This is a genomic window from Pseudomonas sp. AC016, assembly GCF_979253365.1.
In genome coordinates this window covers 4813234-4927709 of record NZ_CEEDCC010000001.1, presented here as the reverse complement: position 1 = coordinate 4927709, position 114476 = coordinate 4813234, and the positions used below count along the sequence as shown (strand labels likewise).

General features: G+C 57.5%; 112 protein-coding genes, 4 tRNA genes and 3 pseudogenes (1 of these 119 running past the window's edge). 50 read left to right on the top strand and 69 right to left on the bottom strand.

Annotated elements, in window-relative coordinates:
- Positions 1–160 precede the first annotated feature (160 nt).
- The 3 genes from AC0IXS_RS22295 (at position 161) to AC0IXS_RS22285 (ending at position 3143) form a co-directional block, all read left to right on the top strand.
- The gene (locus tag AC0IXS_RS22295; protein WP_004879284.1) at positions 161–1006 is read left to right on the top strand and encodes an AAA family ATPase; all 846 of its coding nucleotides are present in this window, start codon (positions 161–163) and stop codon (positions 1004–1006) included.
- Positions 1007–1045: 39 nt separating this feature from the next.
- Entirely contained in the window at positions 1046–2224 is a 1179-nt protein-coding gene (locus AC0IXS_RS22290; RefSeq protein ID WP_004879282.1) for a vWA domain-containing protein, read from the top strand.
- 196 nt (positions 2225–2420) lie between these two features.
- Positions 2421–3143 carry a WbqC family protein gene (locus AC0IXS_RS22285; RefSeq protein ID WP_471825692.1) on the top strand — a complete coding sequence of 241 codons (723 nt, stop codon included), beginning with the start codon at positions 2421–2423 and terminating at the stop codon, positions 3141–3143.
- A gap of 167 nt (positions 3144–3310) precedes the next feature.
- On the opposite strand, the gene AC0IXS_RS22280 is transcribed toward AC0IXS_RS22285, so the two are convergent.
- From AC0IXS_RS22280 to AC0IXS_RS22270, 3 genes are all read right to left on the bottom strand, one after another.
- Complete coding sequence (locus tag AC0IXS_RS22280; RefSeq protein WP_004879278.1) at positions 3311–3835, bottom strand: DUF2937 family protein; 525 nt, start codon at positions 3833–3835, stop codon at positions 3311–3313.
- A gap of 39 nt (positions 3836–3874) precedes the next feature.
- On the bottom strand, positions 3875–4663 hold the full coding sequence (locus AC0IXS_RS22275) for a class II glutamine amidotransferase (protein WP_025994934.1): 789 nt from the start codon (positions 4661–4663) through the stop codon (positions 3875–3877).
- A 76-nt stretch (positions 4664–4739) separates the two neighbouring features.
- Positions 4740–5222: a hypothetical protein gene (locus AC0IXS_RS22270; protein ID WP_057409325.1), complete on the bottom strand. Its 483-nt coding sequence runs from the start codon at positions 5220–5222 to the stop codon at positions 4740–4742.
- A gap of 134 nt (positions 5223–5356) precedes the next feature.
- Here AC0IXS_RS22270 and AC0IXS_RS22265 point away from each other — a divergent pair, with 134 nt between their 5' ends.
- The 7 genes from AC0IXS_RS22265 to AC0IXS_RS22235 all read left to right on the top strand — a co-directional run bounded on the left by AC0IXS_RS22265 (position 5357) and on the right by AC0IXS_RS22235 (position 12804).
- On the top strand, positions 5357–7417 hold the full coding sequence (locus AC0IXS_RS22265) for a S9 family peptidase (protein WP_057409326.1): 2061 nt from the start codon (positions 5357–5359) through the stop codon (positions 7415–7417).
- 82 nt (positions 7418–7499) lie between these two features.
- Positions 7500–7976, top strand: a complete 477-nt coding sequence (locus AC0IXS_RS22260; RefSeq protein ID WP_004879268.1) for a cyclic nucleotide-binding domain-containing protein — start codon at positions 7500–7502, stop codon at positions 7974–7976.
- Positions 7977–8042: 66 nt separating this feature from the next.
- Positions 8043–8417, top strand: coding sequence for a YajD family HNH nuclease (locus AC0IXS_RS22255; protein WP_024686287.1), 375 nt, complete (start codon positions 8043–8045; stop codon positions 8415–8417).
- Between the two features lie 713 nt (positions 8418–9130).
- Positions 9131–10906, top strand: a complete 1776-nt coding sequence (locus tag AC0IXS_RS22250; protein WP_471825689.1) for a copper resistance system multicopper oxidase — start codon at positions 9131–9133, stop codon at positions 10904–10906.
- 11 nt (positions 10907–10917) lie between these two features.
- Positions 10918–11796 carry a copper resistance protein B gene (locus tag AC0IXS_RS22245; protein ID WP_420893412.1) on the top strand — a complete coding sequence of 293 codons (879 nt, stop codon included), beginning with the start codon at positions 10918–10920 and terminating at the stop codon, positions 11794–11796.
- A gap of 49 nt (positions 11797–11845) precedes the next feature.
- Complete coding sequence (locus AC0IXS_RS22240) at positions 11846–12346, top strand: RNA methyltransferase (RefSeq protein WP_024686284.1); 501 nt, start codon at positions 11846–11848, stop codon at positions 12344–12346.
- A 77-nt stretch (positions 12347–12423) separates the two neighbouring features.
- Entirely contained in the window at positions 12424–12804 is a 381-nt protein-coding gene (locus tag AC0IXS_RS22235; protein WP_004879258.1) for a YgaP family membrane protein, read from the top strand.
- 4 nt (positions 12805–12808) lie between these two features.
- Here AC0IXS_RS22235 and AC0IXS_RS22230 read toward each other — a convergent pair whose 3' ends face one another.
- A complete protein-coding gene (locus AC0IXS_RS22230) occupies positions 12809–13258 on the bottom strand; it encodes a YcgN family cysteine cluster protein (protein WP_004879255.1) in 450 nt (149 codons plus the stop codon).
- Positions 13259–13469: 211 nt separating this feature from the next.
- Between AC0IXS_RS22230 and AC0IXS_RS22225 the strand changes: the two genes are divergently transcribed.
- A complete protein-coding gene (locus tag AC0IXS_RS22225) occupies positions 13470–14063 on the top strand; it encodes a nitroreductase family protein (RefSeq protein ID WP_004879253.1) in 594 nt (197 codons plus the stop codon).
- A gap of 139 nt (positions 14064–14202) precedes the next feature.
- Here AC0IXS_RS22225 and AC0IXS_RS22220 read toward each other — a convergent pair whose 3' ends face one another.
- From AC0IXS_RS22220 to AC0IXS_RS22200, 5 genes are all read right to left on the bottom strand, one after another.
- Positions 14203–15135, bottom strand: coding sequence for a D-2-hydroxyacid dehydrogenase (locus tag AC0IXS_RS22220; protein ID WP_122667612.1), 933 nt, complete (start codon positions 15133–15135; stop codon positions 14203–14205).
- 70 nt (positions 15136–15205) lie between these two features.
- Positions 15206–15499, bottom strand: coding sequence for a YcgL domain-containing protein (locus AC0IXS_RS22215; RefSeq protein WP_004879251.1), 294 nt, complete (start codon positions 15497–15499; stop codon positions 15206–15208).
- Positions 15496–16629: a ribonuclease D gene (rnd, locus tag AC0IXS_RS22210; RefSeq protein ID WP_471825686.1), complete on the bottom strand. Its 1134-nt coding sequence runs from the start codon at positions 16627–16629 to the stop codon at positions 15496–15498. Before rnd ends, AC0IXS_RS22215 begins: the two co-directional genes overlap by 4 nt.
- A 142-nt stretch (positions 16630–16771) precedes the next feature.
- A complete protein-coding gene (locus AC0IXS_RS22205) occupies positions 16772–18412 on the bottom strand; it encodes a phosphoethanolamine transferase (protein WP_122690757.1) in 1641 nt (546 codons plus the stop codon).
- Between the two features lie 237 nt (positions 18413–18649).
- Positions 18650–20341, bottom strand: coding sequence for an NAD-dependent malic enzyme (locus AC0IXS_RS22200; RefSeq protein WP_057410772.1), 1692 nt, complete (start codon positions 20339–20341; stop codon positions 18650–18652).
- A 294-nt stretch (positions 20342–20635) separates the two neighbouring features.
- Between AC0IXS_RS22200 and AC0IXS_RS22195 the strand changes: the two genes are divergently transcribed.
- Both AC0IXS_RS22195 and AC0IXS_RS22190 read left to right on the top strand, forming a co-directional pair.
- Positions 20636–21283: an HAD-IA family hydrolase gene (locus AC0IXS_RS22195; protein WP_122524691.1), complete on the top strand. Its 648-nt coding sequence runs from the start codon at positions 20636–20638 to the stop codon at positions 21281–21283.
- A 112-nt stretch (positions 21284–21395) separates the two neighbouring features.
- Positions 21396–21962, top strand: a complete 567-nt coding sequence (locus AC0IXS_RS22190) for a manganese catalase family protein (RefSeq protein WP_471825683.1) — start codon at positions 21396–21398, stop codon at positions 21960–21962.
- A gap of 68 nt (positions 21963–22030) precedes the next feature.
- Here the strand turns inward: AC0IXS_RS22190 and gvpU are convergent, their stop codons facing one another.
- Entirely contained in the window at positions 22031–22501 is a 471-nt protein-coding gene (gvpU, locus tag AC0IXS_RS22185) for a gas vesicle accessory protein GvpU (RefSeq protein ID WP_057408098.1), read from the bottom strand.
- Positions 22502–22856: 355 nt separating this feature from the next.
- On the opposite strand from gvpU, the gene AC0IXS_RS22180 reads away from it, so the two are divergent.
- On the top strand, positions 22857–24227 hold the full coding sequence (locus AC0IXS_RS22180; RefSeq protein ID WP_122446964.1) for a GntT/GntP/DsdX family permease: 1371 nt from the start codon (positions 22857–22859) through the stop codon (positions 24225–24227).
- Between the two features lie 34 nt (positions 24228–24261).
- Here AC0IXS_RS22180 and AC0IXS_RS22175 read toward each other — a convergent pair whose 3' ends face one another.
- On the bottom strand, positions 24262–25455 hold the full coding sequence (locus tag AC0IXS_RS22175) for a XylR family transcriptional regulator (RefSeq protein WP_449124062.1): 1194 nt from the start codon (positions 25453–25455) through the stop codon (positions 24262–24264).
- A 163-nt stretch (positions 25456–25618) separates the two neighbouring features.
- On the opposite strand from AC0IXS_RS22175, the gene xylA reads away from it, so the two are divergent.
- The 4 genes from xylA to AC0IXS_RS22155 all read left to right on the top strand — a co-directional run bounded on the left by xylA (position 25619) and on the right by AC0IXS_RS22155 (position 30896).
- Complete coding sequence (xylA, locus tag AC0IXS_RS22170) at positions 25619–26935, top strand: xylose isomerase (RefSeq protein WP_025994917.1); 1317 nt, start codon at positions 25619–25621, stop codon at positions 26933–26935.
- Positions 26936–27104: 169 nt separating this feature from the next.
- Complete coding sequence (xylF, locus tag AC0IXS_RS22165) at positions 27105–28106, top strand: D-xylose ABC transporter substrate-binding protein (protein WP_122435725.1); 1002 nt, start codon at positions 27105–27107, stop codon at positions 28104–28106.
- 96 nt (positions 28107–28202) lie between these two features.
- A complete protein-coding gene (xylG, locus tag AC0IXS_RS22160; protein WP_122667620.1) occupies positions 28203–29759 on the top strand; it encodes a D-xylose ABC transporter ATP-binding protein in 1557 nt (518 codons plus the stop codon).
- Positions 29760–30896, top strand: coding sequence for a sugar ABC transporter permease (locus tag AC0IXS_RS22155; protein ID WP_058432013.1), 1137 nt, complete (start codon positions 29760–29762; stop codon positions 30894–30896).
- Positions 30897–30912: 16 nt separating this feature from the next.
- Here AC0IXS_RS22155 and AC0IXS_RS22150 read toward each other — a convergent pair whose 3' ends face one another.
- The 7 genes from AC0IXS_RS22150 to dapA form a co-directional block, all read right to left on the bottom strand.
- Positions 30913–31314 carry a type II toxin-antitoxin system MqsA family antitoxin gene (locus AC0IXS_RS22150; protein ID WP_025994913.1) on the bottom strand — a complete coding sequence of 134 codons (402 nt, stop codon included), beginning with the start codon at positions 31312–31314 and terminating at the stop codon, positions 30913–30915.
- Between the two features lie 2 nt (positions 31315–31316).
- Positions 31317–31619, bottom strand: coding sequence for a type II toxin-antitoxin system MqsR family toxin (locus AC0IXS_RS22145; RefSeq protein WP_122550801.1), 303 nt, complete (start codon positions 31617–31619; stop codon positions 31317–31319).
- Positions 31620–31860: 241 nt separating this feature from the next.
- Positions 31861–31950 (bottom strand) — tRNA-Ser (locus AC0IXS_RS22140).
- 92 nt (positions 31951–32042) lie between these two features.
- Positions 32043–32753 (bottom strand): phosphoribosylaminoimidazolesuccinocarboxamide synthase, encoded by a 711-nt coding sequence (gene purC, locus AC0IXS_RS22135; protein WP_025994435.1) that lies wholly within the window; start codon positions 32751–32753, stop codon positions 32043–32045.
- Between the two features lie 28 nt (positions 32754–32781).
- On the bottom strand, positions 32782–33540 hold the full coding sequence (locus AC0IXS_RS22130) for an MBL fold metallo-hydrolase (RefSeq protein WP_025994436.1): 759 nt from the start codon (positions 33538–33540) through the stop codon (positions 32782–32784).
- Positions 33541–34659, bottom strand: a complete 1119-nt coding sequence (gene bamC, locus AC0IXS_RS22125) for an outer membrane protein assembly factor BamC (RefSeq protein WP_057408891.1) — start codon at positions 34657–34659, stop codon at positions 33541–33543.
- Positions 34660–34677: 18 nt separating this feature from the next.
- Positions 34678–35556 carry a 4-hydroxy-tetrahydrodipicolinate synthase gene (dapA, locus tag AC0IXS_RS22120; protein ID WP_004879206.1) on the bottom strand — a complete coding sequence of 293 codons (879 nt, stop codon included), beginning with the start codon at positions 35554–35556 and terminating at the stop codon, positions 34678–34680.
- Between the two features lie 325 nt (positions 35557–35881).
- Between dapA and AC0IXS_RS22115 the strand changes: the two genes are divergently transcribed.
- Together AC0IXS_RS22115 and AC0IXS_RS22110 are read left to right on the top strand one after the other, a co-directional pair.
- Positions 35882–36445 carry a glycine cleavage system transcriptional repressor gene (locus AC0IXS_RS22115; RefSeq protein ID WP_004879204.1) on the top strand — a complete coding sequence of 188 codons (564 nt, stop codon included), beginning with the start codon at positions 35882–35884 and terminating at the stop codon, positions 36443–36445.
- A gap of 9 nt (positions 36446–36454) precedes the next feature.
- The gene (locus AC0IXS_RS22110; RefSeq protein ID WP_191957140.1) at positions 36455–36928 is read left to right on the top strand and encodes a peroxiredoxin; all 474 of its coding nucleotides are present in this window, start codon (positions 36455–36457) and stop codon (positions 36926–36928) included.
- A 51-nt stretch (positions 36929–36979) separates the two neighbouring features.
- On the opposite strand, the gene AC0IXS_RS22105 is transcribed toward AC0IXS_RS22110, so the two are convergent.
- Together AC0IXS_RS22105 and AC0IXS_RS22100 are read right to left on the bottom strand one after the other, a co-directional pair.
- Positions 36980–38050: an AI-2E family transporter gene (locus AC0IXS_RS22105; RefSeq protein WP_004879201.1), complete on the bottom strand. Its 1071-nt coding sequence runs from the start codon at positions 38048–38050 to the stop codon at positions 36980–36982.
- Between the two features lie 30 nt (positions 38051–38080).
- Entirely contained in the window at positions 38081–38332 is a 252-nt protein-coding gene (locus AC0IXS_RS22100) for a sulfurtransferase TusA family protein (protein ID WP_057408890.1), read from the bottom strand.
- A 140-nt stretch (positions 38333–38472) separates the two neighbouring features.
- Between AC0IXS_RS22100 and AC0IXS_RS22095 the strand changes: the two genes are divergently transcribed.
- Positions 38473–39906 (top strand): M48 family metalloprotease, encoded by a 1434-nt coding sequence (locus tag AC0IXS_RS22095; RefSeq protein WP_057408889.1) that lies wholly within the window; start codon positions 38473–38475, stop codon positions 39904–39906.
- Positions 39907–39983: 77 nt separating this feature from the next.
- On the opposite strand, the gene nadA is transcribed toward AC0IXS_RS22095, so the two are convergent.
- Together nadA and AC0IXS_RS22085 are read right to left on the bottom strand one after the other, a co-directional pair.
- Complete coding sequence (gene nadA / locus AC0IXS_RS22090) at positions 39984–41042, bottom strand: quinolinate synthase NadA (protein ID WP_025994439.1); 1059 nt, start codon at positions 41040–41042, stop codon at positions 39984–39986.
- Between the two features lie 233 nt (positions 41043–41275).
- Positions 41276–42496: an alpha/beta hydrolase family protein gene (locus AC0IXS_RS22085; RefSeq protein WP_191954219.1), complete on the bottom strand. Its 1221-nt coding sequence runs from the start codon at positions 42494–42496 to the stop codon at positions 41276–41278.
- A gap of 182 nt (positions 42497–42678) precedes the next feature.
- On the opposite strand from AC0IXS_RS22085, the gene AC0IXS_RS22080 reads away from it, so the two are divergent.
- From AC0IXS_RS22080 to AC0IXS_RS22045, 8 genes and pseudogenes are all read left to right on the top strand, one after another.
- Complete coding sequence (locus AC0IXS_RS22080; protein ID WP_122667691.1) at positions 42679–43968, top strand: M20 family metallopeptidase; 1290 nt, start codon at positions 42679–42681, stop codon at positions 43966–43968.
- Positions 43969–44282: 314 nt separating this feature from the next.
- Positions 44283–45347, top strand: a complete 1065-nt coding sequence (locus tag AC0IXS_RS22075) for an NAD(P)H-dependent flavin oxidoreductase (protein WP_471825676.1) — start codon at positions 44283–44285, stop codon at positions 45345–45347.
- A 30-nt stretch (positions 45348–45377) separates the two neighbouring features.
- Complete coding sequence (locus tag AC0IXS_RS22070) at positions 45378–45767, top strand: tautomerase family protein (protein WP_057408887.1); 390 nt, start codon at positions 45378–45380, stop codon at positions 45765–45767.
- A 309-nt stretch (positions 45768–46076) separates the two neighbouring features.
- On the top strand, positions 46077–46979 hold the full coding sequence (locus tag AC0IXS_RS22065) for a DUF1460 domain-containing protein (RefSeq protein WP_122667625.1): 903 nt from the start codon (positions 46077–46079) through the stop codon (positions 46977–46979).
- 283 nt (positions 46980–47262) lie between these two features.
- Complete coding sequence (katG, locus tag AC0IXS_RS22060; protein ID WP_122667626.1) at positions 47263–49533, top strand: catalase/peroxidase HPI; 2271 nt, start codon at positions 47263–47265, stop codon at positions 49531–49533.
- A gap of 64 nt (positions 49534–49597) precedes the next feature.
- A pseudogene (locus tag AC0IXS_RS22055) lies at positions 49598–49943 on the top strand (putative ATP-dependent zinc protease); the annotation flags it as partial.
- 381 nt (positions 49944–50324) lie between these two features.
- Positions 50325–51194 carry an amidohydrolase gene (locus AC0IXS_RS22050; protein ID WP_341539504.1) on the top strand — a complete coding sequence of 290 codons (870 nt, stop codon included), beginning with the start codon at positions 50325–50327 and terminating at the stop codon, positions 51192–51194.
- A gap of 383 nt (positions 51195–51577) precedes the next feature.
- Positions 51578–52830: pseudogene (locus tag AC0IXS_RS22045) on the top strand (DNA topoisomerase); the annotation flags it as partial.
- Between the two features lie 147 nt (positions 52831–52977).
- Here AC0IXS_RS22045 and AC0IXS_RS22040 read toward each other — a convergent pair.
- The 9 genes from AC0IXS_RS22040 to AC0IXS_RS22000 form a co-directional block, all read right to left on the bottom strand.
- Positions 52978–53763 (bottom strand): enoyl-ACP reductase FabI, encoded by a 786-nt coding sequence (locus AC0IXS_RS22040; protein WP_057408884.1) that lies wholly within the window; start codon positions 53761–53763, stop codon positions 52978–52980.
- The gene (locus AC0IXS_RS22035; RefSeq protein WP_057408883.1) at positions 53760–54362 is read right to left on the bottom strand and encodes a hypothetical protein; all 603 of its coding nucleotides are present in this window, start codon (positions 54360–54362) and stop codon (positions 53760–53762) included. The genes AC0IXS_RS22040 and AC0IXS_RS22035 overlap by 4 nt, the downstream gene beginning before the upstream one ends.
- Positions 54362–55465: a beta-ketoacyl synthase N-terminal-like domain-containing protein gene (locus AC0IXS_RS22030; protein WP_057408882.1), complete on the bottom strand. Its 1104-nt coding sequence runs from the start codon at positions 55463–55465 to the stop codon at positions 54362–54364. The genes AC0IXS_RS22035 and AC0IXS_RS22030 overlap by 1 nt, the downstream gene beginning before the upstream one ends.
- A 90-nt stretch (positions 55466–55555) precedes the next feature.
- On the bottom strand, positions 55556–56125 hold the full coding sequence (locus tag AC0IXS_RS22025; protein ID WP_052735648.1) for a hypothetical protein: 570 nt from the start codon (positions 56123–56125) through the stop codon (positions 55556–55558).
- Between the two features lie 2 nt (positions 56126–56127).
- Positions 56128–56526, bottom strand: coding sequence for an acyl-CoA thioesterase (locus AC0IXS_RS22020; RefSeq protein WP_081021716.1), 399 nt, complete (start codon positions 56524–56526; stop codon positions 56128–56130).
- Positions 56523–57923 (bottom strand): aminotransferase class III-fold pyridoxal phosphate-dependent enzyme, encoded by a 1401-nt coding sequence (locus tag AC0IXS_RS22015; protein ID WP_057408881.1) that lies wholly within the window; start codon positions 57921–57923, stop codon positions 56523–56525. The genes AC0IXS_RS22020 and AC0IXS_RS22015 overlap by 4 nt, the downstream gene beginning before the upstream one ends.
- 12 nt (positions 57924–57935) lie before the next feature.
- The gene (locus AC0IXS_RS22010; protein WP_122667627.1) at positions 57936–58184 is read right to left on the bottom strand and encodes an acyl carrier protein; all 249 of its coding nucleotides are present in this window, start codon (positions 58182–58184) and stop codon (positions 57936–57938) included.
- 61 nt (positions 58185–58245) lie between these two features.
- Positions 58246–59691: a class I adenylate-forming enzyme family protein gene (locus AC0IXS_RS22005; protein ID WP_471825671.1), complete on the bottom strand. Its 1446-nt coding sequence runs from the start codon at positions 59689–59691 to the stop codon at positions 58246–58248.
- Between the two features lie 153 nt (positions 59692–59844).
- Positions 59845–60474, bottom strand: a complete 630-nt coding sequence (locus AC0IXS_RS22000) for a LysE family translocator (RefSeq protein WP_057408879.1) — start codon at positions 60472–60474, stop codon at positions 59845–59847.
- 618 nt (positions 60475–61092) lie between these two features.
- Here AC0IXS_RS22000 and AC0IXS_RS21995 point away from each other — a divergent pair.
- Complete coding sequence (locus tag AC0IXS_RS21995) at positions 61093–61521, top strand: TIGR03757 family integrating conjugative element protein (protein WP_057408878.1); 429 nt, start codon at positions 61093–61095, stop codon at positions 61519–61521.
- Positions 61518–61964: pseudogene (locus AC0IXS_RS21990) on the top strand (TraU family protein); the annotation flags it as partial. The gene AC0IXS_RS21995 and the pseudogene AC0IXS_RS21990, both read left to right, overlap by 4 nt.
- 145 nt (positions 61965–62109) lie before the next feature.
- Here AC0IXS_RS21990 and AC0IXS_RS21985 read toward each other — a convergent pair.
- From AC0IXS_RS21985 to AC0IXS_RS21905, 17 genes are all read right to left on the bottom strand, one after another.
- A tRNA-Lys gene (locus tag AC0IXS_RS21985) sits at positions 62110–62185 on the bottom strand.
- Positions 62186–62248: 63 nt separating this feature from the next.
- On the bottom strand, positions 62249–62923 hold the full coding sequence (gene queC / locus AC0IXS_RS21980; protein WP_164672272.1) for a 7-cyano-7-deazaguanine synthase QueC: 675 nt from the start codon (positions 62921–62923) through the stop codon (positions 62249–62251).
- Positions 62924–62939: 16 nt separating this feature from the next.
- Positions 62940–63587 (bottom strand): 7-carboxy-7-deazaguanine synthase QueE, encoded by a 648-nt coding sequence (gene queE, locus AC0IXS_RS21975; RefSeq protein WP_004879159.1) that lies wholly within the window; start codon positions 63585–63587, stop codon positions 62940–62942.
- A gap of 173 nt (positions 63588–63760) precedes the next feature.
- Positions 63761–64576 (bottom strand): tol-pal system protein YbgF, encoded by an 816-nt coding sequence (ybgF, locus tag AC0IXS_RS21970; protein ID WP_054998489.1) that lies wholly within the window; start codon positions 64574–64576, stop codon positions 63761–63763.
- A 6-nt stretch (positions 64577–64582) separates the two neighbouring features.
- On the bottom strand, positions 64583–65080 hold the full coding sequence (gene pal / locus AC0IXS_RS21965; protein WP_004879156.1) for a peptidoglycan-associated lipoprotein Pal: 498 nt from the start codon (positions 65078–65080) through the stop codon (positions 64583–64585).
- A 52-nt stretch (positions 65081–65132) separates the two neighbouring features.
- Positions 65133–66434 carry a Tol-Pal system beta propeller repeat protein TolB gene (gene tolB / locus AC0IXS_RS21960; protein WP_004879154.1) on the bottom strand — a complete coding sequence of 434 codons (1302 nt, stop codon included), beginning with the start codon at positions 66432–66434 and terminating at the stop codon, positions 65133–65135.
- Positions 66431–67501 (bottom strand): cell envelope integrity protein TolA, encoded by a 1071-nt coding sequence (tolA, locus tag AC0IXS_RS21955; RefSeq protein ID WP_057408876.1) that lies wholly within the window; start codon positions 67499–67501, stop codon positions 66431–66433. The genes tolB and tolA overlap by 4 nt, the downstream gene beginning before the upstream one ends.
- A complete protein-coding gene (gene tolR / locus AC0IXS_RS21950) occupies positions 67501–67965 on the bottom strand; it encodes a protein TolR (protein ID WP_002554654.1) in 465 nt (154 codons plus the stop codon). Before tolR ends, tolA begins: the two co-directional genes overlap by 1 nt.
- Before the next feature lie 14 nt (positions 67966–67979).
- The gene (gene tolQ / locus AC0IXS_RS21945) at positions 67980–68675 is read right to left on the bottom strand and encodes a protein TolQ (RefSeq protein ID WP_043305411.1); all 696 of its coding nucleotides are present in this window, start codon (positions 68673–68675) and stop codon (positions 67980–67982) included.
- On the bottom strand, positions 68665–69132 hold the full coding sequence (ybgC, locus tag AC0IXS_RS21940; protein WP_004879146.1) for a tol-pal system-associated acyl-CoA thioesterase: 468 nt from the start codon (positions 69130–69132) through the stop codon (positions 68665–68667). The genes tolQ and ybgC overlap by 11 nt, the downstream gene beginning before the upstream one ends.
- 136 nt (positions 69133–69268) lie before the next feature.
- Positions 69269–70327 (bottom strand): Holliday junction branch migration DNA helicase RuvB, encoded by a 1059-nt coding sequence (ruvB, locus tag AC0IXS_RS21935; protein WP_029241678.1) that lies wholly within the window; start codon positions 70325–70327, stop codon positions 69269–69271.
- Entirely contained in the window at positions 70328–70936 is a 609-nt protein-coding gene (ruvA, locus tag AC0IXS_RS21930; protein ID WP_004879141.1) for a Holliday junction branch migration protein RuvA, read from the bottom strand. It lies immediately after the preceding gene.
- 106 nt (positions 70937–71042) lie between these two features.
- Positions 71043–71567 carry a crossover junction endodeoxyribonuclease RuvC gene (gene ruvC, locus AC0IXS_RS21925; RefSeq protein ID WP_004879140.1) on the bottom strand — a complete coding sequence of 175 codons (525 nt, stop codon included), beginning with the start codon at positions 71565–71567 and terminating at the stop codon, positions 71043–71045.
- A 128-nt stretch (positions 71568–71695) separates the two neighbouring features.
- The gene (locus AC0IXS_RS21920; RefSeq protein ID WP_057408874.1) at positions 71696–72442 is read right to left on the bottom strand and encodes a YebC/PmpR family DNA-binding transcriptional regulator; all 747 of its coding nucleotides are present in this window, start codon (positions 72440–72442) and stop codon (positions 71696–71698) included.
- A 113-nt stretch (positions 72443–72555) separates the two neighbouring features.
- Positions 72556–74331 (bottom strand): aspartate--tRNA ligase, encoded by a 1776-nt coding sequence (gene aspS, locus AC0IXS_RS21915; protein ID WP_025994454.1) that lies wholly within the window; start codon positions 74329–74331, stop codon positions 72556–72558.
- 289 nt (positions 74332–74620) lie between these two features.
- Positions 74621–74965 (bottom strand): ribbon-helix-helix domain-containing protein, encoded by a 345-nt coding sequence (locus tag AC0IXS_RS21910; protein WP_057408873.1) that lies wholly within the window; start codon positions 74963–74965, stop codon positions 74621–74623.
- A gap of 326 nt (positions 74966–75291) precedes the next feature.
- The gene (locus tag AC0IXS_RS21905) at positions 75292–75765 is read right to left on the bottom strand and encodes a Dps family protein (protein ID WP_004879132.1); all 474 of its coding nucleotides are present in this window, start codon (positions 75763–75765) and stop codon (positions 75292–75294) included.
- A gap of 459 nt (positions 75766–76224) precedes the next feature.
- Between AC0IXS_RS21905 and AC0IXS_RS21900 the strand changes: the two genes are divergently transcribed.
- Positions 76225–76830: a cold-shock protein gene (locus AC0IXS_RS21900; RefSeq protein WP_122667630.1), complete on the top strand. Its 606-nt coding sequence runs from the start codon at positions 76225–76227 to the stop codon at positions 76828–76830.
- A gap of 59 nt (positions 76831–76889) precedes the next feature.
- Here AC0IXS_RS21900 and AC0IXS_RS21895 read toward each other — a convergent pair whose 3' ends face one another.
- Together AC0IXS_RS21895 and AC0IXS_RS21890 are read right to left on the bottom strand one after the other, a co-directional pair.
- The gene (locus AC0IXS_RS21895; RefSeq protein WP_004879131.1) at positions 76890–77096 is read right to left on the bottom strand and encodes a SlyX family protein; all 207 of its coding nucleotides are present in this window, start codon (positions 77094–77096) and stop codon (positions 76890–76892) included.
- A gap of 2 nt (positions 77097–77098) precedes the next feature.
- Positions 77099–77524 carry an HIT domain-containing protein gene (locus AC0IXS_RS21890; protein WP_004879130.1) on the bottom strand — a complete coding sequence of 142 codons (426 nt, stop codon included), beginning with the start codon at positions 77522–77524 and terminating at the stop codon, positions 77099–77101.
- Between the two features lie 691 nt (positions 77525–78215).
- Between AC0IXS_RS21890 and AC0IXS_RS21885 the strand changes: the two genes are divergently transcribed.
- The 4 genes from AC0IXS_RS21885 (at position 78216) to AC0IXS_RS21870 (ending at position 82749) form a co-directional block, all read left to right on the top strand.
- Positions 78216–78362 (top strand): hypothetical protein, encoded by a 147-nt coding sequence (locus AC0IXS_RS21885; RefSeq protein ID WP_161987326.1) that lies wholly within the window; start codon positions 78216–78218, stop codon positions 78360–78362.
- A gap of 131 nt (positions 78363–78493) precedes the next feature.
- Positions 78494–79837 (top strand): OprD family porin, encoded by a 1344-nt coding sequence (locus AC0IXS_RS21880; protein WP_191957145.1) that lies wholly within the window; start codon positions 78494–78496, stop codon positions 79835–79837.
- 171 nt (positions 79838–80008) lie between these two features.
- The gene (locus AC0IXS_RS21875; RefSeq protein ID WP_025994457.1) at positions 80009–81724 is read left to right on the top strand and encodes a proline--tRNA ligase; all 1716 of its coding nucleotides are present in this window, start codon (positions 80009–80011) and stop codon (positions 81722–81724) included.
- 68 nt (positions 81725–81792) lie between these two features.
- Positions 81793–82749 (top strand): hypothetical protein, encoded by a 957-nt coding sequence (locus tag AC0IXS_RS21870; RefSeq protein WP_057410970.1) that lies wholly within the window; start codon positions 81793–81795, stop codon positions 82747–82749.
- Positions 82750–82782: 33 nt separating this feature from the next.
- Here AC0IXS_RS21870 and dinB read toward each other — a convergent pair whose 3' ends face one another.
- Complete coding sequence (gene dinB, locus AC0IXS_RS21865) at positions 82783–83844, bottom strand: DNA polymerase IV (RefSeq protein WP_004879122.1); 1062 nt, start codon at positions 83842–83844, stop codon at positions 82783–82785.
- 261 nt (positions 83845–84105) lie between these two features.
- Between dinB and AC0IXS_RS21860 the strand changes: the two genes are divergently transcribed.
- The 4 genes from AC0IXS_RS21860 to AC0IXS_RS21845 all read left to right on the top strand — a co-directional run bounded on the left by AC0IXS_RS21860 (position 84106) and on the right by AC0IXS_RS21845 (position 88780).
- Positions 84106–84182 (top strand) — tRNA-Met (locus AC0IXS_RS21860).
- A gap of 196 nt (positions 84183–84378) precedes the next feature.
- Positions 84379–84455, top strand: a tRNA-Met gene (locus AC0IXS_RS21855).
- Positions 84456–84806: 351 nt separating this feature from the next.
- The gene (mprF, locus tag AC0IXS_RS21850) at positions 84807–87449 is read left to right on the top strand and encodes a bifunctional lysylphosphatidylglycerol flippase/synthetase MprF (protein WP_004879119.1); all 2643 of its coding nucleotides are present in this window, start codon (positions 84807–84809) and stop codon (positions 87447–87449) included.
- Positions 87449–88780: a virulence factor family protein gene (locus AC0IXS_RS21845; protein ID WP_057410969.1), complete on the top strand. Its 1332-nt coding sequence runs from the start codon at positions 87449–87451 to the stop codon at positions 88778–88780. The genes mprF and AC0IXS_RS21845 overlap by 1 nt, the downstream gene beginning before the upstream one ends.
- 82 nt (positions 88781–88862) lie before the next feature.
- Here the strand turns inward: AC0IXS_RS21845 and AC0IXS_RS21840 are convergent, their stop codons facing one another.
- The 3 genes from AC0IXS_RS21840 to AC0IXS_RS21830 form a co-directional block, all read right to left on the bottom strand.
- Positions 88863–90758, bottom strand: a complete 1896-nt coding sequence (locus AC0IXS_RS21840) for a potassium transporter Kup (protein WP_057410968.1) — start codon at positions 90756–90758, stop codon at positions 88863–88865.
- 213 nt (positions 90759–90971) lie between these two features.
- Entirely contained in the window at positions 90972–91295 is a 324-nt protein-coding gene (locus AC0IXS_RS21835; protein WP_025994463.1) for a helix-turn-helix domain-containing protein, read from the bottom strand.
- A complete protein-coding gene (locus tag AC0IXS_RS21830) occupies positions 91288–91599 on the bottom strand; it encodes a type II toxin-antitoxin system RelE/ParE family toxin (protein WP_268873447.1) in 312 nt (103 codons plus the stop codon). The genes AC0IXS_RS21835 and AC0IXS_RS21830 overlap by 8 nt, the downstream gene beginning before the upstream one ends.
- Positions 91600–91877: 278 nt before the next feature.
- Here AC0IXS_RS21830 and rimO point away from each other — a divergent pair, with 278 nt between their 5' ends.
- The 5 genes from rimO (at position 91878) to tsaA (ending at position 95828) form a co-directional block, all read left to right on the top strand.
- Positions 91878–93221, top strand: coding sequence for a 30S ribosomal protein S12 methylthiotransferase RimO (gene rimO, locus AC0IXS_RS21825; protein WP_004879110.1), 1344 nt, complete (start codon positions 91878–91880; stop codon positions 93219–93221).
- Between the two features lie 112 nt (positions 93222–93333).
- Positions 93334–93777, top strand: coding sequence for a GNAT family N-acetyltransferase (locus AC0IXS_RS21820; RefSeq protein WP_057410967.1), 444 nt, complete (start codon positions 93334–93336; stop codon positions 93775–93777).
- A 91-nt stretch (positions 93778–93868) separates the two neighbouring features.
- The gene (locus tag AC0IXS_RS21815) at positions 93869–94579 is read left to right on the top strand and encodes an rRNA pseudouridine synthase (protein WP_025994466.1); all 711 of its coding nucleotides are present in this window, start codon (positions 93869–93871) and stop codon (positions 94577–94579) included.
- A gap of 69 nt (positions 94580–94648) precedes the next feature.
- Positions 94649–95110, top strand: coding sequence for a YehS family protein (locus AC0IXS_RS21810; protein WP_004879103.1), 462 nt, complete (start codon positions 94649–94651; stop codon positions 95108–95110).
- A gap of 10 nt (positions 95111–95120) precedes the next feature.
- The gene (gene tsaA, locus AC0IXS_RS21805; RefSeq protein ID WP_122667634.1) at positions 95121–95828 is read left to right on the top strand and encodes a tRNA (N6-threonylcarbamoyladenosine(37)-N6)-methyltransferase TrmO; all 708 of its coding nucleotides are present in this window, start codon (positions 95121–95123) and stop codon (positions 95826–95828) included.
- A 49-nt stretch (positions 95829–95877) separates the two neighbouring features.
- On the opposite strand, the gene fpr is transcribed toward tsaA, so the two are convergent.
- A complete protein-coding gene (fpr, locus tag AC0IXS_RS21800) occupies positions 95878–96657 on the bottom strand; it encodes a ferredoxin-NADP reductase (protein WP_002554680.1) in 780 nt (259 codons plus the stop codon).
- Positions 96658–96780: 123 nt separating this feature from the next.
- Between fpr and AC0IXS_RS21795 the strand changes: the two genes are divergently transcribed.
- Positions 96781–97707, top strand: a complete 927-nt coding sequence (locus tag AC0IXS_RS21795; RefSeq protein ID WP_004879099.1) for a LysR family transcriptional regulator — start codon at positions 96781–96783, stop codon at positions 97705–97707.
- Between the two features lie 14 nt (positions 97708–97721).
- On the opposite strand, the gene AC0IXS_RS21790 is transcribed toward AC0IXS_RS21795, so the two are convergent.
- From AC0IXS_RS21790 to AC0IXS_RS21780, 3 genes are all read right to left on the bottom strand, one after another.
- A complete protein-coding gene (locus AC0IXS_RS21790; RefSeq protein WP_057410964.1) occupies positions 97722–98087 on the bottom strand; it encodes a diacylglycerol kinase in 366 nt (121 codons plus the stop codon).
- An 81-nt stretch (positions 98088–98168) separates the two neighbouring features.
- Positions 98169–98816 (bottom strand): response regulator transcription factor ErdR, encoded by a 648-nt coding sequence (erdR, locus tag AC0IXS_RS21785; RefSeq protein ID WP_122667635.1) that lies wholly within the window; start codon positions 98814–98816, stop codon positions 98169–98171.
- Between the two features lie 237 nt (positions 98817–99053).
- On the bottom strand, positions 99054–99764 hold the full coding sequence (locus AC0IXS_RS21780; protein ID WP_025994468.1) for a tRNA-uridine aminocarboxypropyltransferase: 711 nt from the start codon (positions 99762–99764) through the stop codon (positions 99054–99056).
- A gap of 218 nt (positions 99765–99982) precedes the next feature.
- On the opposite strand from AC0IXS_RS21780, the gene AC0IXS_RS21775 reads away from it, so the two are divergent.
- Both AC0IXS_RS21775 and AC0IXS_RS21770 read left to right on the top strand, forming a co-directional pair.
- On the top strand, positions 99983–100399 hold the full coding sequence (locus AC0IXS_RS21775; RefSeq protein ID WP_029241694.1) for a quorum-sensing-regulated virulence factor family protein: 417 nt from the start codon (positions 99983–99985) through the stop codon (positions 100397–100399).
- A gap of 346 nt (positions 100400–100745) precedes the next feature.
- Positions 100746–101864, top strand: a complete 1119-nt coding sequence (locus AC0IXS_RS21770) for an LOG family protein (RefSeq protein WP_057410963.1) — start codon at positions 100746–100748, stop codon at positions 101862–101864.
- Positions 101865–101866: 2 nt separating this feature from the next.
- Here the strand turns inward: AC0IXS_RS21770 and recX are convergent, their stop codons facing one another.
- The 3 genes from recX to AC0IXS_RS21755 form a co-directional block, all read right to left on the bottom strand.
- Positions 101867–102334, bottom strand: a complete 468-nt coding sequence (recX, locus tag AC0IXS_RS21765; RefSeq protein WP_057410962.1) for a recombination regulator RecX — start codon at positions 102332–102334, stop codon at positions 101867–101869.
- A gap of 5 nt (positions 102335–102339) precedes the next feature.
- Positions 102340–103404 (bottom strand): recombinase RecA, encoded by a 1065-nt coding sequence (gene recA / locus AC0IXS_RS21760; protein WP_004879084.1) that lies wholly within the window; start codon positions 103402–103404, stop codon positions 102340–102342.
- Positions 103405–103497: 93 nt separating this feature from the next.
- A complete protein-coding gene (locus AC0IXS_RS21755) occupies positions 103498–103998 on the bottom strand; it encodes a CinA family protein (RefSeq protein ID WP_081021880.1) in 501 nt (166 codons plus the stop codon).
- A 484-nt stretch (positions 103999–104482) separates the two neighbouring features.
- Between AC0IXS_RS21755 and mutS the strand changes: the two genes are divergently transcribed.
- Together mutS and fdxA are read left to right on the top strand one after the other, a co-directional pair.
- The gene (mutS, locus tag AC0IXS_RS21750) at positions 104483–107050 is read left to right on the top strand and encodes a DNA mismatch repair protein MutS (protein ID WP_161987289.1); all 2568 of its coding nucleotides are present in this window, start codon (positions 104483–104485) and stop codon (positions 107048–107050) included.
- A 245-nt stretch (positions 107051–107295) separates the two neighbouring features.
- Positions 107296–107619, top strand: a complete 324-nt coding sequence (gene fdxA / locus AC0IXS_RS21745) for a ferredoxin FdxA (protein ID WP_057410959.1) — start codon at positions 107296–107298, stop codon at positions 107617–107619.
- A gap of 534 nt (positions 107620–108153) precedes the next feature.
- Here fdxA and rpoS read toward each other — a convergent pair.
- From rpoS to AC0IXS_RS21705, 8 genes are all read right to left on the bottom strand, one after another.
- Entirely contained in the window at positions 108154–109164 is a 1011-nt protein-coding gene (gene rpoS, locus AC0IXS_RS21740; protein ID WP_004879076.1) for an RNA polymerase sigma factor RpoS, read from the bottom strand.
- 102 nt (positions 109165–109266) lie between these two features.
- Positions 109267–110133: a peptidoglycan DD-metalloendopeptidase family protein gene (locus AC0IXS_RS21735; protein ID WP_004879073.1), complete on the bottom strand. Its 867-nt coding sequence runs from the start codon at positions 110131–110133 to the stop codon at positions 109267–109269.
- Between the two features lie 204 nt (positions 110134–110337).
- Positions 110338–110973, bottom strand: a complete 636-nt coding sequence (locus tag AC0IXS_RS21730; protein ID WP_004879071.1) for a protein-L-isoaspartate(D-aspartate) O-methyltransferase — start codon at positions 110971–110973, stop codon at positions 110338–110340.
- A 41-nt stretch (positions 110974–111014) separates the two neighbouring features.
- Positions 111015–111764, bottom strand: a complete 750-nt coding sequence (gene surE / locus AC0IXS_RS21725; RefSeq protein WP_004879068.1) for a 5'/3'-nucleotidase SurE — start codon at positions 111762–111764, stop codon at positions 111015–111017.
- Positions 111752–112810 carry a tRNA pseudouridine(13) synthase TruD gene (gene truD / locus AC0IXS_RS21720; protein ID WP_057410957.1) on the bottom strand — a complete coding sequence of 353 codons (1059 nt, stop codon included), beginning with the start codon at positions 112808–112810 and terminating at the stop codon, positions 111752–111754. The genes surE and truD overlap by 13 nt, the downstream gene beginning before the upstream one ends.
- Positions 112807–113280 carry a 2-C-methyl-D-erythritol 2,4-cyclodiphosphate synthase gene (gene ispF / locus AC0IXS_RS21715; protein WP_004879063.1) on the bottom strand — a complete coding sequence of 158 codons (474 nt, stop codon included), beginning with the start codon at positions 113278–113280 and terminating at the stop codon, positions 112807–112809. The genes truD and ispF overlap by 4 nt, the downstream gene beginning before the upstream one ends.
- 104 nt (positions 113281–113384) lie before the next feature.
- Positions 113385–114233 carry an S-formylglutathione hydrolase gene (gene fghA / locus AC0IXS_RS21710; RefSeq protein ID WP_057410956.1) on the bottom strand — a complete coding sequence of 283 codons (849 nt, stop codon included), beginning with the start codon at positions 114231–114233 and terminating at the stop codon, positions 113385–113387.
- A 59-nt stretch (positions 114234–114292) separates the two neighbouring features.
- Positions 114293–114476 carry the 3' portion of an S-(hydroxymethyl)glutathione dehydrogenase/class III alcohol dehydrogenase gene (locus AC0IXS_RS21705; protein WP_004879060.1) on the bottom strand. Its footprint extends 929 nt past the window's final position, so 184 of the gene's 1113 nt are visible here — the last part of the coding sequence; its start codon lies off the right edge, out of view; the stop codon is at positions 114293–114295.

The following is a 114476-nucleotide window of genomic DNA, read 5'->3' as shown; positions in this document are numbered from 1 at the left end:
GTTACAGTTTTGCGCAGTCAAACCGTGACGCCCCATTCAAGAACTGAATGGGGCGTCTGCGTTCACAGGGGTCCGGTACGCACGTTATAGTCGGGGCATATTCGCCACTATTACAGCGTGCGGGCTCTTCGCCGCGCATGGTCTGCGAGAGGATTCATCGATGAAGTTTGAAGGCACCCCGGCATACGTCGCCACCGACGATCTTAAGCTTGCGGTCAACGCGGCGATTACTCTGGAGCGTCCGCTGCTGGTCAAGGGTGAGCCCGGCACCGGCAAGACCATGCTTGCCGAGCAACTGGCCGAGTCATTCGGTGCCCGCTTGATCACCTGGCACATCAAGTCGACCACCAAGGCCCATCAGGGGCTTTACGAATACGATGCCGTCAGCCGCCTGCGTGACTCGCAACTGGGCGTGGACAAGGTTCACGACGTGCGCAACTACTTGAAGAAGGGCAAGCTCTGGGAAGCCTTCGAGTCCGAAGAGCGCGTGATCCTGCTGATCGACGAAATCGACAAGGCCGACATCGAGTTTCCCAACGATCTGTTGCAGGAACTCGACAAGATGGAGTTCTACGTTTACGAAATCGACGAGACCATCAAGGCGAAGCAGCGCCCGATCATCATCATTACCTCGAACAACGAAAAAGAGCTGCCGGACGCCTTTCTGCGTCGCTGCTTCTTTCATTACATCGCCTTTCCGGACCGCGCAACGCTGCAGCGCATCGTCGATGTCCACTATCCCACTATCAAGAAAGACCTGGTCAGCGAAGCACTGGACGTGTTCTTCGACGTGCGCAAGGTGCCTGGCCTGAAGAAAAAGCCTTCGACCTCTGAACTGGTGGACTGGCTCAAGCTGCTGATGGCCGACAACATCGGCGAAGCGGTGCTGCGCGAGCGCGATCCGACCAAGGCCATTCCGCCGCTGGCCGGCGCCCTGGTCAAGAACGAACAGGACGTGCAATTGCTGGAACGGCTGGCGTTCATGAGCCGTCGCGGCAATCGCTGATCCTCTTCATTTACCCTGCTACGAAAAAGGGCGACAGCCATGCTGCTCAACCTGTTCAACGAAATGCGCGCGGCCAAGGTGCCGGTGTCCCTGCGCGAGTTGCTGGACCTGATCAATGCGCTGAAACAGCGGGTCATTTTTGCCGACATTGACGAGTTCTACTTTCTGGCACGCACGATTCTGGTCAAGGACGAGCGCCATTTCGACAAGTTCGACCGGGCGTTCGGGGCCTACTTCAATGGCTTGGAAAAGCTCGACGATCACTTGCAGGCACTGATCCCTGAAGACTGGCTGCGCAAGGAGTTCGAGCGCTCTCTGAGCGAAGAAGAACGGGCGCAGATCCAGTCACTGGGCGGCCTCGACAAGTTGATCGAAGAGTTCAAGAAACGTTTGGAAGAACAGAAGGAACGCCATGCCGGTGGCAATAAATGGATCGGCACCGGCGGCACCAGCCCGTTCGGCTCGGGCGGTTACAACCCTGAAGGCATCCGGGTCGGCGACGCAGGTGAACGCAAGGGCAAGGCGGTAAAGGTCTGGGATCAGCGCGAATACAAGAATCTGGACGATCAGGTGGAACTGGGCACGCGCAATATCAAGGTTGCCTTGCGCCGCCTGCGCAAGTTCGCTCGTCAGGGCGCAGCGGACGAGCTGGACATCGACGGCACCATCGACCACACCGCCCGCGATGCCGGCCTGCTGAACATCCAGATGCGCCCCGAGCGGCGCAATACCATCAAGTTGCTGCTGCTGTTCGACATCGGCGGCTCGATGGACGCACACGTCAAGGTCTGCGAAGAGCTGTTCTCGGCCTGCAAGACCGAGTTCAAGCACATGGAGTATTTCTACTTCCACAATTTCGTGTACGAATCGGTGTGGAAGAACAACCTGCGCCGCGGCTCGGAGCGGACCTCGACCCAGGACCTGTTGCACAAGTACGGCGCGGACTACAAAGTGATTTTCATCGGCGACGCTTCGATGGCGCCTTACGAAATCACCCAGCCCGGCGGCAGTGTCGAGCACTGGAACGAAGAAGCAGGCTATGTGTGGATGCAGCGTTTCATGGCCAAATTCAAGAAGATTGTCTGGATCAATCCTTACCCGAAAGACACGTGGGGCTACACAGCCTCGACCCACATCGTCCGCGATCTGGTGGAAGACCACATGTATCCGCTGACACTCCGCGGCCTGGAAGAAAGCATGCGCTACCTGGCCAAATAAGCGGGTATCACATGTAAACAAAGCCAGTCATCGACTGGCTTTTTTCAACCCGACCAACAGCACTTTCATTTTGTAACTTCGAACTACGCTCAGGTTTCTGACATCCATTCAGACGGTCATGTGCTGACTGAGTAAGTCGTTCTGCTGTTACTCCATCGTTTTGCCTGAGCAACCGTCGCGACTTCGCGGGTTACTTATGATTGAGACGCTCGGGATCATGCAACCTTATTTTTTTCCCTATATTGGTTACTTCCAGCTTATTGCCGCAGTGGAGCGCGGCCTGGTCTTCGACATCGTCAAATATAAACGCAAGAGCTGGATGAACCGCAACCGGGTACTGGACGGCTACGGCGGCTGGCAATACATAAAGGTGCCGGTCAGCGCCAGAGACGGGACGCTGATCAAGGACGCCACGATCACCGATTGCAGCGCCGCCCACACACGCATCAGAAACCAGCTGGAACACTACCGCTGCAAGGCGCCGTACTTCAGGCAGGTGATACAGTTGATCGACCTTACCTTCGACTCACCGGCCATTACTCATATCAGCGATTTGAATACACGCTCATTGAAAGTGGTGTGTGATTATCTGGGTCTGCCGTTCAACTGGAAAACCTGTTCCGAGATGAAGTTTGACTTGCCAGTCATTGAGCATGCAGGACAGTGGGCACTGGAAATCAGCACCTTGATGGAAGCTCGCCAATATATCAACGCCACGGGCGGCCGCGATATATTTGTTCCTGGCGAATGGCAGGAACGCGGTATCGAACTTCGCTTCCTGGAGCCCTCTTCACTCAGTTATAACGTGGTGGCACCTTTCGACTTTATCGAGAATCTTTCGATACTGGACGTCTTGATGTGGAACAATCCTGAAACAGTGCTGGCTTATATACGCAATGAAACAAGGGCCGTCCCATGATCGGCCCAGCTGCATCACCCATGTTTCAGGTGTTTTACAATTTGATGCAGCTCTACTCAGCCGACGACTCGCCAAGGGCTGCGCGGATACGCTGGACGCCGACCTCACAGTTCAATACCAGGCTGCCCATGGGCTTTCTCCTGTTTGGGTGAGAACCAGGCTGACGCTTAGCGCCAGTCTCTTTCCAACTGCGGCTTGCGACGTCCGCCGTTCACGACCCAGCCGAGCAACAACACAAGGCTTTCGATCACCAGCGCCAGCAGCAATGCGCTGATGATGCCCCAGGCGATGACTTCAGGGGCCAGCAAGACTTGCCAGGTGTAGCCGTTGAAGGTCTCGCGACGGATATCGGGATCGGACGACGTGGCGACATAGAAGGCCCGCGAATACCACGGTCCCTGCAGCCCCAGCCACTGACGCTCCAGCACGTGGGTGCGGGTCAGCAAGGTCTCGATGTTGTCGGCATCGCTGCGAAACACCGGGTCTTCACTGCTGCGATAGTGCTGAATCAGCGCCTGGATATCACCCTTGAAGAACTGCGCAGCGGTGTTGTTGTAGCCCTTGATCGCTTGCTGGGCTTCGATCAGGTGCGCTTCTACACGCTTGCTGTAGTCACTGATGAAGCCGGGCACTTGAACGCCAAACAGCAGACCCGCCGTGAACAGGACCAATCGCAGATAACTTCGCAGCATGAACATCCCTCTTGCGTTGAATTCCGTGTGACCGTGCGCTTATGGCATGACCGGTTCGGTCGAACCCTTGCAGACACATTCGCCCTTGCGCCACAGACTCCACTGGCCCGGCTCGTAAGCGTTCCAGTTTTCGTTCGCGGTCAACGGCTCGGTGGCAATGACTGTGACCACATCGTGCGGCGTGGTTTCCGCCTGAAAATCGACAATCACGTCAACGTCCTTCAATCGGGCCGGACCGAAGGGTGCGCGTCGGGTGATCTGGACCAGTTTGGTGCTGCAGAAGCAGAACAGCCAGTCGCCGTCGCTCAACAGGCAATTGAACACGCCTTTGCTGCGGTATTCGGTGCAGGCCTGAATCAGCGTCGGCAGCAGTTGCTCGACTTCGACCGGCTCGGGAAACGCTTCACGCACACGGTTGAGCAGGTCGCAGAATGCCGCTTCGCTGTCAGTATCACCCACGGGTCGATAGAAGGTGACACTCGGACTGAATTCGGCCAGTTGGCCGTTGTGGGCGAAACACCAGTTCCGGCCCCACAGCTCGCGCACGAAAGGATGCGTGTTGGACAGGCAGACCTTGCCGACGTTGGCCTGACGAATGTGGCCAATCACGACTTCGCTTTTGATGGGATAACGTTGCACCAGTTGCGCGACTTCCGACTCGCAGCTGGCGGCCGGGTCCTGAAACAGGCGCAGGCCTCGGCCTTCGTAGAAAGCGATGCCCCAGCCGTCACGATGCGGGCCGGTCTTGCCGCCCCGCTGCATCAGCCCGGTAAAGCTGAAAACGATGTCGGTCGGGACATTGGCGCTCATGCCCAGTAGTTCACACATGTTCAGGTTCTCGCTTCAGGACGTTTTGCAGCAGTCATGCGCTGCACGCTGCAGCGCATGCCAACGAAGCGGGACGCTACAGACGCGGCTCGACCCGAGCGCCGCGTGCCGATGTGGCAGGAGACGGTGCAGCAGGCTTGCGAGCGTAACGCTCGTCACTGGAAAATGGATCGTCTTCGGCGTCTGTATCGACAGGTTCTGCAACCGGCGCGGGTTGACGCGCCTTGCGACTTCTTTCGATCGGCCAGCGAATGAGCACGAACAGCAGGTAAGCACCGAAGGCGAACATGCCGTACATCGCCAGATCGGAGACAGCGGTCCAGACGTTACTGCCGACCTTGAACATCAGGTCCAGCGCAGTGATGGCCACTGCCGGAGCGTAGGCGTCCTTGAGAGGATCAACCAGCGTCGGTGTGAGCAGCAACACGGCGGCGATGACACGCAGCGGCTCCTTGAGGTAGCGCCACATCCAGCCGGTCATCAGAAACCATACCAACAGGCAGCCCAGCGCGGCGAAGGCGTAGAGGCTCCAGGCGATCAGATAGTCGTTCTCGGTCATGTCGTCCGTTGGCAAGGCAGGTAAAGAGGCGCTTATGATAACGGCTTTTCACCGACCCGGCTTGCCTGGGTTGTTCAATCGGCGCAGCGTGTCTTCATAATTCATCTGATTGCCACTTTAAAAGAGAGCCCCGCATGTCCTTTTCGAATGCCACCTCACGCGCCCCGATCGCTCGCAAGGCCGAAGGCTCGGATCCCTACGCCTGGCTGCAGAACCGCGACACCGAAGAGGTGCTCGACTATCTGAAAGCTGAAAACCAGTACCAGGAAGAGCAACTGGCGGACCAGCGCGCGCTGCGTGAAACGCTGTTTCAGGAAATCAAAAGCCGGATTCTGGAAACCGACCTGTCACTGCCCTCGCCCTGGGGTCCGTATCTGTATTACACGCGCACCACAGAGGGCGACGAGTATGCACGCCACTACCGTTGCCCGCGTCCGGCGGACGACTCGAACACAGTCGACGAAAGTCGGGAAGAACTGCTGCTGGACCCCAACGTGCTGGCCGACGGCGGTTTCTTTTCACTCGGCGCTTTCAGCATCAGCCCCGACCATCAGCGGCTCGCCTACAGCCTTGACACCAGTGGCGACGAGGTTTATCAGCTCTACGTCAAGGAACTGAGCTCTGGCCAGGCCAGCAGCTTGCCGTTCGAGGATTGCGACGGCAGCATGACCTGGGCCAACGACAGCCAGACGCTGTTCTTTGGCGAGCTGGACGACACGCATCGTCCACACAAGCTGTATCGCCACACACTCGGTAACGGGACCGCTGACCTGGTATTCAGCGAGCCGGACGGCCGCTTCTTTCTGCACTGCTTCCGCACCAGCTCCGAACGTCAACTCGTGCTGCTGCTCAACAGCAAAACCACCAGCGAAGCCTGGGTGCTGGACGCCGAGCATCCCGAGCAGGCTTTCGTCTGCCTCGCGCCACGCGTCGAAGGCCATGAATACTTTCCTGATCACGGCCTGCTCGATGGCGTCTGGAGCTGGTTCATTCGCAGCAACCAGAGCGGCATCAATTTCGCGCTGTACCACGCTCCCGAGAAGGCGACCGGCGTTCCGACCCGTGATGACTGGCAGACGCTGATCCCGCACAGCGATTCGGTGATGCTAGAAGGCGTCGGCCTCAATGCCAAGGGGCACAGCCTGAGTTTGCGCGAAGGCGGCCTGCCGATCATCGAAATCCGCCCTCAGGATCTGCCCGCCTATCGGGTGCAACTGCCAGACGCGGCGTACAGCCTTTACGTGCAGGACTCGCTGGAGTTCGACAGCCCGCGGATTCGCCTGCGTTACCAGTCGCTGAACCGCCCGCCGCAGGTCCGGCAGCTGGAACTGGCAACCGGCGCGCAGGTTGTGCTCAAGGAAACGCCCGTGCTGGGCACCTTCGATGCCGACGCCTACGTCAGCCAGCGCCTGTGGGCGACTGCTGCTGATGGGACTCAGGTGCCGATCAGCCTGGTGGTCAAACGCGAGCTGGCCGGTCAGGCGACGCCGCTTTATCTGTACGGCTACGGTGCCTACGGCGAAAGTCTGGACCCTTGGTTCTCCCACGCCCGCCTGAGCCTGCTGGACCGGGGCGTGGCGTTCGCCATCGCGCATGTGCGCGGCGGCGGAGAGTTGGGTGAAGCCTGGTATCGCAACGGCAAGCAGGAACACAAACAGAACACCTTCGGTGACTTCATTGCCTGCGCCGAGCACTTGATTGCCGAGGGGTTGACCCGCTCCGAGCAACTGGTGATCAGTGGCGGCAGCGCGGGCGGTCTGTTGATGGGCGCGGTGCTCAATCAGCGTCCGGACCTGTTCAAGGCGGCGATTGCCGAAGTGCCATTCGTGGACGTGCTCAACACCATGCTCGATCCCGAGTTGCCGCTGACCGTCACCGAATATGACGAATGGGGCAACCCGCAGGAGCCCGAGGTCTACGAACGCATCAAGGCCTACGCGCCTTATGAAAATGTCAGCGCCCAGGCGTATCCGGCCATGCTGGTGATCGCCGGTTACAACGACAGCCGTGTGCAGTACTGGGAAGCGGCCAAGTGGGTGGCGAAGTTGCGTGTCACGAAGACCGACGACAACCTCTTGCTGCTCAAGACCGAACTGAGTGCCGGGCACGGCGGGATGAGCGGCCGCTATCAAGGCCTGCGTGATGTAGCGCTGGAATACGGATTCATCTTCAAGGTATTGCAAACCGGCGAATGAACTTGGCACCCAACGCCTGTCTTACTAGCATCGGGGGCAAGGATCTGCCCCCCTCACTGAAGCCTGAACACAAGACCGAACCATGTCAGAACAACTGTCCAACCTGAACAACGCCATACGCGACATGCTGCTGGACTGCGGCCTGTTCGATACCCTGCTGCCGAGCGATTTCCTCGCCGTGGCGGGCTACTTCAGCATCACCGACATCGAAAAGGGCGAAGCAGTGTTTGCCGAAGGTGATGCCGGAACGTTCATGTGCATCATCCATCAAGGCACGGTGTCCGTGCAGAAGCTCAACAGTGAAGGCCAGCAGGTCGAAATCGCTACCCTGCGCCGTGGCCGGGCATTCGGCGAGATGGCGGTGCTGGACGGCGAACGTCGTTCGGCCAGCTGCATCGCGGCGACCAGTTGCCAGTTATTGAACCTGGGTCGCGACTCGCTGGACAAGATGCTCGATGACGCACCGAAGATCGCCGCCAAGATCATTCGCGCCCTGGCTATTTCGCTGTCACGACGCCTGCGCATGGTCGACGGCCAATTGCTCTCGCAACAGGTGTGAGTTTGTTCATCCGGCGCTAAACTTGCCGATATTCCGCTTTCAATGCGCACACGAACAGGTGACACGATGAGCACGGCCAACCCGCCTTCCAACACTGCCAAGCTGGACCGTATTCTGGCCGACGCCCAGCGCGACCGCGAAATGGGCTACCGCGACAAGGCCCTGCGCATGTATCCGCATGTCTGCGGCCGCTGTGCCCGTGAGTTCGCCGGCAAGCGCCTGAGCGAACTGACCGTTCACCACCGCGACCACAACCACGACAACAACCCGCAGGACGGCTCCAACTGGGAACTGCTCTGCCTGTACTGCCACGACAACGAACACTCCCGTTATACCGATCAGCAGTACTTCTCCGACAGCTCCCTCAGCTCGCCGAAAGCGTCCAAGGCGACGCACAACCCGTTTGCTGCGCTGGCAGGACTGATGAAAAAGGACGAGTGACGGAAAGGCTGCCCTGGTCTTTCACAAAGCATCTGCGTCATCAGACCCATTTGGGACGCATGCCCACGTAGAGCGCTCAGCGTTATACACAAGTCATCTGGCTATCCAGTGAGACAGCGGCCCTGCCGTGCTTTTTTGCGCGATAGTGCGGACACCGCCGATTGCGACGTGGGTGAAGGCTGAGTCCTGGCGCTGATTCGGGGGGCAATCGGCATGGATGCCGATTGAGCTGCACTGGGCCATGGATGGCCCATTTGCAGCGACCCCCGAATCAGTGTCAGGACGAAGGAACCCCGGCGAAGCCGGGGCCGGAACCGGAGCGAAGGACTTTGGCTACTTTGGTCCCTCAAAGTAGCGCGCCGTAAGGGCGCAAAGGTGACCTGAGCCGGGCGCTCGGCTCACTGAATCCACAGTCTGTGCCATGTGTGACGCGGAGCGTCACGGGCGGCATGCCCACGCGGAGCTATGGGCACGATCAGTGTTGAGGCGGACTTGTGTATAACGATGAGCGCGGAGCATGGGCACTATCATCATCGGTCGCCTCACACTGATCGTTCCCGCGTGGTAACGCCTCTCGGGACGCTCCGCGTCCGCGGTTGACGTGGCTCAACCTGACTGAAATGTAATCCCCTCGCCCTCCGCCTTGTGGCATCTTTTCGCCAGATCCGCAGGCTGTCCGGCCTGCGCCGAACCGACCGAACGGATACGCCATCATGCTTCCCGTAACATCAAGACGCACCTTCGTGAAAGGACTGACCGCAGGGGGTCTGCTGGGCGGGCTCGGGCTCTGGCGCAGTCCGGTCTGGGCCGCGCCGCGTCCAGGTGAATTGCTGGAACTGTCAGGCACTGAATTCGACCTGTTCATTGGTGCAACTCCCGTCAATCTCACCGGCAGCCCGCGCACCGCCATGACGGTCAACGGCGGCCTGCCCGGCCCTCTGCTGCGCTGGCGCGAAGGCGATACCGTCACGCTGCGGGTGAAGAACCGGCTCAAGGACACCACGTCCATTCACTGGCACGGCATCATCCTGCCCGCCAACATGGACGGCGTTCCCGGCCTGAGCTTTGACGGCATCGCCCCGAACGGCCTGTACGTTTACCGCTTCAAGGTCAGACAGAACGGCACCTACTGGTACCACAGTCACTCGGGCTTTCAGGAACAGGCCGGGGTCTACGGGCCGCTGATCATCGACGCCAAAGACCCGGAGCCGTTCAGCTACGAGCGCGAGCACGTCGTCATGCTCACCGACTGGACGGACGAAGACCCAACGCGCTTGATGAAGAAACTCAAGAAGCAGTCCGATTACTACAACCAGAACAAGCGCACCGTGGGCGATTTCATCAACGACGTCAGCGACAAGGGCTGGAGCAAAACCGTCGCCGACCGTGCGATGTGGGCGCAGATGCAGATGGACCCGACCGATCTGGCTGACGTCAGCGGCGCCACTTACACCTACCTGATGAACGGCCAGGCGCCGGACATGAACTGGACGGGCCTTTTCAAACCGGGCGAGCGAATCCGTCTGCGATTCATCAACGGCTCGTCCATGACTTACTTCGATGTGCGTATTCCCGGCCTGAAGATGACTGTCGTCGCCAGCGACGGCCAGCACATCAAACCGGTAAGCGTCGACGAGTTACGCATCGCAGTGGCCGAAACCTTCGACGTGATCATTGAACCTGCCGACGGCGCCTACACGCTATTCGCCCAGTCGATGGACCGCAGCGGTTTTGCGCGAGGCACACTCACCAGCAGGCCGGGCATGAAAGCAGATGTGCCGTCCCTCGACCCGCGCCCATTGTTGAGCATGGAGGACATGGGCATGGGCATGGGCATGGGCGGCATGGATCATGGCGCAACGAGCCACGGCAGCATGAATCACGACAGCAAGCAGGGCATGGACCACAGCCAGATGGGTCATGGCATGCAAGGCATGGATCACAACGCCATGCCCATGAACACCCCACAATCGCACCCGGACAGCGAAACCGACAACCCGCTGGTCGACATGCAGGCCAGGAGCACCTCACCCAAACTCGACGATCCGGGTATCGGCCTGAGAAACAATGGCCGCAAGGTACTGACCTACGCCGACCTGCACAGCAAGTTCGACGACCCGGACGGCCGCGAGCCGAGTCGCACGATCGAATTGCACCTCACCGGTCACATGGAAAAGTTCGCCTGGTCGTTCGACGGTGTGAAATTTTCCGACGCCGAACCCTTGAAACTCAAATATGGCGAACGAGTTCGTGTGGTGCTGGTCAACGACACGATGATGACGCACCCGATCCACTTGCACGGCATGTGGAGCGATCTGGAAGACGAGAACGGGCGGTTCAAGGTGCGCAAACACACCATCGACATGCCACCGGGCTCAAAACGCAGCTATCGCGTGACCGCCGATGCCCTCGGGCGGTGGGCGTATCACTGCCATATGCTTTATCACATGGAAATGGGCATGTTTCGCGAAGTGCGGGTAGAAGAATGAAGACACGAATGTTGAACCAGGTCCTGGGCCACCCTCGCCTGCCGATGGTGCTGATGGGCCTCGGCATGATTCTCACGGCGCAGGCCAGTGCTGCCGACATGCAGGGCATGGACCACGGGATGGATCACTCCAGTCACGCCATGCCAGAAACGCAACCGGTGCAATCCACGCCCGACCAGAGTCGAACGCCGATTCCGGCTATCACCGATGCAGACCGGGCGGCGGTCTATACCAGCCACGACGGTCATCAGGTACACGACGCAGCCATCAATTCCTACTTTCTGGCCGAGAAGCTGGAATGGCAGAACGCAAACGACGGCAGTGCGCTGGCCTGGGATCTGTCCGGCTGGATTGGTGGCGACATCGACAGACTGGTGCTTCGCTCGGAGGGCGAACGCGTGAACGGCAAGACCGAGGAAGCGGAACTGCAGGCGCTCTGGGGACACGCTGTCACCTCGTCGTGGGACGTGGTCGTCGGTGCGCGCCAGGATTTCAAACCAGGCGCTCCACAGAGTTGGGCGGCGTTTGGCGTGCAAGGCTCGGCGATTTCCGATCTCGACGTTCAGGCCACCGCCTTTCTCGGTGAAGCCGGCCAGAGCGCTGCACGGCTTGAGGGCGATTACGACCTGACGCTGACCAATCAACTGATCCTGCAGCCCACTGCCGAAATCAACGCCTATGGCAAGGACGATCCGCAGCGCGGCATCGGCTCCGGCCTGTCGAGCACTGAACTCGGACTGCGGCTGCGCTACGAACTGCGTCCGGAGTTTGCGCCTTACATCGGCGTGACCTGGAATCGTACCTACGGCAAGACGGCCGACTATGCCCGAGAGGAAGGTGAGGACGTCAACGACGCGCGGCTGGTAGTCGGGGTACGCATGTGGTTCTGACGCCGGGCAGTCTTGTATAATCGGCGGTTTTCCCCAGAGCACCCTTCCCGTGGCCAACAAACGTTATGCCTGCATCGGTCTGTACAACCCCAAGTCCCCGGAAAACGTCGGCTCCGTGATGCGCGCCGCTGGCTGCTACGGCGTGGCTTCGGTGTTCTACACCGGCAAGCGTTACGAGCGGGCGCGGGACTTCATCACCGACACCAAGAAGATCCATCAGGACATCCCGCTGATCGGTATCGAAGACCTCAAGAGCATTCTGCCGCTGGGCTGCATTCCAGTGGCCGTCGAGCTGGTCGAAGGTGCCAGGGCGCTGCCGGAATACACGCACCCGGATCGCGCGCTGTATATCTTCGGCCCGGAGGACGGTTCGCTGGATCAGGACATTCGTGACTGGTGCGAAGACGTGGTCTACATCCCCACCGAGGGTTGCATGAATCTGGCCGCCACGGTCAATGTCGTGCTGTATGACCGCATGGCAAAGGGCATCAATACCCGCTCCGGCCCGCAGTTCGGTCGTGAAAAGGTCGATCCGTCCAGCGAAGCTTGAAGCAAAAGCATTGAACCAGTCTCGCTGGTGGGCAGTCAGTTTCTCTGAACCGACCTACACCACTCTGGAGAGCCATCATGCGCGACACCCCGATTATCGAGCGTATCGACACACCCGAGCCGTTTCAGCCGCATCCCGATCAGAACGTTCAAGGCTGGGAGCGTATCGGCTCGCTGGCAGGCGGCGTCCTGATGATGGGTAAAGGCGTGCGTCGCGGCGGATTCCTTGGTCTGATTCAACTGGCCATTGGCGGCGCGGTTCTGGCACGCGGCATCACCGGTCACTGCTCGGCCAAGAGTCTGATGGAAAAGGGTCGCAGCGACCTGCAAAGCGCACGCTCCACCATCGAACGTGCCGGCGCAGAGCTGAGCGAGCTTCAAGCCAACGCCGAGAAAGCCGTGAAAACCGCGACCGTCAACGGCATCGATGCGCTCACCGAGCCCAAGTCCGGCGTCTGATCACTCAGCCCGCACGAAAGATCAGGTGATCCTCCCAGTCGTCCTCGGCCACGCTCAGCTCACTGAGCATGCGTCCTGACTGGGAGATACGCTCGTGATGCACCGCATCGCGATCACCGCATACCAAGTGATGCCAGAGCGGCAAGTCCTTGCCCTCGCTCACCAGCCGATAGCCACAGGTCGGCGGTAACCATTTGAATTCATCTGCCTGACCGGGCGTGAGCTGAATACAGTCCGGCACCGAGGCACGGCGGTTTTCGTAGTCCGAACACTGGCAGGTCTTCAGGTCCAGCAGCTTGCAGGCGATACGTGTGTAATACACGCTGTTGTCTTCTTCGTCCTCCAGCTTTTGCAGGCAGCACAATCCACAGCCATCGCACAACGACTCCCACTCGGTGCTGTCGAGCTGATCGAGTGTCTTGCGGATCCAGAAGGGTTCAACTTTGGCGGCCATGGTTCGGACACGGTATCGGCTGTGGAAAAGGCCGCCAGTCTAGTGGCACATCGAGTGCGGGCCAAGCACTTGCGACTGCCGGTAGCGAAGCCCTTGTCAGCAGGAAGGCAAAACAGTAGCGTTAGAGCGCTTTCAATGCGCCTACGCGATGCCTGCCGACAACGGCCCATCGAGTCACGCTCCCTTTGCCCTTCTCTTCTACAGGACTCTCATGAGCACAAACTCTCGCGTCGCAGAACATGCCATCGACCCGCAATTCACCGAGCGCTGGTCGCCACGCGCCTTTACCGGCGAAAGCATTCCCGAGGAAACCCTGCTGAGCTTTTTCGAAGCCGCACGCTGGGCACCTTCGGCCTACAACTCGCAGCCGTGGCGGTTTCTGTACGCGCGTCGCGATACGCCGAACTGGGAGCGTTTCCTGACCCTGCTGAACGAGTTCAACCGCGGCTGGGCACAGCATGCTTCGGCATTGGTGATTGTCATCTCCAAGACCACCTTTACCGCACCCGGCGCGACCGAAGAAGGCCCGGCGCTGTGGCACACATTCGATACCGGCTCGGCGTGGGGTTATCTGGCGCTGCAGGCCAGCCTGAGCGGCTGGCATACCCACGGCATGGCCGGGTTTGATCAGGATCTGACCCGCAAGGAACTGAAAATCCCCGAAGGTTATGCGCTGCACGCTGCCGTTGCAGTAGGCAAACTGGGCGACAAGTCGACCCTGCCGGAATACCTGCAAGGCCGCGAAACCCCAAGCCCGCGCCTGCCGGTTGCGCAACTGGTGGCAGAAGGCGATTTTTCGCTGTAGGGAAATCTGACGCCTATGCCCGGGACGCGGAGCGTCCTGAGAGGCATTCCCACGCAGAGCGTGAGGAACGATCCTGGTCCGTATGCTGATCATGCCGACGCTCTGCGTCAGCATGCAGCCCGGGACGCTCTGCGTACCATCAATACCCGCGTGAAAAATCCACTTCCCCGCGCAACGCCTCACCGGCGTTGAACGCTTTCAGGTTTTCGATGAACAGGTCGGTCATGGCCACCGGCGATGTCGGTGCGGAGCTGTGTCCGGTCAACAGCAGGCCATAGGCCGTCCAGAACGGATGACGCTGGGGCAACGGCTCCTGCCGGCAGACGTCAATCACAGCCCCCGCCAGATGCCCTTCCTTCAGGGCTTCGACCAGATCGGCATCGACCACGGCTGCGCCACGTCCGACGTTGAGGAACAACGCGGTGGGCTTGAAGCTGGCAAACAGCTTGGCGTCATACAGGTCCTGAGTGTCAGGCGTATTGGGCAGCAGGTTGATGACGTAATCCATGTCGCCAACCAGATTGTCGATATCGGTCAGCGCCGACACCTCGACAAAAGGCGCCTGGGTACGCGCCTCGGAGGCCACACCGAACACCTGCACACCGAACGGCACCAGAAACTCGGCCACGCGCTGACCGATATCACCGGCACCGACGATCAGCGCCTTGCGTCCGGCCAGGCTCTGGCCTGGACGATTGTCCCACTTGCGTTCGACCTGACTCATCAGACGCGCCAGCACTTCACGCTCGTGACCGAGCATGTACGTCAGCACAAACTCAGCCATGACCTGCCCGAAGATCCCAACGGCACGGGTCAGGCGATAGTCACGGGAAAGGCCCGGGATCAGCAGCGGCGTGATGCCCGCCCAAGTGGATTGCAGCCACTGGGGTTTGTGCCCCTGGCGCAGCAGGTTGGCCATCAGATCGGGCTGTCCCAGCCAGACCGGACAGTCGCTGGCCATGCGGGACAGCTCAGCCGAATCGCCGCTGCTCAGGACTTCCAGATCAGGCGCAGCCTTGCGCAGCAACTGGGTGTAAAGGGGGTAATCGTGCTCGGCAATCAGGACGCGCATGCTTCAGAAACCTTAAAAACGGGACAGACGACCCACGCCAGACGCGGGCCGCTTCAAACGTGGAGACCGATCACATCGGATCGTTGCGACGCAGCAGCTCTTCGGGCAGATGCTCGATGTACTCGTCTTCGGCCGGTGGCATCTGCAAGTGATAGCCTTGAGCGTCGAGGTTTTCCAGCACCTTGTGGATGTCCTCACGCGCCAGCGCCCGCTCGGGGCTGAGCACCAGATCGAACGCGTGATACGGCGTGCCGAACGCCGCCAGCAACTCTGGCGGTACACGCTTGAGCACGTCGCTTTTCAGGACATACAGGTACATTTCATTCTTTTTCGGGCTGCGGTAGATCGAGCAGATACGCTTCAAGACTGTTCTCCCGGCGTTGCCAGGCTGTCGAGCAGCGCCTGGCCCATCAGTTCGCGGCGCCAGCCACGCAGCGAATCAGGCAATTGGTAAGGACCATCGGGGTAACCGCTCTTGAGCAGCGCTTCGAGGGTCTTCTTGCGCAGCATCAGCTCGGGCGCCATGTCCAGTCGTTCGGCGAACTCCTGGCCAATGGCACGCAGCCGCTTGAGCGAACCGGCAGCATCGACAGGCAGAGGCTCGGGCAACGCCTGTGGCCACTCTTCGGGCGGCACGCTGGCGGCAGTCCTGATCAACTCAAGCAGGAATTCGCCATCCTGACGCACGGTGCGCGGGTGCATGTCTTCGATGCGGGCCAGCGCGCCGAGGTTATCCGGCTGGGTCTTGGCCAGCGGCCAGAGCGAGTGTTCACGCACGATGCGGTTGCGCGGCACGTTGCGGGCACGGGCCTGCACTTCGCGCCAGGCACATAAGCCGCGCAACACTGCCAACTGGGCACGGGACAGCTTCCAGGCCAGCTTGGCTTCGCGATAGACCTCATAAGGATCGATTTCACGACGCAGGTTGGCAACCAGCTCCGCGCCATCCTCGAGCAGCCACGCGAACTTCTCGTCGGAAAGACGCGGACGCAGGACAGTGAACAGCTCGGCAAGGTGCACCGCATCTTCGGCGGCATAACTGATCTGGGTCTCGGACAGCGGACGCTGCAGCCAGTCCGAACGGGTCTCGCCCTTGGGCAGGTCGATGTTGAGGACCTCCTGCACCAGACGCGAGTAGCCCATGGAAAACCCGAGGTTCAGGTAGGCGGCTGCCAGCTGGGTGTCGAACAGCGGAACCGGCAGGCTGCCGGTCAGGCGCAACAGCACCTCGAGGTCTTCGCTGCACGCGTGAACGACCTTGATGACGTCAGGGTTCTCAAGCAGCGCAGACAGCGGCGCCCAGTCGTTGATCAATAACGGATCAATCAGCCAGGCACGCGAACCGTCGCCGATCTGCAGCAAGGCAGCAATGGGGTAAAAAGTGTCGACCCGCATGAATTCGGTATCGAGCGCAACGAACGGCAGAGACTGCCACTGAGCGCAATGCAGGGCGAGGCTGTCGTCGTCGCGAATCCAGTGAATATCGATGGCCACACGGCTCTCCCTTGAACAATGGCGCGCAGTATATATCGCCGCCGGGTGTTATCGCGCATCTGTCGTCCCGGTCATGCGCATCTTGATGAAAATGATTGCAGTAAATACCGCACACCCGAGGCTGCCTGCGCAGTGATCGGCCTCATTGAGCGCTGGCCGCCACCTCGCTGCGGCAGCCGGCAAACAGGTCCAGCGCGGGGTTGTAGACCTTGGTGTCGACTTTCAACAGGCCCAACATGGAATGAAAGAGATTGTCCTGGCTGAGCGGCGTATTGCGTTCCTTGGCCAGGCATTGTGGCGTGACCGCGTAAGAACGCTGGTAGCTTTCCGACAACCAGATGAGCATGGGCACATGTTTCTGCTGATCCGGCGCCAGCAGATACGGCGTGCCGTGCAGAAACAGGTTGTATTCGCCCAGCGATTCGCCGTGGTCGGACAGGTAGATCATCGCGGTGTCGACCTTGTCCTGATGAACGCGCAATACATCGATCAGTTTCGACAGCACGTGGTCGGTGTACAGCAGCGTGTTGTCGTAGCCGTTGACGATACTGTCGCGGCTGCAGTTGTTCAGCGCGTTGCTTTCACACACCGGCGTGAATTTTTCATATTCCTTCGGATAGCGCTTGTAGTATTCCGGCCCGTGACTGCCCATCTGGTGCAGGACCAGCACCGTGTCCTTGTCCAGACTGTTGATGAAGCCTTCCAGGCCCTGCAGCAGAATCTCATCGCGGCATTCGTGGTTATTGCACAGCAGCGGATCCTTCAGGTTGCTGACATCCTCAAAGGCGACACGGTCGCAGGTGCCTTTACAGCCGGCCTGATTGTCGCGCCACACCACCTGGATTCCGGCGCGCTGGAGCACATCCAGCAGCCCTTCCTGATTGTGGGCCTTGGTGCCGTCGTAATCCTTGCGCCCCATATTGGAAAACATGCACGGCACTGACACCGCCGTTTCGGTGCCGCACGAATACACGTCGGTAAACGCCACGAGGTCGCGCTCGTTGCTCAGGTTGGGCGTGGTATTTCGACCATAGCCCAGGATGCCAAAGTTTTCGGCCCTCGCACTTTCACCGACCACCAGTACGGTCAGTGACTTGCGGGTATGCGCGGCCATTTCTGCAGAGCGCTTCGCGTCCTCGCCGAGCTTGACGAACGGCCGTCGGGCAGACATCACCTGCTCGTTCAAATAACCCACCGATGCGCCAATGTAGTTGCTGGGCACCACCATCAGGCGCAGCTCATGATGGTTACGAAACAGTGAAGAAAGCCCTTGGTAGTTGGCCAGTGCAGCACCACCGATGGCGAGACTGCAGACGACGCCCACGACCAGTTTGCTGAACAGTTCACGGTGCCAGCGGCGGTAATTGATCGGGGTTTTCCACAACAGCAGGGACGGCAGGATGCCCAGTAAAAGGATGTAGCCAATCAGCTTGAGAGACAGCAGGCCCTGTACCTCGGTGACATTGGTTTCGGCAAAGTTGCGAAACATGCCCGCATCGATCATCACACCGTATTCGGTCATGAAGTAGGCGACGCCTGCGCTGATCATGAACATCAGAATCAGCACGGGTTTCAAGACGCGTCTGAACGCCACCAGCGTCAGGCATATATTGAATACACAGAAGAGCATGACAACGAAAGCCACGCGCATCGCGATGCCTTTAGTGTCAGAGCTGGTAATTGCAATCAGATGCTGCCAGAGATTGAGATTGAAGAACGACAGTAAAAAAACGCTGGCCAGTAATGTGACGGCCTCTGGTCTGACACTTCTGATTTTCGACATCGCACTCTGCTTATCTGATTGATATGTACCGGGTGATACCTGAGCCAGCCAAATTTCCCGGTCGGGCGGACTGTAAGCAGCGCCCTATCAATTTTATGTGAAAAGTGTGCGAACGCCCGGTTGGATTAAGTTTATTTCACGGCGAGACAGGCAGGATTCAGGCAAGCCGCTGATTACCCTCATAAAAACGCCCCCGCAAGCAGGCTTGCGGGGGCGTAGTTGACGCTTTCCAGTCAATCAGACCGAACGGCGGCGATAGGCACGGTAGTCCGGCAGCCAGAAGTTGCGTTCGATAGAGGCCAGCAACACCTCTTCGGTGGTTTCCAGCGCCAGCCCTTCAGCCTGAGCCTCTTTGGCGACTGCCAGCGCGATCTTGCGGCTGACCTGCTGGATTTCCTTGAGCGGCGGCAGCACCGCGTCGCCCTGCCCTGTCACCATCGGCGAGCATTCGGCCAATGCGTTGGACGCTGCCATCAACATACGATCAGTGATGCGCGTGGCTTTACAGGCCACTACCCCCAGACCGATGCCAGGGAAGATGTAAGAGTTGTTGCACTGTGCGATATGCACGGTGCGTCCGTTGATCTCGACCGGAGCGAATGGACTGCCGGTGGCGACCAATGCGTTGCCGTCGGTCCAGCGCAGGATTTCTTCCGGCGTGGCTTCGACCTTGGAGGTCGGGTTCGACAGCGGCATCACCAGCGGTTTGGCGCAGTGCTTGTGTACTTCGCGAATGACCTGCTCGGTGAACAGACCCCGCTGGCCCGACACGCCGATCAACACGGTGGCGCCAGCGTGGGTGACCACATCGAGCAGCGTCGGGAACGCGTCGGAGCCCGAGATCCAGCCAGACACGTCGGCCGTCTTCTGCGCCAGACGTTTCTGGAAGTCCAGCAGGTTGTCCATGCCATCGGTCAACAGACCGAAGCGATCGACCATGAAGATGCGCTGACGGGCTTCGCTTTCGCTCAAGCCTTCGATCTGCATCGCCGCAATGATGTGCTCGGCGATCCCGCAACCGGCGGAACCTGCACCGACAAACACGACTTTCTGCTGCCCAAGGCTTTCACCCTTGGCCTTGCACGCCGCCAGCAAGGTGCCCACGGCGACCGATGCGGTGCCCTGGATGTCGTCGTTGAAGCAGCAGAGCTCGTCACGGTATTTCTCCAGCAACGGCATCGCATTGGACTGGGCGAAGTCTTCGAACTGCAACAGCACGTCCGGCCAGCGACGCTGGACAGCATCGATGAACAACGCGATGAAGTCTTCGTACTCCTTGCCCGACACACGCTCGTGACGCCAGCCCATGTACATCGGGTCGTCGAGCAGTTCGCGATTGTTGGTGCCCACATCGAGCACGATCGGCAAGGTGTAGGCCGGGCTTATGCCACCGCAGGCGGTGTACAGCGACAGCTTGCCGATGGGAATGCCCATGCCGCCGATGCCTTGGTCGCCCAGGCCAAGGATGCGCTCGCTGTCGGTGACCACGATGATCTTGATGCGGTCCTTGGTGGCGCTGCGCAGAATATCGTCAATGCGGTCGCGTTCAGGGTAGGAGATGAACAGGCCGCGGTGCGTGCGGTAGATCTTGGAAAATTCCTGGCACGCCTGGCCGACCGTCGGGGTGTAAATGATCGGCAGCATTTCGTCCAGATGCGAGTCCAGCAACCGGAAGAACAACGTTTCGTTGTTGTCCTGGATAGAACGCAGGTAGATATGTTTGTCCAGATCGGTCGCGCACTGTTTGTACTGACTGTAGACCCGGGTGACTTGCTCTTCGATCGTCTCTACGTTCTGCGGCAGCAGCCCGATCAAATTGAATTCGACCCGCTCTTGCGGGGTAAAGGCACTGCCCTTGTTCAGCAGGGGCATTTCCAGCAGTGAAGGTCCTGCGTAGGAAATATACAAAGGTCGCGAAGTGTTGGTCATTTTTTCTGATCGCCTTTTTCGTCTACTCATTGATTCTGTGCGTCGACCGGGGCGGGCAGCCTGGCTTTTCTTCTTTTTCTTTATGTGCCAGTTCGTTCAGGCCATACCGGACAGGATTCGGTGTTTTAAGTCAGGGCCACATCTTACTCGTCTGAAGGCCGATTGCGGCATTTTGTCGCGTAGAGAATGGCAAGATGATGCTACCAATTCAACAAGCAGACATGCTTTCGCGCCTTGCACAGAGACGGCGCAGCCGGGCATCTTTACCGCTCATTCGATGATTGCGAGACCAGCATGCCTGACCATAAGCCTTTCGCCGCCTTTCTGTTCGACATGGACGGCACCCTGCTCAACTCAGTGATCGCCGCCGAGCGCGTGTGGGCGAAGTGGGCACAGAAACACGGGCTGGATGTGGACAGCTTTCTGCCGACGATTCACGGCGTAAGAAGCATCGACACGGTCCGCAAGCAGAACATTCCAGGGATCGACGTGCAGCAGGAAGCGGATGCCATTTCACAGGCCGAAATCGAAGATGTGGAAGGCGTGGCCGCCATAGAAGGCGTGGCTGATTTTTTGGCCTCGTTGCCCGCCGACCGCTGGGCAGTCGTCACCTCAGCCCCGCTCGCACTGGCGCAGGCGCGCATGAAGGCCGCCGGCCTCACGCTGCCTGACGTCGTCATCACCGCCGAGGATGTAACGCAGGGCAAACCCGCACCGGATGGTTTTCTGCTCGCAGCACAGCGGCTGGGCGTGGAGCCTGCGCAATGTCTGGTGTTCGAGGACGCGCCGGCCGGTATCGCGGCAGGCAAGGCTGCTGGAGCACGCGTGGTAGTGGTCACGGCGGCTCATCTGCATCCCTATGAAGAACAGGATTGGACCCTGCCCAATTATCTGGGCTTGAAGGTCAGTGTCGAGAACGGGCAACTCATCCTGAATTCATGAATCCCTGACGCGGGCAGCGGGTCGGCTCACTGATCGAAAATACTGAACCATGGTTTTCACTATCGGCTCAGAAATAGCGAATACGAGAGGTATCTGATTATTGGAGACAAGCATGTCCGACCCAACGAGTAACACATTCATGTCCAATCTCGCGTTCTTCGACCTCCTGCTTGAACAGTTCAGAGGTGCTGAAGGCGAGCTGCCCATGGCAACGGCCTATCTGAGCCAGGCGATTACTGAAGATGATCCCGTCCACAAGGCAGCGCTCATCCGGATCGCAAAGGAAAAGATCAAGAATGCACGGGTTCTTGCGTCGATTCTGCTGGAACTGGCCAAAGGTCACACGTCGAACCTTTCCGGTGCATCTGAGAGCGCCGATTTCGGTGCCTTGCTCAAAGGCAAGGGAATTATCAGCAACCCATTGGAAGCGACTGAAGCTTCGGCAGAGCAGATGGACGACAATCCGCAGCAGCCCTCAGACAAGGCGCGTGACGCCGCGCAGCTTGGTCACTATCTGCGCTCGAACATTGCCACAGAGGAAAAGCAGATAGCCGTCTATGAGCAACTCACGTCCCTCACTTCAGACAGTCACTTCATCAGCGCCCTGAATCAAGCCAAACGACGTCAGGTGAAGCATTTGAACGAGTTCGAAGCGATGCTGAAAAAAATCAAACGCTGAGCGATCCATCACCAGAGGCCCCGGTCTTACCGGGGCGTCGTGCACTATCTGGGAACTCCCGAAAAGCGCTACTTCTTGGCGATAAGGCCGATGGTGAACCCATCTACCGCAGCGATTCTGCCACGCCACAGTACTCCGGATTCGCAAATCGGATTGCCGTCGCTTGAATAGGTCTGGCAATCCTTGAGGTGAATAAAGTGAAAGGCGGGTGTGTCTTCGGACGAGTCGCCAGGCTTGAACGAAAGGATCATCTCCTTCATCGAAGCGTCGGCACCGTTCGCAAACTGGGTGAACGGAGCGGAAATGTCCTCGGCCAATTGTTCGAAATAGGCATCATGGGAAATAAGATTACCTGACACAAGATTGCCACCGACCGTCAGGGTGACGCCCATTTCGACTTTGGTGTTGGCAACAAATTTGACCAGCCACTGCAGCAGCCAATCGATCTGCTTGCCCTGCCACTTGATCTGGGCAACGACATCGTCGTGGTTCTGATTGGGAGAAGGTTGCGCTTGCTGGGTTTGATCGACGTCCGACATCTGAAAGCTCCTGGCTTCACATAACGTGAACCCAAGGTATAGATCACATCGGCTGAAAGCGAAACCCGGTCAGCAGGTAATTCCTCTTTGCATCGCGATACATCACGCATCACTTGAGCTGGCGAGTTGGCGAGTTGGCGAGTTGGCGAGTTGGGAAATTACATCAGGACAGTCTCGACACTCGATTTTCCTGCCATCGCACAACCGCGACTTCAGCTAAAACCTGTGAAAAATTAACTGCGACACAACGCCGCATTCGGGTATCGTTTGATAAATTGCAACAAATTGTATCAATACCCGCCAGGCAAGCCTTGGCCAGAACCCGAATAGAACCGATTGATAAGGGGGTCCCGCGTTGGATCTGTCGTCTGCTGCCTGGGTGTTTCACGACACCCGTCTGATTGTCTGCTGCCTGATTGCAATCGCCACGATCATCGTGTTGATCAGTGCCACCAAACTCCCGCCTTTTCTGTCGATTCTGGTCGGTACGTTCATCGCCGGGATAGGCGCAGGGCTGCCCGCCGAAGCCGTCGCCAAAGCGTTCAGCAAAGGCGCGGGTGGTATTTTGGGCGAGGCCGGCATCATCATCGCTCTGGGTGCCATGCTCGGCGCACTGATGGCCGAGTCCGGGGCTGCGGACCGCATCGCATCTACCCTGCTCGGCCTGGGCAAGGGCAAGATGCTGCCGTGGGTCATGGCTGTAGTGGCGATGGTCATCGGCCTGCCGCTGTTCTTCGAAGTCGGCCTGGTGATGATGGTGCCGATCATCTTCGTCATGGCGCGCCAGTCGGGTCAGCCATTGTTGAAAATCGCCATCCCTGCGTTGGCCGGCATGACGACACTGCACGCGCTGATGCCTCCCCATCCCGGTCCGTTGATCGCAGTCAGTGCCTTGCACGCCGATCTGGGGCTGACCATGCTGTTGGGGCTTTGCGTCGCGATCCCTGCGGTGATTCTTGCAGGGCCTCTTTACGGTAACTGGCTGTCAAAACGCATGCACATCGAAGAGCCTGCCGATCTGGGCAAGCTGTTCAGCGCCAAACCTGACGTCAGCCGCCAGCCAGGCTTTGGCACGTCGTTGCTGATCATCCTGCTGCCGGTGATTCTGATGCTGGGCAGTACGCTCGCCAAGGTGGCGATGGAGCCTGAAAACAGCTTCGCGCTGACCTTGAAATTCCTCGGTGAACCGCTCGTTGCACTGAGCATCGCCGTGCTGGCGGCAACCGTGTGCCTGGGCTGGGCCAATGGTCTTTCCCGTGAACATGTCGGCGGCACCTTGCGCAAAAGCCTGGCGCCGATTGCCGTGTTGCTGCTGACCATCGGTGCCGGTGGCGGCCTGAAGCAAACGCTGCTGGATGCGGGTGTCAGCCAGACCATCAGCAAAGTGGCCGAAGGCGCGCACATGCCGTATCTGCTGCTGGCCTGGCTGATTGCCGTTGCGCTGCGTCAGGCCACCGGCTCCGCCACCGTGGCGACGACTACGACAGCAGGCATCCTGGCTCCGATGATGGCTGGTCTGGCGCCGGTCGAGGCCTCGCTGGTGGCGCTGGTGATCGGCGCAGGCTCGGTGTTCTTCTGCCACGTCAACGATGCCGGGTTCTGGATGGTCCGCGAATACTTCGGCCTGCAGCTGAAACAGACGCTGTGGGTATGGTCGGTGCTGCAGACCATCGTGTCGGTGGTCGGATTGGTGGGCACGTCGCTGCTGTGGTATTGGCTGACGTGAGAGATGACGGTATGACTGCTCAGCTTGCGCTATGTCAGACGGACACCAACCTGTCATTCCCACCCTGCTGATATTCCCTTGGCGTGCAACCGAACTCGCGGCGGAACACCGTGTGCAGGTACTGCGCCGAGGTGAAGCCACAATCGCGGGCAATGTCGGCGATGGCCGAATCGGCATTTTCCAGCCCGCTGGCCGCTGCTGCGAGCTTGAAGCGCAGGATTTCGTCGTGGACGCTGCAGCCCCGCACCTTGCGAAAGTGCGATTCCAGCGAGGACCGCGATATTCCTACATAGGCTGCCACTTGCGCAGTCTTGATGCCTTGGCATGCGTACTGGCGGATGAACAGCAGCGCCTGCATCACGTATGGATCGCCCAGAGGTTGATGCAGACTTGAAGCCTGAACATTGATCGCATCGGGCGGTATCAGAATCTGCGTCCCGGCGGACGGCATGCCGTGCAGCATTTGATGCAGCAGGTGCGCAGCCGTCCGGCCCATGGTTTCGGTGCCCTGGATCACCGAACTCAGTGGCACTCGGGTCAGGGTGCGGGTCAGCGGATCGTTGTCGATGCCGATCAGCGCCACCTGCTCCGGCACGGCAATGCCCGCTGTCAGGCAGGCTTGCAGCAACTGCCGGGCGCGGGCGTCGCTGACGGCGATGATGCCAATCGGCTTGGGCAGGCTTTGCAGCCAGGCGATCTGCTGCTCGACGGCGCTGTCCCAGAGCGGCGCGCTGGTGCCCATGCCACGATAGATATCGACGTGCAGCCCGTCCCGCTGCAGCAGCCTGCGAAACGCCTTCTCCCGCTCCTGCGCCCAGCGATTGGCCTGTGACTCCGGCAGGCTGAAGCAGGCGAAACGGGTCAGCCCCGCTTCTATCAAGTGCTCGTACGCCAGCTTCATCAGCGCGTCGTTGTCGGTCGCGACGTAAGGAATCCCCTTCGGATACGCCCGGGCATCCTGATAACTGCCGCCCACTGCCACGACAGGCAACTTGATCCCGGCCAGCGCCTCGCCAATCAGCGGATCGTCGAAGTCGGCAATGATCCCGTCACCCTGCCAGCGCTCGATACCGCGCAGACGACAAAGGAAGTCCTCCTCAAGGAACAGGTCCCAAGATGCGCGGGTACTGCTCAGGTAATTGCCGATGCCGCTGATGATGCCGCGGTCGTAAATCTTGCTGCCATTGAACAACAGCGCAATGCGGTGAACGGGAGGGACGGTTTTCATTGTTTTTATAGTGATCCGGTAGCAGAGCCATGAGCTGAGACTAGGCGCGTGATCGCCATATCTCAACTCAAAATCGCACTGCCTGTTGGTGACTTTCATAATCAACGGCGACAGGGCCGTTGCTAGTATCGGGAAACCGCCAAGAACAATAAGGAACACGCCCATGTCGTACTTCCCCACTGTCGACAGGATCGTTTATGAAGGTCCTGCCAGCGATTCGCCCTTTGCTTTCCAACACTACGACGCCGACAAGCTGATCCTCGGCAAACCCATGCGCGAGCATCTGCGCATGGCGGTCTGCTACTGGCATACCTTCGTCTGGCCAGGCTCGGACGTGTTCGGTGCAGGCACTTTCAAGCGCCCCTGGCAGCACGCCGCAGGTCCGATGGAGCAAGCCATCGGCAAGGCTGAAGCGGCCTTCGAGTTTTTCTCCAAATTGGGTATCGACTACTACTGTTTCCACGACACCGATGTAGCGCCGGAAGGCAGCTCGCTGAAGGAATATCGCAACAACTTCGCGCAGATGATCGATCACCTGGAGCGCCATCAGGAAGAGACCGGCATCAAACTGCTGTGGGGCACGGCCAACTGTTTCAGCAACCCGCGCTTTGCCGCCGGAGCCGCCAGCAACCCGGACCCTGAAGTGTTCGCCTTCGCCGCCGCTCAAGTGTTCAGCGCCATGAACGCCACCCAGCGCCTCAAAGGCTCGAACTACGTATTGTGGGGCGGTCGCGAAGGCTATGAAACCCTGCTCAACACCGACCTCAAACAGGAACGCGAACAACTGGGCCGCTTCATGCGCATGGTGGTCGAGCACAAGCACAAGATCGGTTTCAAGGGCGATCTGCTGATCGAGCCCAAGCCGCAGGAGCCGACCAAGCATCAATACGATTACGACAGCGCCACGGTTTTCGGTTTCCTGCAGCAGTTCGGTCTGGAGAACGAGATCAAGGTCAACATCGAAGCCAACCACGCCACCCTCGCCGGGCATAGCTTCCACCACGAAATTGCCACGGCGGTCTCGCTCGGGATCTTCGGCAGCATCGACGCCAACCGCGGCGATCCGCAGAACGGATGGGACACGGACCAGTTTCCCAACAGCGTTGAAGAGATGACCCTCGCCACGTACGAGATTCTGAAAGCCGGCGGCTTCAAGAATGGCGGCTTCAACTTCGACTCCAAGGTTCGCCGCCAGAGCCTGGATGAAGTGGATCTGTTCCACGGCCATATCGCGGCCATGGATGTCCTGGCCCTGTCACTGGAGCGCGCAGCCGCGATGGTGCAGAACGACCAGCTTCAGAAATTCAAGGATCAACGCTACGCGGGCTGGCAGCAGCCGTTTGGCAAAGCTGTGCTGGCGGGCGATTTCAGCCTTGAATCGCTGGCGCAGAAAGCTTTCGCCGACGAACTGAATCCTCAGGCGGTCAGCGGTCGACAGGAGATGCTCGAAAACGTGGTCAATCGGTTCATCTACCGCTGATCAAACCCTGTAATGGCTAGACTTTGGAGAGAGCTGCAGGCCCGGCGAAGCGGTTACATTCTCGCGACAAATCTTTGCTCGCAGCGCCTCGCAACTCTCTACAGTTTTACCGGCAACCTGCTCCACGTCATGCAGTGTCTTTCAAACAACAATAAAAGGACGCACCACCATGAAAAAGCTACGACTCACGTTACTCGCCAGCGCGCTGGCCCTGCTCTCACTTCCGGCCATGGCCGATTCCGCCAATCCGAAAATCGGCTTTTCCATCGACGACCTGCGTCTTGAACGCTGGTCCCGGGACCGTGACTATTTCGTCGCGGCAGCGGAAAAGATGAACGCCAAGGTCTATGTGCAATCCGCCGACGCCAATGAGCAGAAGCAGATATCCCAGATTGAAAACCTTATTTCCCGCGGCGTCGATGTGATCGTCATCGTGCCCTTCAACGCGACCGTGCTGACCAACGCCGTCGCCGAGGCCAAGAAAGCCGGGATCAAGGTGGTGTCCTACGACCGGCTGATCCTCAACGCCGACATCGATGCCTACATCTCCTTCGATAACGAAAAGGTCGGCGAGATGCAGGCCAACGGTGTGCTGCAAGCTGCGCCGAAGGGCAACTATTTCCTGCTCGGCGGCGCGCCTACCGACAACAACGCCAAGATCCTGCGCGAAGGCCAGATGAAGGTGCTGCAACCGGCCATCGACAAGGGCGACGTCAAAATTGTCGGCCAGCAGTGGGTCAAGGAATGGAACCCGACCGAAGCCCTCGCCATCGTCGAAAACGCCCTTACCCGTAACAACAACAAGATCGACGGCATCGTCGCCTCCAACGACGCCACGGCAGGCGGCGCCATTCAGGCCCTTGCTGCGCAGAAACTGGCGGGCAAGGTACCTATCTCCGGTCAGGACGCCGACCTGGCTGCGGTCAAGCGTGTGATCGACGGCACCCAGACCATGACCGTTTACAAGCCGCTCAAACTGATCGCCTCGGAAGCCGCCAAACTCTCGGTGCAACTGGCGCGCAATGAAAAGCCGACCTACAGCTCGCAGTACGACAACGGCAACAAGAAGGTCGACACCATCCTGCTCACGCCTACGCCGCTGACCAAGGACAACATCGACTTGCTGGAAAAGGACGGCTTCTACACCAAGGCGCAGATCGCCGGGCAATGACCGATCAGGCTCGCTTGAACGCCTGAGGATGAACCGCAGGACCGGATGAGACCTGTCCTGCGATACGTCTTGTGTTGCCTCTGTGAGTGCCTCGCCATGTCCGATTATCTGCTGCAAATGAACGGCATCGTCAAAACCTTCGACGGCGTCAAAGCCCTGAACGGCATCGACATCAAGGTCCGCGCCGGTGAATGCGTCGGCCTGTGCGGCGAAAACGGTGCCGGTAAATCCACGCTGATGAAAGTCCTGTCAGCGGTCTATCCCTACGGCACCTGGGAAGGTGAAATCCTCTGGGATGGCCAGCCGCTCAAGGCGCAATCGATCAGCGAAACGGAAGCCGCTGGCATAGTCATCATCCATCAGGAACTGACTCTCGTACCGGATCTGTCGGTGGCCGAAAACATCTTCATGGGCCACGAGCTGACCCTTCGCGGCGGGCGCATGAACTACCCGGCGATGATCCATCGCGCCGAAGCCCTGATGCGTGAACTGAAAGTGCCGGACATGAACGTGGCGCTGCCGGTGTCACAGTACGGCGGCGGCTACCAGCAACTGGTGGAGATCGCCAAGGCGCTGAACAAACAGGCGCGGCTGTTGATCCTCGACGAGCCCTCCTCGGCCCTGACACGCTCGGAAATCGACGTGCTGCTGGACATCATTCGCGATCTGAAGGCCAAGGGAGTGGCGTGCGTTTATATCTCCCATAAGCTCGATGAAGTCGCTGCGGTATGCGACACCATTTCGGTGATTCGCGACGGCAAACACATCGCCACCACCGCGATGGCCGACATGGACATCCCGAAGATCATCACCCAGATGGTCGGCCGGGAAATGAGCAACCTCTACCCCACCGAGCCGCACGACGTGGGCGAAGTGATGTTCGAAGCGCGCCACTTCACTTGCTACGACGTCGACAACCCGAAGCGCAAACGCGTAGACGACATCTCATTCGTGCTCAAGCGGGGCGAGATTCTGGGCATTGCCGGGCTGGTCGGTGCCGGACGCACGGAACTGGTCTCTGCGCTGTTCGGTGCCTATCCCGGTCGCTACGAAGGCGAGGTCTGGCTTGAGGGGCGGCAGATCGACACGCGCACGCCACTCAAATCGATTCGCGCCGGGCTGTGCATGGTCCCGGAAGACCGCAAGCGTCAGGGCATCATTCCGGACCTGGGCGTGGGCCAGAACATCACCCTCGCCGTGCTGGACAGCTACTCGAAGATGACCCGCATCGACGCTGAAGCCGAACTGGGCAGCATCGACCGGGAAATCACGCGCATGCACCTCAAGACCGCGAGCCCGTTCCTGCCGATCACCAGCCTGTCCGGTGGCAATCAGCAGAAGGCCGTGCTGGCCAAGATGCTGCTCACCAAGCCGCGCGTGCTGATTCTCGATGAGCCCACCCGAGGCGTCGATGTCGGAGCCAAATACGAGATCTACAAACTGATGGGCGCGCTGGCAGCTGCTGGTGTGTCAATCATCATGGTGTCCTCGGAGCTGGCTGAAGTGCTGGGTGTCTCCGACCGCGTACTGGTGATCGGCGAAGGTCAGTTGCGCGGCGACTTCATCAATCAGGATCTCACCCAGGAACAGGTGCTCGCTGCCGCGCTCAGCCACCCCGATGGCCATAACAATAATGATCGGAAGACCGCGTAGATGAATCAGGTCAAACAGCTTTTTTCCCGCTACAAAATGCTCGCACTGGTCATCGCCGTGGCGATCATCTGGCTGTTCTTCAGCTGGCAGACCGAAGGCGGTTTTCTGACCCCGCGCAATCTGTCCAACCTGCTGCGGCAAATGTCGATCACCGGCATCCTCGCCTGCGGTATGGTGCTGGTAATCATCAGCGGCGAGATCGACCTGTCGGTAGGCTCATTGCTCGGCCTGCTGGGCGGCCTGGCGGCTATTCTCGACGTGATCTACCACATACCGCTGCTCGCCAACCTGAGCATCGTCGCCCTGTGCGGATTGATGATCGGCCTGGCCAACGGCTACATGACCGCCTACCTGCGCATCCCGTCGTTCATCGTCGGCCTGGGCGGCATGCTGGCGTTCCGCGGCATTCTGCTGGGCATCACCGGCGGCACCACCATCGCGCCGGTCTCGCCGGAGTTGGTGTACGTCGGCCAGGGCTACCTGCCACATGCGGTCGGCACGGGCCTGGGCATCGTCCTCTTCGCCCTCACCTTGTTCCTCACCTGGCGACAACGCCGCAACCGCGCCCTGCACGGCTTGGCCGCCCACTCCATGGCTCGTGACGCCACCCGCGTCGTGCTGATCGGCGCCGTGGTGGCAGGCTTCGTCTACACCCTCAACAGCTACGACGGAATTCCGGTGCCCGTGCTGCTTCTGCTGGTCCTGCTGGGCGTATTCAGCTACGTCACCAGCCAGACCGTGTTCGGCCGCCGCGTCTATTCGGTGGGCAGCAACATGGAAGCCACACGCCTGTCCGGCATCAACGTACAAGCCGTCAAACTGTGGATCTTCGGCATCATGGGCGTCATGTGCGCCCTTGCCGGCATGGTCAACACCGCCCGCCTCGCGGCAGGCTCGCCGTCGGCCGGCAACATGGGCGAACTCGACGCCATCGCCGCCTGCTTCATTGGCGGCACCTCCATGCGCGGCGGCTCCGGCACGGTCTACGGCGCGCTGCTGGGGGCGCTGGTGATCACGAGTCTGGACAACGGCATGTCCATGCTGGATGTGGACAGTTACTGGCAGATGATTGTGAAGGGCAGCATTCTGGTGCTGGCGGTCTGGGTGGATGTGAGTACGCGGACGGGGCGGCGGTAGACTGGGGTTGAAGCCGCTAAGCTGTTCGGACTTCGCTCAGAAGCTCGGGGTGTCGATCCAGCAGCCTGAGCAGCTTGATCAATGCAAGGGGCGGTTTCGTCTTGCCGTTTTCATAGCGTGAAAACGCATTGACACCTCCGCCGAAAATTTCCGCCGCCTCGCGCTGATCAAGCGCCAGCTTCTTGCGAACCGTGGTGATGAACGCCGGGTCCACAATCGAAGCGTTCACCTGCTTGTTGAACTCAAGCATCGCAGTGCTGACCCGGATGGATTCGATCGAATCCAGGATCGCCTCGCCACACGCAGGGCAATAATCGCCCGTCACCAGGGGAATCAAAGTCGATTCGGTTTTGTACGCGTATGACATATCACGCCTGTCATGCACCAACTCTGCCGCGCCACAAGATGGGCATTTCATGTTCACAGCTCCTTGAAGGACACGATGAGCACGTCATCAATGACCGTAAGTTTCAGGTAGACCTCTCCCGCAACCGTCTTGCAACGATAAACGTCCTGCCAGATCCGATGGTCCGCATGTGTTGTCATGCTTTTGTAGAAATCTGATGCGGCCAAAGCTCTGACGATCCCGACAATGTCGTCAAAATCGAAGCCCAGCGCCGCGCCCCCCATCAGAGCCGAGCGCGTCGAGCGGACCTTCCCCGCTTCAATCAGGCTTCTGACGACAGTCAGTTTGCAGTGAGGTGTCCTTTTCTCAACGCTCAAAAAATTAACCTACTTGGTTTAAATTGGCAAGTAGGTTAATTGAGATGACTAGCGCAGGCTAGGCTGGGTTTGTAGCTGGGCGTAACAGAGGTTGTTGATCTGTTCGGTGCGGCCTAAACGGTAAGGGAAAGATGCGTCAAAACATGCCGGAACTCGTCACACCCACGAATTTGTCTCAACAGCCCTAACAGAACGGAAACGAAAAAGCCCCAGAAGCATCGCTTCTGGGGCTTTAAGTATATGGCGGAGAGATAGGGATTCGAACCCTAGGTACCGGTGAAGGTACAACGGATTTCGAATCCGTCCCATTCGGCCACTCTGGCATCTCTCCAACGGCGCGCATCATAACAGCATCGAGACGTAACGCGAAGCCCTAAGGCCATTTTTTTTCGTGCTATCAAACGCTTGCGTCGTTTTTACAGCTTAAAGCGGTACGCCCAGACGGTTGGCGACTTCTTCGTAGGCTTCGATGACATCACCGAGGCCCTGGCGGAAGCGGTCCTTGTCCATTTTCTTGCGGGTGTCCTTGTCCCACAGGCGGCAGCCGTCGGGGCTGAATTCGTCGCCCAGGACGATTTCGCCGTGGAACACACCGAACTCAAGCTTGAAGTCGACCAGCAGCAGGCCAGCATCGTCGAACAGCTTCTGCAGGACTTCGTTGACCTTGAGCGACAGCTCTTTCATGCGGACCAGTTGCTCGGCGGTGCCCCAACCGAATGCCACGACGTGGGATTCGTTGATGAACGGGTCGCCCTTGGCGTCGTCCTTGAGGAACAGTTCGAAAGTGTACGGATCGAGCTTGGTGCCCTCTTCGATGCCCAGGCGCTTGACCAGGCTGCCAGCAGCGTAGTTACGCACAACGCACTCGACCGGGATCATGTCCAGTTTCTTGACCAGGCACTCGTTGTCGCCCAGCAGCTTGTCGAATTGGGTCGGAACGCCCGCTTCTTCCAGCTTCTGCATGATGAAGGCGTTGAACTTGTTGTTCACCATGCCTTTGCGGTCCAGCTGTTCGATGCGCTTGCCGTCGAACGCCGAGGTGTCGTTACGGAACAGCAGGATCAAGCGGTCAGCGTCGTCGGTCTTGTAAACCGATTTGGCTTTGCCGCGGTAGAGTTCTTCACGTTTTTCCATGATGGGCTCCGCTTGCTAAGTAGTTGGGCTAGGCGATGTGTCGCCAGTCGAGCCCTGAATCTTGATCGGCCAATTGCAGCCAGTCCGGGTCGCACCCGAGGGTGTCGACAAAACATTGCCGGGCCAGATGCGGCAGGTTGTTCTTGCTGCTGAGATGAGCCAGCACGAGGTGCTGCAAGCTCTGCCATCCCAGTTCGCTCACCAGGTTGGCGGCCTGATGGTTGTTCAAATGTCCTGTTTCACAGCCTACGCGCTGCTTGAGAAAGACCGGGTAATGGCCTCGGGCAAGCATGTCGCGGCAGTGGTTGGCTTCGATCATCAAGGCATCCAGGCCGTGATAACGCTGCAGCACGTTCGGGCAATACGACCCCAGATCGGTCAACAGGCCAAAGCGGCGTCGCCCGTCATTGAAGACGAACTGCGTGGGTTCGAGCGCATCGTGCGAGACGGACACCACATCGATGTCCAGCCCGCCGACCTGCAATCGCTCGCCACCTGCGAGCAATCCGGCCGCCTCGACCGGCTTGCGCATCCCGCGCAAGGTGCCGCCACTGAGGTACACCGGCAAATTGTAACGCCGAGACAGCAAACCCACTCCATGCACGTGATCGGCATGTTCGTGGGTCACCAGAATCGCGCTCAGTTGCTCGCCCGCGACACCCAGGCGAGCCAGGCGTCGCTCGGTTTCCCGCAGGGAGAAACCGCAATCGACCAACACGTACGTATCGTTGCTTGCGACCAGCGTGCCGTTGCCACGGCTGCCGCTGCCCAGAACCGCGAAGCGCACTTAACCCAGGTTGTCTTGAATAACGCTCAATACGCGGCGGGCAACATCTGCCGGCGCAACGGTATTGATGTTCTTCTCGACCGTGACCTGAACGTTGTCACCCACCTTGCTCAGGCGAACCTGATAGCGCTCGGCGCGTGCATCGATCTCTTCCTTGCTGCTCTTGCTGCCGAACATGCGGCCGAAGAAGCCAGGCTCATTTTCAGGCTTCTGGGCCTTCTCTGCGAGGTTGATGTAATACAGGCCCAGGCTGCGGTTGATGTCTTCGACACGCCAGTCACCCTGATCCAGTGCACGGCCGACACTCGACCATGCACGATCCAGATCGGCACCCAGGTTCAGGACCGGGTTGCCGCTGCCGTCTTCGCTCAGGGCGACACGGCTCGGGGTGTCGAAGTCACGCGCGGCCAGCAGGGAGATGGAACCGCCCTTCTCGGCGTTGCGGCTCATGCTGGCCAGCAGATCGTCGGTCAGCGCTGCGTCCAGACCCAGGTTGGTGGTGCGATTCGGGAACGCCACATCGGCAGTGCTGCCTGCAGGGCGTTCGACGCTGACCACATAGACTTCGCTGGTGTTGCGCTGCACGCCCGGTTCGATACGGACCCGCACGCGGGTTTCCGAGTCGGCTGACACGCCGCTGGCGGTCAGACGTTTGGCCACTGAAGCGGACAGTTCGTCGAGGCGCTGCCACGATGAGCTGAATTCACCGGTCTGCGGACGCTCTTCAGCGATGCGGAAACCGTTGTCTTCGAAGTACTGGTGGGCAACCGGCCAGACTTCGGCAGGCTGGCGCTGAGCCAGAATCCAGTGAGCGTCACCGCTCTTCTGCAGACTGAAGTCGCTGGACTCGGAGGCGGTTCCCAGCGGCAACGGACGCGGAACGACGTATTCACCGTCCTTCTGCGTGCTGTCGGCGACGTTGCGCGGGATCGGCAGCAGCGGGTCAAGGCGCTTGACGCCGGAGACGTCCGCAGGCACCTGCATCGGTGCTGTCTGGGACGCTTGAAGGTAATCACTGCCGCGATCACGGAAATAACCGTCTTCGCCCCAGAGCCAACCGCAACCGCTGGTGCTGGAGATAATCAAGGCAAGTGCAGAAAGTCCGGCCAATCGCTTCATTGCGTAGTACTTCCTCAATTAAACCAGGACGCCGGACTGGCGCATGGCCTGTCGCAGCGGTTCGTGACAGGCTTCGCTGAGCCAGGTGAGCGGCAGACGGATACCGTCCGGCATCAGACCCATTTCATGCAACGCCCACTTCACGGGGATAGGGTTGGATTCGATAAACAGTGTGTTGTTGAGCGGCATCAGCTTTTCGTGGATCGCACGGGCCGCTTCGGCATCGCCACGCATGGCCGCAGCGCACAGATCGCTCATGGCGCGCGGTGCAACGTTGGCGGTGACGGAGATATTGCCCTTTCCACCCAGCAGCATCAATTCGACGGCAGTGGCGTCGTCGCCGGAGTAGACCAGGAAGTCGCTGCTGACGCCTGCCAGGATGTCACGGGCGCGCTGCAGGTTACCTGTGGCTTCCTTGATGCCGATGATGTTCTTCACGGCAGACAGGCGCACCACGGTCTCTGGCAGCATGTCGCAAGCAGTACGGCCCGGCACGTTGTAGAGAATCTGCGGAATGTCGACCGCATTGGCGATATGGCTGAAATGCTGGAACAGGCCTTCCTGGGTCGGCTTGTTGTAGTAAGGCGTCACCAGCAGGCACGCGTCGGCACCTGCGGTCTTGGCGTTGGTGGTCAGCTCGACCGCTTCACGCGTCGAATTGGCGCCTGTGCCGGCAATCACCGGAATGCGTCCAGCCACCTGATCGACCACGCGACGGATGACTTCGATGTGCTCGTTCACATCGAGCGTCGCCGACTCGCCTGTGGTGCCGACGGCAACAATGGCGTTGGTGCCCTCTTGCAAGTGGAAGTCCACCAGTTTGCTCAGGCTGTCCCAGTCCAGACGACCTTGTGCATCCATGGGTGTGACCAGTGCCACCATACTGCCCGCAATCATGCAACCGCTCCTGCCGGAAAAAGAGAGCCGTAATGGTACTGGCGCTATCATGCTTGTACAAGCGAAGTACCGCGCTCTGAGCATTCCCCTGAGCGATGGTTTTCGCTACCCTTCGTCCTTTGATCGGTACTGGTCACCTGCGCACCTCGCTCAATCGGTCGAATTTGTCGCCAGAAGCCCCGCCCCAGCGCGTTCCAGCCCAGCCATGGCCAGGCCATGCACGCCAGACGCACCGGGGCTCAGGTCGGTGTCTCGCGCTCTCGATTGTCGAAAAAGCCCCGCAAGACCAAAAAAGTACCGACCGCTCATCGTCTAGGAATGCTGCATGTCGTCCACCCCCACAGTTCGCGAACAATTCCTTGTCATCAGTGCCCTTGGCGCAAACCCCATGGAGCTGACCAACGTCCTGTGCCGAGCCAGCCATGAAAATCGCTGCTCGGTGGTTACCTCGCGCCTGACCCGCCACGGCGAGTGCAGCGCACTGATCCTTCAGGTTGCAGGCAGCTGGGATGCCCTGGCGCGCCTGGAGACCGGCCTGCCGGGCCTTGCCAAGAAGCATGCGTTCACGATCAGCGTCGTGCGCAGTGCCACCTCCGAGAGCCGCCCGGAAGCCCTGCCCTACGTGGCCTACGTCAGCTCGGCGTACCGCCCGGACATCATCAACGAGCTGTGCCAGTTCTTCATCGACCATAACGTCGAACTGGAAAACCTGATCTGCGACACCTATCAGGCGCCGCAGACAGGCGGCACCATGCTCAATGCCACCTTCACCGTCACGCTGCCTGCCGGCACGCAAATCAGCTGGCTGCGTGATCAGTTCCTCGATTTTGCCGACGCACTGAATCTCGACGCGCTGATCGAACCCTGGCGCCCACAAGCCCCGATGTAAGGAATCCTCATGGCCGTTGCAGTAGATCAATCCGTTCCCGACTTCCAGGCAGCCGCCACCAGCGGCCAGACCGTCACCCTGTCAGAGCTCAAGGGCCAGCAGGTGGTGATCTATTTCTATCCGAAAGACAACACGCCGGGCTGCACCACGCAGGGCCAGGACTTTCGCGATCACATCGCGCAGTTCCAGGCTGCCAACACCGTCGTGCTGGGCGTTTCCCGCGACAGCCTGAAGACCCACGAGAATTTCAAGGCCAAGCAATCGTTCCCGTTCGAGCTGATTTCGGACAAGGACGAGGTGGTCTGCAAGCTGTTCGATGTGATCAAGCTCAAGAAGCTGTACGGCAAGGAATACCTTGGCGTTGATCGCAGCACCTTCCTGATCGACAAGGAAGGCGTGCTGCGTCAGGAATGGCGTGGTGTGAAAGTGCCGGGCCACGTGGCCGAAGTGCTGGCCCAGGCTGAAGCCCTGAACAAGGCCTGATGTGACACATCGCTGCGGCGCGCAACGCACCGCAGCGACCTTCGCCCGACGCTACAGCAATGGCGCCACCGTCGGCTCATTGCGCGGCCAGGCATCGAGGACGGCCTTGAACAGGGTCGCCAGCGGGATCGCGAAGAAAATCCCCCAGAAACCCCACAAACCGCCGAACAGCAATACGGCGCAGATGATTGCGACCGGATGCAGGTTGACCGCCTCGGAGAACAGCAGCGGCACCAACACGTTGCCATCCAGCGCCTGAATGATGCCGTGCACCATCATCAGGTAGATGAACTGATCACCCCAACCCCACTGAAACAGACCGATCAGCGCTACAGGCACAGTCACCACCACCGCGCCCACATAAGGCACGACGACAGAAATACCGACCAGCATCGCCAGCAGCGCGGCGTAATTGAGCCCCAGCGCGACGAACGCGATGTAGGTCACGCCGCCACAGATGAAGATCTCGATCACCTTGCCACGGATATAGTTGGCGATCTGGCGATTCATTTCTTCAGCGACGCGATTGAGCAGCGCCCGCTCGCGCGGCAGATAACCCCGCGCCCAACGCCCGATCATGCGGCGGTCCTTGAGAAAGAAGAACACCAGAATCGGCACCAGCACCAGATAGATCATCAGGTTGACCACCAGCGGCAGACTCGACAGGGACAAGGTGACTGCCAGTTGGCCGAACTTGCCGATCTCCCCACGAGCGACCTCGATGGCCTGCAGCACTTGTTCATCGGACACCAGGTGCGGATAGCGCTCCGGCAGCAATAGCAGCAGGGACTGCCACTTCGCGAGCATGCCCGGCAGTTCGTTGAACAGCGTAATGAGCTGGTGCCAGAGCAGTGGCACCAGCACCAGCAGGAACACCAGCAGCGCGCCGATGAACAAGGCGAACACGAACCCTACGGCGGCCACTTCCGGAATGCGAAATCGCTCCAGAAAATTGACCACGCCCTGCATCAGGAACGCCAGAACCAGCCCGGCCAGGACCGGTGCCAGCATGCCGCCCAGCGTGAGCACCAGAGTGAACGCCAAGAACAAAAGAACAGCCAGCACCACGGCTTCTTCATCAGAGAAGTAGCGCTGCACCCAACCGCGAAGCACATTGAACATCAAACATCCTTTTCGAAAAAATCGCGGCAATCAGGCTTTGCGCAACCAGTAACGGTAGACACCCGCCTCCACTTCTTCATGCACAAGTTCATGGCCAGCCAGTCGGGCAAACGTACGGAAATCACGCTGGGAACCGGCATCGGTCGCGATGACCTTCAGCACGGCACCGCTGGCCAGACGGTTGAGCTCCATCTTGGCCTTGAGCAGGGGCAACGGACAGTTGAGCCCGCTCGCATCGAGCTCGGCGTCACACGCCTCGGGGCGCGTTAATGGGTCAGACATCGTTTCTCTCCTGGCAGACACATCGAATTACAAAGCAGGCTGCGAAAGGCATCGCTGGCCAGCCAGCAAGAATACCTCACTCTGGTCAGCACGCCATTTAGCCAGCTACAGTACAGGCTCTTCAGAAAAGAGCTCCGTGCATGAATTTTTTGCGTCCTACACTGCTCACGCTCGCCTGCCTGTTTTCCGTACCGAGCATGGCCGATGACCTGCCATCCCTTGGCGACGCGAGTTCTTCCATCGTTTCCCCCGAGCAGGAACACAAGTTGGGCCGTGCCTGGCTGGGCCTGTTGCGTGGTCAGGTCAGCCAGCTCTCGGATCCGCAGCTCAAGGATTACGTCGAAACGACGGTCTATCGCCTGGCCGAAACCAGTCAGGTCCAGGACCGGCGCCTCGAATTCATTCTGATCAACAGCCCCCAATTGAACGCCTTCGCCGCACCCGGCGGGATCATCGGCGTCAACGGCGGTCTGTTTCTCAACGCCCAGACCGAAGGCGAATACGCTTCGGTACTCGCCCACGAACTCGCCCACTTGTCGCAGCGCCACTTTGCCCGAGGCATCGAAGCGCAGCAGCGCATGCAGGTGCCGGTCATGGCCGCCATGCTGGCCGGTATCGTGATGGCTGCCGCCGGTGCCGGTGATGCCGGCATCGCCGCCATTGCAGGTTCACAGGCTGCCGCCATCCAGGAACAGCGTCGTTTCTCACGCCAGAACGAGCAGGAGGCCGACCGCATCGGCATCCTCAATCTGGAAAAGGCCGGTTATGACCCACGCAACATGCCGACCATGTTCGAGCGCTTGATGCGTCAGTATCGGTTCGATGCCAGGCCACCTGAGTTTCTGCTGACTCACCCGGTCAGCGAATCGCGGATTGCCGATACCCGCAACCGCGCCGAGCAGGCCAAACCGGGCGGCAAGGAAGACAGCGTGCTGTATCAACTGATGCGTGCACGAGTTGCGCTGATCTACGAGGAAACACCCGGCATTGCTGCCAAGCGCTTCCGCGCCCAGTTGGTTGAAAACCCGAAATCCGAAGCCGCGCGCTATGGCCTGGCCATCGCACAGATCAAGGGTGGCCAGCTCAACGAGGCCCGCGAGAGCCTCAAGCCGCTGCTGGAAAAATCACCGAATGACATCACCTACAACCTGACGCAGATCGAACTGGACATCACCAACAACCGCCTGCCCGACGCGCAGCAACGGGTCGACCGCATGCTGACGCTGTACCCGAACAGCTACCCACTCAACGATGTGCGTATCGACGTGCTGCTCAAGCAGAACCGCACCGCCGAAGCCGAAAAAAGTCTTGAGGCGTTGCTGAAGACCCGCCCTGACGATCCGGACATCTGGTATGTCGTGGCCGAAACTCGTGGCCTGAATGGCAATACGGTGGGCCTGCATCAGGCTCGCGCCGAGTACTTCGCGCTGGTCGGTGACTTCCGTCAGGCGATTCAGCAACTCGATTTCGCCAAGCGTCGCTCGGCCAACAACTTTCAGCTGGCTTCACGCATCGATGCGCGGCAGAAGGACCTGATCGAGCAAGAACGCATGGTCAAGGAAATGATGAACTGACTGCGCTGTAACACCAGTACCGAAAACAAAAAGCCCGACAGTCGAGTCGGGCTTTTTGTTTGCGTTTGTCAGCCCTGTCAGGCATTGCCCGCCTGTTTCATGCGCGCTGCATGGGTGAAATCCAGCATGCGCTGCAACGGACGTACAGCATTGGGAATGACCGCAGGATCGACGAATATCTCGTTGGAGCCCTCTCTCAGGCACTGCAACGTGCGTTCAAGGGTGTTCATCGCCATCCACGGACAGTGCGCGCAACTGCGGCACGCCGCGCCATTACCGGCCGTTGGCGCTTCGATGAAGATCTTGTCCGGGCACAGCTGCTGCATCTTGTAGAAGATTCCGCGGTCGGTGGCCACGATGAAGGTCTTGTTCGGCAAACGTTGTGCGGCGGCGATCATCTGGCTGGTAGAGCCCACGACGTCGGCGAGTTCGATGACAGCTTCCGGCGACTCCGGGTGGACCAGAATCGCCGCTTCGGGATACAGCGCCTTCATATCCTCGAGCTGCTTGGATTTGAATTCCTCGTGGACGATACAGGCTCCGTCCCAGAGCAGCATGTCGGCACCGGTTTCGCGCTGGATGTAGCGCCCCAGGTGCTTGTCCGGCGCCCAGATGATCTTCTCGCCGTTGTCCATCAGGCTCTCGACGATTTCCAGAGCGCAGCCCGAGGTCACGACCCAGTCAGCGCGGGCTTTGACTGCGGCCGAGGTGTTGGCGTAAACGACTACAGTGCGCTCCGGATGCTGATCGCAGAACGCCGAGAACTCGTCCACCGGACAACCGACATCCAGCGAGCACGTCGCTTCCAGCGTCGGCATGAACACGCGCTTTTCCGGGTTGAGGATCTTGGCCGTCTCGCCCATGAAACGCACGCCAGCCACCAGCACGGTACTGGCTTTGTGATTGTTGCTGAAACGCGCCATTTCCAGCGAGTCAGCCACACAGCCACCGGTTTCCTCGGCCAGTGCCTGAATCACCGGATCGCAATAATAGTGAGCCACCAGCACCGCGTCCTGCTTCTTGAGCTCGGCTGCGATTTCGGCGCGGTAATGCGCCTGCTCTTCCGGGCTTAGCGTCTTGGGCTGCTTGGCATCAAGATGCGCTTGTACCAGAAAGCGTTCGGAAATCTGTGTCATGTTCGCGGGACCTGAGGGCGCCTGAGCGCGAAAGGCAAGTTTACACCCGAAAGACAGGCATCGAAAAAGTGCCGCAACGCCCATTGGGACGGGACCTTCCGGCACTGACGCAGGTGTCTGGCCTGCGTGTTGAATCGGTGCCGATTCTAACTTTAAAAAACTGATTTAACAGTAGTTTTCAGGATGGCCAATATGATGAGAATGACTCTTATCCATAGACCGATAGTAGATGATCAATAACCGGCTGCCTTACAGTTACCCGTTATGTTCTCCCCTGAGAAAGCCTTCCGAACAAACTTTATCGAATCGACCAGCGAGCCATTAACAGCGCCCGAATGGTCCAGGTCCGGATAAAGATGCCATTCGATCCGGCTGCCCGCTTTACAGGCATCAGCGACCAATGCTGTTTGCTGGGCCACCGAAACATCGTGATCCTGCCCGCCGGTCCCGATAAAGACTGGAATATCCGACTTCAACGTCGGATAGGCTGACGCACGGTTTATCAGGTCGAGCACTCGCTTTGGTGAGCGCTTGAAGCCGTTGTCGAAGGTGAGGTGATCCGCAATGACTTGCTGTTCGATGTTATGGAGGCAGGCGCGCTGGCTGAGTTTGAACGCAGCAACGGCACGTTCACTCAAGTAGTCGGCAGGCACAAAGGACGGATCGAGCAGCGCGCCGGTGCTGAGCCTCAACAGGTTGTAGGAGAACGTCGAAGGCGTTGATCCAACCGCTACGCCCGATCGTTTTTGCACACCGGCATAAGGCGTGCCTGTCGCGACCACACCGGCGATGTTCAACTCAGGCGCATACGTACTGGCATAGACCGCCGTCGCAAACGCTGCCCGTCCGCCCTGAGACTGGCCAAATACCACAACTCGTTTCGAGAGATGGAAACCGCCGCCCATGACAGCTCGAATACTGTCGAGGATGTCAAACGCGAGCGGACGTGTCAGCCCATAAGGGTGCTGCCCAGGCGTTCCGAGCCCCTGATAATCGGTCGCGACCACAGCATAGCCTTGTGCAAGCCACTGATTCAGGTAACGAGTGTCACGCGGACTGCGACCCGCGAAAGAGGGAGCGCAGATATCGGCACTGCCCACCGTGCCATGTGCCCACGCCATCAGCGGCCAGCCGCCCACTGGCGGGCTTCCTTCGGGTATGAATAAAGCTGCAGAGACGACAACCTGCCTTGTGCTTTCGAGACCATCGGTCGAGGTGTACAGGAACCGGATATGGGTAACTGCATTGCCAAGGCTTTGCGCCATGGGCAATGGCTCGGATCGAAGCATCGTCCCGGGCGCGGCTGGCACGCCGTCGGTCCATGTGTAGAAGTCAGGAACCGCCCCCTCCCCCGAAGGCATGACGGCTGCATCAGTACATCCACCTTGCAGCACCAGCAAGAAGATGAACAAGGCGCTGGCCGAGCGAAGGCGCAATAACCGGGAAAGGTGCATTTCCAAACCTCCAAATACCCGAGCGTGGGCGTTTCGACGTGGGTTAAGCATTAATTATATTTAATGCCTTGCTCCTTTGATCAGTCGGCATCATGACCGGCCCTGATTCCATGGCTATCAGCGTTTGCATGGACATCAAGCGACACCCGAATACACATCGCGATCTGGACGGGACACTCGACATGAAAAAGCGCATTTGTCTGCTCACCCTGCTACTTGCCTCCAGCGGTGCAATGGCCGGATCGACGTTGGACGAACAGAATATCGTTTCCTATATCGATAGCCGCAGTGCAGAACAGATAGCGCTACTTGAACAACTGGTGAACATCAACAGCGGCACCGACAACGCCGAGGGTGTCATTCGGGTCGGCAACATCATGAAGCAGAAACTCGAAGCGCTGGGTTTCGACACCCGTTGGCACGAACTTCCGGCGGAAATGAAACATGCGGGAAGCCTCGTCGCACTGCATGAAGGAAACAGGTCCGCCAAACGACTGTTACTGATCGGCCACCTGGATACCGTTTTCCCTGAAAACAGCAATTTTCAGACCTTCACCTACACCGAAGGCGGCAAGAAAGCCAAAGGCCCTGGCGTGATCGATGACAAAGGCGGCATGGTGACAATGCTCTATGCGCTGCAAGCCCTGAAGAGTACCGGCGCGCTCGACACCATGAACATTGCAGTCGTGCTGGTCGGCGACGAAGAGTTCGCCGCCAAGCCGACCACGATCTCAAGAAGCGTACTGATAGACGAAGCCAAAAAAAGCGATATTGCACTGGGTTTCGAATTCGCCTTGTCTCCCAACCAGTTGGTGACCGATCGCAGAGGCTTAAGCGAGTGGTTTCTGACCAGCACCGGTCTGGAAAACCACTCAGCAACCATCTTTCAACCTAAGACCGGCTACGGCGCGGTGTACGAATCGGCTCGTGTGCTTGATGAGATCCGCTCGAAGCTTTCCGAAGAGGATGGTTTAACCATCAACCCCGGTCTGATTCTGGGTGGCTCCACTGCAAACGAGGACGTCGCAAGCGGGCAAGGCACGGCTTCAGGCAGAAAGACCACGGTGGCCAAATCAGTACTCGTGCACGGCGACCTACGCTTCAAGACCGAGGAGCAACGACAATCGGCAGAAACCCGGTTGAAGGAAATCGTCAGCCGCCCATTGCCCCAGACCAGCAGCGAAATAACGATAAAGGCGATCATGCCCGTCATGGCCGAGCGCGACAGCAACCAAAAATTGCTGGAGGCCTACAGTCGCGTGAGTCGAGACCTGGACGGCCCGGCGCTGGAGTCCGCCCCGTCTGCCGATCGAGGTGGCGCAGACGTGTCCTATGTAAACCCTTACGTGAGTGCAAGTCTCGACGGACTGGGTGCATGGGGCACCGGCGCGCACAGCGAGAACGAAACGCTCGACGTGAGTTCTCTGCCAATCGCGACCAAACGGGCTGCGATTTTCATGAGCCGTTATTGATCAGACGTGCATGCGGCGCGAGCATTTCGTCATGTCGTGCTGCTCGCGTGACTCGTCAATAATCTGCAGGTGCCCATGTTCAGCATCACACCCTAGTGTCAAAAAGACACGTCCTCAACATTCTCAAGTCTTTAAGACTCTGTCAAAAAGACTCGAACGGTTCTTCACTCCCGTTTAACAAGCGCCCTTTCAGTGGCATGCCTGTTGCTCTATACATGACATCATCCCCATCGCAGCAGCCATTGAGCGACACCTTTCAATGGCACAGATATCGGGATTCAGTGTGTGCAACGAAGCATAAGGCAGGTTAATCCATGTCACGAACAGGCTTATCGTCCCTATTGGAAATCGAACACCCCATCATTCAGGCACCCATGGTGGGCGTTTCGACGCCTGAGCTGGCTGCAGCCGTATCCAACGCAGGCGCTCTGGGTTCTATAGGCCTCGGAGCCAGTAACCCTGAGCAGGGGCGCGAGCTGATCAGACGGACAAGGGCCCTCACCGCCAGACCTTTCAACGTCAACCTGTTCTGCCACACGCCGGCAGCGTTCGACGAGACAAGGAACCAGGCATGGTTGATGTACATGGCCAAAACGTTTGCCGAGTTTGACGCCAACCCGCCACGCGTTTTAAGAGAGATTTACCAGAGCTTCGTCGACGATCGAGCGATGCTCGACATGCTGCTGGAAGAGCGTCCGGCTGTCGTCAGCTTCCACTTTGGCGCACCGCCAAAAGAGTGGGTCGCCGAACTCAAGATGGCCGGGATCTTCACCCTGGGATGTGCAACAACATTGATCGAAGCCAGACAGCTTGAGCAGGTGGGTATTCAGGCCATCGTTGCGCAGGGCTATGAGGCAGGCGGGCATCGCGGCGTTTTTGACGATGCACCCGGGCAGGATGACGAACTGGGATTATTCGCACTTTTACGGATTATCCGTTCGTCAGTAGACCTGCCCGTTATTGCTGCCGGAGGCATCATGGACGGGGCCGGCATCAACGCGGCCATGGCGCTCGGGGCAAGCGGCTGCCAACTGGGCACCGCGTTTATCCTGTGCCCGGAATCATCAGCAACGCAGGAACATCGAGACACGCTCAAAACCGCCAAAGCTCATGAGACGCGTGTCACCTGCTGTATTTCGGGACGGCCCGCTCGTGGCATTTCCAACCGTCTCTACCTGGAGGCGCTGGACGCGAACCTGCCCCGCCCGGCGGAATACCCACTCGCTTACGACCTGGCAAAGGCGTTGCACTCGGCCGCTTCCGCCAAGGGCTGTCATGATTTTGCCGCTCAATGGGCAGGACAAGGCGCACCGTTGGCCAGAGAGCTTCCCGCTGCAATGCTTGTTCAGACGCTTGTTCAGGAAATGCTTGAACATTAAATCTCACACCCTGTTTAAAAGGTAGTCGACATGCCGCTGCTCAAAATCGATGTCATCAAAGGTCGCTCTGACGAAGCGCTGGCGACGCTGCTGGACACCGTCCACAGCGCGATGGTTGAAGCATTTCAGGTCCCTGTCAGGGATCGCTACCAGATCGTGACCGAGCATGCGCCGTCACGAATGATCGTTCAGGACACCGGGCTCGAGCTTACCCGAACACAGGATGTTGTGGTGATTACAGCGATCAGCAGACCACGCTCTGCCGAAATGAAGCAGACATTTTATAAGCTGGTCGCCGAGGGCCTGGAGGCAAACTGTGGAATATCACCGCAGGACTTGATGATCTCCATGGTCATCAACAGCGACGAGGACTGGAGCTTCGGGCTGGGCAGAGCACAGTTTCTGACTGGGGAGCTGTAAGCTCGGCACGGACAGCGCACGTAGTCGAAGTCCAGAATACGGCGCTGCCCGACCGGTGGAAAAAGACTTCACCTCTGGTCTATGCCTGATTCTCTTAAACAAACATTCACCGCAAAACGCCCCAAAAGCCTGCAACATGCCAGACAAGCTGGATATACATGCGGGCCAAGGTTGATGGTGAAGTGGATCAGCTGGCTGATGCTCCACTTCGACATCCCCTTTTCCGAATGCCCCCCATAACGTTCCGACACGGTCGGCTCGCGCCGTCATGGCCGTGATGAGCTGCTGGCAGGTAAGAAATCAATCATCATGCGAAAAACAGTTCTGTTGGCCTTAACATCCTTCTTGCTGTCGGGATGTGCCGTTTCTGAAACCAAAGCACTGAATAATCCCTCCAGTCACCTGACAGCGACACCACAGCCCGTCAGTTTGAAACTGGATGATTACACCTCATCGAAAATCGACACCGTCCTGAAGCATCAAATCAGCCCCATGGATACGGGTCAGAGAACCAACGCCATTTCAGCGTTTTTCATGGGTACGCCTTACCGTGCCAATATGCTGCGCGGCACGGACAGCATGGCAGAACAACTGGTCATTGATTTTAGAGGACTGGATTGTTTTACCTATCTCGAATATGTGGAAGCCCTGAGGAAATCGTCATCAGAATCCGATTTCGAGAAGAACCTGATCGAGACCCGTTATAAAAACGGCACCGTTGGTTTTTTGAACCGCAGGCATTTCTTCAGCGACTGGGCGAACGATAAAGACCACGCCCTGGCGGACGATTTGACGTCTCGGATAAGCCCCCACGCGGTCAGCATTGAAAAGAACCTGAATGCAAAGAGCGATGGCACGGCCTACCTTCCCGGTTTGCCCACGGTCAGGCGTACCATTACGTATATCCCCAGCAAATTCGTCGACAAAGAAGTGGTCAGTCACTTGCAAACGGGCGACTACATCGGCCTCTACACGGAGCTTCCGGGGCTTGACGTGACCCACGTCGGTTTCTTCATAAGAACGGACAAAGGTCCGGTCTTGAGGCATGCATCGCTGAAAAAAGGAAAGGTGGTCGACCTGCCCTTTCTGGACTACGTGTCCCAGAAACCCGGAATCGTTGTTTACAGACCCAAAACTCAAGCTTACCCATCACCTCCCCTCCCGACACATCCTCAACGGGATGGCGCAAGAAGTTTTCCTATCACGCCTTAACGTTCTTTCTATTAGAAATCTTCTCGAAGAAGGCTAATCTGGGTGAGCGTGGCGAAAGCCGTGTGGTTTTACCCTGATGATAAGAATGCGCTCAAACCTGCGTTGCGTTGTGAGACTGTCTTGCAGCAATCTGTTCACCGCAACGCAACGTATCCGTGGAGCTGGCCTGATCATTGATCGAGCGGCTGGCATGAACGCAGCGCCAATGAGTTCCATCCCTACTGTCTGAAGTCCCGCGAGTGGACCGGATGGCCGCACGCATTGACAAAAAGGTGTACCAAGCATGTCAACTGAATCGAAATGCCCCTTCAACCACGCTGCTGGCGGCGGCACCACCAACCGTGACTGGTGGCCCAAGCAGCTGAACCTGAAGATCCTGCATCAGCATTCCGCCCTCTCCGACCCGATGGGCGAGAGTTTCGACTATGCCAAAGAATTCAAAAGCCTTGACTTCGAAGCGGTCAAACAGGACCTGCGCGCGGTCATGACCCAGTCTCAGGACTGGTGGCCGGCAGACTTCGGCCATTACGGCCCGCTGTTCATTCGCATGGCCTGGCACAGCGCCGGGACTTACCGCACAGGTGATGGCCGTGGTGGTGCAGGTGCCGGTCAGCAACGCTTTGCGCCGCTCAACAGCTGGCCTGACAACGTCAGCCTGGACAAGGCGCGCCGCCTGATCTGGCCAGTCAAGCAGAAATACGGCCGCAAGATTTCCTGGGCTGACCTGATCGTACTGACCGGTAACGTCGCGCTGGAGTCGATGGGCTTCAAGACGTTCGGTTTTTCTGGCGGTCGCCCTGATGTCTGGGAACCGGAAGAAGATGTGTACTGGGGCTCCGAAACCACCTGGCTGGGTGGTGAAGAGCGCTACGGCGCGCAGAAGAAAATGCAGCAGCCGGGCGACGGCACGTTGGTGGCCGAGCCGGAGAATCACGCTAACGAAGAAAGCCGCACCGATAAAGGCGAGCGGAATCTGGAAAACCCGCTTGCTGCGGTGCAGATGGGCTTGATCTACGTCAACCCGGAAGGCCCTGAAGGCGTTCCTGATCCGGTTGCGTCGGCGAAGGATATCCGTGAAACCTTCGGTCGCATGGCGATGAATGATGAAGAGACCGTGGCCCTGATCGCGGGCGGTCACGCCTTCGGCAAGACCCACGGTGCAGGCCCGGCTGACAACGTCGGTCCGGAGCCGGAAGCCGCAGGCCTTGAAGCGCAGGGGTTCGGCTGGAGCAACAAATTCGGCACAGGCAAAGGTGGCGACACCATTACCAGCGGCCTGGAAGTGACCTGGACATCGACGCCTACCAAGTGGAGCAACGAGTACCTCGAAAACCTGTTTGGCTTCGAATGGGAACTGACCAAGAGCCCGGCCGGCGCGCATCAATGGACGCCGAAGAACGGCGCAGGCGCTGGCAAGATTCCGGACGCCCACGACCCGGCCAAGCGTCATGCGCCCAGCATGCTGACGTCTGACCTGGCGCTGCGCTTCGACCCGGCCTACGAGCAGATCTCTCGCCGTTTCCTGGCCAACCCCGATCAACTGGCCGACGCGTTTGCCCGCGCCTGGTTCAAGCTGACCCACCGCGACATGGGCCCGCTGGCCCGCTACCTCGGCCCGGAAATGCCGACCGAAGAATTGCTGTGGCAAGACCCGATTCCGAACGTTGATCATGCGCTGATAGACGATCAGGACGTTGCCGCACTCAAGGCCAGGATCCTCGCGTCGGGCCTTTCGGTCTCGCAGCTGGTTTCGACTGCATGGGCAGCAGCCTCTACCTTCCGTGGTTCGGACAAACGCGGCGGTGCCAATGGTGGTCGTCTACGTCTCGCTCCGCAGAAGGATTGGGCGGTGAACCAACCTGAGCATCTGGCGGGTGTTCTGAAGACGCTTGAGGGCATTCAGAGCGAATTCAACGTCGCCCAGTCGAGCGGCAAGAAGGTTTCCCTCGCCGACCTGATCGTCCTGGCTGGCAGTGCAGGCGTCGAACAGGCTGCGAAGAACGCAGGCCAGCACGTCACGGTTCCTTTCACACCGGGCCGCGCAGATGCGTCTCAGGAGCAGACCGACGTTGAATCGTTCAGCTTCCTTGAGCCGATTGCCGATGGCTTCCGCAACTACCAGAAGGGGCACTACAAAGTCTCGGCAGAGTCGTTGCTGGTCGACAAGGCGCAACTGCTGACCCTGACCGCACCGGAGATGAGTGTGCTCCTGGGCGGCCTGCGGGTCCTGAACATCAATGTCGGCCAGAGCACGCATGGCGTGTTCACTGACAAGCCAGGCACCTTGACCAACGACTTCTTCAAGAACCTGCTGGACATGGGCGTCGAGTGGAAAGCGACCTCGGGTGCCAACGACACCTTCGAGGCCCGTGATCGCAAGACCGGCGCCGTCAAATGGACCGGCACCCGTGTCGATCTGGTCTTCGGTTCCCACGCTCAACTGCGTGCGATTTCCGAGGTTTACGGCAGTGCGGATGCACAGGAGAAGTTTGTCAGAGACTTCGTGGCGGCTTGGACCAAGGTAATGAACCTGGATCGTTTCGATCTGGTTTGATGCAGTAAGCGCTCAGGAACGCCTCCCTTGTGGAGGCGTTTTTTTTGGCGGTATCTGCCCAGGCAAACGTCATGGTGAGCGCTGGGTCAGCTTCAAGCTTGCCATCGATGGCAGTCACACCCGTGTCATCGAAGGCCGCTGGAGGGAATAGATCAGATCAAACGCCGTGCAGATGATCGCGGCCAACATGACAGGAGCCTGTACTCCTATCGGCCTGCCATCCTCCTGACCATGTGCATGGGCGAAGCTTCACGCACCATAGAAGTCAACCTGACCGACCGAAGCGCTTTCCAGTTTCCCCTTCTGATCGGTTCCGAAGCCTGACACGCTTCGATGCGACGATCGATCCAGCTCTCAGGTATGCGATAGGAAAACCCCGCTGCGCTTCAATCGCACAGAAAGCAGAGTGAATGCATTTCCGAAGTCTTAGGAGAGCAAGGTGAATCTGATACCCCGGATCGAAGCAGACAGCGTCGACATCCGTCGCATACGTCACGATATTCATGCGCACCCGGAACTGGGGTATGAGGTGCATCGAACCGCCGAACTCGTCGCGTCAACTCTGGGAAATGGAACATCGAAGTCACCCGTAACGTCGGGAGAACCGGTGTAATTGGCACACTGCGGGGTTCGCTCGACGGCGCTTCGCCTGCCCGCGCCATTGGCCTGCCCGCGCCATTGGCCTGCGCGCCGACATGGACGCGCTGCCCATCTAGGAAATCAATACCATCGCCCACGCCTCCCGCAACCCCGGCGTCATGCACGCTTGCGGCCATGACGGTCATACCGCGATGTTGCTCGGAGCGGCGCAATACCTCGCCGCGAATCGGCGATTCCATGGCACGGTGCAGTTCATTTTCCAGCCCGCCGAAGAGAAAGGTGCAGGCGCCAAAGCCATGCTCGACGACGGACTACTCGAACGCTTCCCGATCGATGCCGTGTTTGGCCTGCATAACTGGCCCGGAATCCCAGCCAACACACTGGCCACACGGGCCGGTGCATTGATGGCTTCAAGCAATCGGTTCCGCATTGATATCGAAGATATAGGCGCTCACGCCGCCATGCCCCATAAGGGACATGACCCACTGCTCGCGGGTGCGCAGATCGTCACCGCGCTACAAGCGATCCTGACCAGAAGTAAACGCCCAATCGATGCCGCTGTTCTTTCCGTCACTCAGTTCCACGCTGGAAGCTCGGATAATGTGATTGAACAGAACGTTTGGTTGAGCGGCACGGTACGCACCTTTGATCATCAGGTTACAGATCTGATTGAACGGCGCATGCAAGAAATCGCCACGGGCCTGGCAACAGCGTTTGGGTGTACCGCCCGAGTCAGCTTTATCCGTGTTTATCCACCGACGATCAACGACGCTGGCCAAACTGCATTCGCGGCCACTGTGGCGCGAGAGGTGCTCGGCGCAGATCGGGTCATAGGGGACATCGAGCCGGTCATGCCTTCGGAAGACTTCTCTTTTCTACTACAGAAGGTGCCGGGGTGTTATGCCTTTCTGGGGAACGGAGATGGCGAGCATCGTGGCCACGAGCACGGCATCGGGCCTTGCGAACTGCACAACGCCAGTTTCGATTTCAATGATGAACTGCTCCCGGCAGGCGCTACCTACTTTGTACGCTTGGTGCAGGCTTTTCTGAGTCAGCCATGAACTCGCCTGCCAAAGTGAATAGGACCAAGCGCTTCGGCGCCTGTACTCCAATCGCGAGCAGAGCAGCTCTAGCGTAGCGACTGAAGGGTATTCCAAAGACTGGCCAACGACCTTACAGCTCGTTGCGTCAACGCCATGATGGAAGCCGATCAGCTCTCCGCCCTGACAATCTGCGCCGCAAAAAAAAATCTGGAAATCCGCATTTTCATGGGCCTTCCAGATTTTCGAAATGGTGGGTCGTGTGGGATTCGAACCTGGAACGCCTGCCAACGGCGACATCGGTTGACGATACGAAGCCTTGCTGCCGTGGAACTGCGAACCTCGACTTCACAGCTAAGCGCTTTACCTGTCTTTAGCCAGGTGGGGTTTATGGAGCGCTTACTTTGTATCTGTGCGAGAAGCCCAGCCAGGGTAAAGACATCGCCGCTGTCCTCGGAGCTAAGACGAGGGGAGATGGCTGCATCAAGGGTCCAAGCGTTGTAGTTACCTGGGGGATTGGTCATTTGCTGGAAACAGCTCCGCCTGATGCCTACGGAGATCATCTAAAAAACTGGACCTTAGATAGCCTTCCCATCCTCCCTCAGCAGTGGAAAGTGATTGTCAAACCAAAGACTTCCAGTCAGTTCAAGGTAGTCAAGCAGCTACTCAAAGAGGCGACAGAGCTGGTTATTGCTACTGATGCTGATCGTGAGGGTGAAATGATCGCCCGCGAGCTCATTGATTTTTGCGGGTATCGCGGCCCCATCCAAAGGCTTTGGTTGTCAGCGTTGAATGAAGCGTCCATACGGCAGGTCTTGGCAAGCGTCAAGCAAGGCGCTGAGACATACCCGCTTTACCTTTCAGCACTTGGGCGGTCCAGAGCCGACTGGCTGATCGGCATGAATTTCTCTCGCCTGTTCACACTGCTCGGGCGACAGTCTGGCTACACAGGCGTTCTTTCCGTAGGACGTGTACAGACCCCCACGCTTCGGCTGGTTGTCGACAGAGATCGGGAAATTTCAAATTTCATACCCATGCCTTTCTGGAATCTTGAGGTCCAGCTCTGGTCTGCGGGTCATTCCTTTATTGCCAAATGGTTGCCCGACGACATGATCGCTGACGAGGAAGAGCGGTGCCTGGATCAAAGGGCTGCCTCAGCTGCGCTGGATGCTCTCAGAAAAGGTCAAAAGGCAACCACTGTGTCGGTTGAAACGGAGCGCGGCCGTGACCTGGCTCCGCTGCCATTTGACCTGAGCACTCTGCAGGAGGTGTGCTCGGCAAAGTTCGGGCTCGGGGTTCAAGAAACACTGGACGTGGCTCAGGCACTTTACAAGACCCACAAAGCCACGACCTATCCTAGGACGGATTGTGGCTACTTACCGCAGAGCATGCTGAAGAGGTGCCTGTGGTGCTTGATGCGTTAAACCGCACTGACTCAACCATCGGTGAAACCCTGCTGCTAATAGACCCGGAACAAATATCGCAAGCGTGGAACGACAAGAAAATCACCGGCCCACACCATGGGATTATCCCTAAGCTTGAACCAGCGAGTCTTTCAGCGATGTCCGAGAAAGAACGGAAGGTATATGGTCTGATCCGCGCGCATTTTCTTGCTCAGTTCTTGCCGACACATGAGTTCGACCGGACGGTGGCCACCCAGCGGCATTAAAGATTAGCTAGCTACCTTGCGCGTGCGAAGTCTGCGCAAGGTCACGTAACGTCTAAAATGGAACTGCGGTAGCTTCCGAAAAGAGTACCGAAACTGTAGCGCCCCCTTTTTGGACCAACAGCATCTCCATATTTACTATATTGCTGCAGACATATTGTGAAACCCCCCATCTACGAAAATGCGATCCCCTGTCACCCCTATTGAATTATCGGAGATCAAAAATATTGCGACATTTAAAATCTCATTGACAGAAGGAGTACCCGTTGGTTGTAATTTTTTCGAGTACGTGTCGCTAAGTTCGCCGTAAGCCGTATGTCCAATGGCGGATGAAGAGGGGAAAGGGGGAGCACTTAAAACGTTAACTCTTATATTTTCTTTGCTTAAATCAAAGGCCAAGTAACTGACACTCGTTTGCAAAGCTGCTTTGCAAATCCCTAACAACTCATAACCAGGAACCAAGGCATCAGCGCTAAGGTAGCTAAACGTGAGAATCGAGCCGCCTTTAGGCATTAAAGACTTTGCGCATTTGGAAATTAAAATCAAACTGTATACAGAAACGTTCATCGATGCGATGAATGCCTCTCTGGGCAATTCAACTAGGTTACCGACTGAAGCCTCAGACGGTATGAGAGAAACCCCATGTACAATGAAGTCAATACTACCGAAAATATCCTTCACGCCATCAAAAAATGCTTTTACGCTCTCATCACTTGTGACATCACATGGCAGCATATAATTAGATGGCAATCCTGATACCGCTCGACTAGCTAAGGCATGACGACGTTCTTCGTCCCCCTTGACCGGAAGATAGCTGCAGATGACCTCAGCACCTTCACTCATCAACTTGGATGCGCACGCCGCCGCGATAGACTTTTTATTTAGTACGCCAAGGACCACACCACGCTTACCCACCAAGTTCATACAACCACCTCGCCAGAAAAATAACTATTCAGTATCGACCCCGCATACAAATCGATATTTTTAGCCTCCATACAAAATTTAAGCAGGACATCCATCTTACGAACGTCTTCTGAAGTAAAATAGGCTGCCGAAGCGCTCATGACTCCGCTGGATTGGTCAGCACAGAGCAAAACAGCTCGACGGCAATCGCTTTCTTCGCAAAAGTTCCTAGCCAGATTTAGGGCTTGTGCTAACCCCGCTCCACGGCCGGTGACGGAAATACAGGGCCCATGGCTGCCTATGGCCATCGAGCCATACGTAGAAAACATCACGGCACTCCCGCGTGCAAAAAAAGCTTGCCTCGGCCTCATAGACTTTAACGCGTCGACAACTCTGAGGATATGAGACTGACAGCCTGTATCGGTCACGGTATAGATCGCAGTCTCCAGTGAAAACTCCTTAAAATTCAGAGCAGATAGGGAGCGCTCCATAGCTTTCAAGGCGACAGTTACAAGAGGATCGCACCTATTATCTTTCAAATTAAAACTCAGTTCGGGAGACTGATTTTCAACTTCAGTCTCAAAGTAGCCGAACCGAGGAGAAACGTAAGTATTCAACATTAGCTAGCTTCCATTAAGAGGGCTGAATTGACACCGCCGAAGCCAAAAGTCACTGTCAAGCCGAATCTGTGGGATCCACTCCGTATTTGTGAATGTCGTATGAGAGGTAAAGCCAACTGAGGATCGATATTCAACAGCCCTGTCGTCGGAGGATACAATCGCCTGTTCATTGCCTTTAAAGTTAATACCGCTTCGACTATCCCGGTAGCACCTAGGGAGTGACCTAAGGCCCCCTTGGTTCCGCCGACAGACACTTGATCTAAATAATCACCGAAGACTAGCCTCAGCGCTGCAGCTTCAGCTTGGTCGTTTAAATTGGTCCCGCTACCATGAGCATTTATGTAACCGAGTTCCTGTAAATTAATACCTTTGATAGCATTTCGAATCGCGTTCGCAGCATATTTTCCATCGGGATGAGGAGCGGCTATATCATATGAATCCGAAGACATGCCAAAACTAGCAATACGGCCAATACTGGCTGATTTCAATTTATCCATGCCCGATTCATTTGCCAAGATCATCACGCCACACGCCTCGCCAAAAGAGGTTCCACTACGTGTGCTATCAAAAGGTCTGGCGCGGTCCGCACTTTGAGTCCCGAGCGCTATATGCTGAATCAGCTTACCTGCTCCTAGTGAATCGAAGCCTATAACCGTAACTATATCCGCCATCCCAGATTTTATAGCTGAAGACGCAACGATGATCGCATCAGTCCCACTCGAGCATGCGCTGGAGACTAATGTGGTCGGCGGGATTTTAGACGGCCACACCTTTTCCATAGCTTTTACAAGCGCGGCGCGTGGATTACCTGCATCCGAACCTGCCAAGTCACCTAAACTGCAGCCTCCTACAACTAAATCCGAGGCGTACGCGATCGGAGGTAGAATTGTACGGAACGCCTTATCTAAAATCTGAGGAACCCTCTCTTCTCCGCAAATCCCATTGATTGTACCAATCATCCCTGCCAACTCGGGGTTTGGTAAATTTTCAAAAACCTCATTCGCTCGCTTGAGCCCTGTCTTTCCTGCAACCAGGTTATCAAAAAGTTCCTCACCCCATCCCAAAGAGGTCAAGGCATCGCTATAGACAATTGAAACGGACATACCCCCCCCCAATAATTAAATGCACATCTCTTACTCAGCGTAAAAACTCACGGAGAGAAGCCTGATACGCTCCTCTCCGCAAGCTAAAAACTAAAACCCAATACCGGTATAAACTTTACGTTTTACACGTATCAATTCCGCATCACCTTGGATCGCAGCTTTGAACGATACGCCAATCTGATTTGTCCTTTCATAAAACGGAAAGTCACGGACGCGCGCCTCAAAACCGAATCGGATAGAGTGATCGCCTTTACCACCTACGCGCCACAGAGCTATATCAAGCAGAACCCCTGGGGGTACTGGATGTCCCATTTTCAGATTCAAGTCTGATACGGCCGAAAGCTCTTGATTCCTGCCTTCCCCCTCCAAGGGACGAGTTGAGCCGAGAAACAACACAATACCTAGTTGAATGATATCTTGAGCCATATTAGTGCCAGGATAAATGGCAGCATCCTCGAAATGCCCTTCAAACGCGGGGTGAGAACTAGAGACTGCCCTATGTGCATGAAGCCATCCGGCTTCGAAGTCATGCTTGACAATCTGGTCCACCCCAATCATGGGATGTTTGTGGCGAAGGTATTTTTTTAAATCAGTATGGCCAATACCGCCTTGATTTGGACCATCATATGTGATGATTTGCGAAAAACTATTAGGACTCATGGCTACTCCGCAATTAAAGTGTTTAATTTCTCACGTAACGTCGGCGACAACGAAATAGAACCATTAGTCTTACGTTCTATGGCCGCCAACTTAGCTTTAATTAATGCACAGTGTTTGTCCCCCACGCCTACAGAAACGTGCGCCTCTAAAAAAGAACGCTTTACGCTCGTGAAGCGGAGTACTGCTGTAAATTTTTCGCCTGCTCGCACAGGGTAAGCATAATCGGCTTGCAGTCCGACTACCGCAAAGCCATGCTCCACTTTTGAAGAGGCGAGTCCTATTTCAGCTAACGAAAATTCGAATGCCTCTTCAAAAATTCTTAGATAATTAGAGAAGTGGCAAACTCCGTCTGCGTCCGTTTCATAATGGTGTAAATGACGATTATAGGAAAAGTGAGTCATGCTGCATTTTGCTCACTAATTTTTTGTAGTTCTTTGACTCCCTCTAATAATGCTCGCAGCGCTTCCTCAATTGAGTCAGCAGAAATAGTCAACGGCGGTGTAATCCGAATTGTTTCATTGACCCGCTTGTCTTTTGGAACCTTTCGATTAAACAGGCCACTTTCGATTTCAGTCAGAACTCCATGACGTAAAAAAGTGTCCCTAACCATCCGACCTCTTCGAGCGAAAGCGTCGCTCAATTCAAGGCCGATAAACATTCCCTTTCCGCGCACAGCTTTGACTACCGTCGGATAGCGTGCTGATAGTGAAGAAATATCATCGATCAATTTAGAGCCAATCGTGATACTCCTCTCAAAGAGTCCTTGGCCTTTGATCATGTCAATGCCTGCATTCACGACTGCAGCTTGAAATGGTCGTGCATTAAACGTCCGAACACCTATTCCTGGCCGCAAAGATAGCCGATCATTTCGCCATAGAACTGCAGACATCGGAAACAGGCCAAAACCGAGCGCTTTGCCTAGCGTGATGCAATCAGGCGATAGCCGTTTAGGAATCGCTAGCACCCCTCCGGTGCGGAAACCAGTCAATATCTCATCATCTATAATTCGAGCATCCTCTTCTTCAGCGAGCTTGAAGAGTTCGGACCACCACTCTGAGGACGCTGAGATTACACCCCCGTCTCCTAGGATACCTTCTACCGATACAGCTCGAATTCGACCTTCGTAGTTTGAGAACTGACTGCGTAGGTTTTCTATATCGCCATATTGAAGGAATACGACCTCAACACCCCTAATTCGAGGAACGCCTTCAGTAAATTGCTTTCGGTCTAACAGCTGATTTGGTCCTTGGGACCATCCGTGCCATGCGCCGTGGCAAGCAAACACAATATCTTTTTTACTGCGTGAATCAACTCCTGTGGTCAAGTTCATGCCTTCGAGGTGAATAAGCTGCAACGCAAGATCCATAGCCTCGGATCCTGTGCTTGTGAATGTGATACTCCACTGCCTTTCGTGGCTGCCGGTATGGCTGGCTATCATTTCTTTAATATTGGACACAAGTTGCAACCGCTCGACCGAATGAAATTCGTCATTGGTGGTAACTGAACTATGAAAAACTTCTCGAACCCTAGGCGCGATTTCATCTATAGCACTTCCCAGAATTCCGGTCCCGTACCCGCCCGTCATATTGACAGCGATATGCGCCAGGGCGTTATCACCGTCTACTTTTTCGAGCAAAAGAATACGGTCTTGGCGCTGCTCAAGAAATGTAAAATTAGTTCTACCTCCATAGTGATCAGCCACGCCATCACCGTTGGTTACACAGGCTCGAATATCACTAGGTAAAGTTTGGATTCCTAGCTTTTGCTTCTTAAGCCCCGCTTCCCATATCTTATCCATATGTCAATCTCCTCAAGCAGTTTCAACGCAAGAGTGTTTATGGATGAAATCTACAATTTCTTGAATGGTTGTGAATGGGTCAATGTCTGGGAGCTCAGAAAATTTGATGCCAAAATCCTCATCAAGAAATACCCGCAGCTCTGTCTGATCCAGACTGTCGAGATCTAACTCATCAGTGTTAGATGCATTTTTCACCGAATCTTTAACCATGTCTTCGATAAAGAAATGGCGAATTTTTTGCTCAACTTTATTATCAGTCATTGTATCTCTCCTAGTTTGTAGAGGGGAAACCCTCTATATCGGCGTTATGCCAAACCTGATATTACTTTTTAGCTTGTGCGGGGAGCTTCTCGGCGTATTCCCAGATTGCAGGAATATATGATGATGGTAAAAATCTCCGAAGTCTTCTAGACATATAATTGATGTCAAATTTTTTATCGCCTACAACGTAAGCCTTGGCCACCTGCCCTAGTTTCTCATCCGGCTCGGAGGTAACCCATACATCATCAATGTCCAGATACTTAAGAATCGCTGACTCAATAACAGAGGGATAAATATTTTCACCTCCGCGAACAATAAGCCGACCTGAACGCCCTGCGAATAAAAGCCCACCATTCACGACTTTAAATAAATCACCAGTCCGAATGGTCCCAAACGGCCGATCTTGACAGTTTGATATGTCACTCGCCCGGTCGAGATATCCATACATCGCTGTCGGAGTGTGTACATAAAGCTCTTCGGCATACTGATCTGGTCCCGTTGGTTTAAGCTCTAGTTCAACGCCTTCAAGCGGCTCACCTAGGGGCACTGCATTAAAACACTCCAACACCTCTTGTGTGACGATTGAACTGCTTATACGCGGACCGGCTTCTGTCATGCCGTATGTTGAATATATGTTGGTATTGGGTCCGCAATTTTTTACTAATTCAGAAGCTACACGGTAGTTTAATGAGTCGCCACCGACAGTTACAAGGCGTGCTTTCCCCAAAGTGAGGCGATCGTACAAATTCATGACTGTCGCGGGTGTGGCCATGCACACTGAAATCTTATAATTCGTGAGCAATCTGCGTGGGCTGACTTTTTGAGTGTCTACAAAAACGCCATTGGCACCCGTGATCAACGTACTTAAAAGGCCTGCTACTAAACCTGCACTAAAATTTAGCGGTAGCGTCAAAGCCACTGTGTCGTCGGCAAGAAGCCCAACGGAGTCAGCGTGAAGCTTGGCATTATGCAGTAATCTATCTAGAGTATGGACTATGATCTTTGGTTTGCCAGTAGAGCCGCTACTAAGTATTCCAATTAATGGCTCGCGCGGCAGTTGTGAGTGTGGCAACAAGGGGTACGGTACGCGCAAAATCGCATAGTCTTGATTCCCACTCACTAACACAAATCCAAGCTTTGCGATTTCCCCCTTAAGCGAAACCGGCACCGCGACTAAAAAACAGTGGGTTTCCCGGGCAGCTTCAATCAAAAGATGAACTGGGGTCGCTGGCTTCATCAATATAGGAAACAGACCCGCCTGCAATGCGCCGAATAGGAGGCTAGCAGGCTCAACCCCTAACCTCATCAGGATTACTATTGGAGAGTTAACATCTGAGACGGCGGCTCGAAGCTTTTTGGCCCAGACCAGAGAGCGATCTATGAATAAATTCCCACTCACCACACTTGGCCAGTTAGTTGCGCGTGGATCTTGCAACTTCATACTGCGATGCTCAGCCACTTGTCGGCCGAGCAAATCTATGCTGTTCGACGCTCCTAAAAAACTCATAACTCTAATCCCTTAAAGATTACAGCTATTATCCCCGGATGAACAATAGCCTGGGCAATAGCACCCTGTTGGGGTCATATCAACACCAACTGAGACAAGCTTAGATTTCCGATGATTCCAGTATTGGTACTGCTAAAGGTAATTATTCAGGATCTACGACGCCGCATGTCTAGCAACGAGCAAAGATAAACCGGCCCCACCAAGAAGCGAACCGCAAACTCGATTGAATATTTTTTTTGCCTTAGCTCCCGAAAGCCACCGCTGAAGATGCAGCCCCAAATATGCATAAATTGCAATAGCAATCCACTCGAGAGCCAAGAATACCGCTCCAAGAATAATAAATTGCGTGAATACATCCCCATCAGGTACAACAAACTGAGGAAGGAACGCGGTAAATATCAATATCGCTTTAGGATTTCCAATTGCCACGAGAAATTCTCGACGCATTAGCGTTGATATTTTTCCTTCTGACTCACCACCCTTTTGGGTCATCGCACTCGCGTCGCTGCCCCATAACTTGTACGCCAAATAGATCAGATAGGCCGCACCTAGCAATTTTACGATAGTAAAAATTGTTTTGGATGCAAAGATCACAGCCGCTAGCCCCGCAGAAGCTAGAGCTATCATTATGGCGAATGCGACAAGCCTTCCCAGACCCGCAAAGCAAGAAGCTGCGAAACCATGATGCGCTGCATTATTTATTGAGAGGAGATTGTTTGGACCCGGAGCTAGATTCAAAGCAAAGCACGCAGGCAAGAAGAACATAAGTGTCGAGAAATCCATTCGCGAACCCACCTAGGTAATGTATTGCAATTTAAGACTGATGTTTTTTTACAATTTCATTTGGCTGGTGTCAACCCAAAAAGCTCTAATTTTTACGGTTGCCTGACATTACCCCACTATGTTATGCGCATCGGAGATCTCGTCATATTCTACGTCCCCCCCTTCCCGGCCTCAATGGCTCATGAGATTGAGCGTATATATCCGTCAATCCTGCCAATGAATTAATTTCAATACGCCATCATTTGTAGGTCATCCTATAACCCCTTCCATATCTAATTTTCCGTAGTCGATTTAGTACACCAAGCGCATCTGTTAATTGGTTTGAACACTACCAATCGGCACTGCTAATTCGATAGCAACTGGCCATCAAAGTTGCTAGAGCGACATGCGGCCTCACTAGCACTAGACCACCCTGAACGCATCGCGTTTTCAACCTTTGTTTCTGCAGCAGGTACTCGTCTAAGCTCCGAGCTCTCGCTAGATTTGCTGGTCTTACGCTAGGGACAACATGTCGTCTTATAGCCACACTAACCCCCTGCTGTACCAATAAGGGTTTGCCACTGACCAGAGACGAGAAATTACGCTTTATGTACCTAACGTCTCACTAGGTGCATTTTCATGTCAGCCTCTAACCAGAAACTCACTCCTCTCCTAGCCCAAGCGCTAATAGCCGTCGGCTTTCTCAGCCCAAATGCACATGCAGAGACCTGGGTGATCACCGATCAAAACCACCTAGTTCAAGTGCCATCTGGAGCTCGATTGATACTCTTGGACGACTCGGAAAGGCTTGAAGCTAAGCTGTCCGAGGGTCTACCAGCAGACCCGCAACGAGCCGCCGCGATCATGCAGCGACGTCTTCGCAGTAGCGATGCGCAGCGCTTGCAGCAAGATCTCGTGGCAGCCCAACAGAGCCTGGTCGATGCCTGGACTTTAGGTGTAACGAAGATTCCTGCGGTGGTAGTCGACCGCAAGTACGTGGTGTATGGAGAGACCGACGTCGGCAGCGCCACTCAACGTATTGCTCGTTGGAAAGGGGGCATGCGATGAAGCGCCCGGGTAAAAAGCAGCTCTGGGGTGTGCTGGCACTGTCGGTTGCCGCTGGCCAGGCGACGGCAGGCGTCGTCACATCTGCCACCTTGATCGCCTCCTCAATGTCACCCGAATGTCTTGAGTACAAGGTGGTCGGCATCTGCTACTGGCTGCTTTGCACCCCTTTCGCTTGCAAGGTCAAAACATCGACCAAGGTTCGCCACTTTGTCCCGGACGCAGTTGTCTCCAGCTATTCGAACACGGGAGAGAATCCCTGGATCGAGGTCTCCTCGTTGAGCTCGTCCACGTCCTTCGCTCAAGACGGAGGCGATGGCACAACAAACCACAACAACGAAGACAGCGTGGCCAAATTCAAAAACGCAGATGTCATAGGCCATCCAGGGGGAGCAACATTCAGCCGGTTTGCAAGCGCCTCAGGCTACGCCTGCGCAGGTGCTGCCTTCAGCTTCGAAGGACTCGCCAACTGCCTTACAGATAGTCGCTTTACCCATGACGGGAGCTCAATCAGCTCTCCTCCCTGATAATCTGCAACGCAAAAAAAAATCTGGAAATCCGCATTTTCATGGGCCTTCCAGATTTTCGAAATGGTGGGTCGTGTGGGATTCGAACCTACGACCAATTGGTTAAAAGCCAACTGCTCTACCAACTGAGCTAACGACCCTCTGTTGTGTGGCGCGTATCTTACTGATTTTTATGAGTAATACAACACCTATTTTAAAAAAACTTAAAAATAACGCGTCGGGTCTGCTACACCGGCAGCGGCGAAGCCTTCTGCACGCAGGCGGCAGCTGTCGCATTTGCCGCACGCACGGCCCCGATCGTCGGCCTGATAGCAGGAAACCGTCAGCGCATAATCGACGCCCAACGCAGTGCCTGCCTTGACGATGTCGGACTTGCTCAGGTTCTGCAGCGGCGCGCGGATGGTGAAGCCCTGCCCTTCCACACCGGCCTTGGTCGCCAGATTCGCCATGCGCTCAAAGGACTCCACGAACTCGGGACGGCAATCCGGGTAGCCCGAATAATCCACAGCGTTCACGCCGATGAAGATGTCGCGCGCGCCCAGCACTTCCCCCCAGCCCAGGGCCAACGACAGGAAGACAGTGTTGCGGGCCGGCACGTACGTTACCGGAATGCCTTCAGAGGGCGTCTCAGGGACTGCAATGGAGCTGTCGGTCAACGCCGAGCCGCCGATGCCATTGAGATTCAAGCCGATCACCTTGTGCTCGATCGCACCGAGGTCGCGAGCTACCTGCGCGGCTGCGTCGAGCTCGGCGCGATGACGCTGACCGTAATCGAAACTCATGGTGTAGCAGGCATAGCCTTCAGCACGCGCCATGGCGACGACAGTTGCGGAGTCGAGGCCACCGGACAGCAGGATTACGGCTTTTTTCTCGGTCATGTTCAATTCAGTCATTTCAGCGCCCCGGCTCGTCGTCCCAAAGAAATTTATGCAGCTGCATCTGCAAGCGTACAGGCAGGTTGTCCGCCACTATCCAGTCGGCCAGATCACGGCCTTTCAGCTCATGATGACTGGCAGAGAACAGAACCTCGCCAGCCCGGCGATCAAGCCCGTACTGAATGAGCTTGGAAACCGCCCAGTCGTAATCCTCCCGCGAACAGATCACGAATTTGACCTGATCGTTGGGCGTGAGCAGCTCCATGTTTTCGTAGCGGTTGCGCGTGACCTCTTTCGACCCGGGGGTCTTGAGGTCGACGACTCGACTGACCCGGGGGTCGACCGCCGAGATATCCAGCGCGCCGCTGGTTTCCAGCGACACTTCATAGCCCTCGTCACAGAGGCGCTTTAGCAATGGAATCGCATTGGGCTGGGCCAGTGGCTCGCCGCCGGTCACGCATACGTAGCGAGGGCGATAGGCCGCGACCTGGCCCATGATGTCGTCGAGCGTATGGATGGTGCCGCCAGTGAATGCGTAGGCGCTGTCACAGTACTGGCAGCGCAAGGGGCAACCAGTGAGGCGTACAAATACGGTGGGCAGCCCAGCCGTACGGGTTTCACCCTGCAACGAGTGAAATATTTCGGTGATGCGTAATGTGTCTTGCATATCGGCCACGGGCGTAACAGCTAAACAGGCCGTCCGCCTCCGTCAGGCACTTCAAGGAACCCTGCACTCGCAGAATCCAGAGAAGCGTAATGTATGTACCGGAATTTCGGGTGCGAGATTCTAACGAAAAAAGCCGCGACGAGCGCGGCTTTCTTGATTTGCGAGTCAGGACATCAAAGTCGCTGAAGGTCTCGCTGCGCCAACTGGGCGGCAGATGTACCCGGATACTGGGCAACAACCTGCTGCAGAATGCCTTTTACCTTGTCATTGTGACCCAGGCGGCGCTCTACGTCGGCCAGCTTGTACAGCGAATCAGGCACTTTGGCGTGCTTCGGGTATTGCTGACTTACCTTGGCGAATGCCTGACCTGCGCCTTGAAGGTCGCCTTTGGCCAGATTTACTTCACCCAGCCAGTACTGGGCATTGCCCGCGTAAGAGCTGTTCGGGTATTTGCGCAGGAAAGCGGTGAAGGCCTGACTGGCCTTGTCGAAATCCTTTGCCTTGATCAAATCGAAGGCTGCTTCGTAATAAAGCTTTTCCTTCGCCGGGTCAGGAGGCTCGGTGCCTGCTGCCGGTGCCTGAGCGGCTTGAGCCGACGGCGTCCCACTGGCGTCTACAGCGCCACCAGAAGGTTGAGAATTATTGGTAGCCGGAGCGGCAGCGCCACTGGCTATACGCTGATCGAGTTCCTGATAACGCTCCAGAGCTTCCTGCTTCATGCGCTGGATATCGTTTTGCTGAACCTCGACAAGCCCGCGCAAACGCGCGATTTCTTCCTGCATTTGCTGCAACTGCATGAACAGCTGACCTTGTGCCGAGGGAGGAGGTGTTACCCCTCCCCCGGCATAGGCGCCGGACGTGCCATAACCCGCTGGCGGATAACTGCTGCTGCCAGAGCCAGAATTGTTATCGACCACAGGAGCCGCACCCAACGCTGAAAGCGGAAGGGCGAGGGCCAAAACGGTTAGAGCACGTCGGCACGTTCGCATGTCAAATTACTTACGCAGTTCGACGCGACGGTTCTGAGCCCACGACTGCTCGTCGTTGCCGGTAGCAACTGGACGCTCTTCGCCGTAGGAAACCAGTTCCAGCTGAGCTGGGGAAACACCTTGCAGTACCAGGTAGCGCTGAACGGCTTTCGCACGACGCTCGCCCAGTGCCATGTTGTACTCACGAGTACCACGTTCGTCGGTGTTGCCTTCCAGAACAACGCGAGCGCCGTTTGCTTTCAGGTCTTTAGCGTGCACGTCCAGGGAGCGCATGGCTTCTGGCTTCAGGTCCGAACTGTCGTATTCGAAGTAGAAGGTGGTGATTGCGCGCAGAGCAGCTTCTTCGCTCAGGGAACCGTCAACAGCACCAGTGTTGGCGCCGTAACCAGCGTTAGGGTCGACAGCGCCAGCACCGGCATTGTCGCCGCCTTTGGACGAGCAACCTACAGCTACAGCCATGGCCAGAGCCAGCGCAGCAAACTTACCAAACTTCAGCATTTCCATCTTGAAACTCCTAATGAACCCCAGTGTGTTAAGCAAATCGTGTAGCGCCGCGTCAGTTCAGGTAAGGGGACCAGGAAGGTTCTCTGACTTCGCCTTGAGCGGTAGGAAGCGGGAGCCTTACGCGTCCGTTAATGGACACGAGCATCAAGACTCCCCGGCCCTGCTGGCGGGTGGCGTAGATTACCATGGTGCCGTTGGGCGCAACAGTAGGCGACTCATCAAGGTTGCTATCTGTGAGGATTTTTACGCTTCCGCGGGCCAAATCCTGCACTGCGACCTTGAAATTAGTGAAACCGTCCTGCCTGTGAATCATCACCAGCGTCTTTTCATCGGCTGACAATTTCGGATTGGCGTTGTAGTTACCCACGAACGTAACACGTTCGGCACCACCGCCATTGATATTGGTTTTATAGATTTGCGGCTTTCCACCACGGTCCGACGTGAAATAGATCGTCGAGCCATCCTTGCCGAAGAACGGTTCGGTGTCGATGGAAGAGTCATTGGTCACACGGCTCAACTGACGCGAAGCCAGGTTGATCACGTAGATTTCCGGGTTGCCGTCCTTGGACAGCACGAATGCCAGCTTGGTGCCATCCGGCGACCACGCAGGCGCGCCGTTCAGGCCTTCGAAGTTGGTGATCTGCTCACGACGACCGGTATCGATGTGTTGAACGAAGATGCGCGGACGCTTTTGTTCGAACGACACATAGGCAATACGCTTGCCGTCCGGCGCAAATCGCGGCGACAGGATCGGCTCACGGGATTGCAACAGCGTTACCGCACGCGCACCGTCGTAGTCCGAACGTTGCAGGGTGTAGCGCGTATTGTTTTCCGAGAAACGCTCTGCCGTGACATAGAGCATGCGTGTCGAGAACGCCCCCTTGATGCCGACGAGCTTCTCGAACGACTGGTCTGCAATGTAGTGCGCCATGTCGCGCAGCTGGTCATTGGTGCCGGAAACGTTACCGGTCAGGACCTGTTGTTCGGTGGCCACGTTGAACAGCGCGTATTGAATCTGCAGACGACCGCCTGCAGGAACAATGTTGCCGACCATGACGTACTGGGCACCCAGTGCTTTCCAGTCACGGAAGATGACTTCGCTGGCCTGGGTCGGCAAGCTGATCATGTTCTGCTTCGGGATCGGCGAGTAGTAGCCGGAGTTGCGCAGGTCATTGCCGATGATCTCCGCCATGTCTTCCGGCAGTACGTTGCCGCCCTGCCAGCCAAACGGTACGACAGCGATCGGTGTGGCACGGTCACTGCCGCTGGTGACCAGAATGTTCTTTTCTTCTGCGGCCGCGACTCCGGCTGCACAGCAGAGAACGAAAAGCAGTCCTCGAAAAAGGTTGATCACAAGGCTAGATCTCCAGGTGTGAATGTCATCTTGAATGAACGATAGGGAGCGAAGTCAGCGGGCTTCAGACCCTGCATTTCTGTCAAACGCCCAATGTTTTTCACCGCAGCAACCGCAGAACTGTCAAATGGCCCGTCACCGCTGGACTTGGCAATCGACACAGAGGCGATTGTACCGTCCGGCAGCATGCCGATCTGCAACGTTACCGACATGTTGTTACGTGCCGATGGAGGACGACTCCAGCCTTCGGATGCACGCACACGAATCAGATCGTCGAAGCTGCCAGCGGTTTCGTCGCCACGTTCGTCTGCGAGAGCCTGTTGCCGTTCCGGTTTGTCGGACAGCAGATCGGCCAGTGCCTGCGCCTTCTTGTCTTCAGCAGATTTACGGGCAGCTTCCTGCGCTTTCTTGGCGGAGTCGGCAGCGGCTTTCTTCTTCGCGTCCTCGGCAGCCTTCTTCTTGGCGTCTTCTGCGGCCTTTTTCTTGGCCTCGTCAGCAGCCTGCTTCTTGGCTTCCTCGGCAGCAGCCTTCTTGGCGTCTTCCTCGGCTTTCTTCTTCGCTTCGTCTTCGGCTTTTTTCTTGGCTATGTCGGCCAGTTGTTTCTCTTCAGCCTTTTTGGCGTCGGCGACCTTCTTGGCCTCATCAGCTTTCTTGGCGTCGTCAGCCTTTTTGGCTTCTTCCGCTTTCTGCTCGGCCTTCTTGGCTTCGTCCGCTGCCTTCTGTTCTTCCGCTTTTTGAGCAGACTCTTCTTTCTTTTGTTCCGCAGCTTTAACAGCTTCCTGTTTCAACTGCTCGATTTTCTTCTGCTCCAGCTGCTCGACTTCAGTCTGTCGTGCAGCGGTCTTCTTCGCCTCGCCGGCAATTTTCTGGTTGGTCTGGGTCGTCGCCTGACTCTTGGACTTGAGCTGATAGAGCGTTGCCTGAACGATAGGCTTGGCTTCAGGCAGATCGGGCGTCATGGCAAAACTCACGAACAGCATGCCAAAAATCAGGATGTGCAACGCCACAGCCCAGACACTGGGCCAGAAATAGCTTTCCGAGGCAGACGGCTCTCGAATCGGCTGCATCAGGGCGCCTCGGTAATCAAGCCAACATTCCCGACCCCGGCTTTCTGCAGCCCACCCATCGTGCCCATGACCGAACCGTAATCAACGGTCTTGTCACCACGGATGAACACCTGCGTCTGCTTGCCGGCATCACGCCCGGCAGCGACGATCTTGGTGACGGCGGCAGTCAGCTGCGGCAAGGTCATTGCCTTGTCCATCTGCTTGTCGGTATCGACTTCGCTGCCAAGGTTCCAGTAATAGGTCTTGTCAGCCTTGATCGAAATGGTCAGGACCTGATTGTTGTTGTCCTGCGGCAAAGCCTCGCTGGAGACCTTGGGCAAGTCGACCTTCACGCCCTGGTTGATCATGGGAGCCGTCACCATGAAAATCACGAGCAGCACCAGCATCACGTCGATGTAGGGCACTACGTTCATTTCGGCGACCGGCTTGCGTTTTCTGCGTCGATCTCGAGCGATTAAAGCCATGGGGAATTACCTGCTCACTCTTCGCTGGTGTGCACTTTACGGTGCAGGATGGCCTGGAACTCTTCAGCGAACGTGTAGTAACGGCTGATCAGAGTCTCGCTGCGCGCGGAGAAACGGTTGTAGGCAATAACGGCCGGGATTGCCGCGAACAGGCCAATGGCTGTTGCGATAAGGGCTTCGGCAATGCCTGGCGCAACAGTGGCGAGAGTCGCCTGCTGAGCGGTTGCCAGACCACGGAAGGAGTTCATGATCCCCCAGACGGTACCGAACAGACCGATATACGGGCTGGTGGAACCCACGGTCGCCAGGAACGACAGACCGGACTCAAGTTTTTCTTCCTCACGGGAAATGGCAACACGCATGGCACGGGCCACACCTTCCATCACCGCATCAGGATCGACACCTGACTGCTGACGCAGACGGGAAAACTCCTTGAAGCCTGCACGGAAGATCTGCTCGACGCCCGAGTCAGGATCAGGATTGCTGCCTGCCTGACGGTAAAGCTTGGACAAATCGATACCGGACCAGAAACGCTCTTCAAAGCTGTCCAGTGCACGCCGACCTGCACGCAGCATGTTGCTGCGCTGAAAAATCACGATCCATGAAGTGACCGAGGCGGCCACCAGAATCAGCATCACCAACTGAACAACAATGCTGGCATTGCTGACCAAACTCCACATGGAGGAATGGTCGACGACGTTAGCTTCCACGCTTTATCTCCTGCTCTGAATGTGTGCCCGCGCCGCTCTGATCGGCAAAGGCCGCTCGCAGAGCTTCGGGAATGGCCCGGGGTTTCAAACTATCGGCGCTTACACACGCCACCAAGAACTGCCCCTCGCAGAGCAGCGTTGCATCCGACGCCCGCCTGACTTGCTGTTGAAAGCGCAGGCTGACACGGTTCAATTCGGTTACTTGTGCACTGACGAGCAATTCGTCATCCAGCCGCGCCGGCTTGTGATAACGCGCTTCGCTGGAGTGCACGACAAACAGCAGGTTGTCCTGCGCCATTGCTGACTGGGCGAAACCAAGATCGCGCAGCCGCTCGGTACGAGCCCGTTCCATGAATTTCAGATAATTGACGTAGTAGACGATGCCGCCAGCATCGGTGTCCTCGTAATAAACGCGACAGCGATGTGCGAACGACTGAACCCCGTTTTGCGCGCGCATACTCTAGTGCTTACTCCTCACGTTGCCAATCGGGTCAGGCAACTGTTTTTCAACGATTTGCCGCTCACCGCCTGTAACACCCAAGAGACTGGCAATGTGACACACAGACGGCGATTAAATTGCATGACGTCACATTTTAATCAGCCGGATCATCGATAAATTCCTCGGCGGCCGGCAGCTCTCCCATCCGGGAAGGGATGTTAAGACCGAAGTGCAGATAGGCATGACGGGTCACGACCCTGCCGCGCGGTGTGCGCATCATATAGCCTTGCTGGATCAAATAGGGCTCCAGTACGTCTTCAATCGTATGGCGCTCTTCGCTGATGGCCGCCGCGAGACTGTCGACACCCACCGGACCACCGTCGAACTTCTCGATCATGGTCAACAGCAGGCGTCTGTCCTGATGGTCGAAACCGTGCTCGTCAACGTCCAGAAGGTTCAGGGCCTTGTCGGCGGTCTGCCGGGTAATCTGCCCGTTACCGCGCACTTCGGCGAAGTCACGCACACGGCGCAGCAGGCGGTTGGCAATACGCGGAGTGCCACGGGCACGACGTGCAATTTCAAACGCGCCTTCAGGCTCGATGACCAGCCCCAGAATGCCGGCTGAACGGGTCACAATCGTCGACAGATCGGCGATGCTGTAGAACTCCAGACGCTGGACGATACCGAAACGGTCACGCAACGGATTGGTCAGCATGCCCGCACGGGTGGTCGCACCAACCAGCGTGAACGGCGGCAGGTCGAGCTTGATGGACCGTGCAGCAGGCCCCTCCCCGATCATGATGTCCAGCTGAAAGTCTTCCATCGCCGGGTACAGGACTTCTTCCACAATGGGCGACAGCCTGTGAATCTCGTCGATGAAAAGCACGTCGTTGGGTTCAAGATTGGTGAGAATTGCGGCCAGATCACCGGGCCTTTCGAGGACCGGCCCGGACGTGCTCTTGATCGAGACCCCCATTTCCTGAGCAATGATATTGGCCAGTGTGGTCTTGCCCAGACCCGGAGGCCCGAAGATCAGAGTGTGATCCAGAGATTCATTGCGCCCTCGTGCAGCCTGGATGAACAACTCCATCTGCTCGCGAACCGTTGGCTGACCAATGTAGTCGGCCAGGCTGAGCGGGCGAATCGCACGGTCCAGCTGTTCGTCGCGGTCACGCCCGCCGGTAGCGGTTATCAAACGGTCGGCATCTATCACTTAGCCCATCCCCTTCAATGCACGCCGGATGAGATCGGCACTGCTCAAATCTTTTTCCTTGATGGCGGAAACGGCCTTGCTTGCTTCCTGAGGTTTGTAGCCCAGCGATATCAACGCACTGACCGCATCGGACTCGGCCGACGCCACGGGTTCAGCCTGATTCGGACCACTGGAAACCAGTGTGAACGTGCCGGGCAGCGACTCCCAGGCCTTGAAGCGATCCTTGAGTTCTACCAGCAGCCGCTCGGCGGTCTTCTTGCCGACACCAGGAATGCGGGTCAGCGCCGAGGTGTCCTGAGCCTGAACGCAGCGTACCAGCTCATCGACTTCAAGACCGGACATCAATGCCAGTGCCAGTTTGGGGCCGACGCCATTGAGACGGATCAGCTCCCGAAACAGTTCGCGCTCGCGCTTTTCATAAAAGCCATACAGCAGGTGCGCGTCCTCTCGGACCACAAGATGCGTATGCAGGGTCACGGGCTCACCGACGTGGGGTAGCCGGTACAGCGTAGTCATCGGCACCTCCAGCTCATAACCGACGCCATTGACGTCCAGCACCAGATGCGGAGGCTGTTTTTCGGCTAGAAAGCCGCGTAAACGTCCAATCACGTTTCAGATCCTTTCGTGTTGCCTGTCGCTTGCGCGAAAAAGTTGGGAACAATCATCACAGAGCCAGCCAGCCCTGCAAGTAAAAAAATGCGTGCGAATGATGCAGTCACAGACGCAGCCTGCCGCCCCGGCTACGTGCCGTGCTCAAACCGTGAGGAAGAAGACTGGAACGGGTATGCGCATGGCATAACGCAATGGCCAGCGCATCGGAAGCATCTATCTGTGGCTTTTGAGTCAGCTTGAGCAGATGCATGACCATCATCATCACCTGCTCTTTATTGGCACCACCGGTACCGGCCACAGCCTGCTTGACCTGGGTCGCCGTATATTCGGCAATCTCGAGTTCTTCTTCGGCTCCCGCCACGATGGCCGCGCCCCGGGCCTGGCCGAGCTTGAGCGCGGAATCGGCGTTTTTCGCCATGAAGACCTTTTCGATCCCCATCGTCACGGGGCCATAGGTCTTGATCACCTCACGAACACCGCGATAGACGATTTGCAGCCGTTCGTGCAGCTCGCCACTGCCGGTGCGAATGCAGCCCGACGCCACGTAGACACAGCCGCGGCCGGTGTCACGCACCACGCCGTAGCCTGTGATTCGCGAACCGGGGTCAATACCAAGAATAAGAGTCATAACGCCTGCAGCAAGAAAAGGTGACGCAACACAATGAGCGCAGCATAAAGGCAGAAGCCGGAGGCCGATAGCCGCAATCACTCACGGCTTCGTTCCCCCGGCTTCCAGTGCAGCTTGTCTGACGATAGTCAGCCCAGTTGCTCCATGACCTCGTCCGAAATTTCTGCGTTCGAATAGACGTTCTGCACGTCATCCAGGTCTTCAAGCATGTCGATCAGCTTGAGCACCTTTTCAGCGGTTTCCAGATCAAGCACGGCGCTGGTGGTCGGCAGCATGACGATTTCCGCATCCGACGCCTTGAAACCCGCTGCTTCCAGCGCGTTACGCACGGCATAGAACCCGGAAAAGGATGTGAAGACATCAATGGAGCCGTCTTCATTGGTCACGACGTCATCGGCATCCGCTTCCATTGCCGCTTCGATCAAGGCGTCTTCATCGACACCCGCAGCGAAGGATATCTGCCCCTTGCGGTCGAACAGGTAGGCAACGGAACCGTCGGTGCCCAGGTTGCCACCGCACTTGGTAAACGCGTGACGCACAGCGGCGGCAGTCCGGTTGCGGTTGTCAGTCATGGTTTCGACCATGATAGCCACGCCGCCCGGGCCGTAGCCCTCATAACCCAGCTCTTCGACATCATCGCCATCGGAAGCGCCCACGCCACGCGCCACAGCACGATCAATGGTGTCACGGGTCATGTTCGCGCCAAGCGCCTTGTCCAGCGCCAGACGCAGACGCGGGTTGGAGCCCGGATCGCCGCCACCCTGACGAGCGGCAACGGTCAGCTCACGAATCCATTTGGTGAAGATCTTGCCTTTTTTGGCATCCTGACGCTCTTTGCGGTGCTTGATGTTCGCCCACTTAGAATGACCTGCCATTTCTCGCTCCAGATTCTTTTCGAAACACCTTCACCTTTCGCCCATGCAACTGGCAAAAAGTTTCACTCGATTCGGGCAATGCAGGGCGTATCCAGGATACGCCCTGCCCGGCATCACTCGGCCTTTGGCTGCTCGCGCAGGCGAATGTGCAGTTCACGCAGGGCCTTGGCGTCAACGACACCCGGCGCCTGGGTCATGACGTCCGCAGCGCTCTGGGTTTTCGGGAAGGCAATGACTTCACGAATCGACTGAGCGCCAGTCATCAGCATCACCAGACGATCCAGACCGAACGCCAGACCACCGTGCGGTGGCGCGCCGTATTTCAGAGCGTCCAGCAGGAAGCCGAACTTCTCCTGTTGCTCGTCTTCGGCGATGCCCAGCAGACGGAATACCGCCTGTTGCATTTCCTTGCGATGGATACGGATCGAACCGCCACCCAGCTCGGTGCCGTTCAGAACCATGTCGTAGGCACGAGACAACGCAGTGGCCGGGTTGGCTTCCAGCTCTTCAGGCGTGCACTTGGGTGCAGTGAAGGGGTGGTGCAACGCGGTGAAACTGCCGTCGTCGTTCTCTTCGAACATCGGGAAGTCGACGACCCACATCGGAGCCCATTCGCAGGTGTGCAGTTTCAGATCGTTACCGACCTTGATGCGCAGTGCGCCCAGCGCTTCGCTGACGATCTTGGCCTTATCAGCACCGAAGAACACGATATCGCCATCCACCGCACCGACGCGATCAAGGATCACGTTGAGGTTGGCTTCAGGGATGTTCTTGACGATCGGCGACTGCAGGCCATCCACGCCATTGGCGCGCTCGTTGACCTTGATGTACGCCAGACCCTTGGCACCGTAGATGCCGACGAACTTGGTGTAATCGTCGATCTGCTTGCGCGGCATGCTCGCCCCGCCCGGAACACGCAGCGCAGCAATGCGGCACTTCGGATCGTTTGCCGGGCCGCTGAATACCTTGAACTCGACTTCCTTGAGCTGATCGGCAACGTCGACCAGTTCAAGCGGGTTACGCAGGTCCGGCTTGTCAGAGCCATAGCGACGCATGGCTTCTTCGAAGGTCATGTGCGGGAATTCGCCGAATTCCAGATCAAGGACTTCCTTGAACAACTGACGAACCATCTTCTCGGTCAGACCGATGATGTCCTTCTCGTCGAGGAAGCTGGTCTCGATGTCGATCTGGGTGAATTCCGGCTGGCGGTCGGCACGCAGGTCTTCGTCGCGGAAGCACTTGGCAATCTGGTAGTAACGGTCGAAGCCGGCAACCATCAGCAGTTGCTTGAACAACTGAGGCGACTGCGGCAACGCGAAGAAGCTGCCCGGGTGTGTGCGGCTCGGGACCAGATAGTCGCGAGCGCCTTCCGGCGTGGCACGCGTCAGGATCGGCGTCTCGACATCGAGGAAGCCGTTGTCATCCAGATAACGACGGATGCTGGTGGTAATGCGCGAACGCAGACGCAGCTTTTCAGCCATCTCCGGACGACGCAGGTCGATGAAGCGATACCGCAGGCGGGTCTCTTCGCCGACATCGGAGTATTCGTTCAGCGGGAACGGCGGGGTTTCCGACTCGTTCAGCACTTCCAGCTCATAGCCCAGCACTTCGATGGCGCCCGAGGCCATGTTGGGGTTCACGGCACCGGCAGGACGCGCACGGACCTTGCCGACAACCTTGACCACATATTCACTGCGAACACGGTCGGCAGCGGCGAAGGTGTCTGCACGATCAGGGTCGAACACCACTTGAGCCATGCCTTCACGGTCGCGGATATCGAGAAAGATAACGCCTCCATGGTCACGGCGACGGTGGACCCATCCGCAAAGGGTAATTTCCTGACCTTCCAGGCTCTCGTTCAGTTGGCCGCAATAATGGCTGCGCATCATGATGGTGGTTTCACTTCTCGTAATTCGAAAATTCGGTGGGGCTTTCGCTCCTGGCTTGCGCTCAATAGTGCAAGGCACCGGCACACAGTTCAAGCCAGCCCTCGCCCACGCAGAGTCATGCCCGTTAGCAAGGCGGAGGATTATATAGAGTTAATCGATGCCGTGCAGCCGAACGAACCTATCCCGTCAGGATAAGTTCGTGGCTGCCCCGTGCGCTGAAGCGGTTCGCTCGCGACACCGGGAAGGCGCGGCCCCGCCAGAGGCGAGCCCGCAGAATGAGGGGGTCAAGCTAGGCCTGGTAGATGCCCTGACGATCGGTCTTCAGGAGATGCGCCACGCAGACGACGCGAATCAGACCGCTGAAATTCTTTACACCACCATGGCGCAGATGAACCTCTCTATCAATATAGGAAAGCACGGCATTCACCGAGCAGTTATTGGAGTTCGCAATACCGGACAGTATGTTCCAGTACACGTTCTCGAGCCGCAGACACGTTGCCAGACCGTTGAGCCGGACTGACTTGGAATGGGGCTGAGCCAGCGTCATGTTGAAATCCTCGACAAAAGGATCATCGCGTATCGTCGCATGACGACTTAAATCCTTGACCTCGCGTTCGACACCGTGTGCCATCATCTTAATAACCTCTGTTAGTTAAATTCGGAACAGAAAAAGGGAAACATTTATAAACAAGTGACTACCTGACCTATAAAGCCCGATCCATGAATTTATATCCAGCAGCGGTTGTACTTGCTCACCGTAGGACATGACTACAAGAGACTAAGGAATATCAAGACGTGCAACAGCGATAACTCAATACGCCGCCTTGGACGCCCTTGATAGTTATATGACTGCAAGAAAAAACGGAATCGGTCACACCGAAGGCAGGTGACCCAGACGCAGAGGAGGTAGCGTAGAGGGTGATGCTGGCGAGCGGCACAGGGTACCACTCGCCGATATCATTACTTCGACTCAAGCATCGAGCGCAACATCCATGCAGTTTTTTCATGAACCTGCATGCGCTGCGTCAACAGATCCGCAGTAGGTTCATCACTGACTTTATCCAACAACGGAAAAATACTACGTGCCGTGCGGACAACAGCCTCTTGACCCTGAACCAGACTTTTGATCATATCTTCAGCACTTGGCACGCCCTCTTCTTCCTTGATGGTAGAAAGACGCGCATAGGTCGAATAAGTACCCGGCGCAGGAAAACCCAACGCACGAATACGCTCGGCGATGGAGTCGACTGCCAGAGCCAGTTCGTTGTATTGCTCTTCAAACATCAGATGGAGCGTACGAAACATTGGCCCACTGACGTTCCAGTGAAAGTTGTGGGTCTTGAGATAGAGCACATAAGTATCCGAGAGCAGATGCGAAAGACCGTCAACGATCGATTTGCGATCTTCTTCACTGATACCAATATCGATTGCCATGTTTCATGTCCTTTTAGTGAGGATTGGAAAGCAGTAACAGCCGCTACTCTATCAAGAGAAGAGGAGCCGTGCAGCTTTCTGTCGACGCGCAGCCCAACGCCGACGTACGCGCAGGAGAAATACCGGAGGCGTCAGCCAGGCCTTTTCATGACACCCGCGAGAGCCAGAAGCGCCAAACCCGCTGGAAAGCCCTTCGAAGGCTCTGCTCCGGCACTTGCAGGAGGGCTGATGATGCAGCTCGCGCTGCGGCCCACACGCTGTTTTTGACTGCGTAAACGACTGATTTGAGTAGCATCGGGCTTTGCTGTTAAATACACCGCGTGTCGCTGAAGCGTTGTCATCCTGCTTGGCGCATAGGCTGGCCCCTCGCTCGTGTATCACGCCTCCTCCTGTTCAGAAGCGTACCGGGCGTTACCCGCTATTTCTTGTAATCCTTCTTGACCTGTGAGCTTTTTAAAAATGTTGAAAATTGTCCACCTGGTAACGGGAGCAACAGCCCTGTTGCTTTCTTTCATCCCCAGCCTGCGTAGCGAAGCGGTCGCTCCCTACCTGCAACAGCCTGACGCGCTTTTTCTGGCTTTTCTGGGGCTACTCAACCTGATTCTCGCTCCGGTAATTCCCTACTGGAATCGAGGCACCCGTCACACACTGCAAAATCTGGTCAGTGCATTGCTTGTTCTTGCCGTCGTGCTGCAAATCCTCACGCTACTTGTTCCACTGCAATATATAGCAGGCCAGCCAGCGATCATTGCCGGCCTGGTAACCGCCATCGTAGCCGTCGCCCTGCACCTTGGGGTGAGCTTCTACAGATCGTCCCCTTCGCCCGCACCACAGAGCCATGACATGGGTAACCGTGATACCGGCACCGTGAAGTGGTTCAACACCTCGAAGGGCTTCGGTTTTATCTCACGTGATTCCGGCGACGATATTTTTGTGCATTTTCGCGCCATTCGCGGTGAAGGTCATCGCGTGCTGGTCGAAGGTCAGCGCGTCGAGTTCTCGGTGATGAATCGAGACAAGGGCCTGCAAGCCGAAGACGTTATCGCAGCTCTGCCTCGCCGCTGATTTCCAACGGCGATAAAAAACCGCGACCTCCATGAGAGGCCGCGGTTTTTTTATGCCTGTCAGTAATGAGGTGGTGGCGCATCTTCCTCGAAGGTTTCGAACTGATTGCCCAGCTCCTCCTGCCGCTTGAGCATAGCGGTCATCTGCAGTTGTAACTGGTCAAGCTCGCGCCGTTGAGCCACCAGCACGTCATTCAATGCCTGAATGGTATCGTCCTGAAAGGTCAGACGGCTCTCAAGCTCCATGACTCGCTCATCAAGGTTCATGATTATTCCCCCTCAAATCGGAAATCAGTAGTCAACACAGGCTTCAGCCTTTCCCGAATGGCAGCAAACGCCTCATCCGTATAAGGAACCGCCTGATGCTTGCCCCACACTGGTGCAGGCCAGGCAGCATCGTCGCGCTTACGCACGATGACATGCATATGGAGCTGGCTGACGACATTGCCAAGCGCTGCAACATTGAGCTTATCAGCGCTGAACAGATCCTTGAGAATCTTCGACAGAGTGGTGGTTTCCTGCCAGAGCTGCAGCTGATCCTGCGCGGAAAGCTCAAATACCTCACTGATGTCGGCGCGACGAGGCACAAGAATGAACCACGGGTAGTTCGAGTCATTGGAGAGCAAAAGCCGACATAGCGGAAAGTCGCCCAAGGGCCGGGTGTCTTGCAGCAGACGTGAATCCAGAACGAACACGATAAAAGCTCCTGATTGCCAGATTAGGTAGCCGCCCTGCCCTGTGACAGCAGGATGCCTGACGTTTTTGAAAGGATACGCGTGATCGGGCAAGGCTTCACCCCGTGTCGGTCGCAGCATCTTACCGACGCAGTGAACAACGGCTGACCACGCCCCGGCCCCGCTCGCACCAGAATGAAGCTGAAATCCTTGAAACCGCACTGAATTGAACCGCGTGCGAGCCTCAGGAACAGCGCTGGGTGCAGGGATACCTATCACTTGAATTGCTTTGATCGCTCAAAAACCTGAATCCGGGTCATGAAAATGAAACAGGGTCTCGATCACCATGAACCGTGCACAAGCGTCGCTCCAGAGTCAGGCAGTCGCATCGACCAGTGCACCAAAACCACACACTGATGTTGCGTCGCCAACACTGAGGGTGCGCGATTTACACAAATACGGGTGGGAAACGGTAACAAATCCAGGCCCTGCGGCTAACCTGATACCTGCCGGGCATTGCATGTGAAAATTTTCTTATGGAAATTTTTACGTTAAAACAATCGGATACAGCGTAAAGTCGACGCTGATTCTGATTTTTCACAATTTTTTTTCATTCGACGGAATTTTGTGCACGCTTGTTGCTATATCACCCATATGGTCACGATGCTTCTGGCGGAAAACAGAAGCGAAACCGACCAAGGGAAAACAGTTCGTGCCGCGCAATGACGCTGTCGACCAGCCAAACCGCGCAGAGCCTCTCCTTGAAGCCTTTGCCTGGAACAGCCCGAAACAGCTCAAGGGAAGCACCAACAAGGATGACGCACTCAGCAACACCGCCGTAAAGATTCTGAAAGGATAGGGCTGCACCTATCGCAAGCATCGTCAGCGTGAGGTAGTTTTTCCGCCGACATAAAAATAGAAAAGGCCGCCCAGATAAAAAAACAGGTGGGACGGCTTGAGTACCTTCTAAAAACCAAAGGAGCAATCACGATGAGAGTGATGAAGTGGAGCGCAATCGCACTGGCCGTTACCGCAGCCAGCGCCCAACTGGCAACAGCGGCACCGTTCGTCAGTGATCAGGCTGAAGCCAAGGGTTTTGTCGACGGCAGCACGCTCGACCTGAAGTTGCGCAATTATTATTACAACCGTGACAAGAAAGACGGCAATCAAGACGATCGTGACTGGACCCAGGGCCTGTGGACCAACTTCAGCTCTGGCTACACCCAGGGCACCGTTGGCGTCGGCGTCGAGGCGTTCGGCTACTTCGGCTTGAAGTTGTGGGGTCCTGACAAGTATTCGGGTTCAGGTAACCTCGTCACAGACTCCAATGAAAGAAATGAAGAAACTCAAGGCAAAGTCGGTGGGGCAGTAAAATTCCGCGTATCGAAAACAGAATTGAAAATCGGCGACATGCAGCCGACGAGCCCTGTTTTTGCCGTTGGCGGCTCACGTCTGCTGCCTCAAACAGCGAGCGGCTTGAGCCTGCAGAGCAGCGAAATCTCAGGTCTTGACTTGGAAGCCGGCCATTTCTACTCGGGTACCAGCCAGGACGATACAAGTCATAGCGGCGGTATCTTCGCCACCTACGCTGGCGTAGAAGCCAAAAGCGCCGATTTCGCAGGCGGCAAGTATGCAATTACCGACGCCTTGGGCGTAGCGTTCTATGCAGCCAAGCTCGAAGACATCTGGAACCAATACTACGGTAACCTGAACTACGCACTTCCTCTGAGCGACAGTCAGTCGTTAGCTTTCGATGCGAACATCTATCGCACCGTAGATGAAGGCAGCGCTGAAGCCGGCTCGATCAGTAACACTGCATTCTCGGGGTCGGTTGCCTACTCGTTCCTGGCGGCACATACCGTGACCCTCGCGTTCCAGAAGATTCATGGTGACACCCCGTTTGACTACATCGGTATCGGCGACAACAACCGCGGTGGCGACTCGATCTTCCTGAACAACTCGATCCAGTACTCCGACTTCAACGGTCCAGGCGAAAAATCCTGGCAAGTCCGTTACGACCTGAACATGTCTCCGTACGGTGTTCCAGGCTTGAGCTTCATGACTCGCTACATCCGTGGTACCGATATCGACGGCACCAATGTTGCCGCAGATTCTCCTTACCGCAAATCTGATCTACTCCGCTCCCCACTTTACGGTGCCGATGGCAAACATTTCGAAACCAACCTCGAAGCCAAATACGTCGTACAGACCGGACCTGCAAAAGATCTGTCGTTCCGCATGCGTCAGGCATGGCACCGCGCCAACGCCGACCAGGGCGAAGGCGACGTCAACGAGTTCCGCCTGATCGTCGATTACCCGATTTCGATCCTGTAATCACGGTCCTGCACTCGGCAATACGAAAAGCCCGGCCCATGCCGGGCTTTTTCTTACCTACGCGAAAGCTCGGCCGTACACCCCGAACGACCGCCCTGCCCTGTACGCCACCGGCACATCACCGTACAATCCCGAGTCATTTCCAGTCTCAGCAACCGACAACGGCCAACCATGCGCACCAGTCAATTTTTGCTCGCCACACAGAAAGAAACCCCTTCCGATGCGGTCGTGGTCAGCCATCAGCTGATGCTGCGCGCCGGCATGATCCGAAAGCTCGCCTCCGGCCTGTACACCTGGCTGCCGATGGGCCTTCGCGTGCTGCGCAAGGTAGAAGCCATCGTTCGCGAGGAGATGGACGCTGCAGGCGCACTCGAAATCCTGATGCCGGGCATTCAGCCCGCAGAACTGTGGCAGGAGTCCGGCCGCTGGGTGCAGTACGGCCCTGAATTGATGCGTCTTGTTGACCGCCACAACCGTGATTTCTGCCTGGGCCCGACCCACGAAGAAGTCATCACCGATCTGGCCCGCAACGAGCTGAACAGCTATAAGCAGTTGCCGATCAACATGTACCAGATCCAGACAAAATTCCGTGACGAGATCCGCCCACGCTTCGGCCTGATGCGCGGTCGCGAGTTCGTCATGAAGGACGCCTACTCGTTCCACGCCGATCATGCTTCGTTGCAGGAAACCTACGACCGCATGCATCAGGCGTATAGCAATATCTTTACCCGCCTGGGGCTGAAATTCCGCCCGGTCGAGGCGGATAACGGTTCGATCGGTGGTGCAGGATCGCACGAGTTCCACGTACTGGCCGAATCCGGCGAAGACGACATCGTGTTCAGTGATGGCTCCGACTACGCCGCCAACATTGAAAAAGCCGAAGCGGTGCCACGCGAAACGTCGCGCCCTGCTCCGACCGAAGAGCTGCGCCTGGTCGACACACCGAACACCAAGACCATCGCGCAACTGGTCGAAGGCTTCAATCTGCCGATCGAAAAGACTGTCAAGACCCTGGTGGTGCATGCTGCCGAAGAAGGCAAGCTGGTTGCACTGATCATTCGTGGCGACCACGAACTCAACGAAATCAAGGCCACCAAACTGGAGCAGGTCGCAGACCCTCTGGTCATGGCGTCCGAAGCCGAACTGCGTGATGCCATCGGTGCAGGCGCAGGCTCACTGGGCCCGCTCAACCTGCCACTGCCTTGCATCATCGATCGCTCGGTCGCGCTGATGAGCGATTTCAGTGTCGGTGCCAACATCGACGACAAGCATTACTTCGGCGTCAACTGGGAGCGCGATCTGCCGGTTCCGGCCGTTGCCGATCTGCGCAACGTGGTTGCTGGCGATCCAAGCCCGGACGGCAAGGGCACCCTGGAAATCAAGCGCGGCATCGAAGTCGGTCATATCTTCCAGCTGGGCACCAAGTACAGCGAAGCCATGAAGTGCCAGGTACTGGGCGAGAACGGCAAGCCGGTCAACCTGTCCATGGGTTGCTATGGCATCGGCGTGTCCCGCGTGGTTGCTGCGGCCATCGAACAGAACAGCGACGAGAACGGCATTATCTGGAACGATACATTGGCACCGTTCCAGATCGCCCTGATCCCGCTGCGCTACGAAACCGACGCCGTACGTGAAGCGACAGACAAACTGTACGCCGAGCTGAAAGCCGCCGGTTTTGAAGTGCTGCTCGATGACCGCGACAAGAAAACCAGCCCAGGCATCAAGTTCGCAGACATGGAACTGATCGGCATCCCGCATCGCATCGTGGTCAGTGATCGCGGTCTGGCCGAAGGGAATCTGGAATACAAGAGCCGTACCGAGTCGCAACCGCAAGCCCTTGCAGTTGCTGACGTGCTGTCGTTCATTCAGGGCCGTGTGAAACGCTGAGTCAAAAGGCGCATCGACATCTGTCGATGCGCCTCTCATCACAGGCCCCATCCGCATCAAGAGATCCCATGTTCAAACGAAGCACCTTAAGCCTCGGCAGCGCCGTTCTCTGCGGCACTTTCCTCGTCGGTGGCTGTGCCAATCAGTTGTCACAGCGCAGCGAACATGAGGAACGTGTCGAGCGAAAACTGCTTGAACACACCTTGCAGGTCGATATCGGCGAACCCAAGACACTGGAGTTGCCGCAACGACGTGTGCGTATCCACGAACACAAGTCGTTCGAGGTCACCGACTTCGAAGTCACACGCCATTACGACCGCTACACGCCCTATCAGCCCTGGCGGGAGATCTATGAAATCCCGCTCGGTGCAGTCGCAGTCGTGGCTGGCTTGGGCGCCAACGTGGTCAATGTCTTCGCACTGGGCAGTCTGCCGGAAAGCGTGACCAAGGACTGGATCAGCTACGGCGTTGCCGGAATGAACCCGTTCATGAACGCGCCCTCGCATGGTCGCGCCGAGCAAAACCTGGCGGGTATCGATGAGATTCAGAAAGACAAGCGCATCGAGAATTCCACCCTGCCGTGGAGCGAGCGCTCGGTCATGGTCAAGACGGGTAACGAAACCCACGAGATGGCCACAGACCGCAACGGCGTACTGAGGCTCAATCTGCTGGACAGCCCGTTCGCAGAACAGGACCTGAGCCGTGTCACTCGTATCTATATCAATGTGGAAGACGAACAGGACAACGCACACGCCAATGAGAGTCTGCCAATCAGCCACTCACTGCGCGGCAAACTCCTGGAAGCACATGCGCTGATTTACGACGATCTGGAAGACGACGAAGTAAGCCAGTGGGTGCATCGGGTCAAGCGCCTGTCGGATCTTGGTCTTGAAGAAGAAGCCAGTGAACTGGAACAGAGCCTCATCGAACTGACGCGCAATGATCCACAGCTGCAGAACGAGTTTCTGAAGTCGCTGGCCAGGGATGCTGGTCGCCTGGTTGCGGTTCCTGCACAAGCGCAATGAGCATTGGGCTCCGTGATCGCACGGAGCCGCCTGTTAGCGCGTGAACAATTCCAGTTGCTCGTGGGCTGCACGCAAGTCGTGCAGGCGCATCCCCACGCCCAATAACCGAACCGGCTTCCCACCCCGCGCGAAAGCCTGCGCCAGTAACTGCTCATAACTGCCCAGATCCCTGCCCGCGCCGGTCTGCTCCAGCGTAGTCTGAGTGAAGTCGTGGAATTTCACTTTGACGAAGGGTTTGCCCGGGCGGTACTGGCCTTCCATTCGCGCCATGCGGTGGGTCAATGTCTCCAGCAAGGCAGGCAGCTTTTCCAGGCAACTGGCCAGATCAGGCAGATCCTTGTCGTAAGTATTCTCGACACTGACCGACTGACGCCGACTGTCATTCTGCACAGGCCGGTCATCGATGCCATGCGCAAGACTCCAGAGCCGTTCGCCGAAACTGCCGAACTCACGCACCAGCGCCAGCTTGCTGCGGCTGCGCAGATCCGCACAGTCGACAATTCCCAGACGCCCCAGCTTGTCGGCCGTGACCTTGCCCACCCCGTGCAGCTTGTTGACAGGCAGCGATGCGACAAAATCCTCGACCTGATCCGGGGTGATGACAAACAGCCCATTCGGCTTTTTCCAGTCGCTGGCGATTTTGGCCAGAAACTTGTTGGGCGCAACGCCCGCCGAAACGGTGATGTGCAGCTGATTCGAAACCCTGCGCCGGATATCCTGAGCAATGCGCGTCGCACTCCCCGAGAAGTGGCTCGCATCGGATACGTCCAGAAACGCCTCATCCAGAGACAGCGGCTCGATCAGGTCGGTGTAATCGCGAAATATCGTCTGGATTTCCTTCGATGCTTCTTTATAGGCATCCATACGCGGCTTGACGATGGTCAGGTCCGGACAGAGCTTGAGGGCATGTCGAGAGGACATGGCAGAACGCACACCGTACGCACGCGCCTCGTAATTGCAGGTAGCGATAACCCCCCGCCGCTCTGCCGAGCCCCCTACCGCCAAAGGCTTGGCCGCCAGACTCGGGTCGTCGCGCATTTCGATGGCTGCGTAAAAGCAGTCACAGTCGATGTGGATGATTTTGCGCTGCGTCATGACCTGATGAGATTTTGATATCCATGGTCGGGCAGTATCTCACTGCTATCAACGTGTGACACGCACGTCCTGAAAATGCGCGATGAAAAGGCCGCATTTGCATCGCTGCTCGTAGGCAAACACCACCCGAAGCCCGGCGGGCCGGGCGTCAAAGGTCGTTCACACCTCCGCTTCGCCTCGCTAACCACTTGAAGGAGAAGCACTTTTTTGAAACTAATCATTGACACCCCGGCAACTCTCTGTAGAATGCCGCCACACAGACGCGGGATGGAGCAGTCTGGTAGCTCGTCGGGCTCATAACCCGAAGGTCGTCGGTTCAAATCCGGCTCCCGCAACCAAACATCAAGAAAGGCCACTCGAAAGAGTGGCCTTTTTTGTGCGCGCTCATAAAGCGTCGCCTCCTGCTTCTATATAGAAGAGCTGGGCCAGCCCGGAACGCGTAGGTGGATCCAAGCATTAAGCGAGGTTATTTTCAGCTTTCGAGCATTAAGGGTTGACACTTTGTCGTTCGGCTGTAGAATGCCGCCACACAGACGCGGGATGGAGCAGTCTGGTAGCTCGTCGGGCTCATAACCCGAAGGTCGTCGGTTCAAATCCGGCTCCCGCAACCAAACATCGAAGAAGGCTGCTCGAAAGAGCGGCCTTTTTTGTGCCTGATGAAAAACCCCTCCTCCATATCAGTAACTGTCTGACAAAAAAGACTATTTGCTCCAGACACTGAAGCCCTATCATCACGAACGTCACGTAATGTTTCCATTTACGACAGTTTTTTCACATGCGGCCGATAGGCTTATGGCTAAGCTGAATCAGACCTGAATCACGGCTGAACAGCATTGACCCGTTCTATTCGCTATTCGCTCGTTAGGCGTTGACGCGCTAACATCCTGAAATATTTTTTGCGTAGGGATTGGTAACTTGGCTGTATACCTCCATCCTGTCGCGCACGATCCAAGGAGTGATTGATGCGCGACAACACGTCAGATTCCAATGAAACAGTGAATGCCGACCAACCTGGCAAACCCGCACGCCTGCAGTGGCGCGAGTTGCTGAGCAAGTATCGCCAGCCTATCGGGCTGGCTGTGATGCTGCTGCTGTTCGGTCTGGCATTGATCGCCTGCCGGCACATGCTCATCGAGATGGACTGGTACGCGCTGCACGACTCCCTGTTCGCCGTGCCCCTGGCCTCTCTGGGCGGCGCGCTGCTGGCCGCGATAATCGGCTACGTCATCCTGATGGGTTACGAGCTGTCGGCCAGTCGCTATGCCAACGTCGACCTGCCAACCAAAACGCTGATCCTCGGTGGTTTCACGTCGTTTGCGATTGGCAATGCGGTAGGTCTGTCGATGCTGTCTGGCGGCTCGGTCCGTTATCGCCTGTACTCGCGACATGGTATCGGCGCGATTGAAATTGCCCGAATGACCGTGTTCGCCAGCCTATCGCTGGGTTGTGCGCTGCCGCCACTCGCTGCGCTGGCGACCTTGAGCAACCTGTCCGGCGCATCGCTCGCACTGAAGCTTCCCGTCGAAGTTCTCGCGGTCATTGCGACTGCGGTGCTGGTCGGCAGCATTTTACTGGCGGTCGCCATTTATCGCCGTCGCCTGCCGGAACAGGATATCCCCCACAACATTCTGGTACGCCTTGGTCGTCGCACCCTGCGCCTTCCGAACCTGCGTCTGACCCTGATCCAGTTGGTGATCACCGCGCTGGACGTGGCCGCTGCGGCTCTGGTGCTTTACCTGCTGCTGCCCCAGGCACCTCCGCTGGGTGCATTCATGCTGATCTACCTGCTGGCGCTCGCCGCTGGCGTACTCAGTCATGTACCCGGTGGCGTCGGCGTCTTCGAAGCGATTCTGCTGGCTGCGTTTGCCAATGAGCTGGGCGCTGCGCCTCTGGCGGCCGCCCTGTTGCTGTATCGCCTGATCTACGTCGTGCTGCCGCTGCTGCTGGCGTGCCTGACGTTGTTGTTCACCGAAGCCCAACGATTGCTTCCGACCCGACAGGCGATGCGCGTCGCTTCAGGTCTGGCGGCGCCGATCCTGGCACTACTGGTTTTCTTGTCGGGGGTGGTGCTGCTCTTCTCTGGTGCCACCCCTGAAATCGACACCCGACTGGAAAACGTCGGCTTCATGATTCCCCATCGCCTGATCGATGCTTCGCACTTCGGTGCGAGCCTGGTCGGCGTACTCTGCCTGCTGCTGGCGCAAGGGCTGCGCCGACGACTGTCCGCTGCATGGGTGCTCACCGTGATCCTGTTGCTGGTGGGTGCCGTGCTGTCGATGCTCAAGGGCTTCGACTGGGAAGAAGCCAGCCTTCTGCTGCTGACTGCGGTCCTGCTGATGACCTTCCGCCGCTCGTTCTATCGCCCGAGCCGTCTTCTGGAAGTGCCGTTTTCTCCGCTCTACCTGATCGCCAGCGTCTGCGTGGTCGGTGCGTCGATCTGGCTGCTGCTGTTTGCCTATCAGGACGTGCCTTACAGCCACCAGTTGTGGTGGCAGTTCACACTGGACGCCGACGCCCCTCGCGGCCTGCGCTCGGCGCTGGGCAGCGCGGTTCTGCTGGTGGTGGTCTCCCTGACCTGGCTGCTGCGCACTGCACGCCCCGTGATCAAGCTGCCTGACGCAGCCGACCTGGACAAGGCGGCAGAGATTCTCAAAGCCTCCAGCCAGCCGGACGGCGGCCTGGTACTGACCGGCGACAAGGCCATCCTGTTTCATCCGGCTGGCAACGCTTTCCTGATGTATTCGCACCGCGGCCGCAGTCTCGTCGCGCTTTATGACCCTATCGGCCCGACACAACAGCGCGCGGAGCTGATCTGGCAATTCCGTGACCTGTGCGATGTTCACCATGCACGCCCCGTGTTCTATCAGGTACGCGCTGAAAACCTGCCGTTCTACATGGACATCGGGCTGACCGCGATCAAGCTGGGCGAAGAAGCACGAGTCAACCTGCTGAAGTTCGATATCGAAGCCAAAGGCAAGGAGATGAAAGACCTGCGCTACACCTGGAACCGTGGTGGTCGTGATGGTCTTTCGCTGGAGATCTACGAGCAGGGCGAAGCGCCAATCGATGAACTCAAAGCGATCTCCGATGCCTGGCTGACCGGCAAGAATGTGCGAGAGAAAGGCTTTTCTCTGGGACGCTTCAACCCCGAATACCTCAAGTACTTCCGCATTGCGATCGTTCACTTCCAGGGCAAGCCGGTGGCGTTTTCCAACCTGCTGGAAACCACCAGCCACGAACTGGCCAGTCTGGACCTGATGCGCTCGCATCCGGACGCGCCCAAATTGACCATGGAATTCATGATGGTCGGGTTGATTCTGCATTATAAGGCGCAGGGCTATTCCCGCTTCAGCCTGGGTATGGTGCCGCTGTCCGGCCTGCAGCCGAGACGCGGCGCACCACTGACCCAGCGTCTGGGCTCGATGATCTTCCGCCGTGGAGAACAGCTCTACAACTTCCAGGGGCTGCGCCGCTTCAAGGACAAGTTCCAGCCCGACTGGGAACCTCGCTATATGGCCGTGCCTGCCGGACTCGATCCGCTCGTGGCACTGGCTGACACTGCCGCCCTGATTGCGGGCGGCCTGACTGGATTGGTGAAACGCTGATGATTCGACGCTTTTGGCGCCTTTTGCTCGCAGCTCTGGTAATTCTTCTTTTGGTCGCACTGGGAGTCTGGATCTGGAACCGCCCCGCTCCACCCGCCACACTTGAGCACTCGAATCTGGATGACGGGGCCGCGCTGACCAGCGTGACCCCGGCCACCAGCATCAAGACCCGAATCGCACTGGCTGTTACTGCCGAGGAAATGCTCACCGACAAGCAATTGCTGGCCATCAGCAAAGACGCCTCGGCGCGCATCGTTCAGGTTGTTCTGCCGAAAGACGATTGCGTCATGCAGCAGAAGACGTTCCAGAGTGCCCTCGAAAAACTCGACGGTCCTGCACTGGTCGTCGGCGGCATAGGCCCCGGCGCAACTCTGGCCTGGCGCTGGCTGGCCGGACAGACCGATGACAAGGCTCAGGCCATATCCGTGGGTTTCGCCCTGGAGCATGTGTCCAATCCGCCACCTGTGGTGGACGAAGGCGACACGCCGCCACGCATCTGTGACGTGCCGCTGCCGCAGAAAGCGCCGCATGGCCACTGGCTGGCGGCCTGGAATGACGCGCCGGATGACCCGAGCGCAGCGTTCGTAAGGGATCAGACCAACGCCGATACCAGCATCAGCGACTACGATATCCCGTTGCCACAGGTTCTGAACACCGAACTGCGTCATCTGCTGCTGGGTGAAAACGACAGCGGGGGTCTGGGTATTCCAGTCGTTGAAGTACCGGCCAGCCAACCATCCGACACCGTCACGCTGTTCATGTCAGGTGATGGCGGCTGGCGCGATCTGGACAAGGTCGTCGCAGGCGACATGGCGAAAATGGGCTATCCGGTGGTCGGCATCGACGTGCTGCGTTACTACTGGGAGCACAAGACGCCCGAGCAGACCGCCGTTGACCTCACCGACCTGATGAACCACTACCGTCAGAAATGGGGCACCAAACGCTTCATTCTTGCCGGTTACTCGTTCGGCGCTGACGTCATGCCTGCGATCTACAACCGTCTGGCAACGGAAGATCAGAACCGCGTAGACGCAATCATCCTGCTGGCATTCGCCCGCTCGGGCAGTTTCGAGATTCACGTGGATGGCTGGCTGGGCAACGCAGGCAAGGAAGCGACCACCGGACCGGAAATGGCCAAGCTGCCTGCCGCCAAGGTGTTCTGCGTCTATGGCATCGAAGAGAAGAAGGACAGCGGCTGCACCGATACCACAGCAGTGGGTGAAGCGGTCCAGTTGCCCGGTGGTCATCACTTCGATGAAGACTACCCTGCTCTGGCCAAACGCCTGATCGACGCCATCAACAAGCGTCAGGGCAAGACCGGCGCTCAATAACCGGTCAGCTATCAGAGCCAAAAAAAATCCCGGCACCGTGAGGTCGCCGGGATTTTTGTTTGCGGGCAGTATATTTGCCAGCTTACATCTCGACTTGCGTACCCAGCTCGATCACGCGGTTGAACGGCAGCTTGAAGAAGCGCAGGTTGCCGTTGGCGTTCTTGAGCATGAAGGCGAACAGTGCTTCGCGCCAGCGAGCCATGCCGACCATCTTCGACGGAATGACCGTCTCGCGACTCAGGAAGTAGGTGGTGCGCATCGGGCTGAAGTCCAGTTCGGCCAAGTGACACAGGGCGAGCGCAGCGGGTACGTCCGGCTCGTCGATGAACCCGAAGTGCAGAATCACGCGGTAGAACCCTTCTCCGTATGACTCAACCTCGAAACGCTGCTGAGCGGGAACCCTCGGAGTATCCTCGTAGACAACCGTCAACAGCACGACCTGCTCGTGTAACACCTGGTTGTGCAGCATGTTGTGCAGCAGCGCATGCGGCACGGCATCGGAACGGGCCGTCAGGAACACCGCCGTACCCTGCACCCGATGCGGCGGCTGCACGCGAATGCTGCCGATGAAGATCGGCAGCGGCAGACCGCCTTCGTCGATACGCTCGGCGAGCAACTGCTTGCCGCGCTTCCAGGTGGTCATGAGGATGAACAGCACGGCGCCCGCCAGCACCGGAAAGGCACCGCCCTGGAAAATCTTCGGCACGTTGGCAGCGAAGAACAGACCGTCTACCAGCAACAGCCCTATCAATAGCGGAACGGCCAGCAATGGCGGCCATTTCCACAGGAGCAGCATCACCGAAGACACCAGAATCGTGGTGCAGAGCATGGTCCCGGTCACCGCCACGCCGTAGGCAGAAGCCAGCGCGCCGGAAGACTCGAAGCCGATCACCAGCATGATCACGCCCGCCATCAGCGCCCAGTTTACGGCGCCGATGTAAATCTGGCCCTGTGCATCACTGGAGGTGTGCTGGATGTACATGCGAGGGATGTAGCCAAGCTGGATGGCCTGCAGCGTCATGGAGAACGCACCGGAAATCACCGCTTGAGAGGCAATGATCGTCGCCATGGTCGACAGGCCGATCAGTGGCAGCAGCGCCCAACCCGGCGCCAGCAGATAGAACGGATTGCGCACGGTCTCGGGGTTGCCCAGCACCAGCGCACCCTGACCGAAGTAGTTGAGCAGCAACGCCGGCAACACGAGGATGAACCACGCCCGCGAAATCGGCTTGCGGCCGAAGTGCCCCATGTCTGCATACAGGGCTTCGGCACCCGTCAACGCCAGCACCACTGCGCCAAGAATGGCGACACCGATGCCAGGATGAATAATGAAGAAGTGCACGCCCCAGGCAGGATTCACCGCCTTGAGCACTTCCGGCGACTGCATGATGCCGTAGACACCCAGCGCGCCCAGCACTACAAACCATGTGACCATCACCGGACCGAACAGCACACCGATGCGCGCCGTACCGTGCCTCTGAATCAGGAACAGACCGATCAACACCACCAATGCCATCGGCACGATCCAGTGCTCCAGCCCGTCGAACGCCAGCTCGAGACCTTCCATCGCCGACAATACGGATACGGCAGGCGTGATCATGCTGTCGCCGTAGAACAGCGCCGCACCGAACAGGCCGAACACCACCATCAACATCTGCAGCTTGGGGAACCTGGCAGTAGCCCGTCGCGCCAGTGCCGTCAGGGCCATGATGCCGCCCTCGCCCTGGTTATCGGCACGCAGGATGAAGACCATGTACTTGAAGGACACCACCCAGATCAGCGACCAGAAAATCAGCGACAGAACACCGAGAATCGCGTCGTGCGTGACTTCGACCCCGTAGCCGCCCTGAAACACCTCCTTGAGCGTATACAGCGGGCTGGTGCCGATATCGCCATACACCACGCCTACCGCTGCGATCAGCAGCCCAACAGGCCTGGCCGCCTTTCCAGAACCTTCATGACTGTTTGTTTGACTCATCCACTACTCCCGGAAACCAGACATGAGGCTCAAAGCACTATGAACTTCACAACGCGTAACAATTCAGATCCGCCCAGACATTGACATGCCGGGATGCGATGGCGCGAAGCATAACGCAGCGGTGGGTGTAATTCTCTTTCTAAGATGGGCACATCATGTCAACGCCCAAGAAAAAGCCCACCGACAGGTGGGCCTTAGATCTATTCAGTGCCTTTAAGCAAAGACAACCTCAACTCGCCCTTCACCACCACGCGAGCGGGGCGCTGTCTTTACAACTATCTGGACATCACGCCCAAGACGAGAGAGGCAATCGATCATCTTGGACTCGCTGATACCTCTGAATTTTCCCCTGAGCATTTCCGACACCTTGGGTTGAGGCATCGCAAGGATTCGAGCAGCTTCGACCTGAGTAAGATGTCGAGCCTTGATAATGGCGCCTATCTTGGTGGCTAGTTGCGCCTTGATCAACATTTCGCTGGCGTCGCCTCGGCCGAGGTCTGCGTAGACATTGCCGCTACTTTCTTCGATATCAGTCATTTTTAGTCCCCTTGGCATGTTCTTCTGCTGCTTTGAGTCGAGATTTGATCAGATCAATGTCGTGTTGCGCCGTCTTGATGTCTGAGGTCGACTTCTTCTGAAAGCAATGCAAGGCATAGACCGCATTTCCAAACTTGACGGTATAAACCGCCCGGTAAGTATCCCCGTCATAATCCTCAACAACCTCAAGCACACCAGCCCCGGAAAAGCCTTTCAAGGGTACAGCTTGAGTATGCTTGTTTCCCTGCTGAGCCTGATGGAGCGCATACCCGAATACATCCTGCACATCCTCGGGCATCGCCAACAGGTCTTTCTTACTGCCAAACAACCAATACAATGGCTTCACTGCGAGATCGCCTATCCTTACCAACACGGACAAAATATACCCATTTGGGTATAGGATCAATTGACAATCCTGTTTCAAACCTTGAAGACGTTCCGCACTCGTCGTAAATCTCGCACAGACACTGGTCATCACGCCCGCTCATCGCTAGAATTGCGCACTTTTTGATCAGAGGCGCAACCAAGCGCCCAATCGGTGCCTGCACGTAGTGTCCAGGCCCCATCACGCCGAGGTTCGCCATGTCCACCGTCACCACGCCATCCGCCCCCAAGGTTGGATTCGTCTCTCTGGGTTGTCCGAAAGCGCTCGTTGACTCCGAACGCATCCTGACTCAGCTGCGCATGGAAGGTTACGAAGTCGTTCCGACTTACGAAGACGCCGACGTGGTTGTCGTCAATACCTGCGGCTTCATTGACTCGGCCAAGGCCGAGTCGCTGGAAGTGATCGGTGAGGCACTGGCGGAAAACGGCAAGGTGATCGTGACCGGCTGCATGGGCGTGGATGAAAGCGTCATTCGCAAGGTCCACCCGAGCGTGTTGTCGGTGACCGGTCCTCAACAGTATGAGCAGGTCGTCAATGCCGTGCACGAAGTCGTGCCGCCGCGCCACGATCACAATCCGCTGATCGATCTGGTGCCGCCGCAGGGCATCAAGCTCACACCGCGTCACTACGCGTACCTGAAGATTTCCGAAGGCTGTAACCACAGCTGCAGCTTCTGCATCATTCCGTCGATGCGTGGCAAACTGGTCAGCCGCCCGGTAGGCGATGTGCTCGACGAAGCCAAGCGTCTGGTCAAATCCGGCGTGAAGGAATTGCTGGTGATCTCGCAGGACACCAGTGCCTACGGCGTTGACGTCAAGTACCGCACCGGTTTCTGGGACGGCCAGCCGGTCAAGACCCGCATGACCGAGCTGTGTCAGGCGTTGGGCTCCATGGGCGTCTGGGTCCGCCTGCATTACGTTTATCCGTACCCGCACGTTGACGAGCTGATCCCGCTGATGGCGGCCGGCAAGATCCTGCCGTACCTGGACATCCCGTTCCAGCACGCCAGCCCCAAGGTCCTCAAACTGATGAAGCGCCCTGCCTTCGAGGACAAGACCTTGGCCCGCATCAAGAACTGGCGCGAGCAGTGCCCTGACCTGATCATCCGCTCGACCTTTATCGTCGGCTTCCCCGGTGAGACCGAAGAAGACTTCCAGTACCTGCTGGACTGGCTGACCGAGGCCCAACTGGACCGCGTCGGCTGCTTCCAGTACTCACCGGTCGAAGGTGCGCCCGCGAACCTGCTGGACGCCGCCATTGTGCCGGATGATGTCAAACAGGACCGTTGGGACCGCTTCATGGCGCACCAGCAGGCCATCAGCGCCGCTCGCCTGCAGATGAAAATCGGTCGCGAGATCGAAGTGCTGATCGACGAAGTCGATGAACGCGGTGCGGTTGGCCGCTGCTTCTTCGATGCCCCTGAAATCGACGGTAACGTGTTCATCGGCCTGGAAGACGACAGCACGGTCAAGCCGGGTGACAAGATCATGTGCCGCGTGACCGATGCCGATGAATACGACCTGTGGGCCGAAATCATCTGACGCTGGCTCCACCTGCCGGAAAAAGCCCTGCCCTTCAAAACGGCAGGGCTTTTTCGTTGAGTTTTGCGGTCTATGGACAAACGTACGGACTGGAAACTGGGAGCGCTGGCCGATGGAATTCTACATTCCAGACAAGAACGACTACCCGGCTTTGGTAGACCTGTGGGAGCGCTCGGTACGCACCACTCATGACTTTCTGCCAGACGCCTACATCACGCTGTTGAAAGATCTGCTGCTCAGGCAATATCTGGACAGTGTGACCCTGTTCTGTACCCGTGACGCGCAACTGGACATCACCGGCTTTGCAGGCGTCAACCGGAGCAAACTCGACATGCTGTTCATCGACCCTGAGCACCGGGGGGAAGGAATGGGCTCACAGCTGCTGACTCACGCGATCTCACAGTTCCACATCTACGAGCTGGATGTGAACGAACAGAATCCGCAGGCGCTGGGCTTCTATCTCAAGCACGGTTTCGAAGTGGTCAGCCGTTCCGAAGTCGATGGTCTGGGCAGCCCCTATCCGATGCTCAGGCTGCACCTGAGCCGCCGCGATTGACATGACTGAAGGCGCAATTGCAATGTTGCCGCGATTAACCCGGCGCAGGCGGTTACAATGGCGCCTTTCTCATCAGTAAACGGCTTCTTTCATGACAGACCCCATTCGCCTCTCCAAACGCCTCATCGACCTGGTCGGCTGCTCCCGCCGGGAGGCCGAACTGTTCATCGAGGGCGGCTGGGTCACCGTGGATGGCGTGGTGGTCGAGGAGCCGCAATTCAAGGTCGATACCCAGAAGGTCGAGCTGAGCCCTGATGCCAAGGCGGATTCGCCGGAGCCGGTCACGATCATCTTTCACACGCCCGCCTCGGTGACTGCCGAAAGCGCTTTGCAGATGATCACGCCGGGCACCCTGTCCGAAGAACACAGCTATGGCAAGCGCCCGCTCAAAGGGCACTTTCTGCGGCTTGAAGCGATCTCCAGCCTGCAGGCCAACGCCAGCGGCCTGATGGTGTTCAGCCAGGACTGGAAAATCCTGCGCAAACTCACCGACGACCGCAGCAAGATCGAGCAGGAATACGTGGTGGAGATCTCCGGCGAGATGGTCCCTCATGGGCTGAACCGCCTGAACCACGGGTTGACCTACAAGGGCAAGGAATTGCCGAAGGTCAAAGCCAGCTGGCAGAACGAGAACCGCCTGCGTTTCGCCATGAAGAATCCTCAGCCAGGCGTCATCGCCCAGCTCTGCGAGGCCGTCGGCCTGAAAATCGTCTCCGTTCGCCGCATCCGCATTGGTGGCGTGTCCATGGGCAAGCTGCCCGAAGGGCAATGGCGCTACATGACAACCAAGGAAAAGTTCTAACTTTCCCCTCATTACCGGGCGTACGCATTTGCTCGTGCGCCGTCAAAAGACTTACAGGACTCACCGCTCATGATGAACAACGATGTATTGCGCAGCGTGCGCTACATGCTCGATATCAGCGACAGCAAGATTGTCGAAATCACAAAACTGACCGGTTTTGAGGTCTCCAAGAGCGACGTCATTGCTTTCATGAAGAAAGAGGAAGAAGAAGGCTATCTGGATTGCAGCGATGAGATCATGGCGCACTTTCTGGACGGTCTGGTCTACTTCAAGCGAGGCAAGGACGAGAGCCGCCCACCTCAAGCCATCGATCTGCCGATCACCAACAACATTGTGCTGAAAAAGCTGCGCGTGGCCTTCGAGCTGAAAGAGGACGACATGCACGCAATCCTCAAGTCCGTCGACTTTCCGGTCTCCAAGCCGGAGCTGAGCGCGCTGTTTCGCAAGGTGGGCCATACCAATTACCGCGAATGCGGCGACCAATTGCTGCGTAACTTCCTCAAGGGCCTGACCCTGCGCGTTCGCGGCTGAGTCGGCGGGCATGACCCATACCGTTTCACCGGTCGGCTACGTGCGCTCCTGCTTCAAGGAGAAGTTCGCCATTCCGCGTCAGCCACACCTGGCGCCAGCCGCGCGTGGCGTACTGGAACTGGTCGCCCCTTTCGATCAGGGCGAAGCGGTACAGGGTCTGGAGCAGGTCAGCCATGTCTGGCTGCTGTTCCTGTTTCATCTGGCGCTTGAAGACAAGCCGCGCTTGAAAGTTCGCCCGCCTCGCCTGGGCGGCAATCAGTCGATGGGCGTGTTCGCCACTCGCGCGACTCATCGCCCCAATGGCATCGGTCAATCAGTGGTCAGGCTGGATAAAGTCGAAGCCGGACGCCTCTGGTTGTCGGGTATCGACCTGCTGGACGGCACGCCGGTGCTGGACATCAAGCCCTACGTGCCCTACGCCGACGCTGTCGAGAGCGCGACCAACTCGATGGCCAGCGCTGCGCCCGAGCTGATTCCGGTGCACTGGCAGGACGCCGCGCTGATTCAGGCGCACGAGCATGCCTTGAGACTGGGCGAACCATTGGTGGAACTGATCGAGCAATGTCTGGCTCAGGACCCGCGGCCTGCCTATCAGGTGCCCACGCCCGAACGTCGCTACGGTGCGCAGTTCTGGGATCTGGATGTTCGCTGGCATTACCCCCAGTCAGGCGTCATTTGCGTGCTGGAAGTGGTCCCGGCACAAGTTTCCGGCCAATAAAAAACCGCCTCATCCTGCGCAAGGGTGAGGCGGTTTTTTTCAACCCGGCTTACTTCTCGACGAATGCACGCTCGATCAGGTAATCGCCAGGCTCACGCATGCGTGGGGACACGGTCAGGCCGAAGCTGTTGAGCACTTCGCTGGTCTCGTCGAGCATGCTCGGACTGCCGCACAGCATGGCGCGGTCGTCCTGAGGATTGATCGGCGGCAGACCGATGTCGCTGAACAGCTTGCCGCTCCGCATCAGATCAGTCAGGCGGCCTTCGTTCTCGAACGGCTCACGGGTCACGGTCGGGTAGTAGATCAGCTTGTCACGCAGCGCCTCACCGAAGAACTCGTTCTGCGGCAAGTGCTCGGTGATGAACTCGCGGTAGGCGACTTCGTTCACGTAACGCACGCCGTGGCACAGGATGACCTTTTCGAAACGCTCATAGGTCTCGGGGTCCTGAATCACGCTCATGAACGGCGCCAGGCCTGTGCCAGTGCTGAGCAGATAAAGATGCTTGCCCGGCTTGAGATCGTCCAGCACCAGCGTGCCCGTAGGCTTCTTGCTGATGATGATCTCGTCGCCTTCCTTGAGATGCTGCAACTGCGAGGTCAGCGGACCGTCAGGCACCTTGATGCTGAAGAACTCCAGATGCTCTTCCCAGTTAGGGCTGGCAATCGAATACGCACGCATGAGCGGACGACCGTTTGGCTGCTGCAGACCGATCATGACGAACTGACCGTTCTCGAAACGCAGACCAGGGTCGCGGGTGCACTTGAAACTGAAGAGGGTGTCGTTCCAGTGATGGACGCTGAGGACACGCTCGTGGTTCATGTTGCTCATGTACGTGGGAACTCCTGAAAATTTCGTGCGCGCAGGGGCACGGCGCTATTGCGCGATATTCTAGTGGCAGACACAATATCTGTTAAATGAATTATCAAGATATGGGTTATCGGTTATATAGATATGCGATTCACTCTTCGTCAACTTCAGGTCTTTGTCGCCGTCGCCCAGCAGGAAAGCGTCTCACGCGCTGCCGTGCTGCTTTCACTCTCACAGTCGGCTGCCAGTACATCGATCACCGAACTGGAGCGTCAGTCCAGCTGCCAGCTCTTCGACCGCGCCGGCAAACGACTGAGCCTCAATGCCACGGGACGCCAGTTGTTGCCCCAGGCGGTTGCCCTGCTCGATCAGGCCAAGGAAATCGAAGACCTGCTCAACGGCAAGTCAGGTTTCGGCTCGTTGGCCGTCGGCGCGACGCTGACCATCGGCAACTATCTGGCGACGCTGTTGATCGGTGGCTACATGCAGCGTCATCCCGAAAGCCAGGTGAAACTGCATGTGCAGAATACGGCGCACATCGTGCAACAGGTGGCGCATTACGAAATCGACCTGGGGTTGATCGAGGGCGATTGCAGCCACCCCGATATTGAAGTGCAGTCCTGGGTCGAAGATGAACTGGTGGTGTTCTGTGCGCCGCAGCATCCGCTGGCCAAGCGAGGCCAGGCCACACTGGAGGAACTGACGCGCGAAGCCTGGATTCTGCGCGAGCAGGGATCCGGCACCCGGCTGACGTTCGATCAGGCCATGCGTCATCACCGTAACGGTCTGAACGTGAAGCTGGAACTGGAGCACACCGAGGCCATAAAACGTGCGGTGGAATCAGGGCTCGGCATCGGCTGCATTTCCAGGCTGGCGCTGCGCGATGCGTTTCGTCGTGGCAATCTGGTGGAATTGACCACCCCGGATCTGGACCTGTCCCGGCAGTTCTACTTCATCTGGCACAAACAGAAGTACCAGACCTCCGCCATGCGCGAATTTCTCGACCTCTGCCGGGCATTTACCGCCGGAGTGCAGCGCAGCGACGAAATCGTGCTCCCGAGCCTGTACTGATCAACGATTCAGGTTCAGCCCAGCAGAACGATGCCCCACACCAGACCGATCATGGTCAAGGCAATGAACTGTGCAGCGCTGCCCATATCCTTGGCGTTCTTGGACAGCGGATGCAGGTCCAGAGAGATCCGGTCGATGGCCGCCTCGACAGCGGAGTTGAGCAACTCGACGATCAACGCCAACAGACACACGGCTATCAGCAATGCGTGCTCGCCTTTACTGACAGTCAGAAAAAACGACAGCGGAATCAGCACCACATTGAGCAGCACCAGCTGACGGAAAGCGGCTTCGCCCTTGAAAGCGGCGGTCAGGCCATCCAGGGAATAACCTGCGGCGTTGAGGATTCGTTTCAGACCGGTTTGGCCTTTGAAGGGCGACATAGAGAGGCTGCTGTACTGTAAGGAAGAGGAAAGCTAAGGGAACGCAGGTCAAAAAAGCGTGAACATTTCCATGACTGGCGGTTAGCTGGCGGAGATCGATTCGAGTTGTTGCAGCAGCAACGCTGCCTGGGTCCGGGTACGCACGCCCAGCTTGCGGAAGATCGCGGTCACATGGGCCTTGATGGTGGCTTCAGAGACGCTCAGCTCAAAAGCGATCTGCTTGTTCAACAGTCCCTCACACACCATGGTCAACACCCTGAACTGCTGCGGCGTCAGGCTGGCGAGCCCGGCACTGGCGGCTTTGGCCTCATCCGACACGCTGATGGTTTCGTTGACCTGCGGCGGCCACCACACGTCGCCCCCCAGAACGGTACGCACCGCATGCTGAATGGCCTCAAGCGAACTGGACTTGGGAATGAAACCGCTGGCACCGAATTCTCTGGAGCGAACAACGATGGACGCCTCTTCCTGCGCCGACACCATGACGACAGGGATCTGCGGGTATTGCCCCCGCAACAGCACAAGACCGGAAAAGCCATAGGCGCCGGGCATGTTCAGATCAAGCAATACCAGATCCCAGTCTGTCTTCTGCTCCAGATGCGATTCCAGTTGCGCGATGCTTTCTGCCTCGACCAGCCGTGCATCAGGCCCCAGACCGATGCTCAACGCCTGCCGCAGCGCACTGCGAAACAGAGGATGATCGTCGGCGATCAGGATGTCGTAGGTCATGTGTTGATCCTGTTTTCATAGTGAGGGCCCGCAACGCAGGCCGCTCAGCAGGGCATCCGGAAATGCCGGCAAATTCACGTTGCCCGATAGGGCAGGTGCAGCACCAAACCCGGTGAATCGGCGTCCAAGCGGCGCCAAGCATGCCCAGCAACACCATGACGGTCAAGCATGAAGCACCCCGGAGCCGAGGATAAGATGGCAATCAGCCAACCACCGAAGCAGTTAACGCCGGGCAGGCTATATAAAAGCCTTTAAATGGTTGTGCGCCGCGTCATCCGGATCAATCGGTCGCTGGTACTTGGCGCCCAGATAATGAGCGCTGAACACATCCAGATAAGCATCAAGCACGCCACTGGCGCTGACATCGTCGGCCAATTCCAGGCACAGCGCAGCCACTTCTGCCGTACAGAAATGGTCATCGCGCCTGGACCGCCGCAATCGGTAGCGAGATATCTGCTCGGGCTCCAGGCTCAGCACCGGAAACTTCTCAAGATACGGGCTTTTGCGAAACATCTTGCGTGCTTCGGTCCAGGTGGCGTCCAGCAGAATGAACAACGGCCGCTTGCCGTCTTCGCGTGACACCTGGGTCACTACCCGCTCTCTCGCGACGAACTCACCCGGAAACACGATGTACGGTTGCCATTGCGGATCATCCAGCAACGCCAGCAGCTGCTCGTCGACCTCGATGCGCGACCAGCCGAACGCGTGCGTGTCTTCGATGACATCGGCAATCAGCCAGCCGGTATTGGTCGGTTTCAAAGGCTCGGTGTCGTACATCAGCAGGCACATGCCCGAATCAGCCGCGACCTTGGGTCGCCATGCACATAAACAGTAGCTGGAGATGACCCGGCAATCCGGGCAACGTGGCGCACGCGAGCCACGGGCGATGAACGGTTTGGTACTGCGGGCCAGTCGCTCATCGCGCAGGCGGGAGACGGCGTGGCTCATTGCAGCACGCACCAACTGAGGGAATACATCGACACCACGAGAACTCGGCAGGAATAAAGTGTGCGCAGTTTATCAGAGCGCCGACCGTTCAACCCTAGGCTGTGTGAAGAGTCCTGTCTTATACTGCTGCGCCATCCAGACCCGCAGTCGGCAGGTTATCCCGGAACGCACTTTGAAGTCGCTGGTCCAACGGCCAGCTACTTAATCAGGAGAGTTTAATGCTGCGCCTCATCGCCCCTACCCTTACGCTTTTGCTCGTTGCTCCGCTGTGCGCCCAGGCGGCGTCAAAGCAGGAGTTCGAACTCAGCAAGATGCTGGAAAAAGTCGCGAAGGAAAGCAGCGTCGGTACGCCTCGAGCGATCAACGAAGACATTCTGGATCAGGGCTACACCGTCGATGGTAACGCACTGATCAACCACCTGAGCGTACGGGAAGGCCAGGCGCAGCAAATGCGCGCCAACCCGGACGCCATGCGTAACCAGTTGGGCAACAGCGTCTGCCATAACAATGGCTACCGTCAGCTGATGACCAAAGGTGCCGTGCTCAAGTATCAGTTCACCGAGTACAAGACTAACAAAGCGATCGCGACCCAGACCTTCCAGGCCTCGGACTGCACGGTCAAACCCAAGAAATAAGCCGCTCTGCCCTTCCCGTGCGCCTGCCCCTCAGGCGCACGCCAGTCTCGTTTCGAGACATCCTGCAGCGCCTCCAACCTGAAGACGAACCGAGAACCGATGGCCTTTTTGAAGGCGTCGGCACATCATCGATTCGACACACAAGCCAGACTGGCGCTATAAACTTCTGACAGCCAACCGGTACTTTTCAGGCACGTGGACGACAGAACGACACGTTCATGTGCCCCTATCGTTTCTTGTGAACCAGGGAAACAGACAGAATCCATACGATCCGGTATCGCTCAGCTCATCTTTTTGACGATCAGGCTGGAGCGGATCGAGGAACCTGCAGGAGGAGATATATTGAATGCCGTATGTACCTAACGATCTTCTGTCCAGACACTTTCAAAGCAATGGCCTGGACCTGACCGGCAAGATTGAAGAACACATTCATCAGGTCGCGCCAGGAAGCCCCAATCTTGCGCTTTACCGAGACATGATGCTGACCGTGCTGCGCATGGCTCAGGATGATCGCAATCGCTGGAACGCCAAGATAACCCTGCAGACCCTGCGCGAACTGGACAACGCCTTCCGCGTACTGGAGCGATTCAAGGGGCGGCGCAAGGTGACAGTGTTCGGCTCGGCCCGAACGCCACTGGAACATCCTCTGTATGCGCAGGCCACGGACCTGGGCGCTAAACTGGCGCAGTCCGACATGATGGTGATCACCGGAGCAGGCGGCGGCATCATGGCTGCGGCTCATGCGGGAGCAGGCCTCAAGCACAGCCTGGGCTTCAACATCACCCTGCCCTTCGAGCAACATGCCAACGCGACGGTAGAGGGCACGGAAAACCTGCTGCCCTTCCACTTCTTCTTTACCCGCAAGCTGTTCTTCGTCAAGGAAGCCGACGCGCTGGTGCTGTGCCCGGGCGGTTTCGGCACGCTGGATGAAGCACTGGAAGTACTGACACTGGTTCAAACCGGGAAAAGCCCGCTGGTGCCTATCGTATTGCTGGATACGCCGGGCGGCAGCTTCTGGCAAAGCGCGCTGGACTTCATCAAGACGCAACTGGAAGACAACCACTACATTCTTCCCGCCGACATGAAGCTGATGCGGCTGGTCTACAGCACCGACGAAGCTGTGGATGAAATCAAACGGTTCTACAGCAACTACCATTCCAGCCGCTGGCTGAAGAGCAAGTTCGTGATTCGCATGCACCATGCGCTCAGCGAGCAGGCGCTTGCGCACATGCAGGAGACCTTTGCCGACTTGTGTGTCAGCGAGGGATTTCACCAGCACGGTTATCAGGGTGAGGAACACGATGAGGCTCAATTCAGCCATCTGACGCGGCTGGCTTTCACCTTTACCGGACGTAATCAGGGTCGGCTTCGAGAGCTGGTGGACTACATCAACTCGCCGGAGAACTGGTCGAAACCCTCGGGTGAACAACAGTCAGCGCATCAACGCGAACCGTTGAACGCCTGATATCAATCGTCCATGCCTCGGCCGCTCAACAGGCGGCCGATCATGTCCAGCGGGTAGCCTCGGTAACTCAGGAAGCGGCCCTGTTGGGCACGTTCACGCGCGTCAGCAGGCATGCGCCCGGCAAACTTGCGCTGCCAGGTTTCCTGAAGCTTTTCCTGCCAGTCCACGCCGCACTCTCTGAGCGCCTGCTCGATATCAGCACGCTGCAAGCCACGTTGACTCAGCTCTTCACGGATACGTACAGGCCCGTAGCCCGAACGAGACCGATAGGAAACAAAGCTTTCAAGGTAACGGGATTCAGAGAGCAGGCCTTCCTCGATCAGACGATCAAGAACGGCTTCGATATGCTCAGGGGAGGCGCCGCGCTGACGCAGTTTTCGCGTCAGCTCGACTCGACCATGCTCGCGTCGCGCGAGCAGGTCCATTGCAGTTCGCCTGACGGCGACGGGTGTATCAAGCACGGCAGACATGGATATCAGCTATCGGCGTCTGCTTCAGCCATGTCGTCAGCCACTGCAGGCTCGCGGGAACCAACAGCTTTGGTATCAACGCCAGGCGTCAGCAGCTTGTCGCGAATCTGCTTCTCGAGGGCGTTACCGATTTCCGGGTTATCTGCCAGGAACTTGGCCGAGTTGGCCTTGCCCTGACCGATCTTGCTGCCCTGATAGCTGTACCAGGCACCGGACTTCTCGAGGAAACCGTGCAGTACGGCCAGATCGATAATTTCGCCGTTGAGGTAGATACCCTTTCCGTAAAGAATCTGGAACTCGGCCTGACGGAACGGCGGAGCCACCTTGTTCTTGACGACCTTGACGCGGGTCTCGCTGCCGACCACTTCGTCGCCTTCTTTCACAGCACCAGTACGACGGATGTCCAGACGTACCGAAGCGTAGAATTTCAGTGCGTTACCACCGGTGGTAGTTTCCGGGCTACCGAACATCACACCGATCTTCATACGGATCTGGTTGATGAAGATCACCAGGCAGTTGGCGTTCTTGATGTTACCGGTGATCTTGCGCAGCGCCTGAGACATCAGACGTGCCTGCAGACCCACGTGCATGTCACCCATCTCGCCTTCGATCTCGGCCTTCGGAACCAGAGCGGCAACGGAGTCGACCACGATCACGTCGATGGCGTTGGAGCGCACCAGCATGTCGGTGATTTCCAGAGCCTGTTCACCGGTATCCGGCTGCGAGACCAGCAGGTCGTCGACGTTGACGCCCAGCTTGCCTGCGTACTCGGGATCAAGTGCGTGTTCGGCATCGACGAACGCACAGGTCGCGCCCATTTTCTGGGCTTGAGCGATGACCGACAGTGTCAGTGTGGTTTTACCGGAAGACTCGGGACCGTAGATCTCAACGATACGGCCTTTTGGCAGACCACCAATACCGAGTGCGATATCCAGACCGAGCGAACCGGTGGAAATGGCAGGAATCGCCTGACGGTCATGGTCGCCCATGCGCATCACGGCACCTTTACCGAACTGACGCTCGATCTGACCCAAGGCCGCAGCCAAGGCTTTCTTCTTGTTGTCGTCCATTGAAGTCCTCACGTAATCAAATTCAATTAGGGCCTTGATGGCCACAACACCTGTATAAGTAGACAGTATTATTCCACAGGGATCGACGCTCGCCTACCCCTGTTTTGGCATTTCTCCGCATGCGAGCGCGATGAGCCCCTTCAGCGCGGCTTTTACCGTTTGTCGGCGCACCTGCTCGCGGTCGCCAGCGAACCAGTGGCGCTGAGCAATGAGCCTGTCGCCGTCACCCCAGCAGATCCAGACCGTACCGACCGGCTTTTCGACCGAGCCGCCGCCAGGCCCCGCCACGCCGCTGACCGCGACGCCGAACCTTGCACCACTGTTGCGCTGGGCGCCGCGGGTCATGGCTTCGACGACAGCCTGGCTGACCGCGCCGACGCTGTCGAACAAGCCTTGCGGAACATCCAGCTGTCGCGTTTTCTGATTATTGGAATAAGTGACGTAGCCAGCCTCGAACCAGCCGGAGCTGCCGCCTGTACGCGTGATGGCTTCGGCGATGCCGCCGCCCGTGCAGGACTCGGCAGTCGTGACCTGCGCACCTATCGTTTGCAGAAGCTCGCCAAGCGAGGCGGCAAGCCGGGTTATGTCATCCACAGTATATTCCCGTTCAAATCTGCTGATCCTTGAAATCCGACCTGCTGAAACAAGCGGCTGTAAGGAAAGCCGCTTGCCCGATCATGTACGTTGCTTCTTTTTCGAAACAGGCTTTCTGACCGTTTCGACCGTCGTTTCCCTTGGCCTGCGTTTCGCCTCATCCAAGGGAATGAAGCGCCCGGTAACCGAATCCCTTGCTCGTTTAAGTGCCATATAAAAGTCCTTTTTCATAGGCCACCACTCACAGACGGTGGTGGTTCCAGGAGTCTATACAGCAATCACTAAGCTGTGGGCCTGCGGAAACCCGGGGTCACGATTGGGCCTTCACCAAACCGGGACTGCACCCGCGCAACGCGCGTGATAACCTTGCGCCCATCGCAAACACTCGGCAGACATCCCTCGGTAAACGGAGGGATCACACGTCGCACCCCGAGGTTTACCCACTCTTCTCAAGAACTTGCCCAAGCCACTGATGAATAAAGCAATTTCCGACCTCTCTTCGCACACTCCCATGATGCAGCAGTACTGGAAGCTGAAGAATCAGCATCTGGATCAGTTGATGTTCTATCGCATGGGCGACTTTTACGAGATCTTCTATGAAGACGCCAAAAAGGCCGCCAAGTTGCTGGATATTACGCTGACGGCACGCGGTCAGTCGGCGGGCCAGAGTATTCCCATGTGCGGCATCCCGTACCACGCAGCGGAAGGCTACCTGGCAAAGCTGGTGAAGCTGGGCGAATCGGTGGTGATCTGCGAGCAGATCGGTGATCCGGCGACCAGCAAGGGGCCTGTCGATCGCCAGGTTGTGCGCATCATTACGCCGGGCACCATCAGCGACGAAGCGCTGCTCGACGAGCGGCGGGACAACCTGATCGCCGCCGTGCTTGGTGACGAACGTCTGTTCGGTCTTGCCGTGCTGGACATCACCAGCGGCAATTTCAGCGTGCTGGAGATCAAGGGCTGGGAGAACCTGCTGGCCGAGCTCGAGCGCATCAATCCGGTCGAACTGCTGATCCCGGATGACTGGCCTCAGGGTCTGCCTGCCGAAAAACGTCGCGGCTCACGTCGCCGCGCCCCTTGGGATTTCGAGCGCGACTCGGCGCACAAAAGTCTGTGTCAGCAGTTCGCGACTCAGGACCTCAAGGGCTTTGGCTGTGAAATGCTGACCCTGGCGATCGGCGCGGCGGGCTGCCTGTTGAGCTATGCCAAGGAAACCCAGCGCACCGCCTTGCCGCACCTGCGCAGCCTGCGTCACGAGCGTCTGGACGATACCGTAATTCTGGACGGCGCCAGCCGCCGCAACCTGGAACTGGACACCAACCTGTCAGGCGGGCGCGACAACACGCTGCAATCGGTCATGGACCGCTGCCAGACAGCCATGGGCACGCGCCTGCTGACCCGCTGGCTGAATCGCCCGCTGCGCGACCTGACCATTCTGCAGGCGCGTCAGACGTCGATTACCTGCTTTCTGGAACGCTACCGTTTCGAAAACCTGCAGCCGCAACTGAAAGAAATCGGTGACATCGAGCGGATTCTGGCCCGTATCGGCCTGCGCAATGCGCGTCCTCGTGACCTGGCACGCCTGCGCGACGCCTTGAGCGCACTGCCCGAATTGCAACAGGCGATGAGCGAGTTGGAAGCGCCACACCTGCAACAACTGGCGCACACCGCCAGCACTTATCCAGAGCTGGCTGACCTGCTGCAGCGGGCAATCATCGATAACCCGCCTGCGGTGATTCGTGACGGTGGCGTACTCAAGACCGGTTACGACGCGGAGCTGGACGAGCTGCAATCGCTGAGCGAGAACGCCGGCCAGTTCCTGATCGATCTGGAAGCACGCGAGAAGTCCCGGACCGGCCTGGCCAACCTGAAAGTCGGCTACAACCGGGTTCATGGCTACTTCATCGAACTGCCCAGCAAACAGGCTGAACAGGCGCCCGCCGATTACATCCGTCGCCAGACCCTAAAGGGTGCCGAGCGCTTCATTACGCCGGAACTCAAGGAGTTCGAAGACAAGGCCCTGTCGGCCAAAAGTCGCGCGCTGGCCCGGGAGAAAATGCTTTACGAAGCATTGCTCGAAGACCTGATCGGCCATCTTGCCCCACTGCAGGATACGGCGTCGGCACTGGCCGAGCTGGACGTGCTGAGCAACCTTGCCGAACGCGCACTGAATCTGGACCTCAATTGCCCGCGCTTTGTGGCAGAGCCCTGCATGCGTATCGAGCAGGGTCGTCACCCGGTGGTCGAGCAGGTGTTGTCGACACCGTTCGTGGCCAACGATCTGGCACTGGATGACAGCACCCGCATGCTTGTCATCACCGGTCCGAACATGGGCGGTAAATCGACCTACATGCGTCAGACGGCGCTGATTGTCCTGCTCGCGCACATCGGCAGCTTCGTGCCCGCCGCTCAATGTGAACTGTCACTGGTAGACCGGATATTCACCCGGATCGGCTCCAGCGATGATCTGGCGGGCGGACGCTCGACGTTCATGGTGGAAATGAGCGAAACAGCCAATATCCTGCACAACGCGACCGACCGCAGCCTGGTGCTGATGGACGAAGTCGGCCGCGGGACCAGCACCTTCGATGGTCTGTCCCTCGCCTGGGCTGCGGCAGAATGCCTCGCCCAACTGCGCGCCTACACCCTGTTCGCCACGCACTACTTCGAGCTGACCGTTCTGCCGGAAAGCGAGCCACTGGTCAGCAACGTGCACTTGAACGCTACCGAACATAACGAGCGGATCGTATTCCTGCACCGCGTTCTGCCGGGACCTGCCAGCCAGAGCTACGGCCTGGCGGTCGCACAACTGGCGGGGGTACCAGGCAAAGTCATCACGCGCGCCAAAGAGCATTTGCAGCGCCTGGAGACCACCAGCCTGCCTCACGAGCAGCCGCGCACCAAACCGGGCAAACAGGCAGCGCCCATGCAGAGCGATCTGTTTGCCAGCTTGCCGCACCCGGTGCTCGATGAACTGTCGAAGGTCAAGGTCGACGATCTCACACCGCGTCAGGCGCTGGATTTGCTATACACATTGCAAACTCGACTGTGACGTGAGCCGTTACATGCTGTTAGAATCCCGCGCGGTCTGGGATGCGCTCAGCTTTTAGCCTGGCTGAGCAGCCGTTCGAGCCGCGTGAAGACGCAGCGAACCAAGGGTGAGTGGCAGGCGATGCAGTCAAACTGCTTCAAGGCCTTCATCAAAAGCACGTGTTTTCATAGGGCCGGGAACCGTCCCGAACCTGGCAACCCTGTCTGGAAGGGCTCTGCCGCAGCCGCCTGAGGAGAGAATTAGAAATGACCTTCGTCGTCACCGACAACTGCATCAAGTGCAAGTACACCGACTGTGTGGAAGTCTGTCCGGTGGACTGCTTCTACGAGGGCCCGAACTTCCTGGTGATTCACCCGGACGAGTGCATCGACTGCGCACTGTGTGAGCCTGAGTGCCCTGCGAACGCCATTTTCTCCGAAGACGAGATTCCGGCCGGTATGGAAAACTTCATCGAGCTCAACGCCGAGCTTGCCGAGGTATGGCCGAACATCACAGAGAAGAAGGAGGCACTGCCGGATGCGGCAGAGTGGGACGGCAAGACAGGCAAGATTGCAGATCTGGAACGCTAGAATCCGGACTCAAAAAAGGCCCTCTTGAGGGCCTTTTTTCATTCTGAATGAGATGAAGCTACTGAGCTGATGAAGTCTCGATAAAAAGGGGCGGTATGACCCGCCCACATTTTTTCCTGATCCCTGTAATCCCTTTTCATCATCCTGATGAATCGCCTCATGCGATGTCCCTGACCTTCATCCTTGAAAGCCTGTACCGGTCCGTTGGTACAGCCCTGATAGTAGAGATTTGGCGCAGCACGGCAACCAGCCAAGCGCGCCAAAATATTTCCGCTTCTACCTTAACGGTTTTATAAACTCATAGGGATCAGGGGGTTAAGAGGCACATGAAACGAATGTTTGGTAAATCTCACTTACAAAGCCTGGATAACTTACAGGTTGTGTACGCAATGACGTACACGGCATGTGTCTCATGGGGACGCTTTCGGGGATCGGGCTCCATACCTTCGAGCAGTCTTTGAATGATGAAGACCATATAAAAAGCCGACATGAACAGGTTGCTCAGGTCGGCTCTTGTAACGCGGCTGAAGTTTTTTACTGGAAGAGCGATTCGCTCGAAAGACCGTTTTTCTCAAGGATTTCACGAAGACGCTTGAGGCCCTCGACCTGGATCTGTCGAACACGCTCACGCGTGAGTCCGATTTCCAGACCTACATCTTCAAGCGTACTGCTTTCATGTCCCCGCAGTCCGAAACGGCGTATGACCACTTCGCGCTGCTTTTCGGTCAGCTCGCACAGCCACTGATCAATGCTTTGCGAAAGATCGACATCCTGCAGAAGCTCACAAGGGTCTGTAGGACGATCGTCTGTGAGCGTATCGAGCAACGTCTTGTCAGAATCCGGCCCAAGCGATACATCAACCGAAGATACCCGCTCGTTGAGACCCAGCATGCGCTTGACCTCACCTACCGGTTTTTCCAGCAGGTTGGCGATCTCTTCAGGAGACGGTTCGTGGTCGAGCTTCTGGGTCAGTTCTCTGGCCGCACGCAGGTAGACGTTCAGTTCCTTGACGACATGAATCGGCAACCGGATGGTCCGGGTCTGATTCATGATGGCTCGTTCAATGGTCTGGCGAATCCACCATGTGGCGTAGGTAGAAAAACGGAAACCGCGTTCAGGATCGAATTTTTCGACCGCCCGGATAAGGCCCAGGTTGCCTTCTTCGATCAGATCAAGCAATGAAAGACCACGATTGACGTAACGTCTGGCGATTTTCACCACCAGCCGCAGATTGCTTTCAATCATGCGTTTGCGCCCAGCCGGATCTCCACGTTGCGACAAACGCGCAAAGTGAACTTCTTCTTCCGGAGACAACAGCGGAGAGAACCCTATTTCATTGAGATACAACTGGGTAGCGTCGAGCGCCCGAGTGTAATCAATATATTTATGTTGTTTGAGCGATGACGACGGCTTGGCCTTCGCACGACCCGAGGCGGCAGTAGACGGCTGCTTCTCGTTCGGCGATTGCTCCAGGACAATGCCAGCTTCCATGAGAAGCACGTCATCATCGATGTCAAACTCCGGCGCTTCGTTGCTAAGAGCCATTGTTATAGTCCTTTGGTGAGTTCGACCTCAAGCTCCAGCGACGCCTATATCCGTGGCAACGCTTGAGCCTGTTCCTTTTGCGTCAGGAACAGGCGGCAACAATCAACGACGTGGCAGGAATTCCAATGGGTCTACAGGTTTACCTTGTCGGCGAATCTCAAAATGCAGTTTCACCCGGTCAGTTCCTGTTGACCCCATTTCGGCAATCGTCTGCCCAGCCTTGACCTGCTGTCCTTCCCGTACCAAAAGCCTGCGGTTATGACCGTAGGCACTGACGTAGGTATCGCTGTGTTTGATGATGATCAATTCGCCGTAGCCCCGTAATCCACTTCCGGCGTAAACAACTGAACCATCAGACGCTGCCAAAACAGGCTGTCCCAAATCACCGGCGATATCAATTCCTTTATTCAAACTACCGTTTGAGGAAAATTTTCCTATCAATATGCCACTCGAAGGCCAGGTCCAACCGCTGGGAGACTTGCCTGCAGGCCCGGTCGCAGTGGTTGCGGAAGGCGGAATGACAACAGGTACAACCGCCACCGGCTTGGACATTACCGTCGTTTTCACCGATCCCGAATTGCTGGTCGTCGTTGAAGTGCTGGTCACCGGACGACCCGATGCAGGTGCCGACGCTACGCTCTGTGTTGAAGAGGAGCGCCCGTCAAAGCGAATCGTCTGACCGGGTTTGATGGTGAACGGTTCGGGAATCTGGTTGCGGGCAGCCAGTGCTTTCCAGTCCCAGCCGTAACGGAACGCAATGGAAAACAGCGTATCGCCGCGTTTGACGACGTACTGACCGGTCGTGACCGTAGGACGCTGGGCCACAGCGTTGCCGTTGCGGTCGACCACGCGGACACCGCCTGAGGGCGAACTTGAACAGCCGACCAAGAGGACACTGAGCGCAATGCCAATCAACAGACGCTGATAACTTCTCGAAGACCTGAGCTGCTGAATGACTGTGTGACTCACCCGCCACTCCCTTTACTGGTGACTGAATTCAAAGATGCCTATTGTGCCGCAAGAACGGCGGGCAGCCAGTGCTTAAAACGCATCAAAAACGGTGTAATGGAAGATCCGCCTCATGATTCGATGCAATTTTGCCATCGTTCTCATGAACAGACGGTTGTAGACCGATGACAGGCGCCAGAATTCACTCGTGACCGCTGGCGTTTTTCAGGCAAGAGGGCCGTTCAATAGCGGCACGAAACGCACGGCTCCCAATACGTGTCGGGAAAAGCCGTTTTCCTCACGAATGATCAGCATCAATTGCTGGACCTCGCCCGCGCCGACCGGAATGACCAGCCGTCCACCGGGAGCCAGTTGATCAAGCAACGCCTGCGGCACGTCGGTAGCCACTGCCGTGACGATGATGCCATTGTAAGGGGCCAGCGCCGGCCATCCCTCCCAGCCATCACCCCAGCGGAAAACCACGTTGCGCAGGTTGAGTTCAACCAGACGCTCCTTGGCACGGTCCTGCAGGACCTTGATGCGCTCGACCGAGAACACCCGCTCCACCAGTTGCGCCAGCACGGCTGTCTGATAGCCCGAGCCGGTACCGATCTCCATCACCTTGTCCAGCGGCCCTGCCGCCAGCAGAAGCTCGCTCATGCGGGCCACCATGTAAGGCTGGGAAATCGTCTGGTTATGTCCGATGGGCAATGCAGTGTCTTCATAGGCGCGATGCGCCAGCGCCTCGTCGACGAACAGGTGACGTGGCGTCTTGCGGATCACATCCAGCACATGATTGTTCGACACACCTTCTTCGTACAGGCGTTGAATCAAGCGCTCGCGAGTACGCTGCGAGGTCATCCCGATCCCGCGACGTAACAGGTCATCTTGCTCGCGTGACATCAGCGCAGTCCCTCCAGCCAGGTGTTCAGGCTGCTGAAACCATCCTGATAGGTACGGTCCAGTTGCAGCGGCGTAATCGAGACATAGCCCTGCATGACCGCATGAAAGTCAGTCCCGGCGCCGCCATCCTCGGCATCGCCTGCGGCCGCTATCCAGTAACCGGCACGTCCTCGGGGATCGACGACCCTGATCGGCGCTGCAGCTCTGGCGCGATGACCCAGCCGGGTCAGTTGAATGCCACGGATGTGCTCCAGCGGCAGATTCGGGATGTTCACGTTCAACACCGTACGCGGTGGAAGATCGAGTTGCTCGTGGGCCTCGACCAGCAGGCGTGCGTAATGCGCGGCCGTGGCGAGGTTGTCCGGCTGGCGCGACAGAAACGAGAAGGCGAACGACGGCCGTTGCAGAAAACGGCCTTCCAGTGCCGCGGCGACCGTACCTGAGTACAGCACATCATCGCCAAGGTTGGCGCCCAGATTGATCCCTGAAACCACCATATCCGGTTCACGCTCCAACAGGCCGTTAAGCCCCAGATGCACGCAGTCGGTCGGCGTACCGTTCAGACTGATAAAACCATTGGCCAGCGTCTGCGGATGCAGAGGCCGGTCGAGTGTCAGCGAACTGCTGGCACCACTCTTGTCTTGATCGGGGGCAATCACCACGCATTCAGTGTAGTCCGCCAGCGCGCCATAGAGCGCCGCAAGGCCGGGCGCGCTGACCCCGTCATCGTTTGAAATCAGAATACGCATGGGCTGTCCGTCTGCCCAACCGGCACCAGATCGACAAGCTCGCGCACCAATACGGTGGCAAAGCATCCAGGCGGAAGGACGAATTCCAGTTGCAGAATGTCAGGCTCGGGATAATGCCACGTCAGCCGCCCAATGGGCAGCCGCAGGATGCGACGTTCGTGTTCCATTCCCGCCCTGATCAACCAGTCGCGAAGCGCCGGATGCTCAGCTGCGACGGCGTTTTCAAGCTCTGCGGTCTTGCCCAGCGCCGGAGAAGGACCTGCGCCCCACTGCGGACCGGTCGGGTGCAGGTCCAGAATGGCCAGCCGCGGATCACTGCATTCCTCAACGCCGGCCGGGAAAAAGCTGCGGCTGTCGGTGAACGCCAGCAGATCACCGACCTGGGCATGCTGCCAGCTGCCATTGGCAACGCGTGCGGCAAGAACCTGATTGAACAGGTAGCTGCGGGCCGTCGACAGCAGACGCGAGCGGACCGCGCGCTGCTCGGGCAAGGCCTGACGGGAGGCATAATCGCGAGCCTCGCCCAGGTTACCGCCCTGATAGCCGAAGCGCTGAGCGCCGAAGTAGTTGGGAATTCCGAGCCGGGCGATCGACTCGAGCCGCTGATTCAGCGCGTCCTTGTCAGCCGCCAATTGAGTCAGGCGCAAGGTGAAACCATTGGCTGCGTGCGCGCCACGCTGCAGTTTGCGCTTGTGGCGACTCATGCTGAGGATCTGCAGCGTCTCGTCCTGGGCGGCGGACAGATCGGGGTCGGCCTTGCCCGGCAACTGAATACTGAACCATTGACGGGTGAGCGCCTGACGGTCTTTCAAACCGGCATAGCTGACCGTACGCAATTGAACACCAGCAGCCCGGGCCAGACGGCGCGCGGCTTCTTCGGTATTGAGGCCACGTTTCTCGACCCACAGCCACAGATGCTCGCCATCGCCCGAAAGCGGAATATCGAGCACTTCATCGACCTGAAAATCTTCGGCGGTTGCCTTGAGAACAGCGCTTCCCAGTGCCTTGCCCCAGGCCGTTGGGCCTAACAATTCAAGTTCGGTCATGCGCGCAGCAACAACGCGACGGCATGCACAGCGATGCCTTCTTCGCGGCCGGTGAAGCCGAGTTTTTCAGTGGTGGTGGCCTTGACGTTGACCTGATCCAGTTCGACCTGCAGGTCTTCGGCAATCAGCGCGCGCATGGCGTCGATATGAGGCGCCATTTTAGGTGCCTGGGCGACGATGGTGGCATCGACGTTACCGACCTTCCAGCCCTTGGCCTGCACTTGCTTGAGCACGTGACGCAGCAGCACGCGGCTGTCCGCGCCTTTAAACTGCGGATCCGTGTCCGGAAAATGCTTGCCGATGTCGCCCAGCGCCGCAGCGCCTAGCAGTGCGTCGCTCAGAGCGTGCAGCAAAACGTCGCCATCGGAGTGGGCCAGAAGACCGAAACCGTGCGCAATCCGCACGCCGCCCAAGGTGATGAAGTCGCCTTCAGCGAAACGGTGCACATCATAGCCGTGGCCAATACGCATAAAAAAACGCCCTGAAAAAAGTCAGGGCGTGATTCTACCTGCTTTGGCACGGCTTGGGTTTGTCAGAGACGCCGCACATCAACAGGACGGCCAGTCAAACCCGCTCAGCTATCGAACAACGCGCTGGCATGATGACGCAGGTGGTCTTCGATGAAGCTGGCGATGAAGAAATAGCTGTGGTCATAACCGGGCTGCATCCTCAGTGTCAGAGACTGCTGTGCCGATTTGGCGGCCTGAACCAGTGTCTCGGGCTTGAGCTGATTGACGAGAAAATCATCCCGGTCGCCCTGATCCACCAGAATCGGCAGTTTTTCCGTCGCCTCGGCCATCAGCACACTGGCATCCCACTCGCGCCAGCGTGAACGGTCTTCGCCCAGATAACGGGAAAACGCTTTCTGCCCCCAGGGACAATCCATCGGGTTGCTGATCGGCGAGAACGCCGAGATCGATTTGTAGCGACCCGGATTGCGCAAGGCACACACCAGCGCGCCGTGCCCGCCCATCGAATGACCGCTGATGCTGCGTGCCTGCGAAGCCGGGAAATGCGTTTCGATCAGCGCAGGCAGTTCGGTGACCACGTAATCATGCATCTGGTAATGACGGGCGTAGGGCTGTTCGGTGGCGTTGAGATAGAAGCCTGCGCCCAGACCGAAATCCCACGCACCGTCCGGATCGCCCGGCACGTCGGGGCCACGCGGGCTGGTGTCCGGCGCGACGATGATGATGCCCAGTTCGGCGGCCACTCGCTGGGCCGCTGCCTTCTGCATGAAATTCTCGTCGGTACAGGTCAGGCCGGACAGCCAGTACAGCACTGGCAGCTTGCCTCCCTGCTCTGCCTGCGGCGGCAGATACACGGCAAACACCATGTCGCAGCCCAGTACCTGAGAGTGGTGCTTGTATCGCTTGTGCCAGCCGCCGAAGCTTTTCTGACAGGAGATGTTTTCCAGGCTCATGGTCGACTCCGAACGACGGGCAGCAGCCCTGATTGGCGCACGCTGCCCATCGTCACTGTTTAGAAGTGGATGACAGTACGAATGCTTTTGCCTTCGTGCATAAGGTCAAACGCCTTGTTGATGTCTTCCAGACCCATGGTGTGAGTGATGAAGGTGTCCAGCGGGATCTCGCCGGTCTGAGCCATGTCGACATAGCTCGGCAACTCGGTACGCCCCCGCACGCCGCCGAACGCCGAACCGCGC

Coding starts and splice junctions, on each gene's coding strand:
- AC0IXS_RS22295 (WP_004879284.1), top strand. CDS start 161: ATGAAGTTTGAAGGCACCCCGGCATACGTCGCCACCGACGATCTTAAG.
- AC0IXS_RS22290 (WP_004879282.1), top strand. CDS start 1,046: ATGCTGCTCAACCTGTTCAACGAAATGCGCGCGGCCAAGGTGCCGGTG.
- AC0IXS_RS22285 (WP_471825692.1), top strand. CDS start 2,421: ATGATTGAGACGCTCGGGATCATGCAACCTTATTTTTTTCCCTATATT.
- AC0IXS_RS22280 (WP_004879278.1), bottom strand. CDS start 3,835: ATGCTGCGAAGTTATCTGCGATTGGTCCTGTTCACGGCGGGTCTGCTG.
- AC0IXS_RS22275 (WP_025994934.1), bottom strand. CDS start 4,663: ATGTGTGAACTACTGGGCATGAGCGCCAATGTCCCGACCGACATCGTT.
- AC0IXS_RS22270 (WP_057409325.1), bottom strand. CDS start 5,222: ATGACCGAGAACGACTATCTGATCGCCTGGAGCCTCTACGCCTTCGCC.
- AC0IXS_RS22265 (WP_057409326.1), top strand. CDS start 5,357: ATGTCCTTTTCGAATGCCACCTCACGCGCCCCGATCGCTCGCAAGGCC.
- AC0IXS_RS22260 (WP_004879268.1), top strand. CDS start 7,500: ATGTCAGAACAACTGTCCAACCTGAACAACGCCATACGCGACATGCTG.
- AC0IXS_RS22255 (WP_024686287.1), top strand. CDS start 8,043: ATGAGCACGGCCAACCCGCCTTCCAACACTGCCAAGCTGGACCGTATT.
- AC0IXS_RS22250 (WP_471825689.1), top strand. CDS start 9,131: ATGCTTCCCGTAACATCAAGACGCACCTTCGTGAAAGGACTGACCGCA.
- AC0IXS_RS22235 (WP_004879258.1), top strand. CDS start 12,424: ATGCGCGACACCCCGATTATCGAGCGTATCGACACACCCGAGCCGTTT.
- AC0IXS_RS22230 (WP_004879255.1), bottom strand. CDS start 13,258: ATGGCCGCCAAAGTTGAACCCTTCTGGATCCGCAAGACACTCGATCAG.
- AC0IXS_RS22225 (WP_004879253.1), top strand. CDS start 13,470: ATGAGCACAAACTCTCGCGTCGCAGAACATGCCATCGACCCGCAATTC.
- AC0IXS_RS22220 (WP_122667612.1), bottom strand. CDS start 15,135: ATGCGCGTCCTGATTGCCGAGCACGATTACCCCCTTTACACCCAGTTG.
- AC0IXS_RS22205 (WP_122690757.1), bottom strand. CDS start 18,412: ATGTCGAAAATCAGAAGTGTCAGACCAGAGGCCGTCACATTACTGGCC.
- AC0IXS_RS22200 (WP_057410772.1), bottom strand. CDS start 20,341: ATGACCAACACTTCGCGACCTTTGTATATTTCCTACGCAGGACCTTCA.
- AC0IXS_RS22195 (WP_122524691.1), top strand. CDS start 20,636: ATGCCTGACCATAAGCCTTTCGCCGCCTTTCTGTTCGACATGGACGGC.
- AC0IXS_RS22190 (WP_471825683.1), top strand. CDS start 21,396: ATGTCCGACCCAACGAGTAACACATTCATGTCCAATCTCGCGTTCTTC.
- gvpU (WP_057408098.1), bottom strand. CDS start 22,501: ATGTCGGACGTCGATCAAACCCAGCAAGCGCAACCTTCTCCCAATCAG.
- AC0IXS_RS22175 (WP_449124062.1), bottom strand. CDS start 25,455: ATGAAAACCGTCCCTCCCGTTCACCGCATTGCGCTGTTGTTCAATGGC.
- xylA (WP_025994917.1), top strand. CDS start 25,619: ATGTCGTACTTCCCCACTGTCGACAGGATCGTTTATGAAGGTCCTGCC.
- xylF (WP_122435725.1), top strand. CDS start 27,105: ATGAAAAAGCTACGACTCACGTTACTCGCCAGCGCGCTGGCCCTGCTC.
- xylG (WP_122667620.1), top strand. CDS start 28,203: ATGTCCGATTATCTGCTGCAAATGAACGGCATCGTCAAAACCTTCGAC.
- AC0IXS_RS22155 (WP_058432013.1), top strand. CDS start 29,760: ATGAATCAGGTCAAACAGCTTTTTTCCCGCTACAAAATGCTCGCACTG.
- AC0IXS_RS22150 (WP_025994913.1), bottom strand. CDS start 31,314: ATGAAATGCCCATCTTGTGGCGCGGCAGAGTTGGTGCATGACAGGCGT.
- purC (WP_025994435.1), bottom strand. CDS start 32,753: ATGGAAAAACGTGAAGAACTCTACCGCGGCAAAGCCAAATCGGTTTAC.
- bamC (WP_057408891.1), bottom strand. CDS start 34,659: ATGAAGCGATTGGCCGGACTTTCTGCACTTGCCTTGATTATCTCCAGC.
- dapA (WP_004879206.1), bottom strand. CDS start 35,556: ATGATTGCGGGCAGTATGGTGGCACTGGTCACACCCATGGATGCACAA.
- AC0IXS_RS22115 (WP_004879204.1), top strand. CDS start 35,882: ATGTCGTCCACCCCCACAGTTCGCGAACAATTCCTTGTCATCAGTGCC.
- AC0IXS_RS22110 (WP_191957140.1), top strand. CDS start 36,455: ATGGCCGTTGCAGTAGATCAATCCGTTCCCGACTTCCAGGCAGCCGCC.
- AC0IXS_RS22105 (WP_004879201.1), bottom strand. CDS start 38,050: ATGTTCAATGTGCTTCGCGGTTGGGTGCAGCGCTACTTCTCTGATGAA.
- AC0IXS_RS22100 (WP_057408890.1), bottom strand. CDS start 38,332: ATGTCTGACCCATTAACGCGCCCCGAGGCGTGTGACGCCGAGCTCGAT.
- AC0IXS_RS22095 (WP_057408889.1), top strand. CDS start 38,473: ATGAATTTTTTGCGTCCTACACTGCTCACGCTCGCCTGCCTGTTTTCC.
- nadA (WP_025994439.1), bottom strand. CDS start 41,042: ATGACACAGATTTCCGAACGCTTTCTGGTACAAGCGCATCTTGATGCC.
- AC0IXS_RS22085 (WP_191954219.1), bottom strand. CDS start 42,496: ATGCACCTTTCCCGGTTATTGCGCCTTCGCTCGGCCAGCGCCTTGTTC.
- AC0IXS_RS22080 (WP_122667691.1), top strand. CDS start 42,679: ATGAAAAAGCGCATTTGTCTGCTCACCCTGCTACTTGCCTCCAGCGGT.
- AC0IXS_RS22075 (WP_471825676.1), top strand. CDS start 44,283: ATGTCACGAACAGGCTTATCGTCCCTATTGGAAATCGAACACCCCATC.
- AC0IXS_RS22070 (WP_057408887.1), top strand. CDS start 45,378: ATGCCGCTGCTCAAAATCGATGTCATCAAAGGTCGCTCTGACGAAGCG.
- AC0IXS_RS22065 (WP_122667625.1), top strand. CDS start 46,077: ATGCGAAAAACAGTTCTGTTGGCCTTAACATCCTTCTTGCTGTCGGGA.
- katG (WP_122667626.1), top strand. CDS start 47,263: ATGTCAACTGAATCGAAATGCCCCTTCAACCACGCTGCTGGCGGCGGC.
- AC0IXS_RS22050 (WP_341539504.1), top strand. CDS start 50,325: ATGTTGCTCGGAGCGGCGCAATACCTCGCCGCGAATCGGCGATTCCAT.
- AC0IXS_RS22040 (WP_057408884.1), bottom strand. CDS start 53,763: ATGAACTTGGTGGGTAAGCGTGGTGTGGTCCTTGGCGTACTAAATAAA.
- AC0IXS_RS22035 (WP_057408883.1), bottom strand. CDS start 54,362: ATGTTGAATACTTACGTTTCTCCTCGGTTCGGCTACTTTGAGACTGAA.
- AC0IXS_RS22030 (WP_057408882.1), bottom strand. CDS start 55,465: ATGTCCGTTTCAATTGTCTATAGCGATGCCTTGACCTCTTTGGGATGG.
- AC0IXS_RS22025 (WP_052735648.1), bottom strand. CDS start 56,125: ATGAGTCCTAATAGTTTTTCGCAAATCATCACATATGATGGTCCAAAT.
- AC0IXS_RS22020 (WP_081021716.1), bottom strand. CDS start 56,526: ATGACTCACTTTTCCTATAATCGTCATTTACACCATTATGAAACGGAC.
- AC0IXS_RS22015 (WP_057408881.1), bottom strand. CDS start 57,923: ATGGATAAGATATGGGAAGCGGGGCTTAAGAAGCAAAAGCTAGGAATC.
- AC0IXS_RS22010 (WP_122667627.1), bottom strand. CDS start 58,184: ATGACTGATAATAAAGTTGAGCAAAAAATTCGCCATTTCTTTATCGAA.
- AC0IXS_RS22005 (WP_471825671.1), bottom strand. CDS start 59,691: ATGAGTTTTTTAGGAGCGTCGAACAGCATAGATTTGCTCGGCCGACAA.
- AC0IXS_RS22000 (WP_057408879.1), bottom strand. CDS start 60,474: ATGGATTTCTCGACACTTATGTTCTTCTTGCCTGCGTGCTTTGCTTTG.
- AC0IXS_RS21995 (WP_057408878.1), top strand. CDS start 61,093: ATGTCAGCCTCTAACCAGAAACTCACTCCTCTCCTAGCCCAAGCGCTA.
- queC (WP_164672272.1), bottom strand. CDS start 62,923: ATGACCGAGAAAAAAGCCGTAATCCTGCTGTCCGGTGGCCTCGACTCC.
- queE (WP_004879159.1), bottom strand. CDS start 63,587: ATGCAAGACACATTACGCATCACCGAAATATTTCACTCGTTGCAGGGT.
- ybgF (WP_054998489.1), bottom strand. CDS start 64,576: ATGCGAACGTGCCGACGTGCTCTAACCGTTTTGGCCCTCGCCCTTCCG.
- pal (WP_004879156.1), bottom strand. CDS start 65,080: ATGGAAATGCTGAAGTTTGGTAAGTTTGCTGCGCTGGCTCTGGCCATG.
- tolA (WP_057408876.1), bottom strand. CDS start 67,501: ATGCAGCCGATTCGAGAGCCGTCTGCCTCGGAAAGCTATTTCTGGCCC.
- tolR (WP_002554654.1), bottom strand. CDS start 67,965: ATGGCTTTAATCGCTCGAGATCGACGCAGAAAACGCAAGCCGGTCGCC.
- ybgC (WP_004879146.1), bottom strand. CDS start 69,132: ATGCGCGCGCAAAACGGGGTTCAGTCGTTCGCACATCGCTGTCGCGTT.
- ruvC (WP_004879140.1), bottom strand. CDS start 71,567: ATGACTCTTATTCTTGGTATTGACCCCGGTTCGCGAATCACAGGCTAC.
- AC0IXS_RS21920 (WP_057408874.1), bottom strand. CDS start 72,442: ATGGCAGGTCATTCTAAGTGGGCGAACATCAAGCACCGCAAAGAGCGT.
- aspS (WP_025994454.1), bottom strand. CDS start 74,331: ATGATGCGCAGCCATTATTGCGGCCAACTGAACGAGAGCCTGGAAGGT.
- AC0IXS_RS21910 (WP_057408873.1), bottom strand. CDS start 74,965: ATGATGGCACACGGTGTCGAACGCGAGGTCAAGGATTTAAGTCGTCAT.
- AC0IXS_RS21905 (WP_004879132.1), bottom strand. CDS start 75,765: ATGGCAATCGATATTGGTATCAGTGAAGAAGATCGCAAATCGATCGTT.
- AC0IXS_RS21900 (WP_122667630.1), top strand. CDS start 76,225: ATGTTGAAAATTGTCCACCTGGTAACGGGAGCAACAGCCCTGTTGCTT.
- AC0IXS_RS21895 (WP_004879131.1), bottom strand. CDS start 77,096: ATGAACCTTGATGAGCGAGTCATGGAGCTTGAGAGCCGTCTGACCTTT.
- AC0IXS_RS21880 (WP_191957145.1), top strand. CDS start 78,494: ATGAGAGTGATGAAGTGGAGCGCAATCGCACTGGCCGTTACCGCAGCC.
- AC0IXS_RS21875 (WP_025994457.1), top strand. CDS start 80,009: ATGCGCACCAGTCAATTTTTGCTCGCCACACAGAAAGAAACCCCTTCC.
- AC0IXS_RS21870 (WP_057410970.1), top strand. CDS start 81,793: ATGTTCAAACGAAGCACCTTAAGCCTCGGCAGCGCCGTTCTCTGCGGC.
- dinB (WP_004879122.1), bottom strand. CDS start 83,844: ATGACGCAGCGCAAAATCATCCACATCGACTGTGACTGCTTTTACGCA.
- mprF (WP_004879119.1), top strand. CDS start 84,807: ATGCGCGACAACACGTCAGATTCCAATGAAACAGTGAATGCCGACCAA.
- AC0IXS_RS21845 (WP_057410969.1), top strand. CDS start 87,449: ATGATTCGACGCTTTTGGCGCCTTTTGCTCGCAGCTCTGGTAATTCTT.
- AC0IXS_RS21840 (WP_057410968.1), bottom strand. CDS start 90,758: ATGAGTCAAACAAACAGTCATGAAGGTTCTGGAAAGGCGGCCAGGCCT.
- AC0IXS_RS21835 (WP_025994463.1), bottom strand. CDS start 91,295: ATGACTGATATCGAAGAAAGTAGCGGCAATGTCTACGCAGACCTCGGC.
- rimO (WP_004879110.1), top strand. CDS start 91,878: ATGTCCACCGTCACCACGCCATCCGCCCCCAAGGTTGGATTCGTCTCT.
- AC0IXS_RS21820 (WP_057410967.1), top strand. CDS start 93,334: ATGGAATTCTACATTCCAGACAAGAACGACTACCCGGCTTTGGTAGAC.
- AC0IXS_RS21815 (WP_025994466.1), top strand. CDS start 93,869: ATGACAGACCCCATTCGCCTCTCCAAACGCCTCATCGACCTGGTCGGC.
- AC0IXS_RS21810 (WP_004879103.1), top strand. CDS start 94,649: ATGATGAACAACGATGTATTGCGCAGCGTGCGCTACATGCTCGATATC.
- tsaA (WP_122667634.1), top strand. CDS start 95,121: ATGACCCATACCGTTTCACCGGTCGGCTACGTGCGCTCCTGCTTCAAG.
- fpr (WP_002554680.1), bottom strand. CDS start 96,657: ATGAGCAACATGAACCACGAGCGTGTCCTCAGCGTCCATCACTGGAAC.
- AC0IXS_RS21795 (WP_004879099.1), top strand. CDS start 96,781: ATGCGATTCACTCTTCGTCAACTTCAGGTCTTTGTCGCCGTCGCCCAG.
- AC0IXS_RS21790 (WP_057410964.1), bottom strand. CDS start 98,087: ATGTCGCCCTTCAAAGGCCAAACCGGTCTGAAACGAATCCTCAACGCC.
- erdR (WP_122667635.1), bottom strand. CDS start 98,816: ATGACCTACGACATCCTGATCGCCGACGATCATCCTCTGTTTCGCAGT.
- AC0IXS_RS21780 (WP_025994468.1), bottom strand. CDS start 99,764: ATGAGCCACGCCGTCTCCCGCCTGCGCGATGAGCGACTGGCCCGCAGT.
- AC0IXS_RS21775 (WP_029241694.1), top strand. CDS start 99,983: ATGCTGCGCCTCATCGCCCCTACCCTTACGCTTTTGCTCGTTGCTCCG.
- AC0IXS_RS21770 (WP_057410963.1), top strand. CDS start 100,746: ATGCCGTATGTACCTAACGATCTTCTGTCCAGACACTTTCAAAGCAAT.
- recX (WP_057410962.1), bottom strand. CDS start 102,334: ATGTCTGCCGTGCTTGATACACCCGTCGCCGTCAGGCGAACTGCAATG.
- recA (WP_004879084.1), bottom strand. CDS start 103,404: ATGGACGACAACAAGAAGAAAGCCTTGGCTGCGGCCTTGGGTCAGATC.
- fdxA (WP_057410959.1), top strand. CDS start 107,296: ATGACCTTCGTCGTCACCGACAACTGCATCAAGTGCAAGTACACCGAC.
- rpoS (WP_004879076.1), bottom strand. CDS start 109,164: ATGGCTCTTAGCAACGAAGCGCCGGAGTTTGACATCGATGATGACGTG.
- AC0IXS_RS21730 (WP_004879071.1), bottom strand. CDS start 110,973: ATGACCTCGCAGCGTACTCGCGAGCGCTTGATTCAACGCCTGTACGAA.
- surE (WP_004879068.1), bottom strand. CDS start 111,764: ATGCGTATTCTGATTTCAAACGATGACGGGGTCAGCGCGCCCGGCCTT.
- truD (WP_057410957.1), bottom strand. CDS start 112,810: ATGACCGAACTTGAATTGTTAGGCCCAACGGCCTGGGGCAAGGCACTG.
- ispF (WP_004879063.1), bottom strand. CDS start 113,280: ATGCGTATTGGCCACGGCTATGATGTGCACCGTTTCGCTGAAGGCGAC.
- fghA (WP_057410956.1), bottom strand. CDS start 114,233: ATGAGCCTGGAAAACATCTCCTGTCAGAAAAGCTTCGGCGGCTGGCAC.